The organism is Knoellia sp. B-D-2, assembly GCF_057714695.1.
This window is the reverse complement of the sequence record NZ_CM173189.1, coordinates 3223548-3338321: the sequence shown is the minus strand read 5'-3', so window position 1 is coordinate 3338321 and position 114774 is coordinate 3223548. Positions and strand designations below refer to the sequence as shown.

General features: G+C 71.2%; 102 protein-coding genes and 1 tRNA gene (1 of these 103 cut by a window edge). 42 read left to right on the top strand and 61 right to left on the bottom strand.

Going from position 1 to position 114774, the window contains the following annotated elements; genetic code table 11:
• The 8 genes in view from AC3EU2_RS15805 to AC3EU2_RS15770 are tightly spaced (at most 10 nt apart) and all read right to left on the bottom strand, a layout consistent with a single transcriptional unit that may run on beyond the window.
• On the bottom strand, nt 1-232 hold the 5' portion of the coding sequence (locus AC3EU2_RS15805) for a metal-sulfur cluster assembly factor (protein WP_035932214.1). It extends 98 nt beyond the left edge of the window; the window shows 232 of its 330 coding nt (coding positions 1-232); it begins with the start codon at nt 230-232; the stop codon falls past the left edge of the window.
• Nucleotides 229-708, bottom strand: a complete 480-nt coding sequence (gene sufU, locus AC3EU2_RS15800) for a Fe-S cluster assembly sulfur transfer protein SufU (RefSeq protein WP_488177234.1) — start codon at nt 706-708, stop codon at nt 229-231. The genes AC3EU2_RS15805 and sufU overlap by 4 nt, the downstream gene beginning before the upstream one ends.
• Nucleotides 708-2009, bottom strand: coding sequence for a cysteine desulfurase (locus AC3EU2_RS15795; protein ID WP_488177233.1), 1302 nt, complete (start codon nt 2007-2009; stop codon nt 708-710). Before AC3EU2_RS15795 ends, sufU begins: the two co-directional genes overlap by 1 nt.
• Nucleotides 2010-2019: 10 nt before the next feature.
• Nucleotides 2020-2778 (bottom strand): Fe-S cluster assembly ATPase SufC, encoded by a 759-nt coding sequence (gene sufC, locus AC3EU2_RS15790; RefSeq protein WP_488177232.1) that lies wholly within the window; start codon nt 2776-2778, stop codon nt 2020-2022.
• 6 nt (nt 2779-2784) lie between these two features.
• Nucleotides 2785-3129: a non-heme iron oxygenase ferredoxin subunit gene (locus AC3EU2_RS15785; protein WP_488177231.1), complete on the bottom strand. Its 345-nt coding sequence runs from the start codon at nt 3127-3129 to the stop codon at nt 2785-2787.
• A complete protein-coding gene (gene sufD / locus AC3EU2_RS15780) occupies nt 3126-4301 on the bottom strand; it encodes a Fe-S cluster assembly protein SufD (protein ID WP_488177230.1) in 1176 nt (391 codons plus the stop codon). Before sufD ends, AC3EU2_RS15785 begins: the two co-directional genes overlap by 4 nt.
• Nucleotides 4302-5720, bottom strand: a complete 1419-nt coding sequence (sufB, locus tag AC3EU2_RS15775) for a Fe-S cluster assembly protein SufB (protein ID WP_488177229.1) — start codon at nt 5718-5720, stop codon at nt 4302-4304.
• Nucleotides 5717-6448 carry a helix-turn-helix transcriptional regulator gene (locus AC3EU2_RS15770; RefSeq protein WP_488177228.1) on the bottom strand — a complete coding sequence of 244 codons (732 nt, stop codon included), beginning with the start codon at nt 6446-6448 and terminating at the stop codon, nt 5717-5719. The genes sufB and AC3EU2_RS15770 overlap by 4 nt, the downstream gene beginning before the upstream one ends.
• A 145-nt stretch (nt 6449-6593) precedes the next feature.
• Between AC3EU2_RS15770 and AC3EU2_RS15765 the strand changes: the two genes are divergently transcribed.
• The 3 genes from AC3EU2_RS15765 (at nt 6594) to AC3EU2_RS15755 (ending at nt 8719) form a co-directional block, all read left to right on the top strand.
• Nucleotides 6594-6797 carry a hypothetical protein gene (locus tag AC3EU2_RS15765; protein ID WP_488177227.1) on the top strand — a complete coding sequence of 68 codons (204 nt, stop codon included), beginning with the start codon at nt 6594-6596 and terminating at the stop codon, nt 6795-6797.
• A gap of 105 nt (nt 6798-6902) precedes the next feature.
• A complete protein-coding gene (locus AC3EU2_RS15760) occupies nt 6903-7505 on the top strand; it encodes a WD40 repeat domain-containing protein (RefSeq protein WP_488177225.1) in 603 nt (200 codons plus the stop codon).
• A gap of 149 nt (nt 7506-7654) precedes the next feature.
• Nucleotides 7655-8719, top strand: a complete 1065-nt coding sequence (locus tag AC3EU2_RS15755; RefSeq protein ID WP_488177224.1) for a serine hydrolase domain-containing protein — start codon at nt 7655-7657, stop codon at nt 8717-8719.
• Between the two features lie 10 nt (nt 8720-8729).
• Here the strand turns inward: AC3EU2_RS15755 and pssA are convergent, their stop codons facing one another.
• Both pssA and AC3EU2_RS15745 read right to left on the bottom strand, forming a co-directional pair.
• On the bottom strand, nt 8730-9641 hold the full coding sequence (pssA, locus tag AC3EU2_RS15750; RefSeq protein ID WP_488177223.1) for a CDP-diacylglycerol--serine O-phosphatidyltransferase: 912 nt from the start codon (nt 9639-9641) through the stop codon (nt 8730-8732).
• Nucleotides 9638-10306: a phosphatidylserine decarboxylase gene (locus AC3EU2_RS15745; protein ID WP_488177222.1), complete on the bottom strand. Its 669-nt coding sequence runs from the start codon at nt 10304-10306 to the stop codon at nt 9638-9640. Before AC3EU2_RS15745 ends, pssA begins: the two co-directional genes overlap by 4 nt.
• A 33-nt stretch (nt 10307-10339) precedes the next feature.
• Between AC3EU2_RS15745 and AC3EU2_RS15740 the strand changes: the two genes are divergently transcribed.
• The 5 genes from AC3EU2_RS15740 (at nt 10340) to AC3EU2_RS15720 (ending at nt 14831) form a co-directional block, all read left to right on the top strand.
• Entirely contained in the window at nt 10340-11053 is a 714-nt protein-coding gene (locus AC3EU2_RS15740; protein ID WP_488177221.1) for an ABC transporter ATP-binding protein, read from the top strand.
• On the top strand, nt 11050-11820 hold the full coding sequence (locus AC3EU2_RS15735; protein WP_488177220.1) for an ABC transporter permease: 771 nt from the start codon (nt 11050-11052) through the stop codon (nt 11818-11820). The genes AC3EU2_RS15740 and AC3EU2_RS15735 overlap by 4 nt, the downstream gene beginning before the upstream one ends.
• Before the next feature lie 195 nt (nt 11821-12015).
• On the top strand, nt 12016-12903 hold the full coding sequence (locus tag AC3EU2_RS15730) for a COX15/CtaA family protein (RefSeq protein WP_488177219.1): 888 nt from the start codon (nt 12016-12018) through the stop codon (nt 12901-12903).
• A gap of 36 nt (nt 12904-12939) precedes the next feature.
• A complete protein-coding gene (locus tag AC3EU2_RS15725) occupies nt 12940-13536 on the top strand; it encodes an ArsR/SmtB family transcription factor (protein ID WP_488177218.1) in 597 nt (198 codons plus the stop codon).
• Nucleotides 13533-14831: an MFS transporter gene (locus tag AC3EU2_RS15720; protein WP_488177217.1), complete on the top strand. Its 1299-nt coding sequence runs from the start codon at nt 13533-13535 to the stop codon at nt 14829-14831. Before AC3EU2_RS15725 ends, AC3EU2_RS15720 begins: the two co-directional genes overlap by 4 nt.
• On the opposite strand, the gene AC3EU2_RS15715 is transcribed toward AC3EU2_RS15720, so the two are convergent.
• Entirely contained in the window at nt 14768-15697 is a 930-nt protein-coding gene (locus AC3EU2_RS15715; protein WP_488179504.1) for a heme o synthase, read from the bottom strand. The two genes, AC3EU2_RS15720 and AC3EU2_RS15715, sit on opposite strands and share 64 nt — an antisense overlap.
• 160 nt (nt 15698-15857) lie before the next feature.
• Here AC3EU2_RS15715 and tkt point away from each other — a divergent pair, with 160 nt between their 5' ends.
• The 6 genes from tkt to pgl are packed head-to-tail and all read left to right on the top strand — an operon-like array spanning nt 15858 to nt 24450.
• Complete coding sequence (gene tkt / locus AC3EU2_RS15710) at nt 15858-18161, top strand: transketolase (RefSeq protein WP_488177216.1); 2304 nt, start codon at nt 15858-15860, stop codon at nt 18159-18161.
• A gap of 6 nt (nt 18162-18167) precedes the next feature.
• A complete protein-coding gene (gene tal / locus AC3EU2_RS15705) occupies nt 18168-19292 on the top strand; it encodes a transaldolase (protein WP_488177215.1) in 1125 nt (374 codons plus the stop codon).
• Complete coding sequence (locus AC3EU2_RS15700; protein ID WP_488177214.1) at nt 19289-21004, top strand: glucose-6-phosphate isomerase; 1716 nt, start codon at nt 19289-19291, stop codon at nt 21002-21004. Before tal ends, AC3EU2_RS15700 begins: the two co-directional genes overlap by 4 nt.
• Nucleotides 21004-22548, top strand: coding sequence for a glucose-6-phosphate dehydrogenase (zwf, locus tag AC3EU2_RS15695; RefSeq protein ID WP_488177213.1), 1545 nt, complete (start codon nt 21004-21006; stop codon nt 22546-22548). Before AC3EU2_RS15700 ends, zwf begins: the two co-directional genes overlap by 1 nt.
• Nucleotides 22545-23684, top strand: a complete 1140-nt coding sequence (locus tag AC3EU2_RS15690; RefSeq protein ID WP_488177212.1) for a glucose-6-phosphate dehydrogenase assembly protein OpcA — start codon at nt 22545-22547, stop codon at nt 23682-23684. Before zwf ends, AC3EU2_RS15690 begins: the two co-directional genes overlap by 4 nt.
• A 13-nt stretch (nt 23685-23697) precedes the next feature.
• Complete coding sequence (gene pgl / locus AC3EU2_RS15685; protein WP_488177211.1) at nt 23698-24450, top strand: 6-phosphogluconolactonase; 753 nt, start codon at nt 23698-23700, stop codon at nt 24448-24450.
• A 9-nt stretch (nt 24451-24459) separates the two neighbouring features.
• On the opposite strand, the gene AC3EU2_RS15680 is transcribed toward pgl, so the two are convergent.
• From AC3EU2_RS15680 to AC3EU2_RS15630, 11 genes are all read right to left on the bottom strand, one after another.
• Nucleotides 24460-24810: an RNA polymerase-binding protein RbpA gene (locus AC3EU2_RS15680; protein ID WP_084108033.1), complete on the bottom strand. Its 351-nt coding sequence runs from the start codon at nt 24808-24810 to the stop codon at nt 24460-24462.
• Between the two features lie 21 nt (nt 24811-24831).
• Entirely contained in the window at nt 24832-25077 is a 246-nt protein-coding gene (gene secG / locus AC3EU2_RS15675; RefSeq protein ID WP_035932188.1) for a preprotein translocase subunit SecG, read from the bottom strand.
• Between the two features lie 68 nt (nt 25078-25145).
• Complete coding sequence (tpiA, locus tag AC3EU2_RS15670; RefSeq protein ID WP_488177210.1) at nt 25146-25955, bottom strand: triose-phosphate isomerase; 810 nt, start codon at nt 25953-25955, stop codon at nt 25146-25148.
• A 12-nt stretch (nt 25956-25967) separates the two neighbouring features.
• Complete coding sequence (locus tag AC3EU2_RS15665; protein WP_488177209.1) at nt 25968-27185, bottom strand: phosphoglycerate kinase; 1218 nt, start codon at nt 27183-27185, stop codon at nt 25968-25970.
• Nucleotides 27186-27199: 14 nt separating this feature from the next.
• The gene (gene gap, locus AC3EU2_RS15660) at nt 27200-28204 is read right to left on the bottom strand and encodes a type I glyceraldehyde-3-phosphate dehydrogenase (RefSeq protein WP_488177208.1); all 1005 of its coding nucleotides are present in this window, start codon (nt 28202-28204) and stop codon (nt 27200-27202) included.
• Nucleotides 28205-28347: 143 nt separating this feature from the next.
• Nucleotides 28348-29190 (bottom strand): peptidoglycan-binding domain-containing protein, encoded by an 843-nt coding sequence (locus tag AC3EU2_RS15655; protein ID WP_488177207.1) that lies wholly within the window; start codon nt 29188-29190, stop codon nt 28348-28350.
• A 134-nt stretch (nt 29191-29324) separates the two neighbouring features.
• Nucleotides 29325-30305: a DNA-binding protein WhiA gene (gene whiA, locus AC3EU2_RS15650; protein WP_035932344.1), complete on the bottom strand. Its 981-nt coding sequence runs from the start codon at nt 30303-30305 to the stop codon at nt 29325-29327.
• 23 nt (nt 30306-30328) lie between these two features.
• Complete coding sequence (locus AC3EU2_RS15645; RefSeq protein WP_488177206.1) at nt 30329-31282, bottom strand: gluconeogenesis factor YvcK family protein; 954 nt, start codon at nt 31280-31282, stop codon at nt 30329-30331.
• The gene (gene rapZ / locus AC3EU2_RS15640) at nt 31279-32184 is read right to left on the bottom strand and encodes an RNase adapter RapZ (RefSeq protein ID WP_488177205.1); all 906 of its coding nucleotides are present in this window, start codon (nt 32182-32184) and stop codon (nt 31279-31281) included. The genes AC3EU2_RS15645 and rapZ overlap by 4 nt, the downstream gene beginning before the upstream one ends.
• The gene (gene uvrC / locus AC3EU2_RS15635) at nt 32177-34147 is read right to left on the bottom strand and encodes an excinuclease ABC subunit UvrC (RefSeq protein WP_488177204.1); all 1971 of its coding nucleotides are present in this window, start codon (nt 34145-34147) and stop codon (nt 32177-32179) included. Before uvrC ends, rapZ begins: the two co-directional genes overlap by 8 nt.
• A 43-nt stretch (nt 34148-34190) precedes the next feature.
• Nucleotides 34191-34685, bottom strand: coding sequence for a Rieske (2Fe-2S) protein (locus AC3EU2_RS15630; protein WP_488177203.1), 495 nt, complete (start codon nt 34683-34685; stop codon nt 34191-34193).
• Between the two features lie 231 nt (nt 34686-34916).
• Between AC3EU2_RS15630 and AC3EU2_RS15625 the strand changes: the two genes are divergently transcribed.
• The 5 genes from AC3EU2_RS15625 (at nt 34917) to AC3EU2_RS15605 (ending at nt 40465) form a co-directional block, all read left to right on the top strand.
• A complete protein-coding gene (locus tag AC3EU2_RS15625) occupies nt 34917-36137 on the top strand; it encodes a branched-chain amino acid ABC transporter substrate-binding protein (protein ID WP_488177202.1) in 1221 nt (406 codons plus the stop codon).
• Between the two features lie 125 nt (nt 36138-36262).
• Nucleotides 36263-37162: a branched-chain amino acid ABC transporter permease gene (locus tag AC3EU2_RS15620; protein ID WP_488177201.1), complete on the top strand. Its 900-nt coding sequence runs from the start codon at nt 36263-36265 to the stop codon at nt 37160-37162.
• Nucleotides 37159-38907, top strand: coding sequence for a branched-chain amino acid ABC transporter permease (locus tag AC3EU2_RS15615; RefSeq protein WP_488177200.1), 1749 nt, complete (start codon nt 37159-37161; stop codon nt 38905-38907). Before AC3EU2_RS15620 ends, AC3EU2_RS15615 begins: the two co-directional genes overlap by 4 nt.
• Nucleotides 38904-39755 (top strand): ABC transporter ATP-binding protein, encoded by an 852-nt coding sequence (locus tag AC3EU2_RS15610; RefSeq protein WP_488177199.1) that lies wholly within the window; start codon nt 38904-38906, stop codon nt 39753-39755. Before AC3EU2_RS15615 ends, AC3EU2_RS15610 begins: the two co-directional genes overlap by 4 nt.
• A 5-nt stretch (nt 39756-39760) precedes the next feature.
• The gene (locus AC3EU2_RS15605; protein WP_488179503.1) at nt 39761-40465 is read left to right on the top strand and encodes an ABC transporter ATP-binding protein; all 705 of its coding nucleotides are present in this window, start codon (nt 39761-39763) and stop codon (nt 40463-40465) included.
• Nucleotides 40466-40622: 157 nt separating this feature from the next.
• Here the strand turns inward: AC3EU2_RS15605 and uvrA are convergent, their stop codons facing one another.
• Nucleotides 40623-43817 carry an excinuclease ABC subunit UvrA gene (uvrA, locus tag AC3EU2_RS15600; RefSeq protein WP_488177198.1) on the bottom strand — a complete coding sequence of 1065 codons (3195 nt, stop codon included), beginning with the start codon at nt 43815-43817 and terminating at the stop codon, nt 40623-40625.
• A gap of 60 nt (nt 43818-43877) precedes the next feature.
• Between uvrA and AC3EU2_RS15595 the strand changes: the two genes are divergently transcribed.
• From AC3EU2_RS15595 to AC3EU2_RS15580, 4 genes are read left to right on the top strand one after another with little or no spacing between them, the layout of a single operon-like run.
• Nucleotides 43878-44993 (top strand): hypothetical protein, encoded by a 1116-nt coding sequence (locus AC3EU2_RS15595; RefSeq protein ID WP_488177197.1) that lies wholly within the window; start codon nt 43878-43880, stop codon nt 44991-44993.
• Nucleotides 44994-44998: 5 nt separating this feature from the next.
• A complete protein-coding gene (locus tag AC3EU2_RS15590; RefSeq protein WP_488177196.1) occupies nt 44999-45682 on the top strand; it encodes a maleylpyruvate isomerase family mycothiol-dependent enzyme in 684 nt (227 codons plus the stop codon).
• Complete coding sequence (locus AC3EU2_RS15585; protein ID WP_488177195.1) at nt 45682-46347, top strand: MBL fold metallo-hydrolase; 666 nt, start codon at nt 45682-45684, stop codon at nt 46345-46347. The genes AC3EU2_RS15590 and AC3EU2_RS15585 overlap by 1 nt, the downstream gene beginning before the upstream one ends.
• Nucleotides 46348-46370: 23 nt before the next feature.
• Nucleotides 46371-47243, top strand: coding sequence for an EamA family transporter (locus AC3EU2_RS15580; RefSeq protein ID WP_488177194.1), 873 nt, complete (start codon nt 46371-46373; stop codon nt 47241-47243).
• A 32-nt stretch (nt 47244-47275) separates the two neighbouring features.
• On the opposite strand, the gene AC3EU2_RS15575 is transcribed toward AC3EU2_RS15580, so the two are convergent.
• Nucleotides 47276-48259 carry a TerC family protein gene (locus AC3EU2_RS15575; protein ID WP_488179502.1) on the bottom strand — a complete coding sequence of 328 codons (984 nt, stop codon included), beginning with the start codon at nt 48257-48259 and terminating at the stop codon, nt 47276-47278.
• A gap of 342 nt (nt 48260-48601) precedes the next feature.
• Here AC3EU2_RS15575 and AC3EU2_RS15570 point away from each other — a divergent pair, with 342 nt between their 5' ends.
• A complete protein-coding gene (locus AC3EU2_RS15570; RefSeq protein ID WP_488177193.1) occupies nt 48602-49444 on the top strand; it encodes an alpha/beta hydrolase family protein in 843 nt (280 codons plus the stop codon).
• Here the strand turns inward: AC3EU2_RS15570 and AC3EU2_RS15565 are convergent.
• On the bottom strand, nt 49408-49764 hold the full coding sequence (locus tag AC3EU2_RS15565; RefSeq protein ID WP_488177192.1) for an MmcQ/YjbR family DNA-binding protein: 357 nt from the start codon (nt 49762-49764) through the stop codon (nt 49408-49410). The genes AC3EU2_RS15570 and AC3EU2_RS15565 overlap by 37 nt on opposite strands.
• Before the next feature lie 4 nt (nt 49765-49768).
• Nucleotides 49769-51883, bottom strand: coding sequence for an excinuclease ABC subunit UvrB (gene uvrB / locus AC3EU2_RS15560; RefSeq protein ID WP_488177191.1), 2115 nt, complete (start codon nt 51881-51883; stop codon nt 49769-49771).
• A 50-nt stretch (nt 51884-51933) separates the two neighbouring features.
• On the opposite strand from uvrB, the gene AC3EU2_RS15555 reads away from it, so the two are divergent.
• The gene (locus tag AC3EU2_RS15555; RefSeq protein ID WP_488179501.1) at nt 51934-52974 is read left to right on the top strand and encodes a Gfo/Idh/MocA family protein; all 1041 of its coding nucleotides are present in this window, start codon (nt 51934-51936) and stop codon (nt 52972-52974) included.
• Here AC3EU2_RS15555 and coaE read toward each other — a convergent pair.
• From coaE to AC3EU2_RS15540, 3 genes are read right to left on the bottom strand one after another with little or no spacing between them, the layout of a single operon-like run.
• Nucleotides 52959-54125, bottom strand: a complete 1167-nt coding sequence (gene coaE, locus AC3EU2_RS15550; protein ID WP_488177190.1) for a dephospho-CoA kinase — start codon at nt 54123-54125, stop codon at nt 52959-52961. The two genes, AC3EU2_RS15555 and coaE, sit on opposite strands and share 16 nt — an antisense overlap.
• Nucleotides 54126-54145: 20 nt before the next feature.
• On the bottom strand, nt 54146-55981 hold the full coding sequence (locus tag AC3EU2_RS15545) for a DUF5671 domain-containing protein (protein ID WP_488177189.1): 1836 nt from the start codon (nt 55979-55981) through the stop codon (nt 54146-54148).
• Nucleotides 55978-56430, bottom strand: coding sequence for a nuclear transport factor 2 family protein (locus tag AC3EU2_RS15540; protein WP_488177188.1), 453 nt, complete (start codon nt 56428-56430; stop codon nt 55978-55980). The genes AC3EU2_RS15545 and AC3EU2_RS15540 overlap by 4 nt, the downstream gene beginning before the upstream one ends.
• Nucleotides 56431-56535: 105 nt before the next feature.
• Here AC3EU2_RS15540 and AC3EU2_RS15535 point away from each other — a divergent pair, with 105 nt between their 5' ends.
• From AC3EU2_RS15535 to AC3EU2_RS15510, 6 genes are all read left to right on the top strand, one after another.
• Nucleotides 56536-57351 carry a sensor histidine kinase gene (locus AC3EU2_RS15535; protein WP_488177187.1) on the top strand — a complete coding sequence of 272 codons (816 nt, stop codon included), beginning with the start codon at nt 56536-56538 and terminating at the stop codon, nt 57349-57351.
• Nucleotides 57341-58063: a response regulator transcription factor gene (locus AC3EU2_RS15530; protein ID WP_488177186.1), complete on the top strand. Its 723-nt coding sequence runs from the start codon at nt 57341-57343 to the stop codon at nt 58061-58063. Before AC3EU2_RS15535 ends, AC3EU2_RS15530 begins: the two co-directional genes overlap by 11 nt.
• 107 nt (nt 58064-58170) lie before the next feature.
• A complete protein-coding gene (locus AC3EU2_RS15525) occupies nt 58171-59262 on the top strand; it encodes an ABC transporter substrate-binding protein (protein ID WP_488177185.1) in 1092 nt (363 codons plus the stop codon).
• A 16-nt stretch (nt 59263-59278) separates the two neighbouring features.
• Nucleotides 59279-61021, top strand: a complete 1743-nt coding sequence (locus AC3EU2_RS15520; RefSeq protein WP_488177184.1) for an ABC transporter permease — start codon at nt 59279-59281, stop codon at nt 61019-61021.
• Nucleotides 61022-61041: 20 nt separating this feature from the next.
• A complete protein-coding gene (locus AC3EU2_RS15515) occupies nt 61042-62196 on the top strand; it encodes an ABC transporter ATP-binding protein (protein ID WP_488177183.1) in 1155 nt (384 codons plus the stop codon).
• Entirely contained in the window at nt 62193-63050 is an 858-nt protein-coding gene (locus AC3EU2_RS15510; protein ID WP_488177182.1) for an inositol monophosphatase family protein, read from the top strand. Before AC3EU2_RS15515 ends, AC3EU2_RS15510 begins: the two co-directional genes overlap by 4 nt.
• Nucleotides 63051-63075: 25 nt before the next feature.
• On the opposite strand, the gene AC3EU2_RS15505 is transcribed toward AC3EU2_RS15510, so the two are convergent.
• Together AC3EU2_RS15505 and rpsA are read right to left on the bottom strand one after the other, a co-directional pair.
• Complete coding sequence (locus tag AC3EU2_RS15505) at nt 63076-63540, bottom strand: PPOX class F420-dependent oxidoreductase (RefSeq protein ID WP_488177181.1); 465 nt, start codon at nt 63538-63540, stop codon at nt 63076-63078.
• A gap of 244 nt (nt 63541-63784) precedes the next feature.
• On the bottom strand, nt 63785-65308 hold the full coding sequence (gene rpsA / locus AC3EU2_RS15500) for a 30S ribosomal protein S1 (RefSeq protein WP_488177180.1): 1524 nt from the start codon (nt 65306-65308) through the stop codon (nt 63785-63787).
• Nucleotides 65309-65461: 153 nt separating this feature from the next.
• Between rpsA and AC3EU2_RS15495 the strand changes: the two genes are divergently transcribed.
• Complete coding sequence (locus AC3EU2_RS15495) at nt 65462-66259, top strand: class I SAM-dependent methyltransferase (RefSeq protein ID WP_488177179.1); 798 nt, start codon at nt 65462-65464, stop codon at nt 66257-66259.
• 9 nt (nt 66260-66268) lie between these two features.
• Here AC3EU2_RS15495 and AC3EU2_RS15490 read toward each other — a convergent pair whose 3' ends face one another.
• Together AC3EU2_RS15490 and pgfA are read right to left on the bottom strand one after the other, a co-directional pair.
• Nucleotides 66269-67201 (bottom strand): UDP-glucuronic acid decarboxylase family protein, encoded by a 933-nt coding sequence (locus tag AC3EU2_RS15490; protein WP_488177178.1) that lies wholly within the window; start codon nt 67199-67201, stop codon nt 66269-66271.
• A 1-nt stretch (nt 67202) separates the two neighbouring features.
• Nucleotides 67203-68198, bottom strand: a complete 996-nt coding sequence (gene pgfA, locus AC3EU2_RS15485) for a cell envelope lipid trafficking protein PgfA (protein ID WP_488177177.1) — start codon at nt 68196-68198, stop codon at nt 67203-67205.
• 108 nt (nt 68199-68306) lie between these two features.
• Between pgfA and AC3EU2_RS15480 the strand changes: the two genes are divergently transcribed.
• Complete coding sequence (locus AC3EU2_RS15480; RefSeq protein ID WP_488177176.1) at nt 68307-69494, top strand: acyltransferase family protein; 1188 nt, start codon at nt 68307-68309, stop codon at nt 69492-69494.
• Here AC3EU2_RS15480 and AC3EU2_RS15475 read toward each other — a convergent pair.
• Nucleotides 69399-73391, bottom strand: a complete 3993-nt coding sequence (locus AC3EU2_RS15475; protein ID WP_488177175.1) for an alpha-(1->3)-arabinofuranosyltransferase domain-containing protein — start codon at nt 73389-73391, stop codon at nt 69399-69401. The genes AC3EU2_RS15480 and AC3EU2_RS15475 overlap by 96 nt on opposite strands.
• 181 nt (nt 73392-73572) lie before the next feature.
• On the opposite strand from AC3EU2_RS15475, the gene AC3EU2_RS15470 reads away from it, so the two are divergent.
• Nucleotides 73573-74685, top strand: coding sequence for a glycosyltransferase family 4 protein (locus AC3EU2_RS15470; RefSeq protein WP_488177174.1), 1113 nt, complete (start codon nt 73573-73575; stop codon nt 74683-74685).
• A 59-nt stretch (nt 74686-74744) separates the two neighbouring features.
• Here AC3EU2_RS15470 and AC3EU2_RS15465 read toward each other — a convergent pair whose 3' ends face one another.
• Genes AC3EU2_RS15465 through AC3EU2_RS15435 form a run of 7 tightly spaced genes read right to left on the bottom strand, consistent with a single transcriptional unit; the run spans nt 74745 to nt 80456 of the window.
• Entirely contained in the window at nt 74745-74891 is a 147-nt protein-coding gene (locus tag AC3EU2_RS15465) for a DUF2613 family protein (protein WP_488177173.1), read from the bottom strand.
• Nucleotides 74888-76624: an MmpA family trehalose lipid delivery protein gene (locus AC3EU2_RS15460; RefSeq protein ID WP_488177172.1), complete on the bottom strand. Its 1737-nt coding sequence runs from the start codon at nt 76622-76624 to the stop codon at nt 74888-74890. The genes AC3EU2_RS15465 and AC3EU2_RS15460 overlap by 4 nt, the downstream gene beginning before the upstream one ends.
• A 23-nt stretch (nt 76625-76647) precedes the next feature.
• Entirely contained in the window at nt 76648-77199 is a 552-nt protein-coding gene (locus AC3EU2_RS15455) for a D-glycero-alpha-D-manno-heptose-1,7-bisphosphate 7-phosphatase (RefSeq protein WP_488177171.1), read from the bottom strand.
• Nucleotides 77181-77783: a D-sedoheptulose-7-phosphate isomerase gene (locus AC3EU2_RS15450; RefSeq protein ID WP_488177170.1), complete on the bottom strand. Its 603-nt coding sequence runs from the start codon at nt 77781-77783 to the stop codon at nt 77181-77183. Before AC3EU2_RS15450 ends, AC3EU2_RS15455 begins: the two co-directional genes overlap by 19 nt.
• Nucleotides 77780-78820, bottom strand: coding sequence for a GHMP family kinase ATP-binding protein (locus AC3EU2_RS15445; RefSeq protein ID WP_488177169.1), 1041 nt, complete (start codon nt 78818-78820; stop codon nt 77780-77782). The genes AC3EU2_RS15450 and AC3EU2_RS15445 overlap by 4 nt, the downstream gene beginning before the upstream one ends.
• The gene (locus tag AC3EU2_RS15440; protein WP_488177168.1) at nt 78817-79587 is read right to left on the bottom strand and encodes a class I SAM-dependent methyltransferase; all 771 of its coding nucleotides are present in this window, start codon (nt 79585-79587) and stop codon (nt 78817-78819) included. Before AC3EU2_RS15440 ends, AC3EU2_RS15445 begins: the two co-directional genes overlap by 4 nt.
• Nucleotides 79584-80456: a class I SAM-dependent methyltransferase gene (locus tag AC3EU2_RS15435; protein ID WP_488177167.1), complete on the bottom strand. Its 873-nt coding sequence runs from the start codon at nt 80454-80456 to the stop codon at nt 79584-79586. Before AC3EU2_RS15435 ends, AC3EU2_RS15440 begins: the two co-directional genes overlap by 4 nt.
• A 64-nt stretch (nt 80457-80520) precedes the next feature.
• Between AC3EU2_RS15435 and AC3EU2_RS15430 the strand changes: the two genes are divergently transcribed.
• A complete protein-coding gene (locus tag AC3EU2_RS15430; protein WP_488179500.1) occupies nt 80521-81657 on the top strand; it encodes a glycosyltransferase family 4 protein in 1137 nt (378 codons plus the stop codon).
• Nucleotides 81658-81686: 29 nt separating this feature from the next.
• Here AC3EU2_RS15430 and AC3EU2_RS15425 read toward each other — a convergent pair whose 3' ends face one another.
• On the bottom strand, nt 81687-82517 hold the full coding sequence (locus AC3EU2_RS15425; protein ID WP_488177166.1) for a glycosyltransferase family 2 protein: 831 nt from the start codon (nt 82515-82517) through the stop codon (nt 81687-81689).
• A 206-nt stretch (nt 82518-82723) separates the two neighbouring features.
• On the opposite strand from AC3EU2_RS15425, the gene AC3EU2_RS15420 reads away from it, so the two are divergent.
• Together AC3EU2_RS15420 and AC3EU2_RS15415 are read left to right on the top strand one after the other, a co-directional pair.
• Nucleotides 82724-84022: a lipopolysaccharide biosynthesis protein gene (locus AC3EU2_RS15420; RefSeq protein ID WP_488177165.1), complete on the top strand. Its 1299-nt coding sequence runs from the start codon at nt 82724-82726 to the stop codon at nt 84020-84022.
• Nucleotides 84019-84993 carry a nucleotidyltransferase family protein gene (locus tag AC3EU2_RS15415; protein ID WP_488177164.1) on the top strand — a complete coding sequence of 325 codons (975 nt, stop codon included), beginning with the start codon at nt 84019-84021 and terminating at the stop codon, nt 84991-84993. The genes AC3EU2_RS15420 and AC3EU2_RS15415 overlap by 4 nt, the downstream gene beginning before the upstream one ends.
• 138 nt (nt 84994-85131) lie before the next feature.
• Here the strand turns inward: AC3EU2_RS15415 and AC3EU2_RS15410 are convergent, their stop codons facing one another.
• Nucleotides 85132-89175 carry an alpha-(1->3)-arabinofuranosyltransferase domain-containing protein gene (locus tag AC3EU2_RS15410; RefSeq protein WP_488177163.1) on the bottom strand — a complete coding sequence of 1348 codons (4044 nt, stop codon included), beginning with the start codon at nt 89173-89175 and terminating at the stop codon, nt 85132-85134.
• A 224-nt stretch (nt 89176-89399) separates the two neighbouring features.
• On the opposite strand from AC3EU2_RS15410, the gene AC3EU2_RS15405 reads away from it, so the two are divergent.
• Nucleotides 89400-91352, top strand: a complete 1953-nt coding sequence (locus AC3EU2_RS15405; protein WP_488177162.1) for an acyltransferase family protein — start codon at nt 89400-89402, stop codon at nt 91350-91352.
• Nucleotide 91353: 1 nt separating this feature from the next.
• On the opposite strand, the gene AC3EU2_RS15400 is transcribed toward AC3EU2_RS15405, so the two are convergent.
• The 3 genes from AC3EU2_RS15400 to AC3EU2_RS15390 form a co-directional block, all read right to left on the bottom strand.
• Entirely contained in the window at nt 91354-91692 is a 339-nt protein-coding gene (locus AC3EU2_RS15400) for a hypothetical protein (protein WP_488177161.1), read from the bottom strand.
• A gap of 25 nt (nt 91693-91717) precedes the next feature.
• The gene (locus AC3EU2_RS15395) at nt 91718-92509 is read right to left on the bottom strand and encodes a class I SAM-dependent methyltransferase (protein ID WP_488177160.1); all 792 of its coding nucleotides are present in this window, start codon (nt 92507-92509) and stop codon (nt 91718-91720) included.
• A 556-nt stretch (nt 92510-93065) separates the two neighbouring features.
• On the bottom strand, nt 93066-93209 hold the full coding sequence (locus tag AC3EU2_RS15390; RefSeq protein ID WP_488177159.1) for a hypothetical protein: 144 nt from the start codon (nt 93207-93209) through the stop codon (nt 93066-93068).
• A 31-nt stretch (nt 93210-93240) separates the two neighbouring features.
• On the opposite strand from AC3EU2_RS15390, the gene AC3EU2_RS15385 reads away from it, so the two are divergent.
• Nucleotides 93241-93528, top strand: a complete 288-nt coding sequence (locus AC3EU2_RS15385; protein ID WP_488177158.1) for a hypothetical protein — start codon at nt 93241-93243, stop codon at nt 93526-93528.
• Here AC3EU2_RS15385 and AC3EU2_RS15380 read toward each other — a convergent pair.
• Nucleotides 93485-93922 carry a hypothetical protein gene (locus tag AC3EU2_RS15380; RefSeq protein WP_488177157.1) on the bottom strand — a complete coding sequence of 146 codons (438 nt, stop codon included), beginning with the start codon at nt 93920-93922 and terminating at the stop codon, nt 93485-93487. The genes AC3EU2_RS15385 and AC3EU2_RS15380 overlap by 44 nt on opposite strands.
• Nucleotides 93923-94063: 141 nt before the next feature.
• Nucleotides 94064-96754, bottom strand: a complete 2691-nt coding sequence (polA, locus tag AC3EU2_RS15375) for a DNA polymerase I (RefSeq protein ID WP_488177156.1) — start codon at nt 96752-96754, stop codon at nt 94064-94066.
• A gap of 46 nt (nt 96755-96800) precedes the next feature.
• Here polA and AC3EU2_RS15370 point away from each other — a divergent pair, with 46 nt between their 5' ends.
• Complete coding sequence (locus AC3EU2_RS15370; RefSeq protein ID WP_488177155.1) at nt 96801-97235, top strand: hotdog fold thioesterase; 435 nt, start codon at nt 96801-96803, stop codon at nt 97233-97235.
• Between the two features lie 18 nt (nt 97236-97253).
• Here AC3EU2_RS15370 and AC3EU2_RS15365 read toward each other — a convergent pair whose 3' ends face one another.
• The gene (locus tag AC3EU2_RS15365; protein ID WP_488177154.1) at nt 97254-97817 is read right to left on the bottom strand and encodes an N-acetyltransferase family protein; all 564 of its coding nucleotides are present in this window, start codon (nt 97815-97817) and stop codon (nt 97254-97256) included.
• A gap of 183 nt (nt 97818-98000) precedes the next feature.
• On the opposite strand from AC3EU2_RS15365, the gene AC3EU2_RS15360 reads away from it, so the two are divergent.
• Nucleotides 98001-98759, top strand: coding sequence for a DUF554 domain-containing protein (locus AC3EU2_RS15360; protein WP_488179499.1), 759 nt, complete (start codon nt 98001-98003; stop codon nt 98757-98759).
• A 51-nt stretch (nt 98760-98810) separates the two neighbouring features.
• Here the strand turns inward: AC3EU2_RS15360 and AC3EU2_RS15355 are convergent, their stop codons facing one another.
• Together AC3EU2_RS15355 and AC3EU2_RS15350 are read right to left on the bottom strand one after the other, a co-directional pair.
• Nucleotides 98811-99413 (bottom strand): ANTAR domain-containing response regulator, encoded by a 603-nt coding sequence (locus AC3EU2_RS15355; protein ID WP_488177153.1) that lies wholly within the window; start codon nt 99411-99413, stop codon nt 98811-98813.
• 29 nt (nt 99414-99442) lie between these two features.
• A tRNA-Leu gene (locus AC3EU2_RS15350) sits at nt 99443-99528 on the bottom strand.
• A 183-nt stretch (nt 99529-99711) separates the two neighbouring features.
• On the opposite strand from AC3EU2_RS15350, the gene glgX reads away from it, so the two are divergent.
• Complete coding sequence (gene glgX / locus AC3EU2_RS15345) at nt 99712-101835, top strand: glycogen debranching protein GlgX (protein ID WP_488177152.1); 2124 nt, start codon at nt 99712-99714, stop codon at nt 101833-101835.
• A gap of 42 nt (nt 101836-101877) precedes the next feature.
• On the opposite strand, the gene pyk is transcribed toward glgX, so the two are convergent.
• From pyk to AC3EU2_RS15295, 10 genes are all read right to left on the bottom strand, one after another.
• On the bottom strand, nt 101878-103335 hold the full coding sequence (gene pyk / locus AC3EU2_RS15340) for a pyruvate kinase (protein WP_488177151.1): 1458 nt from the start codon (nt 103333-103335) through the stop codon (nt 101878-101880).
• A gap of 42 nt (nt 103336-103377) precedes the next feature.
• Nucleotides 103378-104838, bottom strand: a complete 1461-nt coding sequence (locus AC3EU2_RS15335) for a glutamate synthase subunit beta (protein WP_488177150.1) — start codon at nt 104836-104838, stop codon at nt 103378-103380.
• The gene (gltB, locus tag AC3EU2_RS15330; protein WP_488177149.1) at nt 104831-109375 is read right to left on the bottom strand and encodes a glutamate synthase large subunit; all 4545 of its coding nucleotides are present in this window, start codon (nt 109373-109375) and stop codon (nt 104831-104833) included. The genes AC3EU2_RS15335 and gltB overlap by 8 nt, the downstream gene beginning before the upstream one ends.
• Nucleotides 109376-109510: 135 nt before the next feature.
• The gene (lgt, locus tag AC3EU2_RS15325; RefSeq protein ID WP_488177148.1) at nt 109511-110362 is read right to left on the bottom strand and encodes a prolipoprotein diacylglyceryl transferase; all 852 of its coding nucleotides are present in this window, start codon (nt 110360-110362) and stop codon (nt 109511-109513) included.
• Nucleotides 110359-111129: a DsbA family protein gene (locus AC3EU2_RS15320; RefSeq protein ID WP_488177147.1), complete on the bottom strand. Its 771-nt coding sequence runs from the start codon at nt 111127-111129 to the stop codon at nt 110359-110361. The genes lgt and AC3EU2_RS15320 overlap by 4 nt, the downstream gene beginning before the upstream one ends.
• 31 nt (nt 111130-111160) lie before the next feature.
• Complete coding sequence (locus tag AC3EU2_RS15315; protein ID WP_488177146.1) at nt 111161-111634, bottom strand: MauE/DoxX family redox-associated membrane protein; 474 nt, start codon at nt 111632-111634, stop codon at nt 111161-111163.
• Nucleotides 111631-112443: a tryptophan synthase subunit alpha gene (gene trpA, locus AC3EU2_RS15310; RefSeq protein WP_488177145.1), complete on the bottom strand. Its 813-nt coding sequence runs from the start codon at nt 112441-112443 to the stop codon at nt 111631-111633. The genes AC3EU2_RS15315 and trpA overlap by 4 nt, the downstream gene beginning before the upstream one ends.
• Nucleotides 112440-113699, bottom strand: coding sequence for a tryptophan synthase subunit beta (gene trpB / locus AC3EU2_RS15305; protein ID WP_488177144.1), 1260 nt, complete (start codon nt 113697-113699; stop codon nt 112440-112442). The genes trpA and trpB overlap by 4 nt, the downstream gene beginning before the upstream one ends.
• A complete protein-coding gene (gene trpC, locus AC3EU2_RS15300) occupies nt 113696-114511 on the bottom strand; it encodes an indole-3-glycerol phosphate synthase TrpC (protein ID WP_488177143.1) in 816 nt (271 codons plus the stop codon). The genes trpB and trpC overlap by 4 nt, the downstream gene beginning before the upstream one ends.
• Nucleotides 114512-114519: 8 nt before the next feature.
• On the bottom strand, nt 114520-114753 hold the full coding sequence (locus AC3EU2_RS15295) for an HGxxPAAW family protein (RefSeq protein WP_488177142.1): 234 nt from the start codon (nt 114751-114753) through the stop codon (nt 114520-114522).
• Between the last annotated feature and the right edge of the window lie 21 nt (nt 114754-114774).

Below are 114774 nucleotides of genomic sequence, written 5' to 3'. Positions count from 1 at the left end.
AGGACACGAGGCCCTCGAGCGACTGCTGGGTCTGGTCCTCGATGACGTCGGTGAGCGGGCAGGCCGCCGACGTCAGGGTCATGTCGATGACGGCGTGGTTCTGGCCGTCGACGGTGATGCCGTAGACGAGCCCGAGGTCGACGACGTTGATGCCGAGCTCAGGGTCGACCACGTCGCGCATGGCCTCCTCGACGTCGGCCACGTTGACCGGCGCGCTGGTGGTCTCACTCATGGTGTTCCTTCCTCAGGATCTGTGCCGGTGACCGCAACGCGGTGACCGCTCTGGTGCAACGCATCGGTGAACGCCATCCATCCGAGGAGGGCGCACTTGACGCGTGCGGGGTACTTCGCGACACCGGCGAGGGCGACGCCGTCACCGATGACCTCCTCGTCGCCGGGGTCCTCCCCCTTGGACGTGAGCATCGCCCTCATGGCCTCGAACGTCGTCAGGGCCTCGCTGAGCGGGTGACCGATCGTCTCCTCCGCGAGGATCGAGACCGACGCCATGCTGATCGAGCAGCCGAGCGCGTCGTACGAGACGTCCTCGACGACGGCGGAGGGTCCCTCCCCGACGATGTGGAGACGCAGGGTCACCTCGTCGCCGCAGGTCGGGTTGACGTGGTGGACCTCGGCCTCGAAGGGCTCGCGCAGACCCGCGTGCTGGGGGCGCTTGGAGTGCTCGAGGATGAGCTCCTGGTAGAGGTCCATCAGCTCGCTCCTCGCAGCCGTGGGTCACCGAAGATCTCGGGCACGGTGTCGAGCGCGTCGAGCAGGGCGTCGACCTCACCCGCGGTGTTGTATGCCGCGAAGCTGGCTCGCGTCGTCGCCGCCACCTTGAAGCGGCGGTGCAGGGGCCAGGCGCAGTGGTGTCCGACGCGGACGGCGACGCCGGAACCGTCGAGGACCTGGCCCACGTCGTGGGCGTGCACGTCGTCGACGACGAACGCGACCGTGCCGCCGCGGGACTCGAGGTCGGTGGGTCCGACGACGGTGACCCACGGACGCGCCGCGAGACCGGCGAGGAGGCGCTCGGTGAGCGCGAGCTCGTGCGCGTGGATGCGCTCGATGTCGAGGTCGTCGATGTAGTCGACGGCGGCGGCGAGCCCGATGGCCTGGGCCGTCATCGGCACCCCGGCCTCGAAGCGCTGCGGCGGCGGGGCGTAGGTGCTGCCCTCCATCCGGACGGTCTCGATCATCGAGCCCCCGGTGAGGAACGGCGGCATCGCCTCGAGCAGCTCGCGGCGACCCCAGAGGACGCCGATGCCGCTGGGACCGAACATCTTGTGGCCCGAGAAGGCGAGGAAGTCCGCACCGAGCGCCTCGACGTCGACGCGCAGGTGCGGCACCGACTGGCAGGCGTCGAGGACGACGAGGGCGTCGACGGCGTGGGCGCGCTCGACGAGCTCGGCGACCGGGTTGAGCGTGCCGAGCACGTTGGAGGCGTGGACGACCGCGACGACCTTGGTGCGCTCGGTGAGGAGCGAGTCGAGGTCGGAGAGGTCCAACCGGCCCTCGTCGGTGACGGGGATCCACCGCAGGGTCGCCCCGGTGCGCCGGCACAGCTCCTGCCACGGCACGAGGTTGGCGTGGTGCTCCATCTCGGTGACGAGCACCTCGTCACCGGCACCCAGCGCGAAGCGCTCACTGCCCGGGATCGCCGGGTGCGGCGAGCCCGAGAACGCGTAGGCGACGAGGTTGAGGGCCTCGGTCGCGTTCTTGGTGAACACGACGTCCTGGGCCGCCGCGCCGATGAAGCCCGCGATGCGCTCACGCGCACCCTCGTATGCCGCCGTGGCCTCCTCCGAGAGGGCGTGGGCTCCCCGGTGGGGTGCGGAGTTCAGGCGCTCGTAGAAGTCGCGCTCGGCGTCGAGGACCTGCACGGGCTTGTGCGAGGTGGCTCCGGAGTCGAGGTAGACCAGCGGAGCACCGTCACGCACGGTGCGCGCGAGGATCGGGAAGTCGGCCCGGATGCGGGCGACCTCCTCGGGGGTGAACGGCGAGGCTGTCATGGGTGCCCGCTCAGGCGCTCGCGCCCTGGAACCGGTCGTAGCCCTCGGCCTCGAGGCGGTCGGCGAGCTCGGGACCGCCCTGCTCGGCGATCCGGCCGTCGACGAAGACGTGGACGAAGTCGGGGGTGATGTAGCGCAGGATGCGGGTGTAGTGCGTGATGAGCAGGACACCGGAGTTCGTGCCCTCCTTGGCGCGGTTGACGCCCTCCGACACGATCCGCAGGGCGTCGACGTCGAGACCGGAGTCGGTCTCGTCGAGGATCGCGAACTTCGGCTTGAGGAGCTCCATCTGGAGGATCTCGTGACGCTTCTTCTCGCCACCCGAGAAGCCCTCGTTGACGCCGCGCTCGGAGACCTTGGGGTCCATCCGCAGTTCACCCATGGCCTGCTTGAGGTCCTTGACCCAGGTGCGCAGCTTGGGTGCCTCGCCGTCGATGGCGGTCTTCGCGGTGCGCAGGAAGTTGGTCACCGTGACACCGGGGACCTCGACGGGGTACTGCATGGCGAGGAAGAGCCCGGCGCGGGCCCGCTCGTCGACGCTCATGGCGAGGACGTCCTCACCGTCGAGGGTGACGGTGCCCTGGGTGATCGTGTACTTGGGGTGGCCGGCGATGGAGTACGCGAGGGTCGACTTGCCGGAGCCGTTGGGGCCCATGATCGCGTGGGTCTCACCGGAGTTGATGGTCAGCGTGACGCCGCGGAGGATCTCCTTGGTGCCCTGGTCGGTCTCGACGGTGACGTGCAGGTCAGTGACTGCGAGAGTGCTCATGAAGGTTCAGTTCTCCTGGGTCAGGGCGACGTGGACGTCGTCACCCACGATCTTGACGGTGTGGACGGCGAGGGCGACGGTGGCGGGGGGGCCCGACGGCGCCCCGGTGCGGATGTCGAAGCGCGAGCCGTGGAGCCAGCACTCGAGGGTGCAGCCGTCGAGCTCGCCCTCGGACAGGGAGACGTTGGCGTGGGTGCAGGTGTCGTCCACGGCGTGGACCTCGCCCTCCGCCGTGCGGACGATGGCGATGATCCGGCCGCCCACGTCGGCGGCGACGACCCCCACGGTGGGGAGCTCGTCGAGGGCGCAGACGCGGATGAAGCCGGTCGACGTCGCCTGGGTCTCGCTCACGCGGTCCCCTCCAGCTCGCGGTCGATGGCCTCCATCAGGTGGGACTCGATCTCGGGGACGCCGATGCGGCCGACGATCGAGGCGAAGAAGCCACGCACGACGAGCCGCCGGGCGGTGTCCTCGTCGATGCCGCGGGCCTGCAGGTAGAAGAGCTGCTGGTCGTCGAAGCGACCGGTGGCCGAGGCGTGACCGGCGCCGGCGATCTCGCCGGTCTCGATCTCGAGGTTGGGCACGGAGTCGGCGCGGGCGCCGTCGGTGAGGATGAGGTTGCGGTTGAGCTCGTAGGTGTCGGTGCCCTCGGCGCTCGCGCGGATGAGGACGTCCCCCACCCACACGGTGTGGGCCGAGTCGCCCTGAAGCGCGCTCTTGTACTCGACGTTGGAGCGGCAGTGCGGGGCCTCGTGGTCGACGAAGAGGCGGTGCTCCTGGTGCTGGCCGGCGTCGGCGAAGGAGACGCCGAGCGCCTCGAACGAGCCGCCGGGGCCGGCATACGAGGCGTTGGTGTTGAGCCGCACGATGCTGCCACCCAGGGTGACGGCGATGTGGCGCACCGTGGCGTCCCGGCCGACGACGACGTCGTGCTGGCCGAGGTGCAGGGCGGTGTCGTCCCACTCCTGGACCGTGACGATCGTGACGTCGGCGCCGTCGCCGACGACGACGGAGAGCAGCTCGGAGTACTGGGCGTCGCCCTCGTGGCGCAGGACGATCGTCACCTTGGCGAACTGGCCGACGCGCACGAGGGTGTGGGCGTGCGACAGGGCACCGTCACCGGTGAGGCTGATGCGCACCGGCTCCTCCGGCTGGGCCTCGGCGGGCACGTCGAGGACGGTCACCGACTCGGCCTGGTCGACGGCGACGACCGCGGCGCGGTCGGCGGGCTTCGGAGCACCGCTGGCCATCCACTCCTCGCGGGAGAGGCTGGAGAGGGTCACGCCCTCGGGCAGCGACTCCTCGCGGCGCAGTGCCGTGCCGGCCGTCTCGGCGAAGAGCGACTGGAGCCGGTCGACGGGGGTGAAGCGCCACTCCTCCTCGCGGCCGGACGGGACGGGGAAGTCCGCGACGGCATACGAGGTGGTGCGTTCGGCGCGCGACTGGTCGGGCACGAAGGCGGCGACGGAGTCGGTGTGACCGGGGTACTCGCTGGTCTGGGGCTTGCTGGCCAGAAGGCTCATTTAACCTACGGCTCCTTCCATCTGAAGCTCGATGAGCCGGTTGAGCTCGAGCGCGTACTCCATCGGCAGCTCCTTGGCGATCGGCTCGACGAAGCCACGCACGATCATCGCCATCGCCTCCGTCTCGGACATGCCTCGGGACATGAGGTAGAACATCTGGTCCTCGGACACCTTGGAGACGGTGGCCTCGTGGCCCATCGTCACGTCGTCCTCGCGGATGTCGACGTAGGGGTAGGTGTCGGAGCGGCTGATCGTGTCGACGAGCAGGGCGTCGCAGACGACGCTCGACTTCGAGCCGTGCGCACCCTCCATGATCTGGACCAGGCCGCGGTACGAGGTGCGGCCACCGCCACGAGCCACGGACTTCGACACGATCGTCGAGGAGGTGTTGGGCGCGGCGTGGACCATCTTCGAGCCGGCGTCCTGGTGCTGGCCCTCGCCGGCGAAGGCGACGGACAGCGTCTCGCCACGGGCGTGCTCGCCCATGAGGAAGACGGCGGGGTACTTCATCGTCACCTTGGAGCCGATGTTGCCGTCGATCCACTCCATCGTCGCGCCCTCGGCGCAGGTCGCGCGCTTGGTGACGAGGTTGTAGACGTTGTTGGACCAGTTCTGGATCGTCGTGTAGCGCACCCGGGCGTTCTTCTTGACGATGATCTCGACGACGGCGGAGTGCAGCGAGTCCGACTGGTAGATCGGCGCGGTGCAGCCCTCGACGTAGTGCACGGAGGAGCCCTCGTCGGCGATGATGAGCGTCCGCTCGAACTGGCCCATGTTCTCGGTGTTGATCCGGAAGTAGGCCTGCAGCGGGATGTCGACGTGGACGCCCGGCGGGACGTAGATGAACGAGCCACCCGACCACACGGCGGTGTTGAGCGAGGCGAACTTGTTGTCGCCGGCCGGGATGACCGAGCAGAAGTACTCGCGGAAGAGCTCCTCGTGCTCGCGCAGGCCGGTGTCGGTGTCGACGAAGATGACGCCCTTCTCCTCCAGGTCCTCACGGATCTGGTGGTAGACGACCTCGGACTCGTACTGGGCCGCGACGCCGGCGACGAGCCGCTGCTTCTCGGCCTCGGGGATGCCGAGGCGGTCGTAGGTGTTCTTGATGTCCTCGGGCAGGTCCTCCCAGGAGGTCGCCTGCTTCTCGGTGGACTTCACGAAGTACTTGATGTTCTGGAAGTCGATGCCGGTGAGGTCGCTCCCCCACGTCGGCATGGGCTTCTTGTGGAACAGGCGGAGGGACTTCATGCGGAGGTCCTCCATCCACTGCGGCTCGCTCTTGCGCCGCGAGATGTCCAGGACGACCTCGTCGTTGAGTCCGCGTCGGGCGTTGGTGCCAGCAGCGTCGCTGTCCGCCCATCCGAAGTCGTAGCGCCCGAGGTCTTTGAGACCCGGGTTGAGCTCTTCGATGGTGCTCATCGAGTGGACCCTTCTGTGGTGGGGACGAACGTCGTGCACACGTGATCTCCGTGCGCGAGGGTTGCGAGTCGTTGGACGTGCACGCCGAGGAGGCGCGAGAACGCGTCCGTTTCAGCGTCACAGAACTGGGGAAATTCCCGGGCGGCGTGCTGGACCGGGCAGTGACCCTGACAGAGCTGTATGCCGGCCAGCCCGGTGGGTGCGCTGTCGCCGCTCGTGCCCGTGCGGCCGACGGGCCGGGCGGAGGCGGCGAAACCGTCACGCGTCAGCGCGGCGACGAGCACGTCGACCCGCTGCGCGGTGTCGGGGCCCGCCGAGGCGAGCTCTGCGGCATACCGCTTCTCGACGGCACCGACGCGCGACTCGGCGAAGCGCCTGACGGCGTCGTCGCCCGCCTCCTTCGACAGGAAGCGCAGCGCCTCGGACGCGAGGTGGTCGTAGTCGGACTCGAGGGCCTGGTGACCGCCCTCGCTGAGGACGAAGGAGCGCGCCGGGCGACCGCGACCGCGACCCGGCGACGCCGCGCTCTCGCGCTCGTCGATGAGCCCTGCCTCGGTGAGGTTCTCGAGGTGGCGACGGACCGCGGGGACGGTGAGCCCGAGGTCGCCGGCGAGAGCCGTGGCCGTCACGGGACCGCGCTCACCGATGGCCTGCAGGACCCGGTCGCGCGTGCGCGACTCGAGGACCTGCGGCACCACGGCGGTACGCGCGATATTCACAACGTCCATGTTACGTAATTGCGCAGGGCTTGGGAAACGAAGGTGGCCCTAAGCCACCCTCGCGGGCGCGTTGGGGTCATCGACAGGGGCGCCGCGCACGGGCCACACTGGAATCGACGTCGGCGGCGTCGCCGATGGGAAGGGAGCAGGGGACATGCTCTGGTTCTGGGGCACCGTGGCGGCCGTGCTGGCGGTGGCGCTATTGACTGCATGGTTCTTCGACCGGCGCCGGACGGGAGGGTCCGGCCTGACCGACCGGGAGCGGGCCTCGTTCGAGCGAGGCCGCAACGATCCGTACCGGGCGGGAGAGAGCTACGGCGGTGGGGGTGGCGGCTTCGACGGGGGCGGCGGGGGCTGACCTCTCGCTCAGGCCCCACGCACCCAGGCAGGTGCCGGGACCCCGTTGCCGGTGAGGTCGTCACACCGAACGTACTGCGCGTCCACCCGCTCGAGCGGGCACGCGGTGGTCGAGGTCTCGACGGCGGCGGGCGAGCCACAGCCCCGGGACCTGTCCGCGTTCACCCCCAGCGGTGACCTTCGCACCGTGTGGATCGGGGACGCGGTGGTGGACTACGTGGCCGGGACGGTCCGCCCGATGCCGGACCTCGGCCACCCCGTCGTCGAGCTGTCCCCCTCCCCTGACGGCACCCGCCTCCTCGTCGCCACCGGGCCCTCGGGCGTCGGCCTCGTCGATGCGACCACGATGCGATGGATCGCCGGTCCGCGTGCCTCCGAGGCGGGCCTCATGGGCCCCACCTCGACCTGGAGCGACGACGGATCGCTCGTTGCAAGCGTGGGCGAGGGGCGGCTGAGCCACTGGAACGGCAAGACCGGTGAGTTCCTCGGCAGTGCGAGCGTGCTCCCCAACGAGCTCGGGGACCCCGGTTTCGCGGAAGACGAGGAGCGGTTGCTGTTCGCCGGCGACGACGGCTCGGTCCTCTCCTGGGACCTCGATCCCGCGTCGTGGACCCGGGCTGCGTGCAGGCTCGCGGGTCGGGGCCTCACCGAGCAGGAGTGGCGCACCCATCTCCCGAACCGCCCGTTCCGGAAGGTCTGCACGCCCTAGGTGCCCGAGTCCCCCCACGCCGCCGGCTGGCTGGACTCGAGCTATCCCCCGTCTGAGGGGAAGTGATGGGCGAGACTGGGACCGAGCCGCCCGTCAGGCCCGTCGACCTGCGGCGGTGTGCGGGATGACGACCGGAGCGGGAGGCGCGGGTGTCCTCAGGAGCCGAGCTGCAGGTCGACGCGGCACTCCTCGACGAGGCGGTCCGGGAGACGACCTTCACCGGCGTGGTGGCGGTGGACGTCGACGACCACCGGATCCTCGAGCGGACCGAGGGCTTCGCCCACCGGGCCCTGCGGGCGCCGATGACGGCCCGCACGCGGATGGGCATCGCCAGTGGCAGCAAGACCTTCACCGCGCTGGCAGTGATGCGGCTCGTCGACGACGGCGAGCTGGGCCTCGACCAGCCCGTGCGCGGGCTGCTCGGCGCGGACCTGCCCCTCGTCGACGACCGCGTGACGATCGAGCACCTCCTGGGCCAGACGTCGGGGATCGGGGACTACCTCGACGAGAGCACGTGGGAGCCGTCGGACCACGTCCTCGACGTGCCGACGCACACCCTCACCACGGCGGAGGCGTTCCTGCCCGTGCTCGAGGGCCACCCACAGGCGTTCCCCCCGGGCAAGGGCTTCGCGTACTGCAACGGCGGCTACATGGTGCTGGCACTCGCGCTCGAGCGTGCCACCGGCACGACGTACCACGACGTCGTGCGGAGCCTGGTGATCGAGCCGGCGGGCCTGCAGCACACGGGCTTCCTCCCGCTCAACGACCTCCCGGCCGACGCGGCGCTCGGCTACCTGTGGAACGAGGGCGACCTCGTCAACACGCTCCACCTCCCGGTGCTCGGCAACGGCGACGGCGGGGCGTTCACGACCGCCGACGACCTGCACCGGTTCTGGCTGGCCCTGCTCGAGGGCCGCATCGTTGCGCGCGAGTCCGTCGACGAGATGAGCCGGCCGCGCCACGACGTCCCGGAGGAGGACCTGCGCTACGGGCTGGGGTTCTGGCTCCACCGGACGCACCCGGCACTCGTCCTCGAGGGGTACGACGCCGGCGTGTCGTTCCGGTCGACCCACCTCGTCCGTGACCGCACGACCGTGACCGTGCTCGGCAACAGCTCGCACGGCGCCTGGCCCGTGGTCCGGGTGCTGGCGCGCGCGATCGACGCGCACCTCGGGCGACCGGTCCGGCCAGGACGCGCGGACCAGCGCTCCTGACCGGGACCGGTCAGTGCGTGTCCTGCTCGTCGTCGTCGTCGTCCTCGGCGTCGGGCAGGAAGACGGACGGCATGCGATGCCGCCGCGGGGCCACCGAGTCGGGGCCGAGCAGGCTCTCGCGCAGCGGCGCCGTGAGCACACCGAGGGGTGCTTGGAGGATGTAGCCGTAGGCGATGACGAGCCCGGTGAGGCCGGCGTCGAGCACGAGGCCCACGACGATCGCGAGGGCGCCCGCGACCGTGGTGGCCCAAGCGGCCGCCCCGCGCGGCTGCAGGAGGTTGCGGAAGGACCGGAACCGGATCGACGTGACCATGAGCACGGCGGGCACCACGCTGATGACGATCGGGACGATGAGCGAGGCGTCGTAGCCGCCCGCCTCCGGCTGGTTGAGCGCGAAGATCGTCGCCATGACCACGGCCGCCGCCGCCGGGCTGGGCAGCCCGACGAAGTACCGCTTGTCCGCCGTCGGGTCGACCGTGACGTTGAACCGGGCCAGCCGGAACGCGGCGCAGCCGAGCCAGAAGAAGGCCGCGAGCCACGACAGGATCGGGTAGTCCGGCAGCGCCCACGTGTGCACGAGGATCGCCGGGGCGAACCCGAACGAGATGAGGTCGGCGAGCGAGTCCATCTGGAGCCCGAAGGGCGAGGTGGCCCCCACGAGGCGGGCGACGCCGCCGTCGGCGATGTCCATGATGATCGAGACGGCGATGAGGACGGCCGCGAGGGTGAAGTGCTCGCGGAACGCCAGGAGCACCGACGACAGCCCGCTCATCATGTTGAGGATCGTGAAGATCGTCGGGGCCGTGACCCGCAACCGCTCGGTCTTGCCGAGCTGGCGGAGCGAGACGACCTCCGCGCCGGTCGGCGACACGAGCCGCCAGCGGTCGAAGCGCCGGCGACGACCGGACGCGACGTCGCTCACGTGTTGGCGTCCGTCGCGGGCCACCGGGCGATGACGGTCTCACCCGCGACGACGCGGGCCCCGGACTGCACGAGGAGGTCGACCTCCGGCGGGACGAAGACGTCCATGCGCGACCCGAACTTCATCAGGCCGATGCGCTGGCCGGTCGAGATCTCCTCGCCGGCCGACACCCGGGTGACGACGCGTCGGGCCATGAGCCCGACGATCTGCCGGAAGTGGACGACGCGGGTGCGTCCCGCCACCTCGCGCTCGACGACGAGGTCGGTGCGCTCGTTGAGGTGGGCGCTCTCGTGGCTGTATGCCGCGAGCCACTTCCCCGGGCGGTAGGTCACCTCGCGCAGCCGGCCGCCGTAGGGGGCACGGTTGATGTGCACGTCGAAGGCCGACAGGAAGATGCTCACCTGCTGCCACTCCCCCTCGGGCGCGACACCGTCCTGGCCGGGTCCGGCATACATCACCTTGCCGTCCGCGGGCGAGACCACGTCGTCGGCGTCGACCGGCGTCCGGTCCGCGGAGCGGTCGGGGTCACGGAAGAACAGGGCGACGGCCGCCGGCAGCGCGCCGAGGGTCAGGGCGGCGCCGCGCCGCCCGGCAAGAGCTGCCAGGACGGCGGGGACGGCGGCGACGGCGGTGGCCGGGGCGGCCTCGCGGTCGATGGTGACCATGGGACTCCTTGGGTCGAGTGGGCCCAGCCTAGGATGTGCGCCGTGTCTGCAGTCGAGGTCGCCCGTCTGAGCCGCGTCGTCGGCGGGGTGCGCGCCGTCGACGAGTCCACGTGGTCGGCCCGTTCCGGCGAGGTCACCGCCGTGCTCGGTCCCAACGGCGCGGGCAAGACGACGACCATGGAGTGCCTCGAGGGGCTGCAGCGACCGACGTCCGGCACCGCGCGCGTCCTCGGCACCGACCCGTGGCGGGCCCCGGCGGAGCATCGGGCGCGCGTCGGGGTGATGCTCCAGGACGGCGGGCTCCCGGTCACGACGACCGCCCGGCGGCTCCTGCACCACGTCGCCCGCCTCCACTCCGCGTCCGCGGACGTGTCGGGCCTCATGGAGCGGCTCGAGCTCGACCGCGTGGCCGACCGCCCGGTACGCCGGCTGTCCGGTGGCGAGCGGCAGCGGGTCGCGCTCGCCGCCGCGCTCGTCGGCCGCCCGGAGGTCGCGTTCCTCGACGAGCCGACCGCCGGCCTCGACCCGCACGCCCGCCTCGAGGTGTGGGACCTCCTGCGCGAGACCGCGACGGACGCGGCCGTCGTCGTCACCACCCACTCGTTCGAGGAGGCGGAGCGCATCGCCGACCACGTCGTCATCATGAACGCCGGACGTGCCGTGGCGGAGGGGTCGCTCGCCGAGGTGTGCGAGGGCCGTCCGCTCGAGGAGCGCTACTTCGCCCTCACCGCCGGGAGCCGGCGATGAGCGCACCCACCGCCCCGGCCCCGCCCTCCGGCCCGGCCACGTCGGTCCAGCGGTGGCTCGCCCAGACCCGCTTCGAGACCGCGATGATCCTCGGCCACGGCGAGCAGCTGCTCGTCGCCCTCGTGCTCCCCGTCCTGGCCCTCGTCGGCCTGGCCCTGACCGACGTGCCCGACCTCGGCCCGGGCCGTCGCATCGACGTCGCGACGGCGGGAGTGCTCGCGCTCGCCGTGGTCTCGACCGCGTTCACCGGCCAGGCGATCGCCACCGGCTTCGACCGACGCCAGGGGGTCCTGCGGTTCCTCGGGGTCAGTCCGCTGGGTCGTGAGGGCCTCATCGCGGGCAAGCTCGGCGCCGTGGGGCTCGTCATCCTCGTCCAGCTCGTCGTGCTGGGTGGTGTCGCCGCCGTCCTCGGCTGGCGACCGGAGCCCTCGGGGGTGCTGCCGGCTCTCGTCACGGTGGGGCTGGGCGCCGCGGCCTTCCTCGCTCTCGCGATGCTGCTCGCCGGCACCGTCCGGGCCGAGGGGGTGCTCGCCATCGCGAACCTCGTCTGGGTCCTCCTGCTCGGCCTGGGCATCCTGCTGCCCACCGACCGCCTGCCCGACGGCGTCGAGGGTCTCGCGCGGGTCCTGCCCTCCGGCGCCCTCGGCGACGGGATGCGCCTCGCGCTCGTCGAGGGTGGCTGGCCGCTCGGCCAGTGGCTCGTCCTCACGGTGTGGGCGCTGGCCGCGGGCCTCGCTGCCGCCCGCTGGTTCCGCTGGTCCGACTGACCCCTCGGCCTCCGGCGCGGGAACGGGTGGGCCACCGGCTTCGGCGCGAGAACTGACCCAACCGGCGAGCGCGGTTGCGCGTCAACGAAACTGACCAAGGCTTTGCCAAACGCGCACTCAACCGGCCGCAAGCACACCGGCGGTCAAGCGACGGTCAAGGAATCGTCAGGGGAGGCCGCGGCATACCCTGCGGTGGTGAGTGCGCCCCTCCCCCGAGCCCATCGCCTCGTCCTCCTCGCCAACCTCGTCGCGCAGGTGGGCATCATCGTCACCGGCGGCCTCGTGCGGCTCACCGGCAGCGGCCTGGGCTGCCCCACGTGGCCCGAGTGCGTGCCCGGGTCCTACGTTCCCGTGCAGGAGCAGGCCGAGGGCTTCCACAAGGTCATCGAGTTCGGCAACCGCACGCTGACCGGCGCCCTCGGCATCATCGCCGTCCTCGCGGTGGTCGCCGTGTGGCGATGGACGCCGGTCCGGCGACTCAAGGTCGCCGCGGTCACCGTCCTCGTGGGCGTGGTCTTCCAGGCGCTCCTCGGTGGCGTCACGGTGCTCACCGAGCTGCACCCGGTCACGGTGTCTGCCCACTTCCTCGTCTCGGCCGGGCTGGTCGCGGCCGCGGCCTACCTCTGGTTCGCCCGTCACGAGGGCGAGGGCGGACCGAGGCTGCTCGTCCCCGAGGTCGTGCGCCGCGTCGCGTGGGTCACCTGCGGCGTCGGCGCGGTCGTCCTCACCCTTGGCACCGTGGTCACCGGCTCCGGCCCGCACTCCGGCGACGCCGAGGCCCCGGCCCGGTTCGGCTTCGACCCCCGGACGATCTCGTGGCTGCACGCCGACGCCGTCATGCTCTTCGTCGGTCTCGTCGTCGCCGTCTGGCTGGCCACCCGTCTCTCTTCCGCACCGACGTCGGTCGCCACGGCGTGGCGGGACGTCCTGCTCGTCACGCTCGGACAGGGCGGCATCGGCTACGTGCAGTACCTCACCGACCTCCCCGAGGTCCTCGTCCTCGCGCACATGCTCGGCGCGGCCCTGCTCGTCGTGGCCCTGACCCGGGGCGTGCTCGCCCTCCGGAGCATCGCACAAGAGTAGTTGCACAAGAGTTCTTGTGGGTTTATCGTCGTGGGCATGACCCCCACCGCACCCACCCCCAGGGACCGTGACGGCATCCGCACGATCACCGACGCCAAGGCCCTCTCGGCCATGGCCAACACCTTCCGGTCACGGATGATGGACGCGCTCAAGGTCGACGGGCCGTCCACCGCGTCGGCGCTGGCCGCCCGGACCGGCCAGGCCGTCGGCTCGGCGAGCCACCACCTCAAGGTGCTCAGCGAGGCCGGCCTCGTCGAGGAGGCCCCCGAGCTGGCCAAGGACCGGCGTGAGCGCTGGTGGCGCCTCGTCGACCCGGGCACCCGGTGGTCACGCGCGGACTTCGCGTCGGACACCGCTGCCGTCACGGCCGCGTATGCCGCCGAGGCCCTCACCGTCCAGCGGCAGTTCGAGCGGGTCCAGGAGTGGAACGCCAACGCCGCGACCGTCCCCGTCTGGGACGACGCGGCCTTCGCGACCCAGAACTGGCTCCGCCTCTCCCCCGACGAGCTGCGCGAGGTGGCGGAGGAGGTCATCGACGTCCTCGTGCGGTGGGGTCGGCGCGAGGTGCCGGACGACGGGGTCGAGCGCGAGCCCGTCCTCGTCTTCGCCCGCGGCTTCCCGGCGCAGCCGTGACCGCCGACGCTCCCCCGGCAGGCCTCAACCACAACTTCCGCCTGCTCTGGGGTGGCGAGGCGGTCAGCGTCCTCGGGTCGATGACGACGACGGTGATCTTCCCGCTCATCGCGGTCACCGAGTTCGGCGCGGGGCCCTGGGCGATGGGCGTGCTCGCCGGCGCGGTCTGGCTGCCGTGGCTGCTGCTCGGGCTCCCCGCCGGGGCCTGGATCGACCGCTCCGACCCGCGCCTCGTCATGATGCGCGCCGACCTCCTCGCGGCCGCAGCCGTGGCCAGCGTGCCTCTGGCCTGGGCGACCGGACTGCTCACCCTCCCCCACCTCGTCCTCACGGCACTGGCGGTCGGCGGGTGCACCGTCTTCTTCCGGACGGCATACGCCGCCTTCGTCCCGCGGGTGGTGGCGAGCTCGGACCTCGAGCGCGCCAACGCCCGGATCTACGGCACGGAGTCGGCCATGCAGGTGGGCGGGCCCGGTGTCGGCGGGCTCCTCGTCCAGGCCACCTCCGCGGCGTATGCCGTCGTCGTCGACGTCGTGGGGTTCCTCGTCTCGTGGGTCTGCCTCTCGCGGATGCGACCCGAGGAGCTCGGACCTCCCCAGGCTCCCTCACCCTCCTTGCCGCTGGGACGCGAGATCCGCGAGGGTGTGGAGATCGTCTTCCGTGACCGCTTCCTCCGGTTCTTCTCCGTCCAAGGAGGACTGAGCAACTTCGCGCTCACCGGCTACGGGGCACTGCTCGTCCTCTTCATGGTCCGCGAGCTCGACCTGCAACCCGGGGCCGTGGGGCTCGTCATGGCCCTCGGGTCTGCTGGCGGCCTGCTGGGCGCCACGGTCGCGACGCGCGCGACCCGGTGGCTCGGCTCGGCCGGGGCACTGCGCTGGCTCCAAGTCCTCGGTGGCCCGCCGGCGCTGCTCGTCGGCACCGCGCAGCCCGGCCTCGGGGCGGCGATGATCGCCAGCGGCTCGTTCGTCGTCGGGGTCGGGGTCGTGGGGGCCAACGTCGTCCGCAGCTCGTTCCGCATCCGCTACACCCCGCCCGAGCTGCTCGGCCGGACGACGGCGACCGCGGCGGTCATCGGCTTCGGGACCATGCCGCTCGCCGGGCTCGTCGCCGGTGGGCTCGGCACGTGGCTGGGGGTGCGCGAGACCATCGTGCTCATGGCGGCGACCCACGCCGTGGTGTCCCTCACGGTGTTCGCCGGACCGTACCGCCGGGGTCGGGACCTGCCCACTCAGCCGATGGAGAGGTGGACCAGCGGGTCGACCGCGACCGCGAGGAAGAGCAGTGTCACGTAGGTGATCGAGAAGTGGAACAGCCGCATCGGCTTGAGCACCGAGGTCGCCGCCCCGTCCTTGGCCAGCCGCAGGAGGCGGTGCGCCTCCCCCACGAAGACCACGCCGCTCGCCACCGCCGCGACGAGGTAGATCCAGCCCATGTCGGCCACGGGCACGAGGGTCAGCGAGACCGCGACCATGACCCAGCTGTAGGCGACGATCTGACGGGCCACGACGACCGGGCCCTGCTCCACCGGGAGCATCGGCACGTGGGCGTTGGTGTAGTCGTCCTTGAACGCCATCGACAGCGGCCAGTAGTGCGGCGGCGTCCAGAAGAAGATGACGAGGAAGAGGATGACGGCCGGCCACCCCACCGTGCCGGTCACGGCGGACCACCCGATGAGGGTCGGCATGCACCCGGCGACCCCGCCCCAGACGATGTTCTGGGAGGTGCGTCGCTTGAGCACGATCGTGTAGAGGACGGCATACAACGCGATGGCCGTGAGCGACAGCAGCGCGGACGCGACGTTGACGAACACGAGGAACCACACCGTCGACAGGACGGTGAGGGCGCCGCCGAAGACCAGACCGGCACGCGGCGAGATCTGCCCGGTGACCATGGGCCGGTTGCGGGTGCGGTCCATCAGGGCGTCGATGTCGCGGTCGTAGACGCAGTTGAACGTGTTCGCGGCGCCGGCGCTGAGCGAGCCACCGACGAGCGTCGCCACGACGAGCCACAGGTCGGGCACGCCCCGCTCGGCGAGGAACATCACCGGCACCGTCGTTACGAGCAGCAGCTCGATGATGCGGGGCTTGGTGAGGGCCACATAGGCGCCGACCGTTCGCTTCCAGCCGACCGTGGAGTCGACCGTCGAGGCGGTGGTGATCGGAGCGGGTGCCACGGCGTCCTTCGGGGTGCACTGGAGCGGTTGGTCACGGCGAGTCTAGCCGGGGCCGGACTGAGTCGTCCCCACCGGTTCGCTCCGGTCTAGGGTGGGTTCGACCGTTTGACCTGCATCACCTTGTTCGACGTCAGAGAGGCTCCACGTGACCACCACCACGACGAAGGCGGGCAGGGCGGGCAGTCGCCGCGCCGCCACCGCGCAGCGCTCGGCCGACATCGCCAAGCCCACGGCCCGCAAGGCGAAGTGGACCGACCTCGACGTGCGCGCGGTGGACACCGTCCGAGTCCTCGCCGCCGACGCCGTCCAGAAGGTCGGCAACGGCCACCCCGGCACTGCGATGAGCCTGGCGCCCGCGGCCTACCTGCTCTTCCAGAACGTCATGGCGCACGACCCCTCGGACCCGACGTGGCTCGGCCGTGACCGGTTCGTCCTCTCCTGCGGCCACTCCAGCCTCACCCAGTACATCCAGCTCTACCTCTCCGGCTACGGCCTCGAGCTGGGCGACCTCAAGGCGCTGCGCACGTGGGGTTCGCTGACCCCCGGCCACCCCGAGGTCCACCACACCACCGGGGTCGAGATCACCACCGGCCCGCTCGGCTCCGGCCTCGCCTCCGCCGTCGGCATGGCGATGGCCCAGCGCCGCCAGCGCGGCCTGCTCGACCCCGACGCCAAGCCGGGCACGAGCCCGTTCGACCACCACGTGTGGGTCATCGCCTCCGACGGCGACCTCATGGAGGGCGTGGCCTCCGAGGCCAGCTCGCTCGCCGGTCACCAGGAGCTCGGCAACCTCACCGTCATCTACGACGCGAACCAGATCTCGATCGAGGACGACACCGACATCTCCTTCTCCGAGGACGTGGGCAAGCGCTACGAGGCCTACGGCTGGGAGGTCGCCGACGTCGACTGGCGCCAGAGCAACGACCCGGCCGGGTCCGCCGACTACGTCGAGGACGTCGACGCCCTCCTTGCCGCCCTCGAGAAGAGCAAGACGTCGAGCCGCCCGACCCTCGTGCGCCTGCACACGGTGATCGCCTGGCCCGCCCCCACCAAGAAGGGCACCGGCAAGTCGCACGGCTCCGCGCTCGGCGACGAGGAGATCACCGCGCTCAAGGAGATCCTCGGCTTCGACCCGAAGAAGACGTTCCAGGTCGACCGGGACGTCCTCGCCCACGCGCGCAAGGTCAAGGCGCGCGGCAAGGCCGCCCACAAGGCGTGGAAGACCCCGTATGCCGCGTGGCGCCGTGCGAACAAGGACGCCGCCGCCCTGCTGGACCGGCTCGTCGCCGGTGAGCTGCCCGACGGGCTGGACGCCGCGCTGCCCACCTTCCCCGCGGACGAGAAGGGCATCGCCACCCGCGCCGCCTCCGGCAAGGTCCTCGGGGCCCTCGCCCCCGTCATGCCCGAGCTGTGGGGTGGCTCGGCCGACCTCGCCGAGTCCAACAACACGACGATGGAGGGCGAGCCGTCCTTCGTCCCGGCCTCCAAGCAGACCGAGGCGTGGAAGGGCGGACCCTACGGCCGGACCCTGCACTTCGGGATCCGCGAGAACGCCATGGGCATGATCCTCAACGGGATCGCGCTCGAGGGGCTCACCCGCCCCTACGGCGGCACCTTCCTCGTCTTCTCCGACTACATGCGCCCGGCGGTCCGGCTGGCCGCGATCCAGCAGCTGCCGGTGACGTTCGTCTGGACCCACGACTCCATCGGCCTCGGCGAGGACGGTCCGACCCACCAGCCGATCGAGCACCTCGCCTCGCTCCGGGCGATGCCCGGCCTCGACGTCGTCCGCCCGGCCGACGCCAACGAGACGGCCGCCGCGTGGGGCGCGATCCTGCGCAACGCCTCCACCGCCGCCCTCGCCCTCAGCCGGCAGGCCCTGCCGACGGTGGACCGGTCCACCCACGCGAAGGCGAGCAACGTCGCCAAGGGCGCCTACGTCCTCGTCGACGGCGGCGACGACGGCAAGCAGTCCCCGGAGGTCATCCTCGTGGCGACCGGCTCCGAGGTCTCGGTGGCGCTCGACGCACGCCTGCGGCTCGAGAAGTCCGGGGTCCGCACCCGCGTGGTGTCGATGCCGTGCCGCGAGTGGTTCGACTCGCAGACCAAGGCCTACCGCGACAAGGTGCTGCCGCCCCGGGTCCGCGCCCGCGTGAGCATCGAGGCCGGGGTGGCGCAGGGCTGGCGCGAGATCGTCGGAGACGCCGGCCGCTCGATCAGCATCGAGCACTTCGGCGCCTCCGCCGACGCCAAGACCCTCTTCACCGAGTTCGGGTTCACGCCCGAGGCCGTCGTCAAGGCGGCCAAGGACTCGATCAAGGCGGCTCGGGCCGGCACCGGCGTCCCCGGTGCCACCGAGACCGCACCCCGCTCCCGCAAGGACACCGGCACCGACGTCCCCACCACCAACAAGCCTGCCCGCAAGAGCGCGGCAACGGCCGGGAAGTGACCTCACATGACTGACAGCGCACCCCTCAAGGCACTCGCCGACAACGGCGTCTCCATCTGGCTCGACGACCTCAGCCGCGAGCGGCTGACGTCGGGCAACCTACAGGAGCTCATCGACACCAAGGGTGTCGTCGGCGTGACGACCAACCCGTCGATCTTCCAGGTGGCCCTCTCCGACGGCGAGAGCTACAGCGAGCAGGTCGCCCAGCTCGCCGCCGACAGGACGACCCTCGACGACGCCGTCACGGCGATGACCACGCAGGACGTTCGCGACGCCTGCGACGTGCTCCTGCCCGTCTTCGAGGCGACCGACGGGCTCGACGGCCGCGTGTCCATCGAGGTCGACCCGCGGCTGGCCCACGACACGGACCGGACCGTGGCGCAGGCCAAGGAGCTGAGCAAGCTCGTGGACCGTCCCAACCTGCTCGTCAAGATCCCGGCCACGGTCGAGGGCCTTCCCGCCATCACCCGGGTCCTCGCCGAGGGCATCTCGGTCAACGTCACGCTCATCTTCAGCCTCGACCGCTACCGCGCGGTCATGAACGCCTTCCTCACCGGCGTCGAGCAGGCCCGGGAGCGCGGCAAGGACGTCAGCACGCTCGAGTCGGTGGCGTCCTTCTTCGTCTCGCGCGTCGACTCCGAGGTCGACAAGCGCCTCGACGCCATCACGGGTGAGCACGCCGAGACCGCGAAGTCGCTCAAGGGCAAGGCCGCCATCGCCAACGCGCGCCTGGCCTACCAGGCCTACGAGGAGGTCTTCTCGACCCCTCGGTGGAAGAACCTCGAGGCGGACGGCGCCAAGCCGCAGCGCCCGCTGTGGGCGTCCACGGGGGTCAAGGACCCGGCCTACCCGGACACCATGTACGTCACCGAGCTCGTCGCCCCGGGCACGGTCAACACGATGCCCGAGAAGACCCTGGACGCGGTCAAGGACCACGGCGAGATCACCGGCAACACGATCGCCGGGACCTACGAGGAGTCCTCCGAGGTGCTCGACGCGCTCGAGCGCCTCGGCATCTCCTACTCCGACCTCACTGCCCAGCTCGAGAAGGAGGGCGTGGACAAGTTCGCGAAGTCGTGGGACGAGCTCCTCGACGGCGTGAAGTCCGAGCTCGCCAAGGCGACTCGATGAGCAGCATCGAGGTCACCGCGCGCGGCGCCGCCGCCGAGGCGATCGCCACGCACGTGCCCACCCTCGTCTCCGACGAGGTCGCCAGTCGCCTCTTCGCCCGCGACGCGACGCTGTGGGGCACGGACGCCGAGGAGGAGGCCGGCAAGCGGCTGGCCTGGGTCGACCTGCACCGGACCTCCCGCCCCCTGCTCGGGGAGATCTCCGCCCTGCGCGAGGAGCTGCGCGGCGACGGTGTCTCGCGGATCGTCCTCTGCGGCATGGGCGGCAGCTCGCTGGCGCCCGAGGTCATCTGCGCCACCGCCGGGGTCGACATCGTCATCCTCGACTCGTCCGCGCCGGACGTGGTCCGGCGCGCCGTGACCACCGACCTCGACAGCACCGCCGTCGTCGTGTCGTCGAAGTCGGGCTCGACGGTCGAGACCGACTCGCAGCGCCGGGCCTTCGAGAAGGCGTTCACCGACGCGGGCATCGATGCGACGCGCCGCATCGTCGTCGTCACCGACCCCGGCAGCCCGCTCGACGGCGAGGCCCGCGCGGCCGGCTTCCGAGTCATCAACGCCAACCCCGACGTGGGCGGTCGATACTCGGCGCTCACGGCGTTCGGTCTCGTCCCGTCCGGCCTCGCCGGTGCCGACGTCGGCGCGCTCCTCGACGACGCCGACGCGGTCGCCGACCTGCTCGCCGCCGACGACGAGGGCAACCCGGCGCTGCGCCTGGGCGCCGCGATCGGCGGCACCAACCCGCTGCGCGACAAGCTCGTCCTCGTCGATGCCGGCACCGAGAACGTCGGCTTCGGCGCGTGGGCCGAGCAGCTCATCGCCGAGTCCACCGGCAAGAACGGCACCGGCATCCTCCCGGTGGTCGCCGACGGCGCCGCCCCGCAGCACACGTACGACGATGCCAACGTCGTGCGCCTCGTGGCGTCCACCGACGACGACGACCCGGTCGAGGTCCTCGCCGACGCGCCACCGCGCCACCCCGACTCGATCGCCGCGGAGCAGCCCGGTCCCGCCGACCCCGACCCCGACGAGGAGCTCGGCGACAGCGGCTCGCTCATCACCGTGGCCGGCACCCTCGGCGCGCAGCTCCTCCTCTGGGAGGTCGCCACCGCCGTCGCCGGCCGGCTCCTCGACATCAACCCGTTCGACCAGCCCGACGTCGAGAGCGCCAAGGAGGCCGCCCGCGGTCTGCTCGACCAGGCCGGCGCTGCCACCGACGAGGCGGCGTTCGTCGACGGTTCCGTCGAGGTGCGCGCCCTCGGTGGCGACTGGCTCGGCGAGGCGCACACCGTGCCCGGCGCCGTCTCGGCGCTGCTGTCCCAGCTCGACGAGTCCGAGGGCTACGTCGCGGTCATGGCCTACCTCGACCGCGAGGCGGACGCCGACCTCGAGGAGGTCGCCCGCACCCTGTTCGACCACACGGGCCGACCCGTCACCTTCGGGTGGGGACCGCGCTTCCTGCACTCGACCGGCCAGTACCACAAGGGTGGTCCGGCCAACGGCGTCTTCATCCAGGTCACCGCGGATCCGGACGAGGACCTCGCCGTGCCCGGTCGGACGTTCACGTTCGGTGAGTTCCTCGCCGCGCAGGCCGGCGGCGACGCGCAGGTGCTCGCCGACCACGACCGTCCCGTCCTCCGTCTCCACCTCACCCAGCACGACCGCGGCCTGGGCCAGGTGCGGTCGGCCCTCTCCACCTCCTCGGGAGCCTGATGAGTCCGGCGCGCGTCTCCGCCAACCACAACCCGCTCCGAGATCCCCGCGACAAGCGGCTGCCCCGCATCGCGGGCCCGTCCAGCCTCGTGCTGTTCGGGGTGACCGGGGACCTCGCCCGCAAGAAGCTCATGCCGGCCATCTACGACCTCGCCAACCGCGGCCTGCTGCCGCCCGGCTTCTCGCTCGTCGGGTTCGCCCGGCGCGACTGGGCCGACCAGGACTTCGGCAAGGTCGTCTACGAGTCGGTCAAGGAGCGATCCCGCACGCCGTTCCGTGAGGACGTGTGGCGTTCGCTCAGCGAGGGCTTCCGGTTCGTCCCAGGCACGTTCGACGACCCCAAGGCCTTCGACCTGCTCGCCGAGACCGTCCGCGAGCTCGACGAGCAGCGCGGCACAGGAGGCAACCACGCCTTCTACCTCTCGATCCCGCCGTCGTTCTTCGCGACGGTGTGCGAGCAGCTCCAGCGCTCCGGGCTCTCCACCCCGACCCCGGGGTCGTGGCGCCGCGTCGTCATCGAGAAGCCGTTCGGCCACGACCTCAAGTCCGCCCGCGAGCTCAACGAGATCGTCGCCGAGGTCTTCCCGGCGGACTCGGTCTTCCGGATCGACCACTACCTCGGCAAGGAGACCGTCCAGAACCTCCTGGCCCTGCGCTTTGCCAACCAGATGTTCGAGCCGGTCTGGAACAGCCACTACGTCGACCACGTCCAGATCACCATGGCCGAGGACATCGGCATCGGGGGTCGCGCCGGTTACTACGACGGCATCGGTGCCGCCCGCGACGTCATCCAGAACCACCTCCTCCAGCTGCTCGCGCTCACCGCGATGGAGGAGCCGGTCTCCTTCGCCGCCGACCACCTGCGCAGCGAGAAGGAGAAGGTCCTCTCGGCCGTCCGCATCCCCAAGGACCTCGCGAAGGGCACGGCCCGCGGGCAGTACTCCCGGGGCTGGCAGGGCGGTGAGGAGGTCGGCGGCTACCTCGAGGAGGAGGGCGTGGCCACCCGCTCCACGACCGAGACGTATGCCGCGGTGAAGCTCGAGATCGACACCCGCCGCTGGGCGGGGGTCCCGTTCTACCTGCGCACCGGCAAGCGTCTGGGCAAGCGCGTCACCGAGATCGCGGTCGTCTTCAAGAAGGCGCCCCACCTGCCGTTCGCCGACACCGCGACCGAGGAGCTCGGCCAGAACGCCGTCGTCATCCGCGTCCAGCCCGACGAGGGCGTCACGATGCGGTTCGGCGCGAAGGTGCCGGGAGCGCAGATGGAGGTGCGCGACGTGACGATGGACTTCGGCTACGGGCGCGCGTTCACCGAGAGCTCCCCCGAGGCCTACGAGCGGCTCATCCTCGACGTCCTGCTCGGCGAGCCGCCGCTCTTCCCCCGCCACGAGGAGGTCGAGCTCTCCTGGGAGATCCTCGACCCGATCGAGGAGTTCTGGGCCAAGCAGGGCGGCCGGATCGACCAGTACACCTCCGGGACCTGGGGACCGAGCAGCGCCGACGCCCTCATGCACCGCGACGGCCGCGAATGGAGGCTCCCGTGATCGTCGACCTGCCCAGCACCACGACCGCCAGCATCTCCAAGAAGCTCGTCCGGCTGCGCTCCGACACCGGCTCGATGGCGCTCACGCGCGTCCTCACGATGGTCGTCGTCGTCGACGAGCACGAGGCCGACGCGGCCATCCAGACGGCCAACGACGCGAGCCGGCAGCACCCCTGCCGCATCATCGTCGTCGTCACGGCCAACCGTCGTGGTGCCGCGCGGCTCGACGGGCAGATCCGCATCGGCGGTGACGCCGGCGCGAGCGAGGTCGTCGTCCTGCGCCTCTTCGGGCCGCTGGCCGCGCACGGCCGCTCCGTCGTCACGCCCCTCCTCCTCGCGGACGCCCCGATCGTCGCGTGGTGGCCGACCGACTCACCCAAGAACCCCGCAGCGGACCCCATCGGTGAGATGGCCCAGCGCCGCGTCACCGACGTCTCCCGGGCCAAGGGCACACCGCGCAGCGCCCTGGGCCGGCTCGCCGCCGCCTATGCGCCCGGTGACACGGACCTGTCCTGGTCGCGGATCACGCTGTGGCGGGCGCTGCTCACCGCGGCACTCGACCAGGCGCCGTTCGAGCCGGTCACCTCGGTCACCGTCACGGGTGGGTCCGACTCACCCTCGGCCGAGCTCCTCGCCGGATGGCTGGCCAAGCGGCTGCGCTGCCCGGTGACGCTCGTGCCGTCACGCAAGGGCACCGGCATCATCAGCGTCCGGCTCGACCGGGCCAGCGGCCCGCTCGACCTCGTGCGGCCCCAGAACGGCACGACGGCCACGCTGTCGCAGCCGGACCGCCCCGAGCGGACGATCGCCCTCCCGCCGCGCAGCGACGCCGAGTGCCTCGCGGACGAGCTGCGCCGGCTCGACCCCGACGAGGTCTACGAGGACGCCCTCCGGGATGGGCTGGGCGACGTGACGCACAGCCGTCGCACCTCGACCGAGGCGCAGCGCAGCGGCCTCACGCCGTCGGTGTCGCAGGCCCGCGAGGACGCCGACCGGATCAGCCGGGAGGCCAAGGTCAGTGCCAGCTCGGCGATGGTCGAGGCGCCGATGCCGGGCAAGTCCGACGACCCGGGGCAGGTCGAGCAGGCCTCCGCCCGCAAGCTCGCGAAGGCGCGCGCCAAGCGCACCTCGTCCTGAAGGGAGCCACACCGTGACCGGAGTCAACGACATCGGGCAGGTCTCGGGCGCCGAGGTGCTCGTCCACCCCGGCAAGCAGGAGCTCAGTGACGCCATCGCCGCCCGGCTGGTGACCGCCCTCATCGACGCCCAGGCGCGCCACGACGTCGCGCAGGTCTCGCTCACCGGTGGCTCGCTCGGCTCCGACCTGTGGGGCTCGGTCGCCGCCCTCGCGGCCCGTTCCTCGGTCGACTGGTCGCGCGTCGAGGTGTGGTGGGGCGACGAGCGCTACCTGCCGGCCGGCGACCCCGACCGCAACGACGTGCAGAACGACGCGGCCGGGCTGGCCTCCCTCGGGCTCGACCCCGCCAAGGTGCACCGGGTCGCGGGTCCGGACACCTCCGACAGCGCGGAGGCGAGCGCGACGGCATACGCCGAGGACGTTCGCGCCTGCGGTGCGGGTGCGTTCGACGTCATGATCCTCGGGGTCGGGCCGGACGGCCACGTCGCGTCGCTCTTCCCCGGGCACCCGGCGCAGCAGACCACCGGCGCGATCGCGGTCGCGGTGCACGACTCCCCCAAGCCACCGCCGGACCGCGTCAGCCTGACCTTCGAGGCGCTGCGGCGCTCCCGCGAGGTGTGGTTCGTCGTCGCGGGCGCCGACAAGGCCGAGGCCGTGGCGAACGGGCTGCGGGGGGCCGGGCCCGACGTGAGCTCCGCGGCGCAGGTGCAGGGTGAGCAGCGCACGCTCTGGCTGCTCGACCTGGACGCGGCCGCGCAGCTCTGACGGTGGGCGCTACTGGATGAGGCCGCGGTCGCGCAGCGAGCCGAGGGCCTCGTCGAGGATGGCCTCGCCGTCCTTGTCGGAGCGGCGCTCCTTCACGTAGGCGAGGTGGGTCTTGTAGGGCTCGACCTTGGTGGGGGCCGGCGGGTTGTCCTTGTCCTGACCGGCCGGGAAACCGCAGCGCGGACAGTCCCAGGTCTCGGGGATCTCGAGGTCGGACTCCTGCGAGAAGCTCGGGCGGGTCTCGTGCCCGTGCGAGCACCAGAACGACACGTGCACGCGCGGAGCGATGTCCCCGCGCTCGGCCTCGCCCATGGGGCCAGCACCGACACGGCTGCCTCGAATCGCGTTACCACCGGCCATCGGGATCAGCCTTCTCTCGGGTCAGGAAGCGAAACGGTCGAGGACACCCAGACCGACCACACAGGTGAACCACACGACCGCGATGGCGATCGTGATGCGGTCGAGGTTGCGCTCGGCGACGGAAGAGCCGCCGAGCGAGGTCGACATGCCGCCACCGAACATGTCCGAGAGCCCGCCGCCCTTGCCCTTGTGCAGGAGGACGAGAAGGGTCAGGAAGAGCCCTCCGATGACCAGGAGGACCTGGAGTCCGATGCGTACCGCGTCCACGGTGCTCCTTCGGTAGTTCGACGAGTGCGATCGCCCGGTGGGGCGCCGCTACAGGATACCCGCGATCGTCAGTGGGTCTTGAGGTGCTCGCGGAAGCGGCAGATCGCGGCGAACTCGGTCGGGTCGGTCGAGGCTCCCCCGACGAGGGCGCCGTCGACGTCCTCCTGCTCCATGATCGCGGCGACGTTCCCGGACTTGACCGACCCGCCGTAGAGGATGCGCACCCGGTCGGCGAGGTCGCCCGAGTACAGCTCCGCGAGAAGGGTGCGGATGGCGGCACACACCTCCTGTGCGTCCTCCGGGGTGGCGACCTCGCCGGTGCCGATGGCCCACACGGGCTCGTAGGCGATGACGATGCTCGCGGCCTTCTCGGCGGGGAGCCCCTCGAGACCGGCGCGGACCTGGGCGAGCACGTGGTCGACGTGCGTCCCGGCCTGGCGGATCTCGAGGCCCTCACCGACGCAGAAGATCGGCGTCAGACCGTGCTCGTATGCCGCGGCGACCTTGGCGTGCACCGTCTCGTCGGTCTCGCCGTGGTACTCACGGCGCTCGCTGTGCCCGACGGCCACGTAGGTGCAGCCGAGCTTGGCGAGGAAGACGCCGCTGATCTCGCCGGTGTACGCGCCGCCGGCGTGTCGGGACAGGTCCTGGGCGCCGTAACGAATGGCGAGCCGGTCACCCTCGACGAGCGTCTGGACGCTGCGCAGGTCGGTGAAGGGCGGGAGCACCGCGACCTCGACGGCACCGTGGTCGTGCTTGGCGTCGCGCAGGGTCCAGTCGAGCTTCTGCACGAGGTGGGTGGCCTGGAGGTGGTCGAGGTTCATCTTCCAGTTGCCCGCCATGAGCGGGACGCGCTGGACCGTCGTGGCCTTGGCCATGGGTGGTTTCCTTCAGCTTTCGTCGAGGACGGTCAGGCCGGGGAGATCCTTGCCCTCGAGGTACTCGAGGCTGGCACCCCCGCCGGTGGAGATGTGGCCGAACTGGTCGTCGCTGAACCCGAGCTGCCGGACGGCGGCCGCCGAATCGCCGCCGCCGACGACCGTGAGGCCGCCGTCGCTCGTGATCTCGACGAGCGCTGCCGCCAGCGCCTTGGTGCCGGCGGCGTAGGGCGCCATCTCGAACGCACCCATCGGGCCGTTCCAGAAGACGGTGCGGCAGTCCGCGAGCCTCTCGGCGAACAGCTCCGACGACCTCGGTCCGATGTCGAGGCCCATGCGGTCCGCGGGGATCGCGTCGACCGCGACGACCTCGTGCTCGGCGTCGGCCGAGAACTCGGTGGCGGCGACGACGTCGACCGGCAGGACGATCTCGACGCCGCGTTCCTTCGCCTGCTCGAGGTAGCCCGCGACGGCCTCCACCTGGTCCTGCTCGAGGAGGCTCTTGCCGACCTCGTGACCCTGGGCCTTGAGGAACGTGAACACCATGCCGCCACCGACGAGGAGCCGGTCCGCGGTCTGGATGAGGTTGTCGATGACCGCGAGCTTGTCGGACACCTTCGCACCACCGAGCACGACGGCATACGGCCGTTCGGGGTCGGTCGTGAGTCGTCGCAGGACGCCGACCTCGGTCTCGACCAGCCCGCCGACGGCGGACGGCAGCAGCCGGGCGACGTCGAAGACCGAAGCCTGCTCCCGGTGCACGACACCGAAGCCGTCGGAGACGAAGGCGTCGGCGAGGCCGGCGAGCTGGCCCGCGAACTCGGCCCGCGCGTCGGCCGACTTGGCGGTCTCGCCCGCGTTGAAGCGCAGGTTCTCGAGGAGAACGACGTCGCCGTCCTGCGCGGCCTCGACCGTGGCGCGGGCGCTGTCGCCGACGGTGTCGGTCGCGAACGTCACGTCCCGACCGAGCAGCTCGCCGAGGCGCGCCGCCACGGGGGCAAGGCTGTACCGGTCCTCCGGGGCGCCCTTGGGCCGCCCGAGGTGGGCGCACACGATGACGCGTGCGCCCGCCTCGGCGAGGGCCGTGATCGTCGGGACGGAGGCACGGATGCGCCCGTCGTCCGCAATCACGGCGCTGCCCGCCGCGTCCTGCTCCAACGGCACGTTGAGGTCGGACCGGACGAGGACGCGCTTGCCCCGCAGGTCGCCGAGCTCGGCGATCGACTTCATCTGGTCGTCGACCCTCAGAGGGAGGTGCCGACGAGGAGCACGAGGTCGGCGAGGCGGTTGGAGTAGCCCCACTCGTTGTCGTACCAGCCGACGACCTTGACCTGGTTGCCGATGACCTTGGTGAGGCCGGCGTCGAAGATGCACGAGGCCGGGTCGGTCTCGATGTCCTTGGAGACGATCTCGTCCTCGGTGTAGACGAGGATGCCCTTGAGGGGGCCCTCCGCGGCGGCCTTGACCGCGGCGTTGACCTCCGCGACGGTGGTCTCGCGGCCGGCCTCGAAGGTGAGGTCCGTGGCGGAGCCGGTCGCGACCGGGACGCGCAGCGCGTAGCCGTCGAGCTTGCCCTTGAGCTCGGGCAGCACGAGGGCGACGGCCTTGGCCGCGCCGGTCGTCGTGGGGACGATGTTGAGCGCGGCGGAGCGCGCGCGACGGAGGTCCTTGTGGGGGCCGTCGTGGAGGTTCTGGTCACCGGTGTAGGCGTGGATGGTCGTCATGAGGCCCTTGACGATGCCGAACTCGTCGTTGAGGACCTTGGCCATCGGCGCGAGGCAGTTCGTCGTGCACGAGGCGTTGGAGATGATCGTGTGCGTCGCCGCGTCGTAGTCGCCGTCGTTGACGCCCATGACGATGGTGACGTCCTCGTTCTTGGCGGGCGCCGAGATGATGACCTTCTTGGCGCCGTTGTCGACGTGGACCTTGGCCTTGGTGGCGTCGGTGAAGAAGCCGGTCGACTCGATGACGACGTCGGCGCCGAGCTCGCCCCACTTGAGGTTGGCGGGGTCGCGCTCGGCGAAGGCCTTGAACGTCTTGCCGTTCGCGGTGATGTCGGTGTCGGTCGATGTGACGTCACCGTCGAAGCGCCCGAGAATCGAGTCGTACTTGAGCAGGTGGGCCAGGGTGGCGTTGTCGGTGAGGTCGTTGACGGCCACGATCTCGATGTCGGCGCCGGACGCGATCACGGCGCGGTAGAAGTTGCGGCCGATGCGGCCAAAGCCATTGATACCAACACGCACAGTCACGAGGAGTCTGCCTTCCGCGGAGGGAGAGGTGCGTGGCCGCGCCACGTCACCCGGGTACGTGGCCAAGCCTAGTGCCGTCCGGTGGGGCTGCCCCAGAGCGGTCCGCCCTACGGGCCGGTAGCGGCCTGCCCCGAGCGCCGGCGTCAGTCGAAGAGCGGCTGGGTGAGGGCGTGCCAGGTGCGCGGGCCGACGACGCCGTCGGAGGGTGGCACGAACATCGACTGGAACTCCCGGACGGCCGCGTCGGTGAGGGGGCCGAACGACCCGTCGACGACGAGGCCACCCGGCACGAGGGTCTGGAGGGCCCGGACCGCCTCGCCGTGGTCACCGGAGCGGACCGTCGTGACGAGCGCGGTCCAGTCGAGCTGGCCGAGGGTCGTGCCGAGGTCGGTCGTGCGCAGGGTCTGCTGGAACGCCCGGACGGCCACGCCGCTCGCCGGTCCGAAGCTGCCGTCGGCGACGATGCCGGCGCCCTTGGCGCGCAGCAGGTGCTGGGCGCCGAGCACCCGCCAGTTCGTGGCCTGCACCGCCCCCTGCCGCACGAGGGGCCACGGACGCGGACCCGGGCTCTGCGTGCTGAGGAAGGACCACGTCTCCGGGCCGGCGACACCGTCGAGACCGAGCCCCCACTGCCGCTGAACCTCCTCCACCCGGGCCCTCGTCTCCGGACCGTAGGACCCGTCGACGTCGAGCGGCTCGAGGCCGGGCGACGGGACGAGCCCGAACTGCTGGACGGCCCGGACGGCGTCGCCGGAGGAACCCGCGCGAGTCGGGATGACGAGCGCGGGCCAGGTGCGAGGTCCCACGACCCCGTCGGCCGCGAGACCTGCCGTCTTCTGGAAGGCCGTCACCGCGGCGGTGGTCGCCGGTCCGTACGACCCGTCCGCGACGACGGGGCGGCCGTGCGCGCGCAGGAGGTACTGGATCCCCTTCACGGCCGCCGAGGACGCCCCCGGTGCGGTGGTTCTCCACGGTCTGGTGTTCATGACGCCTCCGGACTCCGGGGCCCCGCGGGTGGGGCCGTCACCGCATGAGGAGTACCCGGGCCGCCCCCTGATACACACGTCCACGCCTTCGCGCCTTCGCGCCGAGGGGCCCGGGTCGCCCGGGCCGGGGTGACTCAGGAGTCGAGCATGTCCGGGGTGAGGTTGGCGTCCGTCCCGGCGATGCCGAGGTCCTCTGCGCGCTTGTCGGCCATGGCGAGCAGCCGGCGGATCCGACCGGCGACCGCATCCTTGGTCATCGCCGGCTGGGCCAGCTGGCCGAGCTCCTCGAGCGAGGCCTGCTTGTGCTGGAGCCGCAGCTGACCGGCCTCGCGCAGGTGGTCGGGGATCTCGTCCCCGAGGATCTCCAGGGCCCGTCCGACGCGCGAGCCGGCGGCCACGGCCGCACGGGCCGAGCGGCGCAGGTTGGCGTCGTCGAAGTTGGCCAGACGGTTCGCCGTGGCCCGCACCTCGCGACGCATCCGCCGCTCCTCCCACGCCATCACCGCATCGTGGGCGCCGAGGCGCGTGAGCATCGCACCGATCGCGTCCCCGTCGCGGATGACGACCCGGTCGACCCCGCGGACCTCACGTGCCTTGGCCTGGATCCCGAGCCGGCGGGCGGCGCCCACGAGGGCGAGGGCCGCCTCCGGGCCGGGGCAGGTGAGCTCGAGCGCGGACGAGCGGCCGGGCTCGGTCAGGGAGCCGTGGGCGAGGAACGCCCCACGCCACGCGGCCTCCGCGTCACAGACCGACCCGGAGACGACCTTCGGGGGCAGCCCCCGGACTGGGCGGCCCCGTCCGTCGATGAGCCCCGTCTGACGGGCGAGCGACTCGCCGTCCTGGACGACACGCACGACGTAGCGGCTGCCCTTGCGCAGCCCACCCGCCGCGAGCACCAGCACCTCCGCCGTCTGCCCGTAGAGCTCGTGGATCTCGCGTCGGAGGCGCCGCGCAGCGTTGGCGGTGTCGAGCTCGGCCTCGACGACGATCCGTCCCCCGATGATGTGCAGCCCCCCGGCGAACCTCAGTGTGGACGCCACTTCCGCCTTGCGGCAGCAGGGTTTCGTCACCTCGTGGCGGCTGAGCTCGTCCTTCACCTTCGCCGTCATTGCCATGCCGGTCATCCTGCCACGCGCCATCAGGACCGTCGTCCGGAGGCAAGGACGTCCTGCAGGGCCGCGGCCAGCCGGAGCCGGTCGTGCAAGGTCGGGGACGCCGACATCGCGACCGGGTGGACGTGCAGCGTCGCCCCGAGGGCCCGACAGGCACCGGCGAGCGCGGCGTGGTCGTCGACGACGCTCGGGTCGGCCAGGACCGCGTCGAGCCGCACGCCCGGCGCGTAGCGCGCGAAGGACTCGAGGTGGTGGATGGCGCTGAACCCGGCGGTCTCCGTGGTCACCATCTCGAGGTTGAGCACGAGGAGGCGCCGGGCGCGGGTGACGGTGAGCGCCTCGGCGAGGTCGGGGACGAGCAGGTGCGGCATGACCGACGTGTACCAGGACCCCGGCCCGAGCACGACCCAGTCGGCCGCACGGATCGCCGCGACCGACTCCGGGTACGCCGGTGGGCTTTCTGGCAGGAGCCGCAGCGCGTCCACCCGACCCTTGGTGCGGGCGAGCTGCGCCTGGCCGCGCACCACGGTGCGCTCCTCGGGGCGCCCCGGGTCCGCACCCAGGACGTCCGCCTCGATGTCGAGCGGCACCGCGGCCATCGGGAGGACCCGGCCACGTGCGTTGAGGAGCCGCCCGACGAGCTCGAGCCCCGCGACCGGATCGTCGTGCAGCTCCCAGAGCGCGACGATGAGCAGGTTGCCCAGGGCGTGACCGCCGAGCGGCCCGGTGCCCTGGAAGCGGTGCTGGAGGACGTCACGCCACGTGTGCCCCCATTCGGTCTCCTCGCAGAGCGCGGCCAGGGCCATCCGCAGGTCACCCGGCGGCAGCACCCCGAACTCGCCGCGCAGCCGCCCCGAGGACCCGCCGTTGTCCGCCACCGTGACGATCGCGGTGATCTCGTCGGTCACGAACCGGAGCGCCGCGAGCGACGCGGACAGCCCGTGCCCGCCCCCCAGCGCGGCGACGACCGGCCCGCTCACTCGCGTCCCAGGTCGCGGTGGACGAGGAAGGTGTCGATCCGGTCCGACTGGAGCCGCTCGGCCAAGGCCTCCGCGACGGCGACCGAGCGGTGCTTGCCCCCGGTGCAGCCGATGGCGAGGGTCGCGTAGCGGCGCCCCTCGGAGTGGTAGCCCCGGGTGACCGGCTCCATGACGCCGGCGACCCGGTCGAGGAACTCGCCGGCGCCGTCCTGCCCGAGGACGAACGCGGACACCGCGGCGTCGCGGCCGTCCAGCGAGCGCAGCTCCGGCACCCAGAACGGGTTGGGCAGGAAGCGCATGTCGAAGACGAAGTCCGCGTCGAGCGGCACGCCGTACTTGAACCCGAACGACAGCAGCGCCAACCGGAGCGACGGCCCGCCCTCGACCCCGAACATCGGCGCGATCTTGCGGCCGAGCTGGTGCACGTTGAGCCCGGAGGTGTCCACGACGATCTGGGCCCGGGAGCGCAGGTCACGCAGGATCTCCCGCTCGCTCTGGATGCCGTCGAGCAGCCTCCCCGCGCCCTGGAGCGGGTGCGGTCGGCGCACGGACTCGAACCGCCGGACGAGAGCCTCGTCGGTGGCGTCGAGGAAGACGAGCTGCGGCGTCCACCCCGCGTCCCGGAGCATCTGCACCGCCGGCTCGAACTCGGTGAAGAAGGTCTTGCTGCGCACGTCGACGACGGCGGCGATCTTGATCTCCTGCCCCTCGCCACGGGCCTTGGTGCCGAGCTCGGCCATGGCGGGGAGCAACTGGGGCGGCAGGTTGTCGACGACGTACCAGCCCTGGTCCTCCATGACGTTGGCCGTCGTGGTGCGCCCGGCTCCGCTCATGCCGGTGACGATGACGAAGTCCGCCCCCTGGCTGTGAACCTGCGGAACGGCGTTGGCGCCCTCAGTCATCGTTGTCCTTCTGTGCGTCGTCGACGATCTCACCGGTCATCAGGTTCACCGTGGGCTCCACGGGTGCCCCAGTCAACTCGCGTTCGATGGTCAGCGCCAGCGCGGAGCCGATCCCGGGGACCTCGCCCAGCTCCTCGAGGCTCGCGGCGCGGATCCGCTTCACGGAGCCGAAGTGACGCAGCAGCGCCTTGCGCTTGACGTCCCCCAGACCCGGTATGCCGTCCAGGGCGGAGTTCGTCATCGCCTTGCTGCGCCGCTGGCGGTGGAAGGTGATGGCGAACCGGTGGGCCTCGTCGCGCAGCCGCTGCAGCAGGTACAGGCCCTCGCTGGTCCGGGGCAGGACGACCGGGAAGTCCTGCCCGGGCACCCAGACCTCCTCGAGCCGCTTGGCCAGCCCGACCACGGCGACGTCGACGATGCCGAGGTCCTCGATCGCGCGCGCCGCCGCGTTGACCTGGGGCAGCCCGCCGTCGACGACGACGAGCTGCGGGGGGTAGGCGAACCGGGTCGGGCGCCCGGTCTCCTCGTCCCGCACCTGCGGCTCGTCGCGGTCCTTGAGGTAGCGGCGGAAGCGACGGGTGAGCACCTCGTGCATCGCGGCGGTGTCGTCGATGGATGCAGCCGCGCCGTCCGCGTCCTGGTGTCCGCGCACGATGAACCGCCGGTACTCGCCCTTGCGCGGAAGACCGTCCTCGAAGACCACCATGGACCCGACGACCTGGGTGCCCTGGACGTGGCTGATGTCGAAGCACTCGATCCGCAGCGGCGACTCGTCGAGCTCGAGGAGCGCGTGGAGCTGCTGGAGGGCCTGCGACCGGTTGGTGAGGTCGCCGGCGCGGGCGACCTTGTGCCGGGCCAGGCTCTGGGTGGCGTTGCGCCCGACGGTCTCCATCAGCGTGCGCTTGTCCCCACGGCGCGGCACGCGCAGGTCGACCCGGCTCCCCCGACGCCTCGACAGCCACTCGGCGAGCGAGTCGGCGTCGTCCGGGAGCACCGGCACGAGGACCTCGCGCGGCACCGACTCGCCCTCCTCGCCGCCGTAGAGCTGCTGCAGGAGGTGGCCGACGACCTCGGGCACGGTCTCGAACTCCTTCTCGGCCACCCAGCCCCGCTGCCCCCGGATGCGCCCGCCCCGGACGTGGAAGACCTGGACGGCGACCTCCAGCTCGTCGTCGGCGAGGGCGAACACGTCGGCGTCGGTGCCGTCACCGAAGACGACGGCCGACTTCTCCAGCACTCGCTGGAGGGCGCCGATGTCGTCGCGGAGCCGTGCGGCCCGCTCGAAGTCGAGCTCGTCGGAGGCGGCCCGCATCTGACGCTCGAGCCGCTTGACGAACTTCGAGCTCTCGCCGGCCATGAAGTCGCAGAAGTCCTCGGCGATCGCGCGGTGCGTAGCGGCGTCGACCCGGTCGACACACGGGGCCGAGCACTTGTCGATGTAGCCGAGGAGGCAGGGCCGGCCGACCTGGGTGGCGCGCTTGAAGACGCCGGCGGAGCAGGTGCGGATGGGGAAGACACGCAGGGCCTGGTCGAGGGTCTCGCGGATGGCCCACGCGTGCGCGTAGGGGCCGAAGTAGCGGGTTCCCTTTCGCTTGGCGCCCCGCAGGACCTGGGCGCGGGGGTAGTCCTCCCCCATGGTCACGGCGAGGTAGGGGTAGGACTTGTCGTCGCGGTACTTGACGTTGAACCGCGGGTCGAACTCCTTGATCCAGGAGTACTCGAGCTGGAGGGCCTCGACCTCGGTGGTGACGGTGGTCCACTCGACGCTGGCGCCGGCGAGCACCATCGACGCGGTCCGGGGGTGCAGCGCACCGACGTCCTGGAAGTAGGACGACAGGCGCGGGCGCAGCGACTTGGCCTTGCCCACGTAGATGACGCGGCCGTCCTTGTCGCGGAACCGGTAGACCCCGGGATCGGTCGGGATCTCCCCCGGGCGGGGGCGGTACGTCGACGGATGAGCCACGCCCACAACCCTATGCGGGGCGGGCGACAGGCTCAGCGGGTGCTCAGGTGACGCTGATGCCGTCGGCGCCCACGGTGACCGACTTCGTCGGCAGACCTCGCGTCGCCGGGCCCTTCTTCACGGCCCCGGTCGCGAGGTCGAACTGGCTGCCGTGGCACGCGCAGTTGATCGCGCCGCCCTCGACGCTGCTCACGGTGCAGCCCTGGTGCGTGCACACGGCGGAGAACGCCTTGTACTCGCCCTCGGTCGGCTGGGTGATGACGACCTTGGCCGAGTCGATGATCGTGCCGCCGCCGACGGGGATGTCCGCCTTCTTGGCGAGGTCCTTGACCGCGCCGGCCGCACCCGACGCGGCGCTCGACGCCGACGAGGCGGCCGCGTCGACGACCTTCTCCGCGTCGGTGCCGCAGGCGGTGAGCCCGGCGCCGACCACGGCGACCGCGCCGACGGCGCGGAGCGCGTCGCGGCGACCGCAGCAGGACAGGGCGGTGACGGAGTCGGGACGGGTCGTGGCTCGGGTCTCCGGGGAGTCGCTCATCGTGCTCACCTTCGTCGTACGGGGGTGGGGCGGGGTCGTGCGTCGTCCAGCGCTGCCAGTATGCCGTCGTCAACCTGTGAACGGCCCGTCAACGACCTTGGTAACGACTCGGCACACAAATGCGCAACACGGGCACCGGGTGGCCTCGCCGTGGCTATATTTCGGGTGCTCGCACACCCGTCGCGAGCTCCTCGGCATCACGCCGCGGGAGAAGAAGTTTCAGGAGGAAACGTGGCTCAGCGTTCCGTCATGACCGTCGGCGCCTCGCTGTTGGTGGCCTCACTCGCACTTGCCGGGTGTGGCACCCGCGGTGAGAACGAGGACACCGGCAGTACAACCGGCGGCGACGCCAAGGTCGCCAAGATCGGCGTCATCGCGCCCCTGTCGGGTGACCTTTCCGCACTCGGTAAGGGCATCCAGCACTCCGTCGAGCTGGCCGTCAAGCAGGCCAACGACTCCAAGGCGATCGCGGGCTGGACCCTCGAGGTCGAGGCCGTCGACGACGAGGGCAAGGCCGAGGTCGGCAAGAACGGCGCCACCAAGCTGGCGTCCGACGACGAGGTCATCGGCGTCGTCGGCAACCTCAACTCGAGCGTCAGCCAGCAGACCCAGCCGGTCTTCGCTGCCGCCAACATCACCCAGATCTCACCCGCCAACACCGGCCCCGGGCTGACCCGCGGCGCCGACGCCAACGCACCGGCACGGCCCTACAAGACGTACTTCCGCACCTGCACGACGGACATCGCACAGGGTGGCTTCGCAGCCAAGTTCCTCATCGAGCAGGGCATCAAGACGGTCGCGACGATCCACGACAAGAAGACCTACGGCCAGGGCCTCGTCAAGTACTTCACCGACGCCTACAAGGCCGCCGGCGGAACCGTCGTGGCCGCCGAGACGATCAACCCGGACGAGTCCAACTACGCCCCGGTCGTCTCCAAGGTCGCCCCGTCCAAGCCGGGCGCCGTGTTCTACGGCGGCGAGTACCCGCAGGGTGGACCGCTCTCCAAGCAGATGAAGGCCGGTGGCCTCAACGTCCCGCTCATGGGTGGCGACGGCATCTTCGACCCGAAGTTCATCGAGCTCGCGGGTTCCACCTCCAACGCCGACCTCGCCACCTCCGTCGGTGAGCCGACCGAGAACAGCGAGGCCGGCAAGAAGTTCCTCGCCGACTACGAGGCAGCCAAGTACGCCGAGCCGGCAGCGGCCTACGGCGGCTACTCGTACGACGCGGCGAACGCCATCATCGAGGCGCTCAAGGTGTCCCTCAAGGACGCCAAGGACGCCAAGAGCGCCCGCCAGGCTACGGTCGACGCGGTCGGCAAGGTCTCGTTCGACGGTGTCACCGGCAAGGTGTCCTTCGACGAGTTCGGCGACACTCTGGTCAAGGTCATCACCGGCTACAAGGTCGAGGGTGGCAAGTGGGTCAGTGTGAAGTCCGAGAACGTCAGCTGACCGAGTCAGACACGCAGTAGTTCATTCGAGCAGGGGCGGGGACCAACCCGCCCCTGCTTGAATGTGCGAGCGACCACACACAGAGAGGTGCCGGTTCTGCGATGACCGATTTCCTGCAACAGATCGTGAACGGCTTGACCATCGGGTCGCTGTACGCGCTGATCGCCGTCGGCTACACCGTCGTCTACGGCATCGTCCAGCTCATCAACTTCGCCCACGGCGAGGTGTTCATGATCGGTGCCTTCGGTGCCCTGGCCACGTGGACGGTGCTCTTCAAGGGGCAGACCGGTCTCTGGGTGCTCCCGGTCATGGTCCTCGGCGCCGTGTTCGTCTCGGTCCTCACCGCGGTCGTCATGGAGCGGATCGCGTACCGCCCGCTGCGAGGCGCGCCCCGGCTGGCTCCCCTCATCACCGCCATCGGCATCTCGGTGTTCCTCCAGGAGGCCGTGCGTCTGTTCTACCCGGGCGCCAAGAGCAAGCTCGTCTTCCCCGAGATCGACGTCGTCACCGGCTCGGCCCTCTCCATCGGCGGTCTGACCATCCAGCGGGCCGCCGTCTTCACCGTCGGCGCGCTCGTCCTGTCGGCAGCCCTGCTGTGGTACTTCGTCAACCGCACGCGGCTGGGGCAGGGCATGCAGGCCGTCTCGCAGGACCCGGACACGGCCCAGCTCATGGGGATCAACGTCAACCGGATCATCGTCATCGCCTTCGCGGTCGGTGCCGCCCTCGCGGCCGTCGCCGGCGTCGCCCAGGGCCTGCTCAACTCCAACATCGACTTCCGGATGGGCTTCCTCGCCGGTCTCAAGGCCTTCACAGCCGCCGTGCTCGGGGGGATCGGCAACATCCAGGGCGCCGTCGTCGGCGGGCTCACCCTCGGCATCGCCGAGTCGATGGCCACCCAGTTCATTCCCGGCCAGTTCGGCGGGTCGGCATGGAAGGACGTGTGGGCGTTCGTGCTCCTCATTCTCGTTCTCGTGTTCAGGCCCCAGGGCCTCCTCGGTGCCCGGGTGGTGGACCGCGCATGAGCACCTCGACCGCAGACCTCGCCCACGAGCACGACGACGACGACGGCGTCAGGACGCCGCTCCTCGAGCGGTTCCCCGGCCGCGGTTCCCCGGCTGCGTGGCCCCTCGGCCTCGCGGGCATCGCCCTCCTCGTCGGAGGCACGTTCCTCTCGTGGAGCTACACCGACGACGTCCTCGGCGACCTCTCGGTCGACCTCTACCCGGGCGGCGTGCAGATCTGCATGATCGCCCTCGGGGTCGCCGCCCTCCTCTTCCTGCTCGCGCACCGGGGGCCGCTGCACCGCTTGGGCGAGTGGCTGGACACGGCAGCGGCCGTCCGGGTCCTCGGGCTCGGCGCCGTGGCCTACATGCTCCTCACCCTCGGGCTCATCGCCTACCAGTCCGGCGGCCTCGTCAACATCAACCCCGGCGGCTGGGTCTCCCTCCTCGGGGCACTGCTCCTCGCGGCCTCGGGCCTCATGCTGCTCTCTCGCCAGCACCGCGACCCGCTCTTCGCCAAGACGTCATCGTGGCTCGAGATCAGCTCGATCATCGTCCTCATGGCCGGGCTCCTCTTCGGTGCGGCCTACGCCCTCGGCATCGAGGACGGGGGCGTCTTCATCCTGTTCCTCCTCTTCATCGCGGTCGTGGCCCTCGCGCTCACCCGGGCGGGTGCGTTCACCTGGGTCGGCCTGATCGCCCAGAAGAACCGTCAGGTCCTCATGCTCGGGGCCTTCGCCGTGGCGTTCCTCTTCCCCTTCACCCAGGGCGGGTCCGACGAGAACATGTCGATCGCCACCCAGGTGCTGATCTTCGCCGCGACGGCCCTCGGCCTCAACATCGTCGTCGGTCTCGCCGGCCTGCTCGACCTCGGCTACATCGCCTTCCTCGGTGCTGGCGCCTACGTGGGTGCGGTGCTCTCGGCCTCGGCGTTCGCGACCATCGACTGGAAGCCGCCGTTCATCGTCGTCGTCCTTGTCGGGGCTTCGTTCTCGGCCCTGCTCGGACTCATCATCGGCTCGCCGACGCTGCGAGTCTCCGGTGACTACCTGGCCATCGTGACGCTGGCGTTCGGTGAGATCTTCCGGTTCACGATGGGCAACCTCGACGGCAACAACGGCCCGGACCTCACCAACGGACCCAACGGCGTCCCGGCGATTCCGGACCTCGCCATCGGGTCGTTCGACTTCGGGCAGCCACACGACATCGCCGGGATCACCCTCGGCCGTTTCGCGAACTACTACTTCCTGCTGCTCGTCATCGCGGCGATCATCATCCTCGTCTTCACCCGCCTCAACAACAGCCGCATCGGCCGAGGCTGGGTCGCGATCCGCGAGGACGAGAAGGCGGCCGAGGCCATGGGCGTCAACGTCTTCGGCCTCAAGCTGTTCGCCTTCGCGGGCGGCGCGTTCCTCGCCGGCATGGCGGGCACGGTCAAGGCGCACCACGACGTCTCGGTCTCACCGGACCAGTACATCTTCCTCGAGTCCGCGTTCCTCCTCGCCGCGATCGTCCTCGGCGGCATGGGCACCGTCGCCGGCGTGCTCGTCGGCGCGACGATCCTCAAGCTCCTCCCCGAGAAGCTCCGGTTCATCGCCGACTACCGCCTGCTCATCTTCGGGCTCGTGCTCGTCCTCATGATGCGCATCCGTCCCGAGGGTCTCATCGCGAGCCACCGGCGCAAGCTCGAGTTCCACGAGGACGACGAGGCACTCGCCCAACGCATCGAAGCGGTCCATCTCGAGGAAACGGAGGTCAAGGCATGACCGTCACCGACACTCCCCCCGCCCGCGTGCCCACGGCGGTCGGCAAGCCGATCCTCGAGGCCCGTGGCGTGACGATGCGCTTCGGCGGCCTCACCGCCGTCAAGGACGTCGACATGACCGTCAACGAGGGCGAGATCGTCGGTCTCATCGGCCCCAACGGTGCCGGCAAGACGACGTTCTTCAACTGCCTCACCGGTCTCTACAAGCCGACCGAGGGCCAGGTCACGCTGAGCGGCGACGTCCTGCCGCCCAAGCCGCGCGCCGTCGTCATCGCGGGCATGGCCCGCACCTTCCAGAACATCCGCCTCTTCGCGAACATGACCGCCCTCGAGAACGTCATGGTGGGCCGCTACTGCCGCACCAGCTCGATGGCGCTCACCTCGATCCTGCGCGGGCCGAAGTTCCGCCGGGAGGAGGAGGCGACCCGGGCGCGCGCCCAGGAGCTCCTCGACTTCGTCGGGCTCGGCGGCTCGGCGGAGAGCCTCGCGCGCAACATGCCCTACGGCGACCAGCGCCGGCTCGAGATCGCTCGGGCCCTGGCCACCGACCCCAAGCTCATCCTCCTGGACGAGCCGACGGCCGGCATGAACCCGCAGGAGACCAAGCAGGCGAGCGACCTGATCTTCCGGATCCGCGACAGCGGGCTGGCGGTCGTCGTCATCGAGCACGACATGCGGTTCATCTTCAACCTCTGCGACCGGGTCCTCTGCCTCGTCCGCGGTGAGGTCCTCGTCGAGGGCACTCCGGGTGAGGTCCAGTCCGACCCCCGCGTCATCGAGGCCTACATCGGTGGCGGGGACGACGACGACGAGGACGAGGGTCCCGCCACGACGAAGGAGACGCTGTGAGCCCCATGCTCGAGGTCAAGGACCTCGTGGTCGCGTACGGCAAGATCAAGGCCGTCAAGGGCATCAGCTTCTCGGTCGACGAGGGCGAGGTCGTCACGCTCATCGGCACCAACGGTGCCGGCAAGACGACGACCCTGCGCACGATCTCCGGTCTGCTCCGTCCGCTCAGCGGCGCGATCCGCTTCCAGGGCAAGCGGATCGACGACACCCCGGCCCACGAGATCGTCACCCTCGGGCTGGCCCACTCCCCCGAGGGCCGACGGATCTTCCCTCGCCTCTCGGTCGAGCAGAACCTCCTGCTCGGGGCCTTCGCCCGACGAGACGGCGACGTGCGCAAGGACCTGCAGGCGGCCTACGAGCTGTTCCCGATCCTCGGTGAGCGCAAGGCGCAAGCGGCCGGCACGTTCTCCGGTGGCGAGCAGCAGATGCTCGCCATGGGTCGGGCGATGATGAGCCGCCCCAAGCTGCTCATGCTCGACGAGCCGTCGATGGGCCTGTCGCCGCTGATGATGAAGACGGTCATGTCCACGGTGACGACGCTGCAGGAGCAGGGCACGACGATCCTGCTCGTCGAGCAGAACGCCCAGGCGGCGCTCAAGCGGGCCACGAAGGGCTATGTCCTCGAGGTCGGCAAGATCGTCCTGTCGGGCAGCGGCCCCGAGCTCCTCGCGAGCGACGACGTCCGCAAGGCCTACCTAGGCGAGGATTAGCGAGCGGGTCCCACGCGCAGCGTGGGCCTAGCGAGCGGGGCCTACGCGCAGCGTGGGCCTGAGCACGCAGGCACGACGAGGGCCCCGCACCATCCCGGTGCGGGGCCCTCTTCGTGCGGCTCGACCGTTCGTCCAGCCGGTGTGCCGACCGGTCGGCTCAGGCGCTCTTGCGCGGCGTCCGCTTCGGGGCCGTCGAGGCGGTCGTCGAGGACGGGGCCGCGGTCCGGGCGGCAGCAGTCCGCTTCGTCGCGGCCCTCTTCGCGGGGGCCTTCTTCGCCGGGGTCTTCTTCGCCGGGGTCTTCTTCGCCGCGGCCTTCGTCACCGGGGCCGTGGTCGACGCCTTGCGCGCCGTGGCGGCCGTGGCCACCGCAGCCGCGGGGCCCGACCGTCCAGAGGCCGTGGCCCGGGTCGTCGTCCGGGCCGTCTTCGCCAGGACCGGCGCGAGGAAGCGCCCCGTGTGGCTGTCGGGGTGGGCGGCGACCTCCTCGGGGGTGCCGGTCGCGACGACGCTGCCGCCCTTGTTGCCACCCTCGGGGCCGAGGTCGACGACGTAGTCGGCGCTCTTGATGACGTCGAGGTTGTGCTCGATGACGATGACAGTGTTGCCCTTGTCGACGAGGCCCTGGAGGACGCCGAGGAGCTTGCGGATGTCCTCGAAGTGCAGGCCGGTCGTCGGCTCGTCGAGGACGTAGATGGTGCGTCCGGTCGACCGCTTCTGCAGCTCGGAGGCGAGCTTGACGCGCTGCGCCTCGCCGCCGGAGAGCGTGGGCGCCGGCTGGCCGAGCCGGACGTAACCGAGGCCGACCTCGTTGAGCGTTGTCATGTGCCGGGCGATGCCGGGCACCGCCGCGAAGAAGTCCGCGGCCTCCTCGATCGGCATGTCGAGCACGTCGGCGATGGTCTTGCCCTTGAAGTGCACCTCGAGGGTCTCGCGGTTGTAGCGGGCGCCGTGGCACACCTCGCACGGGACGTAGACGTCCGGCAGGAAGTTCATCTCGATCTTGATGGTGCCATCACCGGAGCACGCGTCGCAGCGGCCACCCTTGACGTTGAAGGAGAACCGCCCCGGCTGGTAGCCGCGGATCTTGGCCTCGGTCGTCGTCGCGAACAGCTTCCGGATCGCGTCGAAGACCCCGGTGTAGGTGGCCGGGTTGGAGCGGGGGGTGCGCCCGATCGGGCTCTGGTCGACATGGACCACCTTGTCGAGGTGCTCCAGCCCCTGCACCGACTTGTGGCGCCCGGGGACGTGCCTCGCACCGTTGAGCTTGTTGGCGAGGACGTTGTAGAGGATGTCGTTGACGAGGGTCGACTTGCCCGACCCGGAGACCCCGGTGACGGCGACGAGGTTGCCGAGCGGGAAGCTCGCGCTCACCTCGTGGAGGTTGTGCTCGCGCGCGCCGATGACGGTGACCTGGCGGTCAGGGTCCTGGGGGCGGCGCGACTCGGGGACGGGGATCTCCGCGCGGCCCGAGAGGTACTTGCCCGTGATCGACGTCGGGTGGGTGAGGAGGTCGGCGACGGTGCCCGAGTGGACCACCACGCCCCCGTGCTCGCCGGCTCCCGGGCCGATGTCGACGACCCAGTCGGCCGTGGCGATCGTGTCCTCGTCGTGCTCGACGACGATGAGCGTGTTGCCGAGGTCGCGCAGCCGGGTCAGGGTCTCGATGAGCCGGTGGTTGTCGCGCTGGTGCAGCCCGATGCTCGGCTCGTCGAGGACGTAGAGGACGCCGACGAGGCCGGAGCCGATCTGGGTGGCCAGTCGGATGCGCTGGGCCTCGCCACCGGAGAGGGTGCCGGCGGGCCGGTCGAGGCTGAGGTAGTCGAGGCCGACGTCGAGGAGGAAGCCGAGCCGGGCGTTGATCTCCTTGATGACCCGCTCGGCGATCTGCCGCTCCCGGACGGTGAAGTCGACCTCCTCCAGGAAGCTGGCCGAGTCGGAGATGGGCAGCGCGCAGACGTCGGCGATGCTGCGCCCGCCAATGGTGACGGCGAGCGACTCGGGCTTGAGCCGGCTGCCGCGGCACGACGGGCACGGCACCTCGCGCATGTAGCCCTCGTAGCGCTCCCGGCTCCAGTCGGAGTCGGTCTCGGCGTGGCGACGCTTGACGAACGGGATGGCCCCCTCGAAGCCGGTCGTGTAGGAGCGCTCACGGCCGAAGCGGTTGCGGTACTTGACGTGGACCTTGTGGTTGCGACCGGTGAGCAGGGACTCCTTCGCCCGCTCGGGCAGGGAGCGCCACGGGGCGTCGATGCTGAACTTCATCTCCTCGGCGAGCGCGCCGAGCACCCGCTGGAAGTACTCGGACGCGCCACTGCCGGAGGCCCACGGGGCGATGGCGCCCTCGGCCAGGCTGAGGTCGTCGTTGGGCACGATGAGCTCAGGGTCGACCTCGAGCTCGGTGCCGATGCCCGTGCAGACCGGGCACGCCCCGAAGGGGCTGTTGAACGAGAACGAGCGCGGCTCGACCTCGTCCATCGTCAGCGGGTGGTCGTTGGGACAGGCCATCCGCTCGGAGAAGCGCCGCTCCTTGGGGAGGTCGGACCCGTCCGGGCCCTTGCCCTCACCGGGGTCGACGAACTCGATGACGACGACGCCTCCGGCGAGGCCCAGGGCGGTCTCGACGGAGTCGGTGAGCCGTCGCTTCGAGGAGGCGTCGCCGCCCTTGGAGACGAGCCGGTCGACGACGACGTCGATCGTGTGCTTGATCTGCTTCTCGAGGGTCGGCGGCTCACTGAGGGAGACGACCTCGCCGTCGACCCGGGCCCGGGCGAAGCCCTTGGACTGCAGCTCGGCGAAGAGGTCGACGAACTCGCCCTTGCGGGCGCGCACGACGGGGGCGAGCACCTGGAAGCGGGTGCGCTCGGGGAGCTCGAGCAGCCGGTCGACGATCTGCTGGGGGCTCTGCCGGGTGATCGGCTCGCCGCAGGTGGGGCAGTGCGGGCGCCCGGCCCGGGCGAAGAGCAGGCGGAGGTAGTCGTAGACCTCGGTGATCGTGCCGACGGTCGAGCGCGGGTTGCGGTTGGTCGACTTCTGGTCGATCGACACCGCCGGGGACAGGCCCTCGATGAAGTCGACGTCAGGCTTGTCCATCTGGCCGAGGAACTGCCGCGCGTAGGCGGACAGGGACTCGACGTAGCGGCGCTGGCCCTCGGCGAAGATCGTGTCGAACGCCAGTGACGACTTGCCCGACCCCGACAGCCCGGTGAAGACGATGAGGGAGTCCCGGGGCAGGTCGACCGAGACGTCCTTGAGGTTGTGCTCGCGCGCGCCCCGCACGACGAGGCGGTCGTGGGTGGCGCTCCCCGAGCGACGGGTGGGCGATGCAGAGGCAGCAGAAGTCACGTCCACCATGCTAGGTGCCGCCACCGACAGCCCCCGACGACGACCGTGGGCCGCCTCTACAGTGACGACATGCGACCGCGTTCGCCGGCCCTCGCCCTCGTCGTGGGGTCGGTCCTGCTCGCTGGGGCGTGCACCACCGGGTCGACGCCCCCACGCTGGGAGACGCTCGCCCTCCCCGACGGCCTCGCGCCCGTCACCCTGGCGGGCACCGGGGACGGCGTCCTCGTGGGGGCCATCGCGCCCGAGCGCCCTCGTCCCCGTCTGCTCCGTGCGCGCGACGGGTCCTTCACCGAGGTGCCGCTGACGCCCCGGTCCCCCTACGCCTTCGAGGCGCGCTGGTTCCAGGTCGCCACCCGGTCCGGCGCGGTCGAGGCCGTCGGCGGGGCCCGGGGCGGCGCGCACGGCAACTACCGCTGGTCGACGTGGTCCGGCGACACCGACGCCGTCGTCGAGCTCGAGCAGCCGTTCGGGGTGTTCGGCAGCTACGGCGCCGGCGACCTCGCCGGCGTGGCGTATGCCGGTGGGTCGCCCGTGATCCTCGGCGCCTGGCAGAGCGAGCGGACCGGTCTCGACATCGCCGTGTGGACCCGGAGGGGGGAGCGCTGGTCCCGGCAGCCCTCCACGGGGACGCCCCTGGCCAGCAGCCCCGAGTCCCTCGTGGCGGCGCGGGCGATCACCGCGCACGGGGACGGCGTGCTCCTCTCGGGGTCGGTGACGCGGCTCGCCCCCGGCTCGGTCACGGTCGACGCCGCCGTCTGGACCGCACCCGGCGGGCAGGGCCCGTGGACCCGCACCGACCTCCCGCGCCCCGCCGGTGACGGGCTCACCGAGGCCCACGCCGCGACGTGCACGCCGCTGCGGTGCCTCGTCGTGGGCCGGCAGGGATCGCACCCGGCCGCCTGGGAGGTGGTCGACGGGCGCGCGAGGCGAGCGGACGGCATACCCGACGTCACGGTGACCGAGAACGCGGCCGTCCTGGCACCGGTCCGGGTCGGTGAGGACGACCTCGTCGTCGTCCCGTCCGGGTCGGGCAGCACCGTGCTCCGGCGACACGGGGACAAGTGGTCGACCTCTGCCGGCCCGGCGGGCACGCCGGTCTCGTCCGTCGTCGTCGGGGACGAGCTCTGGGTGGTCACGACGGATGCCCGCGGGACCGGCACGCTGTGGGTCGCGCGCGTAGCCTGAGGCTCGTGACCGACCTCCTTGCCGCCATCGACGAGCACACCGCCCGCCTCGTCTCCGATGCCCGCGCCTGCGACGACCTCGCGGCCCCCAGCCTGTGCGAGGGATGGGGCCGGGACCACGTGCTCAACCACCTCGCCCGCAACGCCGAGGCCCTGGTCCGGCTGGTCGGGGCGGCCGTCGACGGCACGGGCGAGACGATGTACGACTCCCCCGAGGCTCGCGACGAGGACATCGACGCCGGTGTCGGCCGGAACCGCCACGTCGTCGTCGCCGATGTCGAGGAGACCGCTGCCGCCCTCGCGCCGCAGCTGCGACGCCTCACGCCCGAGCACCGCGACGTCGTGCTCGAGCGCACCCCCGGCGGGCCGACGTTCCGCGGCGGCATGCTCCCGTTCATGCGGCTGCGCGAGGTGGTCTACCACCACGTCGACCTCGACCTCGGTTTCGACTTCGACGACGTCGAGGCCGACCTCCAGGTCCTCTTCATCGAGAACGAGCTCAAGAGGCAGCGCGGCACCGAGGTGGCGCCCTCGCTGAGGATCCGCACCGACGAGGGCGACGTCTGGTCGCTCGGCGAGGGTGACGCCGCCGTCACCGGGTCGCGCGCCGGAGTGCTCACCTGGCTGGCGCGCCAGGACCCGTCCGGCGTGCACGCCGACGCCCTGCCGGCCCTGATGAGGGGCCTGTGATGACCGACTACACCGGGGACGTCGAGCCGGGCGGACCGACCCAGGTCCGCACCCTCGAGCACCTCGTCATCCGCAAGATCGCCGTGTCGGAGATGTCGAACAACGCCTACCTCCTCACCTGCCGCGAGTCCGGCGAGCAGCTGCTCGTCGACGCCGCCGACGACGTGGCGCGGCTCACGGCGCTGGTCCGCGAGGGCACCGGCAGCCTCGAGCACCTCGTCACCACCCACCAGCACTGGGACCACGTGCGGGCGCTGGCCGAGCTGGTCGACGCGTTCCACCCGCGGACGTACGCCGGAGCCGACGACGCCGACGCCCTGCCGGTGCGCCCGGACGTCCGGCTCGCGCAGGGCGACGTCGTCACGGTCGGCGGGTGCCGGCTCGACGTCGTCCACCTGCGCGGTCACACGCCCGGGTCGGTCGCGCTCGCCTACGACGACCCGGCCGGGCACACGCACCTCTTCACCGGCGACTCGCTCTTCCCCGGCGGTGTCGGCAACACCAAGAACCCGGGCCAGAGCTTCGAGAGCCTCATCGCCGACGTCAGCGACCGGGTCTTCGACGTCTACGACGACGCCACCTGGGTCTACCCGGGCCACGGCGGCGACACCGTGCTCGGCGCCGAACGGCCGCATCTCACGGAGTGGCGCGACCGGGGCTGGTGACCTGCCCGACCTAGCCTGACGAGGTGTCCCGCCTCAGCACCGTCCCCGCTCCGGTCCTCGTCCTCGCGGGGATCGTCTCGGTGCAGTTCGGTGGGGCGCTCGCGGCCACCCTCATCCCGGAGATCGGGGCCGGTGGCTCGGTCGTCATGCGCCTGCTCTTCGCGACCGTCATCCTCGTCGCCGTCGTGCGGCCGCGGTGGCGCGGCCACTCGAGGGCCGCCTGGCGTACCGTCATCGCGTTCGGGCTCGCCCTCGGCCTGATGAACTTCACGTTCTACGGCTCCCTCGCGCACCTGCCGATCGGCGTGGCCGTGACCATCGAGTTCCTCGGGCCGCTGCTCCTCGCGGCGGCCCTGTCACGACGGGCGGTCGACCTCCTCGCCGTCCTCGCCGCGGCCGTCGGCGTGGTCCTCATCTCCGAGGCCCTGTCCGTGCCGTTCGCCGACCTGGACTGGACCGGGCTGGGACTGGCGGCGACCGCCGGGACGTGCTGGGCGGCATACATCATCCTCAGCGGGCGCACCGGAGCCGAGTTCGACAAGCTCGAGGGGCTCGCGATCGCCATGGTCGTCGCCACCGTCGTCACCCTTCCGTTCGGGCTCGCCTCGGTCCCGGAGTGGGACGGCGGCCTCGTCGCCAAGGGGCTCGGCATCGCCGTCCTGTCCTCGGTCCTGCCCTACTCGCTCGAGCTCGTCGCGCTGCGCCGGATGACCGCGCGCGTGTTCGGCATCCTGCTCAGCCTCGAACCGGCCGTGGCCGCGGTCGCCGGCCTGCTCATCCTCGGCCAGCGGCTGCACGGCTGGCAGCTCCTCGGCATGGGACTCGTCGTGCTCGCCTCCGCGATCGTGCTCGGGCTGGGAGCGCGCAAGGACCCCGCCGAGTCGACGGGGTCCTAGACGCGCGACCCGGTGTGTGCCGGGTGCGGAGGTCAGGCGTTGATCTCGGCCTTCTCGTCGCGCTTGGTCTTCCAGAGGCTCGCGACGGTCGTCACCCCGAGGATGACGACGATGGCGCCGAGGGACACGGAGATGGGGATGTCCCACACCTCGAGGTGCTCGCCGCCGTTGATGAAGGGGAGCTCGTTCTCGTGGAGGGCGTGCAGGATGAGCTTGACGCCGATGAAGGCCAGCAGCACCGACAGTCCCAGGCTGAGGTAGACGAGCTTCTGGAGCAGGCCGCCGAGCAGGAAGTACAGCTGGCGCAGACCCATGAGGGCGAAGAGGTTCGCCGTGAGCACGAGGTACGGCTCCTTGGTGAGGCCGTAGATCGCGGGGATCGAGTCGAGCGCGAACAGCAGGTCGGTGGTGCCGAGGGCAACGACGACGATGAACAGCGGCGTGACGACCCGCTTGGCGTTCTCCTTGACGAGGAGCTTGCCGCTCCACTCCTTCGTGGACGGCAGGGTCTTCTCGACCCACTTCATGAAGCGGTTCTCCTCGTACTCCTCGTCGTCGCTCTCACCCTCGGTCGCGAGCTTGACCGCGGTGTAGATGAGGAACGCGCCGAAGATGTAGAAGACCCACGAGAAGTTGTTGATCGCCGCGGCGCCGAGCCAGATGAAGATGCCGCGCAGGACGATCGCGATGATGATGCCCCACATGAGGGCGGTCTGCTGGAACTTCTCGGGCACGGCGAACTTCGCCATGATGAGCAGGAAGATGAAGAGGTTGTCGACCGAGAGCGAGTACTCGGTCAGCCATCCGGCGTAGAACTCACCGGCGAGCTGGCTGCCGTGGCTGAGCCAGACCCAGAGGCCGAAGACGACCGCGGCACCGACGTAGAACGACAGCGTGAGGCTGAGCTCCTTCGTCGAGGGCCGGTGCGGGTTGCGGGCGATCATCACGACGTCGAAGATCAGCACCGCGGCGGCGACGCCGATGGTGAGGAACCACTGCCAGGTGGCGATGTTCATCGAGGGCGTGGCCGTCGACAGGGCGGAGAGTGAATGCACGCGGAAAACCTTACGGGGTCGGGGACGTGTCGGCCCGGAGGTCTCTCCCGCCCTGGGGGCCGGACCGGATCCCCGGGCCACTGGTGGCCGTGATGACGAGGAGTCCGCGCTGGGGATACTCCCCTCCGCTCGGGCAATTCTCGCATGCGCGGAGCGCATCGCGAGAATTGTCCCGAGCGGAGGGGGCCCGCCGCCCAGCACAAAAGGGTTCGCGAACCGTCGGGTGGCTCCCGAACCTGTTCGAACCGACCTGCGAGTGACGGACCGGTTCGCGAACCGAGTTGGGCGGCATAGGGTGCGACGGTGCCCACTCGCAGGTCGCTGCTGGCCGTCGTCGCGGCCCTCCCGCTCACGGCGTGCAGCACGGCGACGACAGGCACCGACCCAGCCGCCGAGCCCGTCGAGAGGACCCGACCCATGCGCCTCACCTACGGCGAGGACCCGAGCCAGTTCGGCGAGCTGACCCGTCCGGACGGGGCGAGCAAGGGGGTCGTCGTCATCATCCACGGCGGCTTCTGGAAGGCCGAGTACGACCTCGAGCTCGGCCGTCCGCTCGCCGCGTCGCTCGCTAAGCAGGGGTGGACCACCTGGAACATCGAGTACCGCCGAGTTGGCAACGGCGGTGGCGCCCCGGCCACGCTCGACGACGTCCACGCGGCCATCGAGCGCCTCGGCACCGTCGACGGCCTCGACACCTCCACGCTCCTCACCCTCGGGCACTCCGCGGGCGGGCACCTGGCGGTCTGGGCCGCGGGACGGCAGCGCCACCCGCAGTGGGCCGGCGCGCAGGTCGTCGTCACCGGGGCGATCTCGCAGGCAGGGGTCCTCGACCTCGTGGGTGCCGAGAGCGACGACCTCGGCGACCACGCGGCGGCCAAGCTGCTCGGGCACGCCCCGACGAGGGCGGACCTCGCCTACGACCCGCGCCAGCAGGTGCCGCTCGACGTGCCCGTCCGGTGCGTCCACGGGCGGGCCGACGACGTCGTGCCGCTCAGCCAGTCAGCCGACTACGTCACGGCGGCCACGGCGGCGGGTGGCGACGCACGGCTCGTGGAGGTGGACGGCGACCACTTCGTCGTCATCGACACCGACTCGGCCGTGTGGGCGCGTCAGCTCGAGCTGCTCGACGAGCTCGGCGGGCGCTGACCGCGCGGGAGCTTGGCCACGACGAGGTCGTACGAGGTGTCGACCGCCTCGCGGATCGCCTCGTCGGGGATGGCGCCCCCGACGGTGAGCGTGTTCCACCCGTGCCGGCCGATGTAGGCCATGACGCCGGCGTCCTGCGGGAACTCGGCGATCCACTCGTCGGCCTCCGCCCGGCTGCCGAGCTTGACGCCCACCCCGGTCCGCCCGAGGAAGGCGAAGATCTTGTCGCCGACCTTGGCGACGTCGTCGCCCTCCCACGGCTGGTCGGCCCAGGCACCGGGCTTGGCCAGGGCGTAGGCGGCGACCTCCTCGGGGGTCATCGGGTCACTTCGTCGCTTCGCTCATCTGGCGGAGCTCCTTCTTGAGGTCTCCGACCTCGTCGCGCAGGCGCGCCGCCAGCTCGAAGTGAAGGTCGGACGCCGCCTGGTGCATCTGGGTGGTGAGCTCCTGGATGAGGTTCGCGAGGTCGCCCGCCGCCATGTTGTCGAGACGCCCAGCGCCCACGACCGAGGCGTCGGCCGCGAGGGCGCCACGCCCACCCCGGCCACCGTCGGACTTGCCCCGCGAACGGGCCCGGCCCGACCCGAGGAGGGCGTCGGTGTCGGCGTCCTCGCGCTCGAGCATGTCGGTGATGTCGGCGATCTTCTTGCGCAGCGGCTGCGGGTCGAGGCCGCGCTCGGTGTTGTAGGCGATCTGCTTCTCGCGCCGACGCGAGGTCTCCTCGACGGCCTCGGCCATCGACGGGGTGATCTTGTCGGCGTACATGTGGACCTGGCCGGAGACGTTGCGCGCGGCACGACCGATCGTCTGGATCAGCGAGCGGGCCGACCGGAGGAAGCCCTCCTTGTCGGCGTCGAGGATCGAGACGAGCGAGACCTCGGGAAGGTCGAGCCCCTCGCGCAGGAGGTTGATGCCGATGAGGACGTCGTACTCGCCGAGCCGCAGCTCGCGCAGCAGCTCAACGCGGCGCAGGGTGTCGATGTCGGAGTGGAGGTAGCGGACCCGCACGCCCTTGTCGAGGAGGTAGTCGGTGAGGTCCTCGGCCATCTTCTTGGTGAGGGTGGTGACGAGGACGCGCTCGTTGCGGGAGGCCCGGAGGTTGATCTCGTGGAGGAGGTCGTCGATCTGGCCCTTGGTCGGCTTGAGGACGATCTCGGGGTCGACGAGCCCGGTCGGGCGGATGATCTGCTCGACCACGCTGTCGGCCCGGGCGATCTCGTAGTTGCCCGGCGTCGCCGACAGGTACACCGTCTGGCCGATCCGCTCGAGGAACTCCTCCCACTTGAGCGGGCGGTTGTCCATCGCCGACGGGAGCCGGAAGCCATGGTCGACGAGGGTCCGCTTGCGTGAGGCGTCGCCCTCGTACATAGCGCCGATCTGCGGCACCGTCACGTGCGACTCGTCGAGGACGAGGAGGAAGTCCTCGGGGAAGTAGTCGAGCAGGCAGTTGGGCGCCGTCCCGGCGGTGCGCCCGTCGAGGTGCATCGAGTAGTTCTCGATGCCCGAGCACGACCCGACCTGGCGCATCATCTCGATGTCGTAGGTCGTGCGCATGCGCAGGCGCTGGGCCTCGAGCATCTTGCCCTGGCTCTCGAACGTCCTGAGCTGCTCCTCGAGCTCGTGCTCGATGCCGGCGATCGCGCGCTCCATCCGGTCGGGACCGGCGACGTAGTGCGAGGCGGGGAAGACGTACATCTCGGTCTCCTCGCGCACGATCTCGCCGGTGAGCGGGTGCAGTGTGTAGATCTTGTCGATCTCGTCACCGAAGAACTCGATGCGCACGGCGAGCTCTTCGTACTGCGGGATGATCTCGACGGTGTCGCCCCGGACCCGGAACGTCCCGCGGGTGAAGGCGAGGTCGTTGCGGGTGTACTGCATCTGGACGAAGCGGCGCAGCAGGTCGTCGCGGTCGAGCTCGTCACCGACGCGCAACTGGACCATCTTGTCGACGTACTCCTGCGGGGTGCCGAGGCCGTAGATGCACGAGACGGAGGCGACGACGATGACGTCGCGCCGGGTGAGCAGCGAGTTGGTCGCCGAGTGCCGCAGCCGCTCGACCTCGTCGTTGATCGAGGAGTCCTTCTCGATGTAGGTGTCCGTCTGCGGGACGTAGGCCTCGGGCTGGAAGTAGTCGTAGTAGCTGACGAAGTACTCGACCGCGTTGTTGGGCAGCAGCTCACGGAACTCGTTGGCGAGCTGCGCCGCCAGCGTCTTGTTGGGCGCCATGACGAGGGTGGGGCGCTGCACCTGCTCGACGAGCCAGGCGGTCGTCGCGGACTTGCCGGTGCCCGTGGCACCGAGCAGGACGACGTTCTGCTGGCCGGCGTTGATCCGCTCGGTGAGCTGGGCGATCGCCGCCGGCTGGTCACCGGCGGGCTGGAAGTCGGACACGACCTGGAACGGTGCGACGGTGCGCTTGAGGTCGGTGGTGGGACGCATACGACCACGGTATGCCGTCCCACCGACAGTGCGAGGATGGTGCCGTGACCATGACGCTGCCGACACCCCGCACCCCCGACCCCCGCTCGGCCCCGACGCTCCGGTGGGGCATCCTCGGCCCCGGGTACATCGCCCGCGAGTGGTCCACCGCGGTCCGGGCCGAGACCGACCAGGTGATCCAGGCGGTCGCCTCCCGCGACCTCGGCCGGGCGCGGTCGTTCGCGGACGACTTCGGTGCGCACACGGCATACGGGTCGTACGACGAGCTGGTCGCCGACCCCGACGTCGACATCGTCTACGTCGCGACGCCGCACTCGGAACACCACGCGCAGGCGCTGCTCGCCCTGGGCGCCGGCAAGCCCGTCCTCGTCGAGAAGGCGTTCACCCGCAACGCCGCCGAGGCCCGCGCGGTCCTCGACACGGCCGCGAGCAAGGGTCTGCTCGCCATGGAGGCCATGTGGACGCGCTTCCTCCCCGGCATCGACGTGGTTCGCCAGTGCCTCGAGCAGGGCCTGCTCGGCGAGGTCGAGAACGTCTTCGCCGACCACGGTCAGCCGCTGTACCCCGGCGGCCCGCAGCGGCTCTCCGACCCCGCGCTCGCCGGCGGTGCGCTGCTCGACCTCGGGATCTACCCGACGTCGTTCGCGTCCTTCGCCCTGGGTGGCATCGACGCGGTCACCGCCACCGGCCGCCTCACCGACGAGGGCGTCGACGCCGAGGACACCCTGCTCGTCACCGGCTCCCGAGGCGGTCGCGGGCTCCTCCACGCCACCATGACGTCGCGCACCCCGACGACGGCGAGCATCAACGGCACGAAGGGGCGCCTCGAACTCGGGGACCCCGACGACCGCAACAACCGCTGGTACGGCCCGTCGCGGGTCCGCTTCGTCTCGCGGGACGCCGAGACCGACGTGTCGTGGGAGCCGTCGAGCCGCGCCCACGGGCTGCACTTCGAGGCGTGCGAGGCGGCCCGCTGCGTCGACGCCGGGCTGACCGAGAGCCCGCTCCTGCCGGCTGCCGAGACCCTGCGGATCATGGAGGTCCTCGACGAGGTCCGGGCCCAGGTCGGGGTGCGCTACCCCGGGGAGTGACCCGTCACCCGGTCGTGGACGGCGTCGAACCACGGCTCCTTGGCGCCCGCGTAGTCCGACGCCGACAGCCCCCGGCCGACGAGCTCCAGCTTGAGCGCGGCGTACTCCGCGCGTGCGGCGTCGTCCACCCGGAGCCAGTCACGGAAGGCCAGCGCCCACCGGTGGCCCGGACCGTCCACCTCCCGCACGTGGACGTGCGCGATCCGACCTGGGTCCGCGCTGCCGTGGAACCGCTTGGGCCACGCGCCGCCGTCCTTGGCGTTGTCCTGCGCCGTGTCGCCCACGCGGGGGAAGCCGGCCCGCCACAGGGCGTCCACGAACTCCCGGTCGTCGGCCTCGGCGAGCGCACGGACCCCGACCTGCAGGTCGATGACGTCCTTCGCGACGAGACCGGGAACCGCGGTGGAGCCGATGTGGTCCACCGTGACGGCCCGCTCCCCCAGGGCGCGCCGGATCCGCGCCACCAGCCGCGCCGCCTCCGCGGGCCACTCGACCCTGGGCTGGCTCAGGGTGAGCGGGTCCGGACGGACGGCACGAGTGCGGTGGACGAGGTTCTCGTTGAAGGGTTCCAGCCGCTCGCCCCAGAGCCTGCGGACCTCGACGTCGAGGTGGTCGCGGCTCCCCTCGTTGTCGAGCCAGACGTCGGCGGCGGCCCTGCGGGCGTCGTCGTCGGCCTGGGCGCCGATCCGGGAGCGGCCGTCGGCGGGGTCCATGCCGCGGTCCCAGACGAGCCGCTCGAGCCGCGACTCCTGCGACGCGCCCACGACGACGACGAGGTGGTAGCGGTCGCCCATGGCCTTCTCGACGATGAGCGGCATGTCGTGGACGAGCACCGCGTCGTCGTCGGCCGCAGCCATGAGCTCGTCGCTCCGGCGCCAGATGGCCGGGTGGGTGATCGCCTCGAGGTCGGCCAGCGCACCCGCGTCCCCGAAGACGACGCGCCCGAGGGCCGTCCGGTCCAGCGATCCGTCGGAGCCGAACACGGCGTCCCCGAAGCGGTCACGGACGGCGGCGAGGGCCGGCATACCGGGTTCGACGACCTCACGGGCGACGGCGTCGGCGTCGACGACGACCGCACCGAGGTCGGCCAGGCAACGCGCGACCGTGGACTTGCCCGACCCGATTCCCCCGGTGAGACCCACGCGCAGCATGGGCCCCAACCTAGCCGCGGTCAGCGGTCGTGCTGGATGGGCACGACGCGGAGGCCGTCGGGTTCCTCGAGCAGGAGCAGGTCTCCCTCCGGGTACCGGGCGAGGACCTCCCGGAGCTCGCCGACCGACGCGGCCGGCACGGTGACGTCGGTGCGCCGGACGAGCTCGAGGTCGAGGCCGTCGCCGCGCAGCTCGGCCGACGCGCCGTCCCCGGCGCCGACGAGCAGGACACGCCGTCGGCGGGCGGCCTGCGGAGGTGGCGCCTGCGGCGGCGTCCCCGGACGGGCCGGCAGCAGACCCGCACGCTCCAGCTCCTCGGTCTCGTCCCGGTCGGCGCGGAAGACCGTCCAGTGGTAGGCCGCGAGCAGCGACGTCGTCACGAGGATGCCCAGCGCGAAACGGACGCTGCGGAGCGTCTCGACGTCGACGCCCGCGGCCAGGGCGTCCTGCAGCACGAGGTAGACGAGCGTCATCACGGTGACGACCGCGGTCACGCCCATGACGCCGAAGAGCACGAGCAGGTAGGCGCGCCGGGTCGGTGACACCACCTCCGGGGCGGGATGCTCGGACCGGGCCCGCTGCGCCCGGCTCCAGTGCCACCACCACACCGGCAGCCCGACGGCCAGCAGCACGAGGGCGCCGAGCAGCGCGTTGACGGCGCTCGCGCCGGCGAGGACGTCCGGGCCCGCGGCGACCGCCTCGACCATGGTGACGATGAGCATCACCAGGCCGGAGCCCGCGGCGAGGAGCCCGATGGCGGCGAGCAGGTACTCGTACACCCGCCGCACCTCGGTCCGCTCCGGGGCACGCTCGGGGACACTCTTCGAGGCACTCCCCGGGGCACTCTCCGGTGCGCCGTCCGCGTCGAGCAGGACCCGGTGGTACCACCACACCACCAGCCCCACCAGCGCCGTCGCGACCTGGCCGGGCAGGGAGGCGAAGTGCTCGCTCGCGCTCGCGGCCCGGGGGTCGCCGACCAGCCAGACGAGGACGGAGTACGACGCGAGGCTCACCGCGGCGACCGCGGCCACCAGTCCCCCGCCCACGCCGGCGAGGAGCACCAGGGCGAGCCAGGGCCCGTCGCGCTCGTCGTGAGCCGCGCGCCGCTGCCAGTAGGCCACCCACGCCGCGGCGCCGACGGCGAAGACGATGCCGGCCTCGACGACGCGAGGTGTCGTCGTGTCCACGATGGATTCGCCGTCGAGGTCGAGCACGACGCGCAGCGCCGACGCGACCAGCCGGACCAGGCCCGTGGCCGCGGTGACGAGACCGATGAGCGACCCCACGAGGTGGAGGGGTCGCAGGTGCCGGCGTGGCGTGACCCGCGGCCCCCACCAGTGGTGCAGGGCCCAGACCAGCGACCAGACCAGTGCCTGCGCGAGGGCGGAGCCGGGGTCGTCGCGGCCGGGGAGGAGCAGCACCGACAGCGCCTCGTGCCAGCCGGTCATGGCGACGACGAGGGAGACGAGGCCGACCACCGTGAGGTGGACTGCCCACCCCGTGGAGCCGGCCTCGGCGGGGACGGTGTGCAGCCGGCGCCGGGTCCACCGGGCGAGCAGGGCCCACAACGGAAGGGCGATGAGGGTGAACGTCAGCTGCAGGGCGAGCGCGGCGTCGTCGTCGACGAGGACGTCGCCGCGGTCCAGCACCCGCCCCAGCAGGCCGGTGACCCCGGAGGCCGACGCGAAGAGCAGCCCGGCCAGCAGGAGGTACTGGAAGAACCGGCGGATCCCCGACCCCTCGACGGGGGCGCCGGCCCCCGGGGCTGCGTCCCGCTGGCGCCGACGGCTGAGGGCGCTCCCGACCGCCACGGCGGCCCCCACCAGGACGGCGAGCAGGACGAGGGAGAAGATCACCGCCCCTCCTTCGGGGCGTTGCACGAGAAGGTCGGCCAGGGCTCACCGGTGATGACCCACCGGTCACCCTCGCGGCGCAGCTCGAAGCTGGCCGGCTCCCGGTTCTCTCCACCGCCGAGCGGCCCGGCCCCCGAGCGGACGAGGTCGACGCGCACCCTGGCGGTGTCGCCTTCCGTGACGCTCTCACGCAGCACCACCCGGGCCCGCCCGTCGAGGAAGACTCCCTGCAGGTCGTCCTCGTCGCACCGGCCGTCCGGATCGAGCTGCTCGGCGGCCGTGGCGGGGTCGTGCTCGTACAGCGCGGCGACGTAGTCGCGCACCCTCGCCTCCGGCGACCCGGCCGCCAGCTGCGGTCCCGGGCGCAGTGCGGCGAAGACCCCGGCACCGACCGCCAGGAGGACCAGCGCGGCGACGGCGACGACGAGTCCTCTGGTGGCCCGGTTGCCCATGGCCCCAGTGTGCTCGCCACCCGGCTCTCCGTCCGGCATACCCGTTCTCCCGTCTGTCGCGAAGGATGCGTATGCCGGGTGCCGCCGGGTCGTAGGGTCACCTCCATGACACCGGCCCTGCAGGTGGGCCTCCTAACGCTGGGGCTCACCACCGTCCTGCTCGGATGGTGGGTGCGCCGTCTCCACCTGCGCCTGCGCACGAGCAGCCACGAGATCGGGCGGCTCCACGACCTCGCGCTGCGCCGGGCCGACCAGGTCTCGGTCCTCAGCCACGAGGTGCGCACGCCGCTGGCGCTCATCAAGGGGTCCGCCGACCTCCTCGCCGAGCAGACGCCCGGACCGCTCACCCCGACCCAGGCCAAGTTCGTCGACACGATCTCCGGCAGCGCCGAGCACGTCATCACCCTCACCGAGGACCTGCTGGCCCACGCCCGCATCGAGGCGGGGCTCTTCGAGGTGCACCTGCGCCAGGTCGAGCTGCGCTCGTACCTGCGCTCGGTCGTGCGCGAGCTGCGCCAGGTGCACCACCACCGCGCGATCGCCCTCGACGCACCCGGGCCACCCACGCGGGTCCACCTCGACCCGCAGCTCATCCACCAGCTCGTGAGCAACCTCGTCGGCAACGCCCTGCGCCACGACGACACCCCCGGGAACGCGGTGGTCGTGCGCGGTCACACCGCCGACGGGAACGTCGTCATCGCCATCAGCGACCAGGGTCGAGGGATGAACGAGGAGGAGCGCTCGCGCCTCTTCGAGCGGTTCTCCAGCGGCGCCCCGCTCGGCGAGGGCACCGGGCTCGGGCTCTACATCTCCTCGCACATCGCCGAGCTGCACGGCGGTCGCATCCTCGTCGACACCATCGCGCAGCACGGCACGACGATGCTCGTCACCTTCCCGGCCGGGGGTCCCGGTGAGCAGTGAGCCGTGGCGGGCGCTCGTCGTCGAGGACGAGCCGGCGATGCGCGACATCATCACGTTCGCGCTGGAGACGCAGGACTTCAGCACGGTGACGGCCGGCTCGGCCGAGGAGGGCTGGGCCGTCCTCGCGGAGCAGCACATCGACCTCGTCGTCCTCGACGTCATGCTGCCCGGGATGTCCGGCGTCGAGCTCTGCCGCCGGATCACCACGACGAGGCCGGTGCCCGTCATCCTGCTCACGGCCCTCGGCGAGACGTCGCAGCGCATCGCCGGCCTCGAGGCGGGCGCGTCCGACTACGTCGCGAAGCCGTTCCACCCGCGCGAGCTGGCGCTGCGCGCCGCCGGCCTCGTGCGGCGGTCTCCGCTGAGCAGTGGGAGCATCGCCCAGGCGGGACCGGTGACCCTCGACCTGCGGGCGGCCACGGCATACGTCAAGGGCAAGCGGGTCGACCTCACGCCGCACGAGTACCGGCTCGTAGCAGCCCTGGTGACGCACCCGGGCGAGGACCTGCCCTTCCGCCAGCTTCTGCTCCTCGGCTGGGGCGACCCCCAGCCGCTCGGGGGTCGTGAGCTGCTCAAGACCGCCGTCTACCGCCTGCGGCTCAAGCTCGAGGCGTCGGACCCGGCGGCGCGCGGCTGCATCCGCAGCGTGCGAGGCGTGGGCTACCGCTACGTCGTGCCGTCGGAGGGCGAGGACTCGGTCACAGAACAGTGACCGAGTGACGCCCGTTCCGTGACCCCGGGGGCCGTCGCGTCACCTAGTGTCAGCGCGCAGCAGGCCGTGTGCGACACGGTCGGTCATTGACAAAGGAGTCAGCCGCCATGCCCCGTACCCGTACGTCCGCACTTCTCCTCACCGTGCCCCTCGGAGTGACCGCACTCCTCGCCGGCTGCGCGGTCGAGGAGACCCCCACCACCACCTCGTCGAGCAGCAGCTCCGCCGGTGGGTCGATCAAGGGCACCGGCGAGGTCGTCGTCGCCTGCACACCGCAGGAGGAGCAGTGCCAGGCCATGGCCGCAGCCTTCACCAAGGCCTCGGGCATCAAGACCTCGTTCGTGCGCATGAGCTCAGGTGAGGGCGTGGCCCGCCTCGACGCCGCGAAGTCCAAGCCGGAGTTCGACGTCCTCTACGGCGGGCCCTCCGACGGCCACGTCGCCGCCTTCAACTCCGGGCTCATCGAGCCCTACGTGTCGGCCAACGCCGCGAAGATCCCGGACAAGTACAAGGACAAGGACGGCAAGTGGACCGGCACCTACGTCGGCGTGCTCGGCTTCTGCTCCAACAAGGACCAGCTCACCAAGGCCGGCGTCACGGCGGCACCGACGTCGTGGGCCGAGCTCCTCGACCCGAAGCTCAAGAAGCAGGTCGCGATCGCGCACCCCTCGACGTCGGGGACGTCCTACACCGCGGTGTGGACGCAGATGGTCCTCAACGGCATGGACGAGGCCAAGACCTTCGACTACCTCGGCAAGCTCCACCAGAACGTCCTGCAGTACTCCAAGAGCGGCTCGGCTCCCGGCCAGATGGCGGGTCGCGGTGAGGTCGCGGTCGGCGTGATCTTCAGCCACGACTGCGTCAAGTACCAGAAGGAGGGCTTCGACATGCTCGAGTCGACCTTCCCGAGTGAGGGCAGCGGCTACGAGATCGGTGCCGTCTCCGTGGTCAAGGGCGGGCCCAACGCCGAGAACGCGAAGAAGTTCATCGACTGGACGCTCACCCCCGACCACCAGGACATCGGCCCGACCGTCGGCAGCTTCCAGATCCCGACCCACCCGGACGCCAAGATCACCGAGGACATGGTCAAGCTCGACGAGGTCAAGCTCGTCGAGTACGACTCCGTCGCCGCCGGTGAGAAGAAGAAGGTCCTGACCGCGAAGTTCGACGCCGAGGTCGCGCCCGCTCCCAAGGAGTGACGGCGCCGGACCACACATGACCGCAACGCTGCGGCCCGCAGCCGCCGACCCGGTCGGGACGAGCTCACCCTCGTCCCGACCGCGTCGCGGTTCCGGGCGCGACATCTCCCTCCTCGTGATGGTGGTCGTCGTCGCCCTGCTTCTCTCCGTCATCGTCGGTCTGCCGCTGGTGCGCATCCTCACGGTGGCCTTCTCCGCCGAGGGCTGGTCGATCGTCAGCTCCATGCTGAGCAATCCGGTCAACCGCGGCATCCTGTGGAACACCGTCCAGCTCGGGGTGATCGTCTCCCTGCTCGGGACCGCGGTCGGGTTCGTCATGGCCTACGCGCAGGTGCGCCTGAAGTTCCGCGGCAAGAAGCTCCTGCACCTCATCTCGCTCATGCCCATCGTGTCGCCACCGTTCGCCGTCGCCACCGCGGCGATCACCCTGTTCGGGCGCAACGGCATGATCAGCAACGGTGTCTTCGGTCAGCAGATCGACATCTACGGGCTCAAGGGACTCACCCTCGTGCTCACGCTCTCGTTCTTCCCCGTGGCCTACATGAACCTCAAGGGCATGCTCGAGAGCCTCGACCCCAGCCTCGACGAGGCCGCCGCCAACCTCGGCGCCAACAAGCTCAAGATCTTCACGTCGGTCACCCTGCCGATGCTCATCCCGGGCATCGCCGGGTCGGTGCTGCTGCTCTTCGTCGAGTCGATCGCCGACCTCGCCAACCCCCTCGTCCTGGGCGGCGACTACACGGTGCTCGCGTCCCGGGCCTACCTCGCCGTCGTGGGCGAGTACAACGTCGCCGGCGGGGCGGCATACTCGCTCGTCCTGCTCCTGCCGGCCCTCAGCGTCTTCCTCATCCAGCGTTACTGGGTCAGCCGCAAGAACGTCGTCTCGGTCACGGGCAAGCCGGCCGGCTCCCCCGAGCTCATCACCGCACCGGCGCTGCGCATCCCGATGCTCGTCGTCGCGGTCGCCGTCGCCTCGCTCGTCATCCTCATGTACGCCACGGTGGTCTTCGGCGGGTTCGTCAAGATCTTCGGTGTCAACAACGACTTCACGTTGGACCACTACCGTTTCGTCCTCGCGGGCATCGGCTCGGACGCGATGTTCACGACCACCCTGCTCGCCCTCATCGCCACCCCGATCGCCGGGTTGCTCGGCATGCTCATCGCCTGGCTCGTCGTCCGCAAGCTCAAGCGCACCTCCGGTCTCATGGACTTCATCGGCATGCTCGGTCTGGCCGTCCCCGGCACGGTCATCGGCATCGGCTACGCCATCGCGTTCAACACGCCCACGGTCTTCGCCGGCAGACAGTGGTTCCCCGCGGTCGCCGGCGGTTCGGCCATCCTCGGTGGGGCCATGGCGATCGTCATGGTGTTCGTGGCGAGGTCGCTTCCCACGGGGCAGCGGGCCGGCATCTCCGCCCTGCAGCAGATCAACCCGGCGATCGACGAGGCGGCGACCAGCCTCGGGGCCAGCAGCCTGACGACGTTCAGGACCGTGACGCTCCCCCTGATCCGCCCGGCTCTGCTCGCCGGCCTGACCTATGCGTTCGCGCGCTCGATGACCACGCTGTCGCCCATCGTGTTCATCACGACCCCGCAGACCAAGATCATGACGAGCCAGATCCTCGCCGAGGTCGACTCTGGCCGGTTCGGCAACGCCTTCGCCTACTGCGCCATCCTCATCGTCATCGTGCTGAGCTTCATCGGACTGCTCAACCTGGCGATGCTCCACCCCTCGATCCGCGGCATCCAACGCCGATGACCGCCACCCCGGAGAATGCCATGACCACTCAGCCCGACGCGACCATCGAGTCAGCCCGGGAGGCCCTCGCGACCGCCACCCCAGGCCGGGTCACCCTGCGCGACCTGCGCAAGATCTACGGCGACGACAAGACCGGCACCCCCGCGGTCAAGGACATCGACCTCGACATCGAGCCGGGTGAGTTCATCACGCTGCTCGGGCCGTCGGGCTGCGGGAAGACGACGACCCTGCGCATGATCGCCGGCTTCGAGACGCCCACCGCCGGCACGATCCGCCTCGACGACGAGGTCATCAACAAGATCGCACCCAACAAGCGACCAATGGCGATGGTCTTCCAGTCCTACGCGCTCTTCCCCCACATGACCGTCTTCGACAACGTCGCGTACGGCCTCAAGCTCAAGAAGCTCCCCTCGGCCCGCGTGAGGGAGGAGGTCGAGACCGCGCTGACGTCGATGAACCTCGGCCCCTACCGTGACCGCGCGCCGCACCAGATGTCCGGTGGGCAGCAGCAGCGCGTCGCCCTGGCCCGGGCCCTCGTCATGCGCCCCAAAGTGCTGCTCTTCGACGAGCCGCTCTCCAACCTCGACGCCAAGCTGCGGGTCCAGATGCGCGGCGAGATCCGCCGGCTCCAGCGCCGCCTCGGCATCACGACGATCTTCGTCACGCACGACCAGGACGAGGCCATGACGATGTCGGACCGGATCGTCGTCATGAACGTCGGGGTCATCGAGCAGGTGGACACCCCGCAGGAGATCTACCGCCACCCCGCGTCGGTGTTCGTCGCGGACTTCATCGGTCGCGCCAACTTCCTCGACGTCGACGTGCACGAGGTGCGCGACGACGGCGCCGAGGTCGGTGTCCTCGGCAAGCGGTGGAGCGTCGGCAAGCACCCCGCCGTCGCCGCCGGTGACGCGGTGACCCTCATGGTCCGCCCGGAGTCGGTGCGCCTCTCCGCGACCGACAGCCGCGAGGTCGGTGGCTCGGTGGGCCGGGTGCTGTCCTCGATGTTCTACGGCGAGGCGATCGAGTACGACATCGAGACCGAGGCCGGCAACCTCGTGGTCTCGGTGGCGGACCCGCACGCCCACGAGACGTTCACCCAGGGCGACTTCCTCGACGTGGGCTTCGAGGAAGGTCGAGCCTGGCTCATGCCGGTCGCCGCCGACACCCCGTGACCCCCTCGCCGGTGGCCCGCGACGAGTCGGTCCGTCTCCGCGAAGTGGCCGAGCACGCGGCGGGCCTCGCTGCGGCATACCTCGTCGACGTCTTCCGGCGTCCGATGGAGGTGGAGCTCAAGGGCGGGCCCCACGACCTCGTCACCGAGCACGACCACGCGTCCGAGGCGATCCTGCGCGCGGCGCTCACGGACGCGGTGCCCGGCAGCGTCGTCGTGGGTGAGGAGGGCGGCACGACCGGCACGGGTCCAGTGACGTGGCACGTCGACCCGATCGACGGGACGGTGAACTTCAGCCACGGGCTGCCGTTCTGGTGCGTCTCGATCGCGGCCGCGGTGGACGACGTCGTCGTCGCCGGCGTCATCGCCGCACCGGCGCTGGGCGAGGTGTATGCCGCGGACGTCACCGGGGTGACCGTCAACGGGACGCCGGCCCGGCCGAGGCGGGTCGAGCGGGAGATCGACGCCCTCGTCCTGTCGACCTTCCCCCGGGGCGTCGACCTCGCGACGTTCGGCGAGGACGCGCTGGCCGCCAGCGGTCGCCTCGTGGGTGCCTACGGCGCCGTGCGCACCCTCGGCAGCGGCGCGCTGGGTCTGGCCCAGGTCGCGACGGGGCGCGCCGACGCCACCTTCGACCTGCACACGAACTCGTGGGACGTCGCGGCGGGCGCCTTCATGGTCCGGCTCGGCGGCGGGCGCTACCTCGGCTGCGACGGCGGACGGGTCGACGAGGAGCCCGGCACGGCCTACCGGCACCGCGCCTACTGGGCCACGGCCGCCGACGTCGAGCACCCGACGCTGCGCCAGGTCGTCACCTCGCTGACGGCGACCGGCCGGCGGTCCACGACGAGCTGACTGCCCTACGGCGGGTGGCTGGCGCTCACTCGGCGAGCCGGGCCGGGAAGCCGCCCGTGGCCACCGGGCCCCATCTCGTCGGCGTGATGCGGAGCAGCGACTTGTCCTGCTCGCGCATGGCCTGCCGGTACTCGTCCCAGTCGGGGTGCTCCCCCGAGATGCAGCGGTAGTAGTCGACGATCGCGTCCGCGGCCTCGGGCATGTCGATGACCTCGCACTCGCCGTCGACCTGCACCCAGGGGACGTCGAAGTCGTCCGACAGCACGAGCACGCTGACCCGCGGGTCCCGACGGGCGTTGGCCGTCTTGGCGCGCTCGGGGTAGGTCGAGATGACGATGCGGCCGTCCTCGTCGACGCCACCGGTCACGGGCGAGGCCTGCGGGCGGCCGTCGCGTCGGGTCGTCGTGAGGACGAGGTGGTGGCGTGGCCGGACGAACTCCAGCAGCGTCTCGAGGTCGACCGTGGTGCTCGTCGCGATGGTGCGTGCCATGCGCCCCACTCTGGCACGAGCCCCGACGACGCGGACGTCCCCGCTGCCCGTCCGACTCATTGCGCATTCCGGTCAGACCGCGGAAGCCGCACCGGTTCGCGGAGCCACCGGAATGCGCAATGAGTCGGGTTCCTTCGACCGGAATGCGCAATCAGTGGTGGGGTGAGGCCGAAGGCCCGGCCCCCGCGAGGGAAACCGGGCCTTCGGTCGTGCGTCACGGCATACGCGAGGTATGCCGGACGGCTCAGTTACCGGTGAGCTTCTCGCGCAGCGCGGCGAGGGCCTCGTCGGAGGCGAGGGTGCCCTCGCTGGCCGGCGGCGCGGCCGGACGCGAGTCCGAACCCTCGTCGTCGGTGGACGAGGAGGACGACGACGACGCGGAGGCCGAGTCGCTGCTGTAGGAGGTGGCGTTGTCGCCACCACCGGCGGCAGCCTCGGCGTCGGCCTTGGCGGCGTCCTCGACCTGCGTGCGGTGCGACTCCCAGCGGGTGTGCGCCTCGGCGTACTGCTTCTCCCAGACCTCACGCTGCTTCTCGTAGCCCTCGAGCCACTCGTTGGTCTCGGAGTCGAAGCCCTCGGGGTACTTGTAGTTGCCCGCCTCGTCGTACTCCGCGGCCATGCCGTAGAGGGTCGGGTCGAACTCGGTGAGCCCGGCGCCGTCCTCGTTGGCCTGCTTGAGGGAGAGCGAGATGCGACGACGCTCGAGGTCGATGTCGATGACCTTGACGAAGATGTCGGCGCCGACGGTGACGACCTGCTCCGGCAGCTCCACGTGGCGCTCGGCCAGCTCGGAGATGTGGACGAGGCCCTCGATGCCGTCCTCGACGCGCACGAACGCACCGAAGGGGACGAGCTTGGTGACCTTGCCGGGGACGACCTGGCCGATGGCGTGCGTGCGGGCGAAGTGCTGCCACGGGTCCTCCTGCGTCGCCTTCAGCGACAGGGAGACACGCTCACGGTCCATGTCGACGTCGAGCACCTCGACGGTGACCTCGTCGCCGACCTCGACGACCTCGGACGGGTGGTCGATGTGCTTCCAGGACAGCTCCGAGACGTGGACGAGACCGTCGACGCCGCCGAGGTCCACGAACGCACCGAAGTTGACGATGGAGGACACGACGCCCGAACGGACCTGGCCCTTCTGGAGCTCCTTGAGGAAGGTCGTGCGGACCTCGCTCTGGGTCTGCTCGAGCCACGCACGACGCGACAGGACCACGTTGTTGCGGTTCTTGTCGAGCTCGATGATCTTGGCCTCGATCTCCTTGCCGACGTACGGCTGGAGGTCGCGGACCCGACGCATCTCGACGAGGGAGGCGGGGAGGAAGCCACGCAGGCCGATGTCGAGGATGAGCCCACCCTTGACGACCTCGATGACGGTGCCGGTGACGACGCCGTCCTCCTCCTTGACCTTCTCGATCGTGCCCCAGGCGCGCTCGTACTGAGCCCGCTTCTTGGACAGGATGAGGCGGCCTTCCTTGTCCTCCTTCTGGAGAACGAGTGCTTCGACCTCGTCGCCGACCTTGACGACCTCGTTGGGGTCGATGTCGTGCTTGATCGACAGCTCGCGCGAGGGGATGACGCCCTCGGTCTTGTAGCCGATGTCGAGCAGGACCTCGTCGCGGTCCACCTTGACGATGATGCCCTCGACGATGTCGCCATCGTTGAAGTGCTTGATCGTCGCGTCGATGGCGGCGAGAAGTTCTTCCTCAGAGCCGATGTCGTTGATGGCAATCTGAGGGGCGGTCTTGGCGACCGTGCTGGCAGTCATGTAGTAGGAACTCCGATGTGGACAGATGGATGCGATGGGATGGAACTGGGTGCCCCCGGCCCGCTCGCACGCCCTTGCGGGCACGCGTGAGCACACACGAGTGCTCGGTCACCCTACCGAGGTTGGCTGTGGGCGGTCAAAGCGGGTGTCCCGGTGGGTGACGCGGTCGGGCGACGCACCGCCGGAACCGGCGAGACCCAGGCCGCGAACCGTGCCTGGTGGGACGGTGAGGCGGCCGGCTACTACACCGAGCACGGCGGCTTCCTCGGCGACGACGAGTTCGTCTGGGGCCCCGAGGGCTGGACCGAGGAGATGCTCGACCTGCTCCGGGCGACCCCGGACGAGCGCATCCTCGAGATCGGCGCCGGCGCGGGCCAGTGCGCGCGATGGCTGCGGCGCCACGTCGGAGCCTCGGTCGTCGCGAGCGACCTCTCGATGGGGATGCTCGCCGTCGGCCGCGAGCTGAGCGAGCGCACCGGCACCGCTCCCCCGCTGCTCCAGTGCGACGCCCTCGCCCTCCCGTTCGGTGACGCGAGCTTCGACACGGTCTTCACGGCATACGGGGTCGTCCCGTTCGTCGCCGACAGCGCGGCGGTCATGCAGGAGGTATGCCGCGTGCTGCGCCCAAGCGGCCGGTTCGTGTTCTCGACGACCCACCCGGTGCGGTGGGCCTTTCCCGACGACCCGAGCGAGGCGGGGCTCACCGTGCGGCTCAGCTACTTCGACCGCACGCCGTACGTCGAGACCGACGCCGACGGCCGTGCGACCTACGTCGAGCATCACCGGACGATGGGTGACCGGGTGCGTGAGATCGTCGCGTCCGGGCTGGTCCTCGAGGACGTCGTCGAGCCGGAGTGGCCGGAGGACAACACCGAGACGTGGGGCGGGTGGTCACCGACGAGGGGCGCGCTCATCCCGGGCACGGCGATCTTCGTCTGCCGGAAGCGCTGAGCCCGACGGTCAGGGATGCACTTCCCGGAACCACTGGATGGTGCGGGTGAGCCCGTCGTCCATCTCCACCTTGGGCTCCCACTGCAGCACCTCACGCGCGAGCGTCGTGTCGGGCTGGCGCACGGTCGGGTCGTCCACCGGCCGGTCGATGTGCCGGACCGTCGAGGACGACCCTGTCAGCCCGATGATCTTGTCGGCGAGGTCCAGCATCGAGATCTCGTGCGGGTTGCCGATGTTGATCGGGCCGTGGTGCCGGCCGTCGGCCATGCGCAGGATCGCCTCCACGAGGTCATCGACGTAGCAGATCGACCTCGTCTGTGATCCGTCCCCGGCGACGGTCACCGGCTCCCCCGCCAACGCCTGACGGATGAAGTTGGGGATGGCCCGCCCGTCGTTTGGGCGCATCCGCGGGCCGAACGTGTTGAAGATCCGCACGATCGCGGAGTCGACGTCGTGGGTGTTGCGGTACGCAAGCGTGAGCGCCTCCGCGAAGCGTTTGGCCTCGTCGTAGACGCCACGAGGACCAACCGGGTTGACGTGCCCCCAGTAGCTCTCCGGCTGCGGGTGGATGGCCGGATCCCCGTAGACCTCGGACGTCGAGGCCAGGACGAACCGGGCTCCCTTGTCACGGGCGAGGCCCAGCGCGTGAAGCGTCCCGATCGATCCCACCTTCAGCGTCTCGATGGGCAGCTTGAGGTAGTCGATCGGCGAGGCGGGGCTGGCGAAGTGGAGGATCAGGTCGACCTGACCACCGACGTGCACGAACTCCGTGACGTCGGACCGGATGAGGTGGAAGCCCGGCTCCTCCAACAGGTGCGCGACGTTGGCCGGGGTGCCGGTGAGGAAGTTGTCGAGGCAGACGACCTCGTCGCCACGCCGGATCAGGGCCTCGCACAGGTGCGACCCGAGGAATCCCGCGCCGCCGGTGACGACGGCGCGCACGTCAGCGGCGGTTCAGGTCGGATCGGCTGCGGGTGGCCTCGTCGTCGCCGAAGACGTCGATGTTCCGGGTGTCGTCGGCGACATGGGAGTCGCCGTCGGGACCGCGGGTGCCGTCGGTGCGCAGCTCGTCGTCGCCGCCGGCGCGGCGGGAGAGGAAGAACCCGGCAGCCATGGAGAGAAGGCCCAACAGGCCCGCGATGAGCGGAAGGCGGCCGATGAGTCCCAGTCGGGAACCGCTGTCCCTGGCCGAGTCGATGTTGGCTTTCACCGTCTCGTCAGTGAAGCCGAAGTCGAGGTCGAGCACCGTCGTGCCGCTGTCGAGGACACGCTCCTGCTGCTCGGTCTGCTTGAGGATCGAGCCAGTGCGGGGGTCGACGAACATCGTCTTGAGGTCCGAGTAGGTGCCCTGGATGCCGTTGGAGATCTCGGCCGGCTCGTCGTTGACGTCGATGACGAACTTGTAGGTGTCCCAGCCGTCGACCTTCTCCTCACCCTCGAAGTTGGCCTCGACCGCGCGGTCGAGGATGCCGTCCCAGAACGGGTAGGTCTTCTTCTCGACGTCAAAGGGGAACTTGTTGACGAGACCCTCGTGCGGCTGGGCGTCGCCGATGTACTTCTCGTCGTTGACGGAGAGGCCGGTGCGACGGTCGGCCGCGAACCGGTCGGTGGTCGCCGTCACGAGACGACGATCGGGGTCCGTGTCGTCGACGCAGTCCGGCGAGTCACCGTCCGGGTTGGTGATGAGGCAGGTGAAGGTGTCGAAGACGACGACGTCGCCGTCGGACTTGCTGCCGTCGGCCACGGTGTGGCTCAGCGCCTTGACCGGGGCCCCGTCACCGGTCGGCAGCGCGGTCGCGTTGCCCGTCAGTCGGGTGTACGAGTCGGTGTCGAGGGGGGTCTTCTTGACCGCGCCGGGGATGTAGACGAGGGCCAGGACGGCTGTGGCGAGCAGGAAGCCACCAAGGCCCATCAGCACCAGACCGATAATTCTGCGCATCTGCGGGACACCTTTGTCTCAAGTGGGGCGGGTCTGGCTGGACCCTACCAGTGGGTAGGCGCAGGTCGAGGGATGTGTGGCGATGTCGGCCTCGCCTACGATTCGGCCATGGCCGCGACGGAATCAGCCCACGACCCCGTGGTCACGGTGATTCCTGCGCTGGACGGCCTGCGCGCTCTCGCAGCCGGCCTCGTGGTCCTCACCCACGCCGCCTTCCTCACCGGATTCGGAGCCACCGGTGGACTGGTCGGACGGCTGTGGTCCCGTGGCGACTTCGGCGTCGCGATCTTCTTCGCCCTGTCCGGATTCCTGCTCCACCGTGGCCTCATCGCCGCCGACGCCGGGGGCAGGCTCGACGTCGTCGGGTATGGGGTGAGGCGAGCCGCGCGCCTCCTCCCCGCGTACTGGCTGGTGCTCGCCGTGGTGGCGGTCGGCGCGACGCCCCCCGTGCGTGATGTCGTCATCCACGCCGCAGCCCTGCAGATCTACTGGCCGGACGCCTGGATCGGTGCGTTCGGACAGTCGTGGAGCATCGCGACGGAGATCGCCTTCTACGTGACCCTCCCCCTCGCGGTGCTCGGCCTGCGACCGTTGCGCCGCCGGCACGCCTTCGCCCCCCTGGCGGTGCTGTGTGTGCTCACGGTCACCCTCACAGCGACCTCCGGCTTCGGGGGCGACGCGGTCGTGGGTGCGGACATCTTCTACGACCGGTGGCTGCACTCACGCGCTCCGCACTTCCTCATCGGGATGATCTGCGCGGAGACTCTCTTCGCCCCCCGGCATCCGGTCAGTCGCGTTCTTTCCCGATGGGGCGGCGACGTGGTCGCGTGTCTCGCCGTGGCGGCGGGGGCCTACCTCCTGGCCACCACCCCGATCGCGGGTGGGCTGGACCTCTCTCCGGGGACGTCGACCGACGTGGTCGTGCGCACCGCCCTGTCCGGCATCGTCGCGTCCGGCCTGCTGCTGCCCCTCACCCACGGCGGGGCGTCCGGTTATCGGGCCGCCCTCTCGCATCCCACGGTCCGCTATCTGGGCGTCATCAGCTACGGCCTGTTCCTGTGGCACGTCCCCGTGTTCATCGGTCTGTATGCCGTGACGGGAGTCCGTGAGTTCACCGGCGCCCTGCTGCCACTCCTGGCTCTGGGCGTGCCCCTCAGTCTGGGGTTGGCGGCAGCCACCCATCGATGGGTGGAGGTCCCGTCATCGCGTGCGGCGGGGCGGTTCCTGGCTCGACGCCGCCGCGGCGAGGCCGAACGCCGCGAGCACGAGGGCTCGAACGCTCCCCTCCACCACTGACGACCCCAGGGCGCCGGGCGCGAGCACGGCCTGGGTCGCGGCGGCGAGGACCCCGAGCACGAGGACGGCCGTCGGCCAGAACCACCGCGGGACGGCGACCCGGCGGACCACGAGGACCGCGGCGAGTGCCATCGCGGCACCCGCCGGTCCCGCTGTGAGCACCCCCGCCCCGACGACCGCTCCCGCCGCGAGGCGGGGCCGTCCCGCGGTCGTCACGTGCGGCGCCGCTCTGGCCGGAGCTCGCCCCGGGAGCAGCGCGACGACGAGCACCAGCAGTGCGAGAAGCCCTCCGACGAGCAGGCCGGCGCGGTAGGGCCCGTCTGGGGTGAAGCGGATGACGAGGTCGCCACCGGCACCCGCAGGCACGACGAATCCCTGACGTCGAGCATCCAGCGTCTGGGGTTCGAGAGCTCGACCCGCGAGGGTTGCCTCCCATCCGGCGTTGACATTCTCCGTCATGACGAGGACCCGCGGGGCGCCCTTGTCGACGCTCGCGTGGATCTCGGTGGGACCGAGTCGACGCATCTCCACGGCGACCGGGGCCGCGGCGCCGTCCGGCGGGCCAGCGGTGGTGAGGACGAGCGAGCGGGGGGGCATGCCCTGCCACGGTTCGAGCACCACGCGGTGACGGGGAAGGCTGCCCACCTCGACGGGCTCGCAGGCTCGCCAGGTGACCTGGGACAGCCCGAACAGCGCGTCCCGGCGAGCGCTCGCCTCCGTCGGGACGGAGGTGCCGTCGATCGTCAGTCGTGGGCCCTCACCGCACGGTGCCTCGACGCTCACCGGAGCCGAAGGAAGGGTCCGGCCCAGCAGCTCCAGCTCCTCGAGCTCGAGAGCACCCACACCCGGCTTCCTCGGACCCGGGATGTGCGTGAACGTCAGGGTCAGCGTGCGACCGGTCGTCGGCGGGATGGACAGCACCCCTCCCGGCTGGAGGCGCCTGGTCACCTCGACCCCGTCGACGTCGATGACCACGGCCGGTGACTCCTTCTCGGCCCACTCCCGGCGCGTCTGCAGCCGGAGGTCGGTGAAGGTCATCGTCTCGTCCAGCTCGACGGTGAGCGAGGGTGACTCGTCGGCGCCGGACGGGCTCCACGCGGTGCGTGGGTCCCCGTCCACCGCAGCGACCGGTAAGGAGGCCGGGGCGTAGCCTCGCAGGCTGCTGGCCGTCACGCTGACCCCGGGGACGTCGAGCAGCGACTCCGGGGGCCGGAGCGGGTTGACCGCGAGAGTCCCGCCCAGGGTGGCCGGGCCCGGCAGCACGCCCGAGACATCGCGCACCATGTCACCCGTCGACTCAGCGTCCACCAGCTCACCGGCGAAGCACGTCACCCGACCCGACTCCCGCGTCGGGGCGGTGCATCCGTCCTTGCCGGGCAGTCCGGCACTCAGCACCACGGTCGTCGCCGGACGGACGGACGCGGGCGTGTGCACCACCTCGACGGGCCTGACGCCGTGGATCCGCACCTCGGCGAGCCCGGTCGCGCTCCCTGCCGGTGCCCCGCGTGTCGTGTCCTCGATCTCGACCGCGACCGACCTCGTGGGTCCCGCTGGCAGGGCGATCCGCGTGGCCGCCGTCGGAGCGAGGGTCGAGCGCACCGTGCCGGCGTCCGTGGTCACCCTGACGCTGGTGGCGACACCGAGCCCGTCGCCGAAGCGCACCCGGTCGGCATACGGCTGGATCGAGAGCTCGCGGACGTCAGCAGATGCGGGCAGCGCAATGGTCAGTTCCGGCCGGGGGTCGCCCAACGTGACCCATGCCGTGCGCTGGTCACCGTCGAGAGCAGCGAAGGGGCGATGCGCCGGCTGCAGTCCGGCGAACCCGAACTCGTCCGCGATCGACGTCGACGCGCGGACGTCGCTGACCCCTTCGTACGAGACCACCGACCGTCCATCGCCGTCCGGCCAGGGGAGGTAGTCCGGAGCGCCGTCGGCCTCGGCAGCCGTGAGCGTCGACGACACGTCCCCACCGCGAGGTGCACCGAACCACCGAGTCCTCGCGCGGTATCCGTCGGTGACGGCGTGCCGGGTCGGTCGGAGGGAGGACGTGCGGTCACCGTCGAAGATCACGGGACCACCCAGTCCGGCCTCGGCGAGGCGCGCCAGGTCCTCTGTCGCGCCGGTCGCCCCCACGAGACCCGGCACCGACCAGAGCGCGAGCTCGGACGCGACCGCACCCTCGAGCTCGAAGACCTCGAGCTGGAAGACGCGGTCGCCGCCAAGGTTGACCATCGATGGACCGAAACCCTTGACGAACCGCGTGTCGGGGCTCTGCTGAATGGCCGATCTCGCGAACGCCACTGGGGGTTGCCCGCTGTCCTGGGTGCTGAGGTCGTTGCGGACCACGACGTAGCGCACGCCGGCATCGCGCAGCACCTGCGTGGCACCGCCGAGAGCCCGGCCCGTCTGCAGGCGACGCTCGACCTCGTCCAGGAGGCGGATCGTGCCGGCAGGCGCGAGCGGCACCCCGTCGCGGACGGCATACGGCGCCGACGTCAGCGGCCGCAGTGGTTCGTCGAGGGGCCGCCCCCAGGAGTACTCGGCGAAGTTCGCCGCCGGCACCACCAGCGCGCGACCCCCACCGGACGCGTCGAGCCACGCCCCGGCGTCACGCCAGTACTCGGGGAGGGCATCGACGCTTCCTCGCGCAGCGATCGCCCCACCGAACGCGGGCGCGGCCGCCCCGACGACAACCAGCGCTGCGGTGCCCAGCGCGGCCAGACGCGCCCCAGCCCGTACCGGGCGCCACGCGGCGACCAACCCGAGCAGGTGTGCCAGACCCAGGACGAGTGGGAGTCGCACGAGAAGGTCGGCCTTGTGCACGTTGCGCAGCGGCGCCAGCGGCCCGTCGAGCACGGCCTGCGCCTGCGTGACCAACGGTGACGCCAGTGGACCGTCGTGGGGCAACGAGATCACGAGCACACCGACGAGCAGGGTGGCCAGGACGAAGGACCGGTGGGGCATCGACCGTAGGGCCAGGCCGGAGAGACCCGCGGCACCGACGGCGGCCGTCGCGACGGTGAGCGCCGGGGAGGTGACGAGCTCGTACCCCGCCGGCCACCAGGCACCGGCCTGGGTCGCGACGTGCGCCAGCCAGTGGGTCGTCCCGCGCAGGACGTCGAGGGCTCCGACCTGGGCCGAGACGGCGCTCGCGTTCTCGATCCAGTCGAGGAACGGCGGAGAGTAGCGACCCATGACGAGGAGCGGGACCACCCACCACGCCGTCGCTGCCACGACCGCCACCCCCCACCACCACGTCAGCGGGCGCCGCCACCAGCTCCGCCGCGTGACTAGCCAGAGGACCGCGGGCAGGACGGCGAAGGCGGTGGCGGTGGCGTTGACCCCACCGCAGAGCAGGATGGCCACCCCGCTCAGGGCGGCGCCGCGGCGAGCGCCGATCCGGCCCGTGTCGACGAGGACGAGGGGCAAGAGGACAGCCGGCGCGAGGAGCTGCGGGTGGGCCTCGGAGGAGAGGGCGCCGATGGTGCTCACCACGCGGGGCGCCAGCACGTAGGCGATGGCGGCGACGACCCGGGTCCGAGGGGTCCCGACCCCCAGGGCCCCGAGCAGGCCGAGCATCGCGACGAACCCGGCAGTGAGGAGCGTCGTCCACCAGAGCCGCTGGACCACCCACATCGGGAAGAGCTCGGAGCCGACCCCGAAGAACGGACCCATCGGGAAGAGGTAGCCGTAGGCCTGGTTCTGAATACCACCCCACGTCACCTGGGGGTCCCAGGCGTGGAGGCTGCGGGCGAGGAAGCCCCACGGGTCGACGTAGAGGTCGTTCTTGGTGTCTGCGGCGATCCGTCCCAGGGGGACCGACCAGGCCACCGTCCACACGACGAGCAGCCCGGCGACCGCGCGCATCACGGTGCCGTCACGGGTCGAGTCGCTCATCGACGTCCCGGCGGGGACGTCGACGCCGACCACGTCCGCGCCACCCGCGCCCCGAGGCCGAGCCCGACGACCCTCAGCCGACGAAGGCCGGTGAGGTACCTTCGCTTCTGCTCGGAGCACACTCGGGCATGGTAGCCATGCGTGCTCGGACACCACAGTCACCCCCACCTGGCGAGGATCGATGTCCCTGCGAGTTCTGCTGCTCAACTGGCGTGACCTGCACCACCCCGAGGCGGGTGGGGCCGAGAAGTACCTCGTCACCGTCGCCGAGGGCCTGGCCGCCCGTGGCCACGAGGTGACCTTCCGCACCGCGGCGTACCCCGGGGCCCTGCCGGAGGAGACCGTCGCCGGGGTGCACTACGTGCGACGCGGGGGGCACTACTCCATCTACCCGCGCGCGGTGCTGGGTCGTCGACAGCGCGGTCACGACGTCACCGTCGACGTCCAGAACGGCGTGCCCTACCTGTCACCGCTGGTGACGACCACGCCCGTGGTGAACCTCGTGCACCACGTGCACCGAGAGCAGTGGCCGGTGGTCTTCGGACCGAGGAGCGCAAGGCTGGGATGGTGGCTGGAGGGTTCTCTCGCACCGGTGGTCTACCGCCGGTCGACGTATGTCACGGTCAGTGACTCGACCCGCAGCGAGCTCATCGACCTCGGGGTGGACGACCGGCGGATCACGGTCATCCACAACGGCACGGACGCGGTGGCTGACGAAGGGCTGCAGCGCTCACCTGAGCCGCGCGTCATCGTCCTCGGTCGCCTCGTCCCCCAGAAGCGGGTCGAGATCGCGCTCGAGGCCGTGGCCGCTCTGAGGTCCCGCGTCCCCGGGCTCCACCTCGACGTCGTCGGAACGGGGTGGTGGGAGCCGCAGCTGCGCGCGCGCTCGTCCGACCTGTGCCTCGAGGACCGGGTGACCTTTCACGGCCACGTGTCCGAGGCGGAGAAGCACCGGCTCCTCGCCCGGGCGTGGGTCCACGCGATGCCCAGCCTCAAGGAGGGCTGGGGCCTCGTGGTCGTCGAGGCCGGAGTCCACGGCACTCCCACCGTCGCCTTCCGCCACGCCGGGGGTCCGGCTGACTCGATCAGGCATGGTGAGACCGGACTCCTCGTGGACGATGACCCCACACCGTGCGGTTCGGGCACGTTCGCGGAGACGCTGGCCCATCTACTCGAGTCGCACGAGCTCCGTCATCGGATGTCGGATGACGTCCGGGGGTGGGTCTCGAGGTTCCACTGGGACGACTGCGTCCAGGCGTGGGAGAGCCTGCTCCTGCACGAGGTCGAGCGCTGACACCCTCGCCGCTGGCCCGCGAGAGGCAAGCGGGCGTTGTAAGACAGCAGGAAGCTCCGTCAGGGAGCGTCGTACAGGACGACCTTCTCGGACGCCGAGGCCGGATTCGCGCCCGGTGTCACCGCGCTGACGCCACCGACTACGGCGACGAGAGCCAATGCCACACCGGCCACCATGGACACGGCTGGCGCTACGAGGGAAGTCATGGCGCAGACCCTACCAGCCGGTCACCTGCGCGGCTGCGCAGATCACGGACACGACACGCCGCCGCCATGGCCCACGTGAGGCAGGTCATGGCCCATCCGGTCCGGACAGCGGCGCCGGCACCCGAACCCGCGGGGTCCGCGGCCGCGGGGAGCTCGACGACCCGGGCGCTCGGGCCGTCGTGGACGACGGTGGCACCGGCAGGCAGGCCCTCGCCTCCGGTGTCGTCGGGGAGCCCGGTCCGCTTCTCGACGACCACCCACCGGACCCCCTCTGCCGCGAGGGCCTCGATCCCGGAAGCTCCCTCGGCCATCCGCTGCGCAACCCGACCCGCGGCCGGGTCCTCCCCCGCGACCGTCCCCGAGGAGAGCGGCAGCGAGTCGTCGAAGACCACCCGCCGGTCGACCATCCGCGGCACGAGGGTCAGCGACACCCGGTTCCCGTTCCAGTCGTAGCGGCGGTACTGCGACCACGGCAGCAGCCCGACCGCCCCTGGCCCGGGGGCGGACAGCCGGGCGGACACCTCGCGCAGGTCCGTCGGGACCTCGACCGCGGACACGCGACCACCGACGCCCCACGCGAGGGACGGCAGCAGGGCTACGGGCAGGATGCCGAGGAGCGCGACGAGCGGCGGGCCTGCCGCCCGCAGCCTCAGAGCCTCACCAGCGAGGACGCCGCTGCCGGCCGCGGCCAGTGCCACCCACGGCCCGACGAGCTTCTGCGCGTCGCGCAGGACGCCCCCGCCCGGGACGTGGACGACGACGGCGCTCCAGGCCCCGAAGGGATCGACCGCACTCAGCCACGCCATCACCAGACCGAGCACGGCGGGCAGGACGACGACGAGCAGACGCCGTCGTCGGGCCGCGCGCAGGGCGGCGCCGACGGCGAGCCCGGCCAGGACGAGGGCCGCCACGGCGGCGAGGGTCACCGACCGCTCGGCCGGATGCGTGGCCGTGTTCCACATCCCCCCACCGGTGGCCAGAGACCCGAGGACCCCGAGGGGCGTGTCGGCAGTCGACGCGAAGGCCGTCGCCCCCTCGGGCGTCGACGCCACCCCGGCGACGAGGGCGGGCAGCGCCCAGACAGCCGAGGCGCCGAGGGTGGACGCGACGGACCACGCGAGCGCTCGCCACCGGGTTCGCGGAGCCGCGAGGACGGCCCCGACGACGAGGCAGCAGATGACGAGCGAGTTGGCGCCACCGACCCCGCACGCCGCGAGGCCGATGGCGGGCGACCACGGTGGGTGTGCCCCCCGACGGACCCGGACGCACGAGACGACGAGGTGGGGCACGGCGGCATACCCGAGCAGGACGGTCCAGTGACCGATGGTGAGCCGCTCCAGCACGAAGGGGTTCCACACGGCCGCGACGGTCGCGACGACGCGTCCGGCCAGCGGCAGGTCGGGTGCCAGCAGCGCCGCGAGCCGGGCCGCTCCCCACCCGGCGAGGAAGAGCGTGGCCCAGAGGACGAGAGCCTGGGCGAGACCGGCCCCGAGGACGTGACCGAGCGTGATCGCCACCGCGTCGCTGGGGACAGCCCGGGGGGCAGGACCCCCCGTGCCGAGGGCGAACGGCGTGAAGCGGGGGTCGGGCGACCAGGCGAGGTCGTAGGCCAAGACGACACCGGCGCCGAACACTGGACCGACGACGACGAACGCCACGAGGGCGGCAACGGCGGCCTGCACGAGGGTCCCGGCGCCGGGGGCCGTGCGACTCCCCGCGCTGCGGCGCAGCATCGTCCGTCCGTCCATCGGCTCGCTCAGTCCGGCCGCGGACCGGTGGGCGTCCCCAGGAGGACCTCCACGGCGTCCGCCAGCGTGGGCGCGTCGGTCCCGAGGAGCAGGGTGCACATCCCCAGCGACCGGGCAGGATCGACGTCGCTCGGCATGTCGCCGACCAGGGCACAGCGTTCCGCCCGCGCCCACGGGGCGGCCTCGAGCGCGCGGAGGAAGAGCCCCGGCGCCGGCTTCCGGCAGCGGCACTCGCCGTCCTCGTGCGGGCATAGTTCGACGTGGTCGAGGTGGGCACCGTCGGCCGCGAGCAGCTCGGTAAGCCGCGACATCACGGAGGTCCACTGCGCCCACGTCAGCCTCCCGGTCGCCAGTCCCCGCTGGTTCGTCACGAGGACGACACGGCAGCCGGCGGCGTTGAGCCGGGCCACGGCAGGGCCTGACCCCGGGAGGAGCGCGAGGGCGTCGGGGTCGGCGACGTAGCCCTCGACCCGCGTGTTGATCGTCCCGTCACGGTCGAGGAACACGATGTCCCACGGGGCGCCCGGTCCGGCGGGAACGATCAGCCCCGGCCCGCCCACGCGGTGTCCACCCCTTCGCACCATGCGTGTGACCACAGCAGGTGGACCTCCTGGATCCGCGGCGTGTAGGTGGACGGCGCTCGGAGCACGTGGTCGGCCAGGCCGTCGACCGGCGCGGACTCCCCGGTCAGGAGGATGGTGCAGAGCCCAAGGTCCCTCGCGGCCCCGAGCGCGCGGAGGACGTTGGGCGACGTGCCGCTGGTCGACATCGCGAGCAGGACGTCGCCGGCCCGTCCGTGGGCGCGAACGCCGCGCACGAAGACCTGGTCGAACCCGTAGTCGTTGCCGAGCGCCGTGACGACGGTCGACGACTCGGCGAGGCTAATCGCCGGGAGCGGGTCCCTGTCGAGGACGCACTTGCCGGCGAACTCGGCGGCCAAGTGGCTGGCCATGGCCGCGCTGCCGCCGTTGCCGATGACGAGCAGTTTCCCGCCCGCTGCGAGGGACGAGAACAGCGCCCGTCCGGCCGCATCGACGGCCTGGACGAGCTCGGGCTCCGCCAGTCGGGGCAGCATCTCGGCCCACGCCGAGAGAGCGCGGCCGTGGAGGGCGTCCACGTGGGCGGGGTCGGGGGCGCCGGTCATGTGGGCACCCGCCAGGTGGTGACGCCGTGGGTGCTGAAGGTGAACTCGGACACCGTCATACCCAAGCGGATCAGCGCGTCGGCCACGAGGTGCTTGCGTTCGAACTCACAGACCAGGGCCATGTGGCCGCCGCCCCCGGCGCCGGTGACCTTCGCCCCGAGCGCGCCCGACGCCAGCGCCACCTCGACGGCCTCGTCGATGAGGGCCGTCGAGATCCGGCTCGACATCCGCTGCTTCTCGCGCCAGGCCTGTCCCAGCAGCTCGCCGAAGCCGGACACCTCGCCGCGCAGGAGTGCCTCCTTCATGGCGTGGGCGATGTCCTTCTGCGCCCTCATGCCGGCGACCGCGTCGGCGTCGTGGCCGATGAACCGGGCGACCTGGTCCTCGATGATGTGGTCGCTCACCCGCGAGTGCCCCGTGTAGGCGAGGAGCATGTTGTGCTCGAGCTCGTGGATCGTGGCCTCCGCCACGCGGAGCGGGTAGACGACGACGCGCTCGGCGTGGAACTCCATGAAGTTGAAGCCGCCGAACGCCGCCGCGTACTGGTCCTGCAGCCCACCGGGGATGCCGAGGTCCTCGCGTTCGAGCCGGCAGGCGACCTCGGCCAGCTCGTGCGGCGTGAGCTCCATCCCGCAGTGTCGCGCGACGAGGGCGAGGACGTTGACCACGACCGCGCTCGACGAGCCCAGACCGGACCCCGGCGGCGCGTTGGTGTGGAGGAAGAGGTCGAAGCCGGTGGGCGGGAGGGCGCCGTGGAACTCGCGGACGCGCGCGATCGCCGCCTTGGGCAGGTCCAGCCGGCCGTCGAAGACGACCGGCTCGTCGACCCCGAAGTCGACCGAGTCGCCGTAGTCGAGGGACCGCACCGTGACGCTTCCGTCGTCCCGCGGACGGAGGGTGGCGTAGGCGTAGCGGTTGATCGTGGAGGAGAGGACGACCCCTCCCTCCGTCGCCGGGAAGGGTGGGACGTCTGTCCCTCCCCCAGCGAAGCTCACCCGCAGGGGCGCGCGGGCCCGCAGCACCGACCGTGTCGTCATGCCCGTCCTCCCCGGCGCTCCGGCGTCCCGGGGCCGGCGCCGGTGCCGGTGCCGGTGCGTCGCAGAATGAGGAGGAGGTTCCACGTGGCCACCTCACGGAGCCCGGGGACGGAGAGGAGGTGACGGGCGGCGTCGGGCAGGTACCGCGGCCGGAGGCCGAGGACCTCGACGTCGTCCCGCTGCCGCGCCCACGCGAGCCCCTCGGCGACGCTGACCCGGTAGAGGCTCTGGCCGAGCAGGTTCTTGGGGAGGTGACCGTGACGACGCTCGTAGCGCCGGACGGCATACGCCGACCCGAGCCAGTGCCACGGGGAGGCCTCGTGGGCCCCCCAGGGTGACCACCAGTTGGTGTAGCTCAGGTAGAGGACCCCGCCGGGACGGGTGACCCGGACCAACTCGTCCGCGACGGGCCCGAACTCGGGCACGTGCTCCAAGAGGTTGCTCGAGAAGACGACGTCGACGGAGGCGTCGGCGATGGGCAGCGCCATCGCGGAACCGGTCAGGCCGCCGTCGGCGACCGACGACACGGTGGGGTCGTGGTCGACCGCGACGTAGCGGGCGCCGCGCGCACGGAACGCCCGGGCAAACTGCTGCGGACCGGCGCCGACGTCGAGCACGAGGCGACCGTCGAGCTCAGTGTGCTCCGCCAGGGTGGCCACGGAGTCGTCGGCGAGGTCGCCGTAGAAACGGTCCGGGTCGGTCTGCTCCACGAGGAAGCTCCGGAAGAGCCGGACCGAGCGGCGCAGTCCCCGCTGCTGCCCCGTCACGCAGCGCGCCGGGCGGTGAGGCGGAGCGTGGGCCGGGTGCGTGGCGCGACGAGGCGCAAACCGGCCACGAGGGGAGCAGTGGCGAGGGCGGCACCACGCACGGCGGCGCTGGCCAGCGCCCCCGCTGGTCCGGGAGGGCGCAGGACCCGCACGGCGGAGGCGACGTCCACACTGATGCTGTCCATCACGAGGCGGTCGACCCGGACGTCGACCAGGCCGGCGTCACGCGCCAGGCGCGCGAGCGACTCCTCGGTGAAGAAGCGGACGTGGGTCGGGTCCTCGAGCATCCACCACGCCGCCCCGAAGGTCGTGAGGCCCCACGAGTCCCCGGCGGGGGTGAGCAGGACGACGCGGCCGGTGTCGCTGAGCAACGAGGCCGCCTTCGCCATCGTCACGACCGGGTCGTCCACGTGCTCGATGACGTGGACCCCGACGACGAGGTCGGCCGTGACGGCCGCGTCCGGGACGTCCTCGATCGGGCAGCTCCACAGCGTCGCCTTCTCGGCGACGACCGGGTCGACGTCGACGGCCAGCTGGTCCGGGTCGACCCCGGAGACGACCGCGCCGTCGTCGTGGAAGCGCCGCAGCAGGGCACCGCTGCCGTAGCCGATCTCGAACACCGAGGCAGGCCGGCCCGAGCCGCGCAGCCAGCGGTGGGTCAACCGCGTCCGGACCGCGTCGAGGGACGGGTCACCGCCGTATGCCGCGTCCCGGGCGTTCGCGTTCGCCTCCGTCAGCGACCGTCGGAGGTGCCCGCAGCTGTCGCAGCGGTCGAGACGTCCCCCACGCGCCAGGCTCCACGGGCTTGTCTCCCCGCGGCATATCTCACACTGGCGAGGGGGCGCTTCACCTCGTGCTCGGCTGACCACGCGGGTACCCTAACCCAGTCCACCGGGCGCACTCGGAGGGCTGACGAGGAGGCCAGTTGTGGAGATGGACCCGGCGCGGCGACCGCTGCGCGTCCTCGTGCTCACGTGGCGCGACGGGGACCACCCCGAGGCCGGAGGCGCCGAGGTCTACGTCGAGCGGACCTCCCAGCTGCTCAGCTCCCGCGGTCACACGGTCACGCTCTTCTCCGCCGCGTTCCCCGGGGCCGCCCGCAGCGTCGCCCGGGGCGACGTCCGGATCGTGCGCCGGGGTGGCCGGCTCTCCTGCTATCTCCGCGGCCTGCAGCACCTGCGCTCGGTCCGCCACGACGTCGACGTCGTCGTCGACGTGCACAACGGCGTCCCGTTCTGGGCGCCGTTCGCCACTCGCATACCGGTCGTCAGCCTCGTCCACCACGTCCACCGCGACCAGTGGCCGATCATCTTCGGGCCCGTGCTCGGGCGGCTCGGCTGGCTCATCGAGTCCCGGCTCGCCCCCTTGGTCTACCGGCGGTGCCAGTACGTCACGGTCTCGCAGGCCACCCGGGAGGACCTCGCGGCGCTCGGCGTCGACCGGGAGCGCATCGCCATCACATACTCCGGGAACGACATCCCCACCGACCTCGACAGCTACGCCGAGGTCTCCCGTTCCGAGGAGCCGAGCCTCATGGTGCTCGGCCGCCTCGTCCCGCACAAGCACTTCGAAACCGCGATCGACATCGTCGCCGAGCTCGGCGCGCGCTTCCCCGGCCTCACCCTCGACGTCGTCGGCGGCGGCTACTGGAGTGACGAGCTGCAGGCCCACGCTGTCGCCCGCGGGGTGTCCGACCGGGTGCGCTTCCACGGATTCGTCGACGAGACCACCAAGCGCACCCTGCTCGCCCGGGCCTGGGTCGTGCTGCTGCCGTCCCACAAGGAGGGCTGGGGCCTGACGATCGTCGAGGCGGGCCTGCACGGAACCCCCTCGGTGGCCTTCTCGTTCGCCGGCGGCGTCACCGAGTCGATCGTCGACGACGAGACCGGGCTGCTGGCCGACGACGTCCGCCAGATGACCGCCCACGTAGAGGGCCTGCTCTCGGACGCGCCCCTGCGTGAGAAGTACGGCGAGAACGCCCGACGCCATGCCCGGTCGTTCTCGTGGGAGAGCACCACCCTGCAGCTCGAGGCGGCCCTCAACCGAGCCGTGGAGCAGCGCCGCCGCTGACGCGGACCGAGTCGTCGCGGCTGGGAGGCTCAGGCGGCCTGGTCGCGCCGACCGCGGCGGGCACCCCAGACGTAGGCTCCGGCCTCGAGGCCCCGCAGTCCGAGCATGCCGACTGCGTATAGCGGCGACCCGGCCAGCCGCCGCCAGTTGCGGGCGTACGACCGCGCCACGGCACGGCCCTGTGCGGCGACGGCGCCGTCATGGCTGGCCGCGAAGGCGGGCAGGGACCGACCGTAGTAGTAGCGCTTCTCCAAGACGGATCGGATGGTCAGCCGTCCCTCGTCGTGGTCGACAAGGACCGGTGCCAGCTCGATGCGGGCGCCCGCATCCCGCAGTCGCAGACGCAGGTCGGCGTCCTCCGGGCCCGACATCGTCAGCGCGAAGCTACCGTCGGCGGTGAGGAGGTCGCGACGGATGAGGCGCGGGTTGTGGATCAACGGGTCGTCGAGGTAGCACTCTCGCTCGAGCGCCCGGCACGCGGTCCAGAAGCCGCTGCCGATCGTGCGCTCAGGCAGGGCCACACCCACGGCCCCGGTCGAGATCGCCGTCTCCAGCGCCCGCGTGATCGTCTCGGGCGGCAGGATCATGTCACTGTCCAGCCAGAGCACCCACGTCCCGGTCGCGAGCTCGATGCCGAGGTTGCGCTGAGCGCTGCGCTCCGGACCTCCTGCGACAACGCGGTCCGCGAGCCGCTGCGCCGTTGCCCAGGTCGCGTCGTCGCTCCCGTTGTCGACGACGATGAGCTCGACGGCCGGGTGGGTCTGCGCACGCACCGACGCCAGGCATGCGTCGATCGTCCGCTCGTTGTTGCGCGTGGGGACGACGACGCTGACCAGCACGTCCTTCTGGGCCTGTGCCACCGGGGGCTCCTTGAGTGCGTTCCGAACTCGGCGCCCGGCTTCGTCGGTACCGGTCGCAAGTGCACACCCTGCCGCATGGCCGCCATGCTGCCGTGGGCGGGCCGCCCCTACACGGCCCGAAGCCGACGTGGGAAACGTGCGAGTAACCTGTCCCCCTGACCCTCCCGGATCGAGGCCTAGTGCGACGTCACTCCCGAGCACGTTCCTTGGGCAAGGCGGCCACCGGCGACGCCCTGCTCGGCCTTGGCATGGGCACGGCCAGCGCCTTGGGATATCTGTTCGTCGTCATCCTCTCGCGTGCCCTCGGACCCGCGGACTTCGGCGGCTTCTCGTCGTTCAACAGCATCGGGCTCGTCCTGGGGATCCCCGCGGGCGCGTTCCAGGTGATCTATGCGAGCCGGGTGGCTCGTCGAGGGCCGGCCGCCTTCGACCTGCGGCTGCCCCTCCTGGTCGGCGCGGTGGGGTGCCTGACGACCGTGGCTTTCTCCCCCCTCCTCGCGCACATCACGCGCGTCGACTCGGTCCTGGCGCCCATCGTCGTGGGCCTGGGTCTGCCCTCGCTCATCCTCAACGGCGCGCTCATGGGCGGGCTGCTCGGGATGAGACGGATCGGCGCGCTCTCGCTGGTCTACCTCGCGACGGGTGTGAGCCGGGTCGTCGCCGCCACCCTTGCCTCGGTGCTGGGCCTCGGCCTCACCGGAGCCCTGGTCCTCGTGACCCTCGCCGGCTGTCTCGTGACCGGTCTGCTCTGGTGGCTCTGCCGGGATCACGCACACCTGCCCTGGGCTGCGGCGCGGGGCTCGCGCGGGGTCATCGTCAGGACGCTGTACCGGTCGAACTCCTCGATGGGCGTCCTCATGGCGTTGACGACGGTCGATGTCGTCCTCGCGCGCTACGTCCTCACGCGGGTGGAGTCCGGGGAGTATGCACTCGTGTCGACCCTGGGCCGCTCCCCTATCTGGGTGACGCAGTTCCTCGCGTTGGCCCTCATCCCGACCCTCGCCACCTCGGGATCGCGTCGTTCAATCCTGCGTGCCGGTGGCCTCGTGCTCGGCGTCTGCGCTCTCGGGACGGCCGTCGCTGCCGCTGCACCCGACCTCTGGGTCGGCATGTTGGGTGGCGACGCGTACCACGCCGCGAGCGACCTGCTGCTCCCCTATCTGGCCCTGGGCACCCTGCTGGCGCTGGCCCAGGTGCTCGTCATGGCCGAGATGGCCCAGGGCCGTCACCTCTTGGCCAAGGTCGCGTGGCTGGCGGTGCTCCTCGAGGTCGTGATCTGCCTCGCCTACGCCCGGGACAGCGCTTTCCACGTGCTCGCCACCGCCATCCTGGCCACGAGCCTCGTCGTCGTCGTCGGCGTCGCGGAGCTCCTGTTCAGCATCCGCCGCGAGCCTCAGGGACCCGGTGCGACGGATCACGAGGCACCGTCCCGGACCTCGTCGCACGAGTCCTCCGGTGGCCGCCCCCCGCTCACACCCTCGCGACACGGTTCCGGCCGGGCGTGAGCGTGGCCGCATCCACGACCGACCGCCCCAAACCCACCGCCGTCGTACTTGCCGGCGGGCTTGGCACCCGCATGGGTAGCCTCGCGGCAACCCGGCCCAAGCATCTTCTGGAGGTCGCCGGCGAGCCGATCATCGTCCACACGCTGCGCTGGTTGTCGTCCCACGGCATCAACGACGTCGTGCTCGCGACGTCACACCTGGCGGAGCAGTTCGAGCCGACCCTCGGAGACGGCAGCCGTTGGGGCCTCAGGCTCCGCTACTCGGCCGAGCCGGTGCCGGCCGGCACCGCGGGCGGGCTGCGGCTCGCCGCCTCGGTGCTCGACTCCCTCCCGGACCGTTTCGTCGTCGTCAACGGTGACCTGCTCACCCAGCACAACCTCACCCGTCAGCTGGCCGTGGGTCAGGATGGCCCGGCCCCTGACGCGGTGCTCCATATCCGTGCGGTTCCGGACGCCCGCGCGTTCGGTTGCGTCGTCGCGGACGGCACCGGGCTCGTGTCGGCCTTCACCGAGAAGAGTCCTGATCCGCCGAGCCTCGAGGTGAACGCCGGGACCTACGTCCTCACCCGGTCCGTGGTGGAGTCCCTGCCCAACGGCACCCTGTCGCTGGAGCGGGACGTCCTCCCCGCGCTCGTCTCGCGAGGGCACGTCCGGGCCTACCGGGAGGACGCCCTCTGGGAGGACGTGGGCACGCCTCAGGCGCTGGTCCGGGCCTCCGCAGCCCTGGTCCTGCGCTCGGGCCGGGACGCCCACATCGACGCGAGCGCCGTCGTCGACCTCCAGACCCACGTGGGCCGCGGGTCTGCAGTGGGTCCGTCGGCACAGGTCAAGGCCGGTTCGCGGGTCCTCGGGTCGGTGGTCATGTCCGGTGCCGTCGTCGAGGAGGGTGCCCTCGTCGAGGACAGCATCGTGGCCCCAGGATCGACAGTGGCTCGTGGACGGGTGCTCCGCGGAATCGAGACCTTGACCTAGGTGTTCTGATCACGGACGTCAGGTCCCTGAGTTGAACTCCTCGACCGTCCACAAGGTGTTGGTCCGCTTCAGCTGTCAGAGGCTTGTCGAGCAGTGGTCACCAGCGGACCGCGTGCCCAACCTGACCGGACAGAACACCTAGGTCTCGTCGCGCCAGGCCCCGACGACGAGCAGCACAAGGGACGCGACGACGAGCACCGAGGGTGCGGGGTTGGCGAGGACGAGCTGCGGGCTGGCGACACCCCAGCGGGGGAGGTTGCCGACGACCCAGGCCACGGGCGCCAGCGCCATGACGAGCGCCGAGGTACGCAGCAGAGTGCGTGGAGCCGGTGGCCGGAGCAGGCACCAGGCAGCCACAGCAAGGCCCACGACCAGCCCCGCGAGTGCCCCGAACACCCAGCACCCGACGACGAACAGCAGCCAGCCGCCCCGCGAACGTCGCCGATCGCGAGCCGTCACCTGTGTGTGCAGCTCCGGGGCGGCCGGCCAACGAAGCGCCTCGCCTCGAGTCGCAGGAGACGCGCCCGAGCGGGGCGGGACCAGGAGCAACCCGGCCGCGACCAGCAGGGCACCACCGGAGGTCTTCATCGCGACGTCCGAGACTCCCTGCGGGGCGTACTCGACGTCGAAGGTGTGCGGCCCGAGGTCGCGGACCCACCACCCCATGGCATAACCGTCGACGACGACCGGGGGGCCTAGCCTGACGCCGTCCATCGTGGCGCGCCACCCGGGATGGACGTTCTGACCCACGACGAGCAGGTAGGGCTCGTCGGCCTTCTCGGTCGAGACCCGGTAGGACGAGGACGACCTGCGGTCCACGCTCGTCATGGGTCCGGCCGAGCCGGGCACGGCGAGCTCACCCCGGCTGTCACGCAGGACGAGCGAGTCGGTGGTCCATCCGGGCTGGCTGCGCAGCTCGTGCGCGCCCTCGTCCAGCGACAGCGCTTCGCAGCCGGCGACGAGGCGAGGGCCCTCGCCGTCGAGACCACCGATGACACGGACACGAACTGGTATGCCGTCGATGGTGCCGAGGCTCACGCATCGCTGCGCGGCCGAGGCCGCGTCGCTCGTGACCCGGACGCCGTCGAGGTCGACCTCGCTCACGACCGGAAAACCGCTACCCTCGGAGGCTTTGGCTCGGATGCGCACGGTCGTCGCCCGGGTCTCGGGCAGCGGGACCTCGACCCGGCCGCGGGACAACTTTGCGCTCGTGACCTGCCGACCGTCGATGATGACGTCGACCTCCGAGATCCAGGCGGTGGCTTGCGCGGGTTGCTCGACGGTCACGCGGTCGAGCGTTCGGGGCTCCTCGAACGTCGCGTCCAGCCACTCACCCGCGATGACCCGCCCCGGGCTCCACCCGGTGTCGGGGTCGCCGTCGAACGCGCGCGAGCCGCGGACAGGCACGTCGTCGAGCGCCCGCGACGACGAGGTGACGACGACGTCGCCCGTGACCCCGTGCAGCGCGTCGAGGACGTCGTCCGGCGCCGCCCGGTCCGGCCGGACGAGGCCGTAGACACGGAAGTCGCGGGCGTCGGGAAGGGTGAAGTCACGGTCGAGCCGCGTCTCCTCGTCATCTCCGGCGACAGGTGTGCCAAGCACCCGGGTGAGGACGACGTCCGTCGGCGTCGCCGCGAGCCTCTCCTGCGCCGCACCCCTGAGGTCCCGCGCGGCCGTGGCCGTCGAGATCGGCAGTCTCGCGACCCGACGAACCTGCAACCCGGGAACCGTGACCTCTGCGATCGACACGGGGTTGTCTCCCTCGCCCTCGACGGCCGTCACCGTGACGATGAGGCGCTCCGCCGTCCGACCCGGGAAGGCAGCGGAGACGCGGCCGTCGGCGGGAACGTCCACCTCGCTCTCGGCATCGTCGGCCTGGACCCGGATACGGCTGATGCGCTGCCCGGTCGTCGGTGGCACGTCCAGATCGATGCGGTCCACGCTCACGGGGGTGGGAACCCGGACGGAGACGGACTGGCCCCGAGCACGACCGAAGTCCCCGAAGGACCAGGCCGTCGTCGGGTCGCCGTCGAACGCGTTCTCGGCTGTCGCCGCCGGGTTCACCCCGAAGAGTGGCCCCTCGAGGCTCGCGGAGACCTCGCCGCCGACGATGCGGAGCACGGTCTGGTCGGCCGGACCGTGGAGCGCGATCGTGGGCCCGGGGTCCTCGTCGGCCCCCACGAGGGCGCCGTAGGCACCGGTGAGCCGGTTGGGGACGACCTGCCGTCGACGGTTCGTGTCCGTGAGGACGAGCCGGGACTTCGGTCCCAGCGCCTCGGTGAGCGCGGACGGAGTCGTGGCGCCGGTGAGCAGGAACGGCGGCTGCGAGGGAAGCAGACCGACCTGCACCAACGGAGCCAACGCCCAACCGTCGCCGTCGACCAGGACCACCCCGTCCGTGCTCTCCGTGCGCACGAGGTCGCGCGCGTCACGCACCTCGTAGCGCTGCAGCGGCGGCAGCTGCAGCTCGAGCTCTGGCTGGCCCGGGGTGCGGACGAGGTCCTCGCCGGGTGAGCCGTTGGCCCCGCGGAACACCAGTCCCGGGTCCGACCCGACGTGGGTGGCCACCGCGATCGGCCGGGCACCACCTGCCTTGTCCCAGCGGACGTCGTTGCGCACGAGCACGTCGCCCACACCGAGGTAGCGCGCGGCCGCGGAGAGCGCTTCGCTGGGCATCGACCCCTCTTGGAGCCCGGTGTCGACCGCTGCCAGCAGGCTGGCGCCGTACGGGGAGGACTCGGGCAGGGTGATCCGGACGAAGGAGGGGCGGGCCAGCAGCGCGTTGTTGAGGTCGTCCGGACGGTCCTCGCTCCACGTGTACTGGGGTTGGGCGACACCGGGGACGAACCACACCCTGCGGTCCACGGGGCCCTTGTCCAGCGCGCGAGTCGCGTCGTACCAGTGATCCGGGACGGGCAGCGGGAGGCTGTAGAGGCCGCCGGACCACGCCGGCCACGTGGCGAGCACCACGCAGCCCGCCGCGACGGGCGCGATGACGAGCCGAGGTGCGACACGACGGGCACGCCGAAGCAGCTCCGGCACCGCCAGGCCACCGAGCAGGGCGGCCCCAAGCACGAGGACTGCTCCCACCTTGTTGGTCGTACGGAACGCCGCTGCGCCCGGAACGTGCTCGAAGGCCCAGAGCAGGAGGTTGCCGAACGGAGAAGGAGCGTCAGCCGGGTGGACACCGACCATGAGCACGGCGGCGGGCACCACGAGCAGCAGGGCGAGGCGGCGCGCCGGGCCACGCACCACCTGCGCGGCCGCGACGACCAGGATGGGGATGAGGAAGCTGGCGGCCACGACCAGCGGGTTGGTCAGGTAGGGGACGAAGCCGGGCTGCCACGGTCCGTCGACGTCGCGCCCGTACAGCGGCCACAGCCCCATCCCGCGCATCGCTTCCCCGAAGGACGACGGCGCGGAGATGCCCTCCAGCGACTCGCTGAACTGGGTCACATGGCTCCCGGCGCCCAGCGCCGCCAGCGACGGCACGAGCCAGTAGGCCGAGAGCAACCCGGCGAGGAGCCCCCACTTGGCCGTGGCCATCGCCACCATCCGCCAGCTCGCACCGAGACCGCTGTGGGCGAACCAGAGGATCGCCGGCAGGCACAGGAGCTGGATGAGGGGGATGACCGCGACGTTCATCCCGCTCATGGCTGCGAAGGCGAGGGCCGCGGCCGCCGGGTCGCGCCAACCGCCCCTGATGGTGGCCCTGAGCAGAAACAACACCATCCAAGGCAGCATCGCGGCGGGGAGCACGATGGCGAGGAAGTCACCAGCTGTGACCATGTAGGGGTTCGCGACGTAGATCACGGCGACTCCGACAGCGCCCACCGTCCGGGCCGAAGGGCCGGCGAGCAGGCGGTAGAGGCGGCTCGCGCCCCACCCGCCGAGCAGGAGCAGGACCCATCGCAGCAGACGCATCGACAGGTCGGCTCCGATGCCGAGCTCCTGGATGCCACCCACGAGCCAGGCGACAGGGAACAGGCCCACGTTGAAGTTGGGCTCGCCCAGCTTGGGGCTCTCCCGCCACGCCCTGCTCAGTGCCTCGGCCTCGCGCCACGGCGCCATGTAGATTTCGGGCTTGATGTCCGGCGCCAGGACGCCGACCCCGTTGAGCAGAAGGACGAGCAGCAGGATGGTTGCGAGCACCAGGGGCACGCCGGCTCGCCTCAGCACCATCCAGCCTTCCCACGCGGTCGTGACAGCCCATTGTGCAGCACCCCGTTCGTGCCGCCGCGAGGCCCGGAGCGCGTGTCGGTGTGGCGCCCCACGGCCGCACGACACCGAACGAGCAGGAGGACGACCATGACGGCCATGACAGGCGCCGCGGCCCGCGAGGTCGTATGCCGTGAGCGCACCTGCACGTCTCCGGCTGCGGTCGTCCGACCGGACGGGACGCACGGATGAGCCGGCACCATCGCGGGCTCGAGACGCAGTCGTCCGATCGTGGCGCCCAGCTCGGCTATCGTCCCGCGCTGGATGGTCTGCGCGCCATGGCGGTCGTCGGCGTCATGCTCTACCACGGCGGCGTCCCGTGGACTCGTGGCGGTTTCCTCGGTGTCGACATCTTCTTCGTGCTGTCGGGGTTCCTCATCACCTCGCTCCTCGTCCAGGAGTGGCGACGGACCGGTCGGATCGCTCTTCGCGCCTTCTGGCTCCGCCGGGCCCGACGCCTGTTCCCCGCGATGCTCGCGGTGCTCCTGGCGGTTGCCGCGCTCTTCGCCGTCATGCCACAGCAGCAGCCGATGCTACGCGGAGACGCACTGGCGACGTTGGGCTACGTGTCCAACTGGTGGTTCATGGTCACCGACCAGTCGTACTTCGCGCAGTTCCTCGACCCCTCGCCCCTGCGTCACACGTGGTCCCTCGCGATCGAGGAGCAGTTCTACATCGCCTTTCCCCTCCTGCTGGTCCTCCTGCTCGGTCGTGCCCGGCTGGGTCTCGGCGCGGTGAGGGCCCTGTTGCTGGTCGGTGTCCTCGGGTCGGCGGGCCTCATGGCCGCCCTGCACGACCCGCTCAGCGACCCGTCGCGGGTCTACTACGGCACGGACACACGGATCCACGCGCTCCTCCTCGGCGCCGTACTCGCGCTCTCGCCGGCACTGACCCGCCCCTCGCGCTCGACCTACACCCGGCTGAGAGGCCGGCTCGTCCCGCTCCCCGGCGCAGGGTTGGTGGGTTGGATGGCGCTCGGCGGGCTGCTCGTCCTCGTCGTGGCGGCGCGCGAGCTCTCACCGTGGATGTATCGCGGCGGCTTCCTCCTGACCGCCGTCCTGACCGCGGTCGTCATCGCTTCGGTGACCGCGGCACCGCTCTCCTCGCTCGGGCGTGTGCTCGCCCTGCGGCCGCTCGTCGCGATCGGCGTCGTGTCCTACGGGTTGTACCTCTGGCACTGGCCCGTCTTCGTCATCTTCGACCGCGAACGAACCGGACTGGACGGTCCGCTCCTCCTCGCCGTCCGGTTCGCCCTCACCGGCCTGCTCGCGTTCCTCTCCTACCGGTTCGTCGAGGAGCCGATTCGCGCTCAGCGGTTCCAGCGCCGATTCACCCCGACCCAGTGGGCACGGGCCGTCACCGCCGCGGTCGCCTCGGTGGCGGCGGTGGTCCTGTGGGCGAGCGCGGCAGCGCAGCCGGCCGCAGAGGCGCCGACGTTGGCTGGCGAGCGCCCGTCCCCGGTCCCCGACGCCCAGGGCCGGCTCGTGCGCGCGTTCCTCCTCGGGGACTCCCAGTCGTGGCGGATGCGCATGAACTACAAGAACCAAGTGGACGGGTTGTCGGTGGGTGGTAGCACCCAGCTGGGGTGCGGCACCCTGCTCCCGGAGTGGTTCGTTGCTGGTCACACCATCCCGAATCTGCCGGCGTGTGTGGAATGGGAGCCACGATGGACTCAAGAAGTCGCCCAGGACTCGCCGGACGTGTTCGTGCTCATGCTCGGTCTGGGTGAGCTCTACGACCGGAGCGTCGACGGGACTGTGCTGAGGGTCGGCACGCCGGCCTACCGCGACTGGCTCTACAGCGAAATCGACCGACGGCGAGCCATCGTCACAGGGCACGCGACGTCATTCGCCCTCACGACGGTCCTGTGCATGAAGGTCAGCGTGGACGCAGCCAACCAGACGAGCCGCTTCGCCAATGACCCGTCTCGCCTTCGCTGGCTCAACGACACCATCCGCTCCTATGCCAGCAGCCATCCCGACGTCACGTTCATCGACCTCTACGAGACGTTGTGCTCCGAAGGGTTCACCGAGCAGTTGAACGGCGTCACCCTGCGCGACGACGGCCTGCACCTCACTCCGGAGGGATCGGCCCTGGTGTGGTCGCGAATCGGCCCGCAGCTGGTGGACTCGGTGCCGTAGTTCAGTCCTGCGCGCTGCTCGGGTGATGAGCGTCGGCATCACTGTCGTCGCCGATCAGCTCCTCATCGCGCCGAGTCACCCCAAAGGCGTAGATCGAACCCGCTGCGACTGCCAGAGCAGCCGCGGCAAGACTTCCGGCCTGCCACTGCCGGATCTGGTTGATCTGGCCGCAGGCCGCTGTCCCGAGGTTGTCACCCGGAAGCCGTGCCCCGGTTCCGCACATGATCGGGAAGCCTTCGGCCGGGTACAGCTGGATCGGCGACCACAGGAAGTACGCCGCACCGACGAGGAGCAGCAGCGCGATGGTCGCGCCGACTCGCGCCCCGACGGACAGGGTCACGATCGAGCGCGTGCCCTCATCTTGCTCAGTCATGATCCTCCGAAGGTCGAGGTCGTGATGCGCCCGGGGACGGAGGACGGCTGTCCTTCCTGCGCGGTGGCGGGGAGTCCGGAACCCTGTCGGCCGGCTCCGCCACGACGAGGAGGTCGGAGGCGATCGACGGGAACCTAGCACAGAGAAGATCGACCCGGTCCACGGGCGAAGGGAACTCGCCGGGCATGCCCAAGGTCCGTCGGACCGTGAAGCCGGTGCGCTCGAGGATTTCTCGCAAGGCACGGTGCGAAAACACCTTGAGGTGGCCCTGCACCTGGTTGCCCTGACCGAGCGCCCGCCAACGCCGGCCCAGATGCACCTCGCTGGACGTCTCGGTGAAGAGCGGCTGAATCCCCATGGGCACCAGCACTCTGTTGGCCCAGCCCACCATGTTCGGCGTCGACAGCACCAGACGACCACTCGGAGCAAGGATCCGGCGGATCTCGGTGAGCATGAGATCCGGGTGCGCGACGTGCTCGATCACCTCGCCGGCGACGACGACGTCGAAGCTGTCGTTCGCGAACGGCAACGGCCCGGCAATGTCACCCGTGACGGCCCTCCACCGGGCCCCCTCAGGAGGAGACACGAAATCCATGCCGACCAGCCTCGTCTCGGGAGGCAGTCGCGAGGCCAACGCATCCAGCAGCACTCCTTCGCCACACCCAAGGTCGAGAACGCGTGAGGGGCGCTGCGTCACAACGATATCGCTGATGGCGGACAACCGCCGATCGAGCGAGCCGACCCACGTGACGTTGTCGCGGTAATAGTCCGAGAAGCTCGTCATCGCAAGGCCGAGTGCGAGGAGGCCTGAGCAGGTGAGGACGACATCGCCGCAGTATCGCAGAGGTCATGGATAGATCCTCGACGACGGGCGAGACACAGGCGTCCTTCGTCGACTCCCGACCACGAGGCGGGAACCGGCTACTGGCAGCCGTGCCCCGCCCACCCCAACCCCAGGTCAGGGCGACGCATCGTCCTGAGTCGCGGTCCGCCGGCCGACGCCCGATAGTGGCGAGTCTCGTCATACACTCTTGGCAAGGATCGCCAGAGGGAGACGGTTGGCAACTCATCGGGACTATCGCGGGTCGCCCATCGGTAGGACAAGCTGAAGTGGCGATCCACATGCGGGTCGTGAACTTGTGAGGTCGACCGCCTTGGCGCCTGCTGAGGGCTAACTGGGCTGAGTCCGACCCGCTGGGGTCTACCGATCTGCACCTGAGGCTACTCGTAGGTAGCCTCAGGTGTGCATGCGCCATGGCGAGCGCCGAGGTGCGATTCCAAATCTGCCACGCCGAAGTCACGCCGACGATCAAGAAGCTCAGCCAGACGGTGACCTTCCCTCAGCACTCGGCGTCCACGTCGCTCCACATCACGACCCGCACGATCATCAGTGGTTCGTCACCCTTCCGCCCGCGAGCACGACGATGGAACTCAACGGCCTCCTCCTCGTCAAAATCATCCAGCAGGTCGAGCAGGTCAGCCACGCCTCCGGGTTCCTCGACGCCGCCAACATCGTTGCCGTCACCCCGTTGCTTCAACATCCGCATCACCCGGATCGAGGCGCGGAGGTGCCCGGGCGCTCGCCAGGTGCTCGTCTTCTGGCCTGCGGCCCGCGGCAACCACCTCGTGGGCTACCTCGTCTGGGCCGCCGTGGGGCTGGCCACCCTCGTCGTCGTTCTCTGGCGCGGCCGGAGTGTCGCCGACGTCGCGACCACCTTCGTCGCGGCGTCGGTCGTCGTGACCGCCGTGGGCGCCTGGGTCAGCGTCCCTCGCGGCGCCGGCGCCGACGAGCGGTCTCGCTGAGCACGCTGGACCCCACGACCTGACCGGAGGAGCCGTCGGAGCCGAGGTCGATGCCCGGCCCGACTGCTGCGCCGATGGCCAGCCCGGCGACGAGGGCCAGGCTGACGCCGATGGCGGGTCGGTTCACCGCCGGGATGAGCTCCCACGTGGCAGACGCGGTGAGCAGCAGGAGCACGAGCCAGATCACCCCGGCGTTGCCCTGCCCAGTGCCCGACCGGGCGCCCGGCCGCAGGGACATGATGAGCGTGATCGCCGTGAAGGAGCAGATCGCCGCTGTGAGGACGATCGAGGGACTGACGGACCCCTCGACCCCGTAGCGCTTCCACGTCGCGACGAAGCTCATGAACAGCGTCAGCGCACCGATCGCGATGTTGGTGGCTCTGGCGATCCCCATGAGGCACTCCGTCCGTCGCGGCGCTGGCGGGCCACCGACCACGCCCGCCGATGAGGGCAGGCTACGACCGAAAGGGCGTGCAGCACCATGGCCCGAGCGAAACCCTGCGTCCACCTCATCCGCCGGGCGCAGGCCCCACGGTCAGTGCGCCGCGTCGTGCCAGCTGCGCCCGTGGCCCACGCTGACGTCAAGCGGCACGTCGAGCTCGACCGCCCGGCCCATCTCGGTGCGCACCAGCGCCTCGACGTCGGCGCGCTCCCCCGCGGCCACCTCGAGCACGAGCTCGTCGTGGACCTGGAGGAGCATCCGTGACGCCGCGCCGGACTCGCGCAGGGCACGGTCGACCCCGATCATCGCGAGCTTGATGATGTCGGCGGCGGAGCCCTGGATCGGGGCGTTGAGCGCCATCCGCTCGGCCATCTCGCGGCGCTGCCGGTTGCTGCTCGTGAGGTCGGGGAGGTAGCGGCGCCGACCGAGCATCGTCTCGGTGTAGCCGGTCCCCCGAGCCTGGGCGACGACCTCGTGCAGGTAGTCGCGCACCCCTCCGAAGCGCGCGAAGTACTCGTCCATGAGGCCCTGCGCCTCGCCCGTCGAGATGGTGAGCTGCTTGGACAGGCCGAACGCGGACAGCCCGTAGGCGAGGCCGTAGCTCATCGCCTTGACCTTGCTGCGCATCTCGGCGGTGACGTCGGCCGGCGCGACCGAGAAGACCCTTGCGCCGACGAAGCGGTGGAGGTCCTCCCCGGTGCGGAAGGCCTCGATGAGCCCCTCGTCACCGGAGAGGTGCGCCATGATCCGCATCTCGATCTGGCTGTAGTCCGCCGAGAGCAACGACTCGAACGGCACGCCGTCCGCGCTGCCCACGATGAACACCCCGCGGATGCGCCGGCCCTCCTCGGTGCGGATGGGGACGTTCTGCAGGTTGGGGTCGGTGGAGCTGAGCCGGCCCGTCGCCGCGATCGTCTGGATGTAGGTGGTGTGGATGCGCTGGTCCTCGGCGACGGACTTGATGAGGCCCTCGACGGTGACCCGCAGCCGCATGGCGTCACGGTGGCGCAGCAGCGCCTCGAGGAACGGGTGCTCGGTCTTGGCGTAGAGGTCGGTGAGCGCGTCGGCGTCGGTGGTGTAGCCGGTCTTGGTCCGCCGCGTCTTGGGCAGGCCGAGCGTCTCGAAGAGCACGGTCTGCAGCTGCTTGGGCGAGCCGAGGTTGATCGACTCACCGCCGATGGCGTCCCAAGCGTCCTGCTGCGCACCGCGGACCTTGGCGTCGAAGTCGGCCTCGAGCGCGCTGAGCGCGTCGGTGTCGACGGCGATGCCGGTGCGCTCCATCGCGGCGAGGATCTCGACGAGCGGCAGCTCGATGTCGCGCAGCAGCCCGGTGCCGCCGGTCGCCTCGAGCTGCTCCCCCAAGGGCCCGGACAGGTCGAGCACCGCTCGTGCCCGCACCATGGCGTCCTGGCCGACGACCTGGTCGTCGGTGCCATCGAAGGACATGTCGAGCATCCCCTGGCCGCCGGCCTGCTCCTGCGCCTTGAGCTCCCGGCCGAGGTGGCGCACGACGAGGTCGGCGAGGTCGAAGCTGCGCTGGTCGGGCTTGACGAGGTAGGCGGCGAGCGCCGTGTCCATCGTCACGCCGGCGACCGGCAGGCCGCGGGCCCGAAGGGCGTGCATCTGGCCCTTGGCGTCGTGGAGGACCTTGGGCCGGGACGCGTCGCCCAGCCAGTCGGCGAGCGCCTTCTCCCCGGTCTCGTCGAGCTCGAGGACGTCGATGTATGCCGCCGCGTCGCCTGCCGACGCGAGCCCCACCGCGGAGACGTCCCCCGTCCCACGTCCCCAGGTCCCGACGACGTGGACCCCGGTCGGCTCGGCCGTCGCGTGCTCGTCGAGCCACGGGCCCACCTCGTCGGAGGCCAGGACGGAGGCGTCAAGGTCGAAGCCGCCCTCGGCCTCGTCGGGCGCGGCGTCGAAGGTCTCGAAGAGCCGCTCGCGCAGCACTCGGAACTCGAGGCCGTCGAACACCTTGTGCACCTCCTCGCGGTCCCAGGTCGAGCGCTCCAGGTCGGCGATCGTCACGTCGAGGCTGAGGTCGCGAACGAGGTGGTTGAGCCGCCGGTTGCGCAGCACGTCGGAGAGGTGCTCGCGCAGGGACTCCCCCGCCTTGCCCTTGATCTCGTCGGCGTGCGCGACGACACCGGCGAGGTCGCCGTACTGGGTGAGCCACTTCGCCGCCGTCTTGGGACCGACGCCGGGCACGCCGGGCAGGTTGTCGCTGGTCTCGCCGACGAGCGCGGCGAGGTCGCTGTAGCGCTCGGGCGTGACGAGGTACTTCTCCTCGACGGCCTTCGGGTCCATGCGCCAGACCTCGGAGACCCCCCGCACCGGGTAGAGGAGGGACACCTTGTCGGTGACGAGCTGGAAGGCGTCGCGGTCGCCGGTGCAGATGACGACGTCCATGCCCTCGGCCTCGGCCATCGCGGTGAGCGTGGCGATGACGTCGTCGGCCTCGAAGCCGTCGACCTGCACGTGGCGGATCCGCAGCGCGTCGAGGACCTCGCGCACGAGCGCGACCTGGCCCTGGAACTCGCTCGGGGTGGCGGAGCGGGTCGCCTTGTAGTCGGCGTACTCCGCGGCACGGAACGTCTGGCGGGAGACGTCGAAGGCGACGGCGACGTGCGTGGGCGCCTCGTCACGCAGCACGTTGATGAGCATCGACGTGAATCCGTAGACGCCGTTGGTGTGCTGACCGGTGCTCGTCGAGAAGTTCTCCACCGGCAGCGCGAAGAACGCGCGGTAGGCGAGGGAATGACCGTCGAGGAGAAGGAGGCGACTCACGCATGGCAGCCTATGGCCAGGCCCCGACAGCAGAGAAGGCGACCACATGAGCAGCGCTCCCCAGGACCACATGAGCCTCGTCCGCGCGATGGCGGCAATGAACCCGAACTCGCTCCTGCACCGCATGGGCATCGAGGTCACGGAGGCGAGCCCGGAGCGTCTTGTCGCCACGATGCCCGTCGAGGGCAACACCCAGCCCTACGGGCTGCTCCACGGAGGCGCGTCCGTCGTCCTGGCCGAGACGCTCGGATCAATCGGGTCGGCGCTGCACGCAGGCCCCGACCAGATCGTCGTCGGCACCGACATCAACGCCACCCACCACCGCGCGGCACGGTCGGGGCGGGTCACCGGCGTCGCGACGCCTCTGTCGTTGGGCAACACGTTGTGCTCGTGGCAGATCGTCGTCACCGACGAGGACGACCGTCTGGTCTGCACGTCACGCATCACCTGTCTCGTGCGGCAGGCGCCCCCCGGCGCCTGAGGAGCCGACCCGAGACGGTCAGCTGGCGCGCGAGGCGAGCGTGCGCAGCGACCGGCGACGCCGGATCAGCTGGTCCACCGCCGAGTGCGCGCCCCCCTGCGGCGCCAGGCGACGACGCAGCTGGGTGGTGCCGACGACCCGGCGCACGAGCACGGACGAGAACCCCAGCCGGGCGAAGAAGCGGTGGGCCTCACGGCTCTGCGTCGGCACGTTGCTGACGATGACGTCGGAGCCGGCGCGCTCCGCGAGGCCGACGACGGCGCAGAGGAGCGAGCGCGCCACCCCGTGCCGGCGGGCCGAGGGGTCGACGTAGAGCTGCTCGACGGCGACCTCGGGCTCCGGGCTCAGGCCGAACGGGTTCTCGGACGTGACGACGTAGCCGACGGCGCGTCCGTCGAGCCGGGCGACGTGAGCGTGCACATCCGGGCGGGACAGGGCGAGCTCGAGCCGGCCCTCACTGGCGAACCGGGCCGCGGCCTCGGGCGTGACGCCCGAGTCCACGCGTGAAGCCAGCCACATCGCCGCGAGATCTCCGACGTCCTGCTGACCGACCGGGGTCACCTCGACCACACTGCGGACCACGGAATCTCCTGTCTCGATCGCCCCTGGCTTGAACGATCAACCTTACGTCTCGGTAGCCTCCACCGGAAGCCGTTGAAAAAAGAATCGTCAACCAATCGTAGAGTCACGGTCGTGGACGCCTCCTTCCCCGGTCTCGGCACCGTCATCAACATCGCGACCGTCGTCGTCGGGGCGCTCCTCGGGATGGCGATCGGCCACCGCTTCCCCCACCGCACGCGCTCGGTCGTCACGGACTGCCTCGGCCTCACCACCCTGCTCATGGCCGGGCTGTCGGTCGTGAGCGTCACCGACCGCGCACTGTCCGACGCGACGGGCAGCGGCGCCCCGGTCCTCATCGTCCTCGGCTCGCTGCTCGTCGGCGGCATCACCGGTTCGCTGCTGCGCATCGGCGACCGTCTCGAGGCCCTCGCCGGCAACGTCGAGGCGTGGTTCGCCCGGCGCTCCCCCGCCCTCGCCGACACCGACGACGCCGCCGACGTCGCCGCGCCGCAGGACGGCGCCACCGCGCGGGCGACCGTGGGCACCACGGCACGCGAGAAGTTCATCGAGGGCTGGCTCGGTGCCTCCCTGCTCTTCTGCGTCGGGCCGCTGACGATCCTCGGCTCGCTCTCCGACGGGCTCGGTCGGGGCATCGACCAGCTCCTGCTCAAGTCGGTGCTCGACGGCTTCGCCGCGCTGGCCTTCGCCTCGACCTTCGGCGTCGGGGTGCTGCTGTCCGCCGTCTCGGTCGCGGTCGTCCAGGGCACCCTGACGGTCGTCGGTGTACTGCTGGGCTCAGTGCTGCCCGAGGCGCACATCCTCGCCCTCACGGCCACCGGTGGCCTCCTGCTGGCCGGCATCGGCCTGCGGCTGCTCCGGATCAAGGACGTGCCGGTCGCCGACATGCTCCCGGCCCTCGTCGTGGCGCCCCTGCTCACCCAGCTCGTCATCACGCTGAGGTGAGCGGTCCCCGGATGCCGCGACACGGCATACGGGTTCAGGGCCGGAGGGCGGTCAGGCCTTCTCCATGCCCGCGACGACCGCGTCGGCGACCTCTTTCATCCCCATGCGACGGTCCATGGCCGTCTTCTGGATCCACCGGAACGCCTCGGACTCGGTGATCTTGAGCTTGGTCATGAGCACACCCTTGGCGCGGTCGACCGCCTTGCGCGTCTCGAGCCGCTCGCCGAGGTCGGCCACCTCGGACTCGAGCTCCTTGAGCTCGCCCCAGCGCGACAGGGCGATGTCGATGGCCGGCACGACGTCGGTCGCCGTGAACGGCTTGACGATGTAGGCCATGACGCCGGCGTCGCGCGCCCGCTCCACGAGCTCGGTCTGGCTGAAGGCCGTGAGCATGACGACGGGGCAGATCCGCTCCTTGCCGATCTGCTCGGCCGCGGAGATGCCGTCGAGGACGGGCATCTTGACGTCCATGACGACGAGGTCGGGACGCAGCTCGATCGCGAGCTGCACCGCCTGCTCCCCGTTGCTGGCCTGGGCGACGACGTCGTACCCGGCCTCCCCCAGCATCTCGGCGAGATCGAGCCGGATGATCGCCTCGTCCTCGGCGACGAGGATCCGCTTGGCGGTCGAGGTCCCGGCTGTCGTCTCAGTCACGGGTTCAGCCTAGGGGACGGAGGATGACGTGGTGCCGAGGGCGGGACTTGAACCCGCACGCCCTTGCGGGCAGAGCATTTTGAGTGCTCCGTGTCTGCCATTCCACCACCCCGGCGAGGGCGCTGACCTGCATGGACGGACGAACATCCACGACCTTCCGAGTCGTGCGACGTGGCCCCTGCGGTCCGGAAGCAGGATACCCGCAGCCTGCACCAGGCACCGACCGGGGCGGGTCGGTCGCGCCAGCGCGTGACGTTCGGCCCTGTCGTCCCGGCCGGGCCGGTGCGAGCCTGAGCGCATGCACCGCCGTGTGTGGCCCGGACGGCACTTCCCCCTCGGGGCGACGCCCGATGCTGAAGGCACCAACTTTGCCCTGGCCTCACAGGTCGCGCAGAAGGTCGTCCTGTGTCTGTTCGACGAGGCGGGCCACGAGGACCAGGTGACGCTGCGGGAGTACGACAGCGGCGTCTGGCACGGCTACCTGCCGGGAGTCGGTGTCGGGCAGCGGTACGGGTATCGGGTGCACGGCGCCTACGACCCCAGCCGTGGGCTGCGGTGCAACGCCGCGAAGCTGCTCCTGGACCCCTACGCCCGGGCCTTCGACGGCACGGTCCGCTGGGGCCCCGAGGTCTTCGACTACGACTGGAACGCACCGGACACGATCTCCGCCATGGACTCCGCGGCCCTCGTGCCGAAGTCCCTCGTCGTGGACCCGACCTTCGACTGGGCCGGTGACGTGGTTCCTCGAACGAGCTACGCGGACTCCGTCATCTACGAGGTGCACGTGAAGGGGTTCACGGCCACCCACCCGGGTGTGCCCCCGGAACTGCGCGGCACCTACGCCGGCATGGCCCATCCCGCCGCCGTGGAGCACCTGACGTCGCTCGGGGTGACGGCCGTGGAGCTGCTGCCCGTCCATGAGTTCATCACCGCCAGCGCCCAGGCGCATTCCGGGCTGTCCAACTACTGGGGCTACAACACGATCGGCTTCTTCGCCCCGCACGAGGAGTACTCGGCGGCATCCCAGGCGGGGTGGGTCGGTGGCCAGGTGCGGGAGTTCCAACAGATGGTGGCGGCCCTGCACGCCGCGGGGATCGAGGTGATCCTCGACGTGGTCTACAACCACACGGCCGAGGGTGACCAGCTCGGGCCGACCCTGTGCTTCCGCGGGATCGACAACCATGCCTACTACCGGGTGGATCCGGTCGACCCGTCGCGGTACCTCGACACGACAGGCACGGGCAACTCCTACAACGTCGATGACCACACCTGCCTGCGGCTGATCATGGACTCACTGCGGTACTGGGTGACCGAGATGCACGTCGATGGGTTCCGGTTCGATCTGGCCACGGCACTGGCGCGCGAGGACGGCGGGTTCGAACGCCTCTCGTCCTTCTTCGCCCTCATCGACCAGGACCCCGTGATCAGCCGGGTGAAACTCATTGCCGAACCGTGGGACGTCGGGCAGTGGGACAGCTACAGCGTGGGGGCGTTCCCGGACACCTGGTCCGAGTGGAACGGTCGCTATCGCGACACGATCCGGGGGTTCTGGGCTGGACGTCCCGGGACGCTCCCGGAGCTGGCCACCAGGGTCGCCGGGTCGTCCGACATCTACGGACCGACCCGGCGGCGCCCGCACGCCTCGATCAACTACGTGACCTGTCACGACGGCTTCACTCTTCACGACCTCGTCTCCTTCGCCTCCAAGCACAACGACGCCAACGGAGAGGGGAACCGCGACGGGACGAACGACAACATCTCGTGGAACCACGGTGTCGAGGGGCCCACCGAGGACCCGGTGGTGACGTCCGCCAGAAACCGGGACGTGCGCGCAATGCTCATGACGCTGTTCCTGTCCCGCGGGGTCCCGATGCTGCTCGGCGGCGACGAGCTCGGTCGGACGCAGCGGGGGAACAACAACGCCTACTGCCAGGACAACGAGATCTCCTGGTTCGACTGGCAGCACGTGGATGAGGACTTGCTGGCCTTCGTCCGGCGCGTGGTCGCGATGCGCCGGGAGCACCCCGTGCTGCGCCGGCGCCGGTATCTGGCCGACCCCGGGTACTCCGTGTGGTTCGCACCGGACGGCCAGGCGATGACTCCAGCGATGTGGCAGGACCCGGCGCGGCACAGCGTGGCGGTCTTCGTGGACGGGTCCGTGGCCCCCGACCACGACCGCTGGGGGGAGCCCCTGCTCGACCGGGACCTGCTCGTCCTGGTCAACGGGGAGGCGGATCCCGTGGATTTCCGTATCCCCGACACGTCACCAGCCGGTGGTCCGTCGCGCCTGTGGCGCCTGGAGCTGGACACCTCGCTCCCAGGGTCCGCGCCCGCGTCCACGCCGCTCGCGAGAGCCGGTGCGACCGTGCTGGCCCCGGGCCGCAGCCTGCTCGTGCACTGGTCGACGGGCGAAGAGGGCTGAGCCGTTGGCGGAGCCTCTCCTCCAACGCAGGACGCGATTGGGTCAGGCGTCGTTCTCGACTTCGGCGTAGGCCGGTGCAACCTTGTTCTTCGCGTCGCCGATGCGGTGCACGCGCAGGGCGTTCGTCGACCCGGGGATCCCGGGGGGAGAGCCGGCGACGATGACGACGACGTCGCCCTCCTCGGCCCGGCCGCACGCGAGGAGCTCGTCGTCGACCTGGATCGCGTAGTCGTCGGTGTGCCGCGGCTCGGCGGTGAGGAAGGTCTCGACACCCCACGTCAGGGCCAGCTGGGACCGGGTCCACTGGAAGGGCGTGAAGGCGAGCATGGGGATGCGCGGCCGGACCCGCGCCAGCCGCCGGGAGGAGTCGCCGCCGACGGTGAAGGTGATGAGGAACTTGCACCCCAGCAGCTCGCCGATCTCGGCGGCGGCCGCGGTCACCGCGCCGCCCTTGGTGCGGGGCTTGTTCTCGAGCGGGAGGATCCGGCCGAGACCGTGCTCCTCGGTGTTCTCGATGATCCGGGCCATGGTGCGCACGGCCTCGATCGGGTGCGCCCCGACGCTCGTCTCACCGGAGAGCATGAGCGCGTCCGCGCCGTCGAGGACGGCGTTGGCCGCGTCCGACGCCTCGGCGCGCGTCGGACGGCTGTTGGTGATCATCGACTCGAGGACCTGGGTCGCGACGATGACCGGCTTGGCCTGGCGCCGGCCGAGCTCGCAGGCCCGCTTCTGCACGAGCGGCACCGTCTCGAGCGGCATCTCGACGCCGAGGTCGCCGCGGGCGACCATGAGCCCGTCGAAGGCCCGGACGATCTCGTCGAGGTTGTCGACGGCCTGGGGCTTCTCGATCTTGGCGATGACGGGGATGCGGTACCCCTTCTCGTCCATGATCTTGTGCACGGGAACGATGTCGGCGGCGCTGCGCACGAACGAGAGCGCGATCATGTCGACCTTCATGTCGAGCGCCCAGCGGAGGTCGTCCTCGTCCTTCTCGGACAGGGCAGGAACGCTCATCGCGGCCCCGGGCACGTTGATGCCCTTGTTGTTGCTCAGCACGCCGCCCTCGACGACCTCGCAGAGGATGTCGGTGCCGTCGGACTCGAGCACGGTGAGCGCCAGCTTGCCGTCGTCGATGAGGATCGTGTCGCCGGTCGAGACGTCGGACGGCAGGCCGGCGTACGTCGTGCCGACGGCGTCGACGGTGCCCTCGATGTCGCGGTTGGTGATGGTGAACCGGGCCCCGTTGTCGAGCATGACCGAGCCGTCGCGGAAGCGCCCGGTGCGGATCTTGGGGCCCTGGAGGTCCGCGAGGATGCCGACGGCATGGCCGGTCTCGTCGCTGGCCCGCCGCACGTCCATGTAGACGCGCGCGTGGTCGACGAGATCTCCGTGGGAGAGGTTGAACCGGGCCACGTCCATGCCCGCGTCGACCAGCTCGCGGAGCTGCTCGGGGCTGGAGGTGGCGGGGCCGAGGGTGCAGACGATCTTGGCGCGACGCATGCCTGAAGCCTAACGATGCAAACGGTTACGCGGTGACCCGGGTCACACCGTGAGAGGACGGTCGGTCGGGTTGACCGGCCGCGGCAGCCGTGAGGGCTTGCCCGAGAGCCACGCGTCGACGTGGTGCGCCGCGGCGCGTCCCTCGGCGATGGCCCAGACGATGAGGGACTGGCCGCGACCGGCGTCGCCGGCCACGAAGATCCCGGGGACTGTCGACATGTAGTCGGAGCCTCGGCGCACGTTGGACCGCTCGTCGAGCTCGACGCCGAGCTGGGCGACGAGCGAGTCCGACTGCGGCCCGAGGAAGCCCATGGCGAGGAGCACGAGCTGGGTCGGGAGGACCCGCTCGGTCCCCCTGACCGGCTCGAAACCGTTCTCGCCGCGCTGCACCTCGTGCAGGCGCAGGCCGCTCACGTGCCCGTTCTCGTCGGACAGGATCTCCTGGGTGCTCACGGCGTACAGCCGCTCGCCGCCCTCCTCGTGCGCGGACGCGACGCGGAAGAGCATCGGGTAGGTCGGCCACGGCTGGCCCTCGACCCGGTCCTCCCCCGGCTGAGGCATGATCTCGAGGCTCGTGACCGACCTCGCTCCCTGGCGGTGCGAGGTGCCGATGCAGTCGGCGCCGGTGTCGCCGCCACCGATGACGATGACGTCCCTGCCCTCGGCGCTCACCTGGCCCTCGACGCTCTCACCGAGCGCCACGCGGTTGGCGGGCGGCAGGAAGTCCATCGCCTGGAGGACGCCCTCGACCCGGCGGCCGGGGACGTCGAGGTCGCGGGGCACGGTGGCGCCCATGGCGATGACGACCGCGTCGTAGCGGGCGCGCAGCTGGTCCCAGGTGACGTCGTTGCCGACGTCGACCGAGCTCCGGAAGCGCGTCCCCTCGGCCTGCATCTGCTGGAGGCGGCGGTCGAGGACGGACTTCTCCATCTTGAACTCGGGGATGCCGTAGCGCAGCAGCCCACCGGGTCGGTCGGCCCGCTCGTAGACGGCGACCGTGTGACCCGCGCGGGTCAGCTGCTGGGCGGCGGCGAGGCCGGCCGGGCCGGAGCCGACGACCGCGACGGTCTTGCCGGAGAGGCGCTCCGGCGGGCGGGGGGCGACCCCACCGTCGGCGAAGGCCTTCTCGATGGTCGTGACCTCGACCTGCTTGATCGTCACCGCGGGCTGGTTGATCCCGAGGACGCAGGCGGTCTCGCACGGAGCCGGGCAGAGGCGGCCGGTGAACTCCGGGAAGTTGTTCGTGGCGTGCAGCCGCTCGATCGCCGAGCGCCAGTCACCCTTCCAGGCGAGGTCGTTCCACTCCGGGATGAGGTTGCCGAGCGGACAGCCGCTGTGGCAGAACGGGATGCCGCAGTCCATGCAGCGGCCTGCTTGGCGCTGCAGCTGCCCGAGCTCCTGCTCCTCGTAGACCTCGCGCCAGTCCCTGATCCGGACCGGCACGGGCCGACGGGCGGGAAGCTCGCGCTCGCGCGTCTTGAGAAAGCCTTGGGGGTCAGCCACGGGAAGCCTCCATGATCCGGTCCCAGACCTCGGTGCCCTCGAGGTCGAGACCCTCGGCCTCGGCGGCGGCACGCACGTCGAGGACTCGCTGGTAGTCGCGGGGAAGGATGAGCGAGAAGCGCCCGCGGGCCGACTCCCAGCTCTCGAGCAGCCGTGCGGCGACGGGGGACCCCGTGTGCTGACGGTGGCGCTCGAGCAGGCCGCGGACGACGTCGACGTCGCTCGCCCGGAGCGCCGAGACGTCGACGAGCTCACGGTTGACGCGGGACTCGTCGAGGTCGAGGACGTAGGCCACTCCCCCGGACATGCCGGCCGCCACGTTGCGCCCGGTCGACCCGAGGATGACGACGATGCCACCGGTCATGTACTCGAGGCCGTGGTCGCCCACGCCCTCGACGACCGCGGTGATGCCGGAGTTGCGCACGCAGAAGCGCTCGCCGACCCGGCCGCGCAGGAAGATCTCGCCCGAGGTCGCGCCGTAGCCGATGACGTTGCCGGCGATGACGTTGTCCTCGGCGGTGAGCGGGGACGCCGGGTCGGGCGCGACGACGATGCGCCCACCGGACAGGCCCTTGCCGACGTAGTCGTTGGCGTCGCCGACGAGACGCAGCGTCACGCCCCGGGGGACGAAGGCGCCGAAGCTCTGCCCCGCTGAGCCGCGCAGCGTGAGGTCGATGGTGCCGTCGGGCAGCCCGCTCGCGTGGACGCGGGTGACCTCGTGGCCGAGCATGGTGCCGACGGTGCGGTTGACGTTGCGGACGGCGAACTCGCCGGTGACCCGGACGCCGTCGTCGATGGCCTCGCGGGCGAGCGCGATGAGCTCGTGGTCCAGGGCCTTCTCGAGGCCGTGGTCCTGGCTGATCGTGTGCCGCTTCGCGGAGCCGTCGGGGCTGTCCACCTCGGCGAGGATCGGCGCGAGGTCGAGCCCCGACGCCTTCCAGTGCGCGACGGCCTTCCCGACGTCGAGGGCGCCGATCTGGCCGATGGCCTCCTCGACGGTCCGGAACCCGAGCGAGGCGAGGTGCTCGCGCACCTCCTCGGCGATGTACTCGAAGAAGGTCTCGACGAACTCCGGCTGCCCGGTGTAGCGGGCGCGCAGCTCCGGGTTCTGGGTGGCGATGCCGACCGGACACGTGTCGAGGTGGCAGACCCGCATGAGGATGCAGCCGCTCACGACGAGCGGGGCGGTGGCGAAGCCGAACTCCTCGGCGCCGAGCAGCGCCGCGATGACGACGTCGCGGCCGGTCTTGATCTGGCCGTCCACCTGCACGACGATCCGGTCGCGCAGCCCGTTGAGGACGAGCGTCTGCTGCGTCTCGGCGAGGCCGAGCTCCCACGGGCCACCCGCGTGCTTGAGCGAGGTGAGCGGGGAGGCGCCCGTGCCGCCGTCGTGGCCGGAGATGAGCACGACGTCGGCGTGCGCCTTGGAGACACCGGCTGCGACCGTGCCCACGCCGATCTCGGACACGAGCTTGACGTGGATCCGCGCCTGGGGGTTCGCGTTCTTGAGGTCGTGGATGAGCTGGGCCAGGTCCTCGATCGAGTAGATGTCGTGGTGCGGGGGCGGGCTGATCAGGCCGACGCCCGGGGTGCTGTGGCGGGTCCGGGCGATCCAGGGGTAGACCTTGGGGCCGGGCAGCTGGCCGCCCTCGCCGGGCTTGGCACCCTGCGCCATCTTGATCTGGATGTCGTCGGCGTTCGTGAGGTAGACCGACGTGACGCCGAAGCGACCCGACGCGACCTGCTTGATGGCCGACCGGCGCTCGGGGTCGAGGAGCCGCTCGAGGTCCTCGCCGCCCTCGCCGGTGTTGGAGCGTCCGCCGAGGCGGTTCATCGCCACCGCGAGGGTCTCGTGCGCCTCCTTGCTGATCGAGCCGTAGCTCATCGCCCCGGTGTTGAAGCGCTTGACGATCTCGCTCACCGGCTCCACCTCGTCAATCGAGATGGGCTCGCGGCCGGCCGAGCCGCCGAGCTCGAACAGCCCACGCAGCGTCATGAGCCGCTCGGACTGGTCGTCGATGCGGGCGGTGTACTGCTTGAAGATGTCGTAGCGCCGCTCCCGCGTCGCGTGCTGGAGCCGGAAGACGGTGTCCGGGTCGAAGAGGTGCGGCTCGCCCTCGCGGCGCCACTGGTACTCGCCACCGACGCGCAGCTTGCGGTGCGAGAGGATCACGCCGTCCCGCGGGTAGGCCGAGTCGTGGCGGGCCGCGGTCTCCGCGGCGACGACGTCGAGCCCGATCCCCCCGAGCTGGGAGACGGTGCCGGTGAAGTACTCGTCGACGAGCTCCTGGGACAGGCCGAGCGCCTCGAACACCTGGGCGCCGCGGTAGGACGCGACGGTGGAGATGCCCATCTTGGACATCACCTTGAGGATGCCCTTGCCGAGCGCCTTGATGAGGTTCCTCACCGCCTGCTCCGCCGTGACGCCGGTGATGGCGCCGGTGCGCACCATGTCCTCGACGGTCTCCATGGCGAGGTAGGGGTTGATGGCCGCGGCGCCGTAGCCGACGAGCAGCGCGACGTGGTGCACCTCGCGGACGTCACCGGCCTCGACGAGCAGGCCGACCAGGTTGCGGGTCTTCTCGCGGATGAGGTGGTGGTGCACCGTCGACGTGAGGAGCAGCGACGGGATCGGGGCGTAGTCGCGGTCGGAGTCGCGGTCGGAGAGGACGACGAACCGGGCACCGCGGGCGATGGCCTCGCTCACCTCGGCGCAGATCTCCGCGAGCCGGGCGCGCAGGGCGGCCTCGCCGTCCTGGACGACGTAGGTGCCCCGCACGACGTGGGTGGCGTAGCCCGGCAGGTCGCCGTCCGCGTTGATGTGGACGATCTTGGCCAGCGCGTCGTTGTCGATGACCGGGAAGGGCAGGATGACCTGGCGAGCGTGGGCCGGGGTCGCCTCGAGCATGTTGGCCTCGGGACCGATGACCGTGCCGAGCGAGGTGACGAGCTCCTCGCGGATGGCGTCCAGCGGCGGGTTCGTCACCTGCGCGAAGAGCTGGGTGAAGTAGTCGAAGAGCAGGCGCGGCTTGTCGGAGAGCACCGCCACCGGCGAGTCGGTCCCCATGGAGCCGAGGGCCTCGCCACCGGTGCGGGCCATCGGCGCGAGAAGGATCTTGAGCTCCTCCTCGGTGTAGCCGAAGGTGCGCTGGCGACGGGCCACGGACGCGGCGGTGTGGATGATGTGCTCGCGGTCGGGCAGGTCGTCGAGGCTGAGCATCCCGGCGTGGAGCCACTCGGCATAGGGGTGCTCGGCGGCCAGCTCCGACTTGACCTCGTCGTCGCTGATGATGCGCCCCGCGGCGGTGTCGATGAGGAACATCCGGCCCGGCTGCAGCCGGCCGCGCTTGACGACCTTGTCGGCCGGGAGGTCGAGGACGCCGGCCTCGGAGGCGAGCACGACGAGCCCGTCGTCGGTGACCCAGTAGCGGCCCGGGCGCAGGCCGTTGCGGTCGAGGACGGCGCCGATGAGCGTGCCGTCGGTGAACGCCACGCAGGCGGGTCCGTCCCACGGCTCCATGAAGGTCGAGTGGAACTCGTAGAACGCGCGCCGGGCGGGGTCCATCTCGGCGTGGTTCTCCCACGCCTCCGGGATCATCATGAGCACGGCGTGCGGGAGCGAGCGGCCACCGAGGTGGATCAGCTCGAGGACCTCGTCGAAGCTCGCCGAGTCCGACGCGTCCGGCGAGCACGTCGGGAAGAGGCGGTCGAGGTCGCCGCCGATGACGTCGGAGACGAGCTGGCTCTCGCGGGCCCGCATCCAGTTGCGGTTGCCCTTGACGGTGTTGATCTCGCCGTTGTGGGCCATGAGCCGGTACGGGTGGGCCAGCGGCCAGCTCGGGAAGGTGTTGGTCGAGAAGCGCGAGTGCACGAGCGCGAGCTCGGTGGCGAAGCGCTCGTCGGACAGGTCCGGGAAGAAGGGTTCGAGCTGACCGGTGGTGAGCATGCCCTTGTAGACCATCGTGCGCGCCGACAGGGAGGGGAAGTAGACCTCGACCTGTCGCTCGGCGCGCTTGCGCAGGCAGAACGCGAGCCGGTCGAGCTCGATGTCGCGCACGTCCCGCCCGGGAGCCGCGACGAACACCTGACGGAAGAACGGCATGCAGGCCCGGGCCATGGCCCCGACGAGCTCGGGGGTGACGGGGACGTCGCGCCAGGCGAGGACCTCGAGCCCCTCCTCCGCGGCGATCTGCTCGATGGTGTCCTCGACGTCGGCCCGCGCGGACTCGTCCGTGGGCAGGTAGACCATGCCCGCGGCATACGACCCCGCCGGGGGGAGCTCCACGTCGAGCACCGCTCGGAAGAAGGCGTCCGGGACCTGGGTGAGGATGCCCGCGCCGTCACCGACGAGCGGGTCGGCGCCGGTGGCACCGCGGTGGTCGAGGTTGCGGAGCGCGGTGAGCGCGTGGTCGACGATGTCGTGGCCGGCCGTCCCGCGCATCGTCGCGACCATGGCGACGCCACAGGCGTCGTGCTCGTGGTCGCGGCGGTAGAGGCCGGTGTCGGCCGGGTGGGCGGAGAATCGCGTCGGGGACACGTCAGGTCACCGTCCTCGGGGAGGGTCAGGGCCGGCAGGGAATCCGGGCACAGGAGGGGCATCGGGCGCGGACGTCGATGGCCACGTGAGAGGGATGCTAACCCACAACCGTCTTGCACTGCGAGCGGGCCAATCTCACATCGTGGACGGTTGGGGGGTGCTCCGCCGGGCCCTCCGGCCGGTGTGGACGACGATCGCCACACCGATGAGGAAGACGATGATGCTCGTCCACACGTTGAGCCGCTGGCCGAGGATGAGCTCGGCCTCGTCGGTGCGCATCCGCTCGATGATGACCCGCCCGATCGGGTAGCCGGCGATGTAGAGACCGAAGAGCTGCCCGCGGGCGAGGTCGCGTCTGCGGTCGATGAGCAGGAGGGCGCCGGCCAGGAGGAACACCCAGATGAACTCGTAGAGGAACGTCGGGTGGAAGGTCCCGAGGACGACCGGGTCGCCGCTCGCGTCGGTCACCGCGCGGCCTGCGCCGTTGTCCCAGCGGTGGATGACCAGGCCCCACGGGAGGTCGGTCGGGCCGCCATAGAGCTCGTTGTTGAACCAGTTGCCCCAGCGCCCGATGCCCTGGGCGATCGCGACGCCGGGGGCCGCCGCGTCGGCAAAGTCGAGGAAGCCGACGCCGGCCTTGCGGCAGCCGTACCAGGCGCCGAGCGCTCCCAGGGCGATCGCGCCCCAGATGCCGAGCCCGCCCTCCCACACCTTGAGCGCGTCGACCGGGTTGCCGTCCTCGCCCCAGTACGGGTCGGGCGTCGTGATGACGTGGTAGAGCCGGCCACCGATGATGCCGGCGACGACGGCGTATGCCGCGACGTCGAGCACCTGCCCCGGCTCACCTCCGCGCGTGCGGAGCCGGCGGTCGGTCAGCCAGATGGCGACGACGATGCCCAGGAGGATGCACAGGGCGTAGCCGCGGATCGGCAGCGGGCCGAGGTGGAGGACGCCTGCGGTGGGGCTGGGGATGTCGGCGGGAATCACTTCGTGGCTGCTTCGACCGCGGCCACGAGGCCGGCCGAGTCACGGACCGCGTTGAGGTCGAGGGTGGTGCCGTCGAGCTTGATGGTCGGGGTGGCGTTCACCCCGGCCTTGCTCGACGACTCCTCGGTCGACTCGACGTACGTCGCGTAGGTCCGCTCGTCCACGCAGGTGCCCCACGCGGCCTTGGCCTCCCCCGTGATTCCGGCCTCCTCGGCGAAGCGCTCGGTCTGCGCCGCGGTCCAGCCCTGCCCCTCCTGAGCCGGCATGTTGGCGTAGACGGCGTCGTGGAACGCCTGGAACTTCCCGGCGTCGGCGGCGCACATCGCGGCGTTGCCCATGACGAGCGAGTGGGTCGTCCGGAGGTTCGCGTCGAGGAAGGTCTTGAGGTGGTAGACGAGCCTGACCTTGCCGTCGTCGGCGAGGCCCTTGACGGTCGGGCCCATCGCCCGCTCGAAGTCGGCGCAGGCCGGGCACTGGAAGTCCTCGTAGATCTCGAGGGTCGGAGCCCCGGCGACGAGCCGGACGTCCTTGTTGGCCACGAAGCCCTGCCCCATGGCGCCTGCGTTCGCCGGGACCGCCGTGCTCGTCCCCACCCGCTTCTGCTTGTTCGACTCGGTGAGGACCACGCCCGCCACGACCGCGACGATCGCGAGCACGGCGACGACGGCGCCCACGACGATCCTGTTGGCGCCACCGCCGCTCTTCCTGCGGGCCGCGTCGATCTTGGCCTGTCGGGCGCTCGTGGCCGCCGTGGGCTTCTTCGCCATGCTCGTCGTGCTCCTTGGGTGGGGCGGTCGGTCAGGTGGTGGCCGGGCGGAACATCGCCCGGTCGAGGGAGAGGTGCGCGTCGGGACGCCAGGACAGCCACAGGCCGCAGGCAAGCAGGCCGACGTCCTCGATGATGCGCTGCAGGTAGTTCGTCTCGGCTGCGCTGACCGTGCCGCCGCCGCCGAAGCAGCCGCAGTCGATGGTCAGTCCGCGCGCCCAGGCCTGGGCGATGCCGACGATGAAGGCGACGACGAGCAGCGACGTGATGACGGCCGCGACCCGGGTGAAGAGGCCGAGCACGAGCAGCAGCCCGAGGATGATCTCGACCATGGGGAGCGCGTAGCCCACCCAGGCCGCGAGGTCGTGCGGCAGGAGCTGGTAGGCCTGCGTGGCCTTGGCCATCGCCTCGGGCGTCGTGACCTTGAGAGCGCCGGCGACGAGGAACACCCCGCCCAGGACCAGCCGGGCGAACAGCCCCAGGCCGTCCGCGACACCCGTGCTCACCGTGCTCCTTCCCGCACTCCCCTGGCCAGGTCCGTGCTCAGCTCACGCAACGCGTCGAGGCGTGCCCCGAGTTCCCCGTCGCCACTGAGGGTGCGCACGAAGGCCGTGCCGACGATGACGCCGTCGGCGTACTGGGCGAGCTCGGCGGCCTGGTCACCGTTCGAGACGCCGAGCCCGACGCAGACGGGGAGGTCGGTCACCGCCCGGGTGCGCTCGACGAGGTCCCTGGCCGCGGATCCGACGGTGGTGCGCTCGCCCGTGACCCCCATGGTGGACGCCGCGTAGACGAAGCCGCGGGTGGCCTCGGTGACGCGCGCGAGCCGCTCCGGCGTCGAGCTGGGCGCGACGAGGAAGACCCGGTCGAGGCCCTCGCGCTCGCTCGCGGCGATCCACTCGGCCGCCTCGTCGGGGATGAGGTCGGGAGTGATGAGGCCCGCGCCGCCCGCGGCGGCGAGCTCGGCGGCATACCGGTCGACCCCACGGCGGAGGATGAGGTTCCAGTAGCTCATGACGAGCGCGGGGGCGCCCGCGTCACGGATGGCGCGGGTCGCGCGGAAGCCGTCGACGACGTGCGCACCGCCGGCGAGGGCCGCCTCGACGGCGTGCTGGATGACGGGGCCGTCCATGAGCGGGTCGGAGTACGGCAGGCCGACCTCGACGATGTCGACGCCCGACTCGACGAGGGCGACCATGGCGCGGATGGAGCCCTCGACGTCGGGGAACCCGACCGGGAGGTAGCCGATGAGGGCCGCGCGTCCCTCGGCGCGGCATCGGGCGAGGACGTCGGAGACGCCGAGGTCGACGCTCACAGCTGGGTCCGCCCGTCGCCGGCGGCCCCCGGGTCGTCGGACTCACCCGACGGCACCACCTCGCTCGTTGCCTCCGGGCCATCGTCGACGAGGCCAAACCACTCAGCAGCCGTGTGCATGTCCTTGTCGCCGCGCCCGGAGAGGTTGACGAGGATCGTGGCCTCGGGGCCGAGCTCGCGACCGAGCACCATCGCCCCGGCCAGGGCGTGCGCCGACTCGATGGCCGGGATGATCCCCTCGGTGCGGCAGAGCAGGGCGAAGGCCTCCATGGCCTCGGTGTCGGTGGCGTAGACGTACTCGGCACGGCCGCTGTCACGCAGGTGCGAGTGCTCCGGTCCCACGCTGGGGTAGTCCAGCCCGGCGGACACCGAGTGCGACTCGACGGTCTGGCCGTCCTCGTCCTGCATGAGGTAGCTCATCGCGCCGTGCAGGACACCGGGGACGGCGGTCGCGAAACGGGCCGCGTGCCGGCCGTCGAGCCCCTCGCCACCGGCCTCGACGCCGACGAGGCGAACCCCCTCGTCCTCGATGAAGCGGTGGAAGATCCCCATGGCGTTGCTGCCCCCGCCGACGCAGGCGACGACGGCGTCGGGGAGCCGTCCGGTCAGCTCGAGCACCTGCTCGCGCGCCTCGACGCCGATGATCCGGTGGAAGTCGCGCACCATCTCGGGGAACGGGTGCGGGCCGGTGACGGTGCCGATGAGGTAGTGGGTGTGCTCGACGTTGGTGACCCAGTCGCGCAGGGCCTCGTTGATGGCGTCCTTGAGGGTGGCGCTGCCGTGCTCGACGGGGACGACCTCGGCGCCGAGCATGCGCATCCGGGCGACGTTGAGCGCCTGGCGCTCGGTGTCGACCTTGCCCATGTAGACACGGCACTCGAGCCCCATGAGGGCGGCCGCGGTCGCGGTGGCGACGCCGTGCTGGCCGGCCCCGGTCTCGGCGATGACCCGGGTCTTGCCCATGCGCTTGGTGAGCAGCGCCTGGGCGATGACGTTGTTGATCTTGTGCGAGCCCGTGTGGTTGAGGTCCTCGCGCTTGAGGATGACCCGGGCGTCGCCGGCGTGGGCGGCGAAGCGGGGCACCTCGGTGATGATGCTCGGCCGGCCGGTGTAGGTGCGGTGGAGGTGCTCCAGCTCCGCGAGGAAGTCCGGGTCCTGCATCGCCGAGAGCCGGGCCTCGTCGAGCTGCTCGAGGGCGGGGATGAGCGCCTCGGGGACGTAGCGCCCGCCGAACTGGCCGAACCGACCGGCGCTCACGAGGGGCCGAACGTCGCGGTGGAGCCGGTGGAGCCGGCGCGGACGATGTCACGCACGACGGCGGCGGGGTCGCTGCCGCGCACGAGCGCCTCGCCGACGAGGACGGCGTCGGCGCCCTGGGCGGCATACGCGGCGGCGTCGTCCGCGCCGGCGACGCCGGACTCGGCCACCGTCACCACCCCGGACGGGATGAGCGGCGCGAGCCGCGAGAACGTGTCGGGGTGGACCTCGAGGGTCTTGAGGTTGCGGGCGTTGACGCCGATGACGGTGGCGCCGGCGTCGACGGCGCGCTGGGTCTCGCCCTCGTCGTGGACCTCGACGAGCGCCGTCATGCCGAGCTCACGGGCGAGGGCGTGCAGGCGCACCAGCTCGACGTCGCTGAGGGAGGCGACGATGAGGAGGATGAGGTCGGCGCCGTGGGCCCGCGCCTCCCAGAGCTGGTAGTCGGTCACCATGAAGTCCTTGCGCAGGACGGGCACGGAGACGGCGGCGCGGACGGCGTCGAGGTCGTCGAGGCTGCCGTGGAAGCGGCGCTGCTCGGTGAGCACGCTGATCGCCGTGGCCCCGGCGTCGGCGTAGGTGCGGGCGAGGGCCGCCGGGTCGGTGATGTCGGCGAGCGCCCCCTTGCTGGGGCTGGCCCGCTTCACCTCGGCGATGAGCGAGAGGCCGTCGGCGCGCAGCCGCTGCTCCGCGTCGAGGGGGGCGGGCAGGTCGTCGACGCGGCGGGCGAGGTCGGACAGGCTGACCTGCTCGACGCGCACCGCGAGGTCCTCACGGACCCCGGCGACGATGGAGTCGAGCACCGTGGTCATGGCGCGGCTCAGGAGATGTTGGTGTCGCTGCGCGAGATGGCGCCGTCGACGCCGTACCCCGCGAGGGCCAGCACCTTGCCGGCGACGAGACCCACGACGGCCAGGACCACGCCGCCGATGAACAGCGGGACGCTCGGGACCACCACGGCCAGCGACATCACGGCGGAGGCGACGAGGAGGACCCCGACCATCACCCAGGCGGCAACGCTGTTGCCGTGTCCGTCGTCGTCGTGCTCAGCCATGGGGGTGCCTCCCGGGAACGA

Bases quoted from the DNA above. Each gene is read 5' to 3' on its own strand.
- sufU (WP_488177234.1), bottom strand. From the start codon at position 708: ATGGACCTCTACCAGGAGCTCATCCTCGAGCACTCCAAGCGCCCCCAG.
- AC3EU2_RS15795 (WP_488177233.1), bottom strand. From the start codon at position 2,009: ATGACAGCCTCGCCGTTCACCCCCGAGGAGGTCGCCCGCATCCGGGCC.
- sufC (WP_488177232.1), bottom strand. From the start codon at position 2,778: ATGAGCACTCTCGCAGTCACTGACCTGCACGTCACCGTCGAGACCGAC.
- sufD (WP_488177230.1), bottom strand. From the start codon at position 4,301: ATGAGCCTTCTGGCCAGCAAGCCCCAGACCAGCGAGTACCCCGGTCAC.
- sufB (WP_488177229.1), bottom strand. From the start codon at position 5,720: ATGAGCACCATCGAAGAGCTCAACCCGGGTCTCAAAGACCTCGGGCGC.
- AC3EU2_RS15770 (WP_488177228.1), bottom strand. From the start codon at position 6,448: ATGGACGTTGTGAATATCGCGCGTACCGCCGTGGTGCCGCAGGTCCTC.
- AC3EU2_RS15765 (WP_488177227.1), top strand. From the start codon at position 6,594: ATGCTCTGGTTCTGGGGCACCGTGGCGGCCGTGCTGGCGGTGGCGCTA.
- AC3EU2_RS15745 (WP_488177222.1), bottom strand. From the start codon at position 10,306: ATGGTCACCATCGACCGCGAGGCCGCCCCGGCCACCGCCGTCGCCGCC.
- AC3EU2_RS15740 (WP_488177221.1), top strand. From the start codon at position 10,340: ATGTGCGCCGTGTCTGCAGTCGAGGTCGCCCGTCTGAGCCGCGTCGTC.
- AC3EU2_RS15735 (WP_488177220.1), top strand. From the start codon at position 11,050: ATGAGCGCACCCACCGCCCCGGCCCCGCCCTCCGGCCCGGCCACGTCG.
- AC3EU2_RS15725 (WP_488177218.1), top strand. From the start codon at position 12,940: ATGACCCCCACCGCACCCACCCCCAGGGACCGTGACGGCATCCGCACG.
- tal (WP_488177215.1), top strand. From the start codon at position 18,168: ATGACTGACAGCGCACCCCTCAAGGCACTCGCCGACAACGGCGTCTCC.
- AC3EU2_RS15700 (WP_488177214.1), top strand. From the start codon at position 19,289: ATGAGCAGCATCGAGGTCACCGCGCGCGGCGCCGCCGCCGAGGCGATC.
- zwf (WP_488177213.1), top strand. From the start codon at position 21,004: ATGAGTCCGGCGCGCGTCTCCGCCAACCACAACCCGCTCCGAGATCCC.
- AC3EU2_RS15680 (WP_084108033.1), bottom strand. From the start codon at position 24,810: ATGGCCGGTGGTAACGCGATTCGAGGCAGCCGTGTCGGTGCTGGCCCC.
- tpiA (WP_488177210.1), bottom strand. From the start codon at position 25,955: ATGGCCAAGGCCACGACGGTCCAGCGCGTCCCGCTCATGGCGGGCAAC.
- AC3EU2_RS15665 (WP_488177209.1), bottom strand. From the start codon at position 27,185: ATGAAGTCGATCGCCGAGCTCGGCGACCTGCGGGGCAAGCGCGTCCTC.
- AC3EU2_RS15655 (WP_488177207.1), bottom strand. From the start codon at position 29,190: ATGAACACCAGACCGTGGAGAACCACCGCACCGGGGGCGTCCTCGGCG.
- whiA (WP_035932344.1), bottom strand. From the start codon at position 30,305: ATGGCAATGACGGCGAAGGTGAAGGACGAGCTCAGCCGCCACGAGGTG.
- rapZ (WP_488177205.1), bottom strand. From the start codon at position 32,184: ATGACTGAGGGCGCCAACGCCGTTCCGCAGGTTCACAGCCAGGGGGCG.
- AC3EU2_RS15630 (WP_488177203.1), bottom strand. From the start codon at position 34,685: ATGAGCGACTCCCCGGAGACCCGAGCCACGACCCGTCCCGACTCCGTC.
- AC3EU2_RS15615 (WP_488177200.1), top strand. From the start codon at position 37,159: ATGAGCACCTCGACCGCAGACCTCGCCCACGAGCACGACGACGACGAC.
- AC3EU2_RS15610 (WP_488177199.1), top strand. From the start codon at position 38,904: ATGACCGTCACCGACACTCCCCCCGCCCGCGTGCCCACGGCGGTCGGC.
- AC3EU2_RS15605 (WP_488179503.1), top strand. From the start codon at position 39,761: ATGCTCGAGGTCAAGGACCTCGTGGTCGCGTACGGCAAGATCAAGGCC.
- uvrA (WP_488177198.1), bottom strand. From the start codon at position 43,817: ATGGTGGACGTGACTTCTGCTGCCTCTGCATCGCCCACCCGTCGCTCG.
- AC3EU2_RS15595 (WP_488177197.1), top strand. From the start codon at position 43,878: ATGCGACCGCGTTCGCCGGCCCTCGCCCTCGTCGTGGGGTCGGTCCTG.
- AC3EU2_RS15585 (WP_488177195.1), top strand. From the start codon at position 45,682: ATGACCGACTACACCGGGGACGTCGAGCCGGGCGGACCGACCCAGGTC.
- AC3EU2_RS15575 (WP_488179502.1), bottom strand. From the start codon at position 48,259: ATGAACATCGCCACCTGGCAGTGGTTCCTCACCATCGGCGTCGCCGCC.
- AC3EU2_RS15565 (WP_488177192.1), bottom strand. From the start codon at position 49,764: ATGACCCCCGAGGAGGTCGCCGCCTACGCCCTGGCCAAGCCCGGTGCC.
- uvrB (WP_488177191.1), bottom strand. From the start codon at position 51,883: ATGCGTCCCACCACCGACCTCAAGCGCACCGTCGCACCGTTCCAGGTC.
- AC3EU2_RS15555 (WP_488179501.1), top strand. From the start codon at position 51,934: ATGACGCTGCCGACACCCCGCACCCCCGACCCCCGCTCGGCCCCGACG.
- coaE (WP_488177190.1), bottom strand. From the start codon at position 54,125: ATGCTGCGCGTGGGTCTCACCGGGGGAATCGGGTCGGGCAAGTCCACG.
- AC3EU2_RS15540 (WP_488177188.1), bottom strand. From the start codon at position 56,430: ATGGGCAACCGGGCCACCAGAGGACTCGTCGTCGCCGTCGCCGCGCTG.
- AC3EU2_RS15535 (WP_488177187.1), top strand. From the start codon at position 56,536: ATGACACCGGCCCTGCAGGTGGGCCTCCTAACGCTGGGGCTCACCACC.
- AC3EU2_RS15525 (WP_488177185.1), top strand. From the start codon at position 58,171: ATGCCCCGTACCCGTACGTCCGCACTTCTCCTCACCGTGCCCCTCGGA.
- AC3EU2_RS15520 (WP_488177184.1), top strand. From the start codon at position 59,279: ATGACCGCAACGCTGCGGCCCGCAGCCGCCGACCCGGTCGGGACGAGC.
- AC3EU2_RS15515 (WP_488177183.1), top strand. From the start codon at position 61,042: ATGACCACTCAGCCCGACGCGACCATCGAGTCAGCCCGGGAGGCCCTC.
- AC3EU2_RS15505 (WP_488177181.1), bottom strand. From the start codon at position 63,540: ATGGCACGCACCATCGCGACGAGCACCACGGTCGACCTCGAGACGCTG.
- rpsA (WP_488177180.1), bottom strand. From the start codon at position 65,308: ATGACTGCCAGCACGGTCGCCAAGACCGCCCCTCAGATTGCCATCAAC.
- pgfA (WP_488177177.1), bottom strand. From the start codon at position 68,198: ATGCGCAGAATTATCGGTCTGGTGCTGATGGGCCTTGGTGGCTTCCTG.
- AC3EU2_RS15480 (WP_488177176.1), top strand. From the start codon at position 68,307: ATGGCCGCGACGGAATCAGCCCACGACCCCGTGGTCACGGTGATTCCT.
- AC3EU2_RS15475 (WP_488177175.1), bottom strand. From the start codon at position 73,391: ATGAGCGACTCGACCCGTGACGGCACCGTGATGCGCGCGGTCGCCGGG.
- AC3EU2_RS15470 (WP_488177174.1), top strand. From the start codon at position 73,573: ATGTCCCTGCGAGTTCTGCTGCTCAACTGGCGTGACCTGCACCACCCC.
- AC3EU2_RS15465 (WP_488177173.1), bottom strand. From the start codon at position 74,891: ATGACTTCCCTCGTAGCGCCAGCCGTGTCCATGGTGGCCGGTGTGGCA.
- AC3EU2_RS15460 (WP_488177172.1), bottom strand. From the start codon at position 76,624: ATGCTGCGCCGCAGCGCGGGGAGTCGCACGGCCCCCGGCGCCGGGACC.
- AC3EU2_RS15450 (WP_488177170.1), bottom strand. From the start codon at position 77,783: ATGACCGGCGCCCCCGACCCCGCCCACGTGGACGCCCTCCACGGCCGC.
- AC3EU2_RS15445 (WP_488177169.1), bottom strand. From the start codon at position 78,820: ATGACGACACGGTCGGTGCTGCGGGCCCGCGCGCCCCTGCGGGTGAGC.
- AC3EU2_RS15430 (WP_488179500.1), top strand. From the start codon at position 80,521: ATGGACCCGGCGCGGCGACCGCTGCGCGTCCTCGTGCTCACGTGGCGC.
- AC3EU2_RS15410 (WP_488177163.1), bottom strand. From the start codon at position 89,175: ATGGTGCTGAGGCGAGCCGGCGTGCCCCTGGTGCTCGCAACCATCCTG.
- AC3EU2_RS15405 (WP_488177162.1), top strand. From the start codon at position 89,400: ATGAGCCGGCACCATCGCGGGCTCGAGACGCAGTCGTCCGATCGTGGC.
- AC3EU2_RS15395 (WP_488177160.1), bottom strand. From the start codon at position 92,509: ATGACGAGCTTCTCGGACTATTACCGCGACAACGTCACGTGGGTCGGC.
- AC3EU2_RS15380 (WP_488177157.1), bottom strand. From the start codon at position 93,922: ATGGGGATCGCCAGAGCCACCAACATCGCGATCGGTGCGCTGACGCTG.
- AC3EU2_RS15370 (WP_488177155.1), top strand. From the start codon at position 96,801: ATGAGCAGCGCTCCCCAGGACCACATGAGCCTCGTCCGCGCGATGGCG.
- AC3EU2_RS15360 (WP_488179499.1), top strand. From the start codon at position 98,001: ATGGCGATCGGCCACCGCTTCCCCCACCGCACGCGCTCGGTCGTCACG.
- glgX (WP_488177152.1), top strand. From the start codon at position 99,712: ATGCACCGCCGTGTGTGGCCCGGACGGCACTTCCCCCTCGGGGCGACG.
- pyk (WP_488177151.1), bottom strand. From the start codon at position 103,335: ATGCGTCGCGCCAAGATCGTCTGCACCCTCGGCCCCGCCACCTCCAGC.
- AC3EU2_RS15320 (WP_488177147.1), bottom strand. From the start codon at position 111,129: ATGGCGAAGAAGCCCACGGCGGCCACGAGCGCCCGACAGGCCAAGATC.
- trpC (WP_488177143.1), bottom strand. From the start codon at position 114,511: ATGACCACGGTGCTCGACTCCATCGTCGCCGGGGTCCGTGAGGACCTC.
- AC3EU2_RS15295 (WP_488177142.1), bottom strand. From the start codon at position 114,753: ATGGCTGAGCACGACGACGACGGACACGGCAACAGCGTTGCCGCCTGG.